109 protein-coding genes and 2 tRNA genes (1 of these 111 only partly in view) are annotated in these 105,700 nt (G+C 67.1%); 50 read left to right on the plus strand and 61 right to left on the minus strand.

All coding sequences use genetic code 11. The annotated features are described in order from the left end of the window. Positions 1-747, minus strand: the 5' portion of a protein-coding gene (locus NDI86_RS18885) for a mechanosensitive ion channel family protein (RefSeq protein WP_310901892.1). 288 nt of this gene lie to the left of the window's left edge; the window shows 747 of its 1,035 coding nt (coding positions 1-747); the start codon lies at positions 745-747; its stop codon lies off the left edge, out of view. Between the two features lie 76 nt (positions 748-823). On the opposite strand from NDI86_RS18885, the gene NDI86_RS18890 reads away from it, so the two are divergent. Then, positions 824-1,570, plus strand: coding sequence for a proteasome assembly chaperone family protein (locus NDI86_RS18890; protein WP_310901893.1), 747 nt, complete (start codon positions 824-826; stop codon positions 1,568-1,570). A 181-nt stretch (positions 1,571-1,751) separates the two neighbouring features. Beyond that, on the plus strand, positions 1,752-1,964 hold the full coding sequence (locus tag NDI86_RS18895; RefSeq protein WP_310901894.1) for a DUF8106 domain-containing protein: 213 nt from the start codon (positions 1,752-1,754) through the stop codon (positions 1,962-1,964). Here NDI86_RS18895 and NDI86_RS18900 read toward each other — a convergent pair. The 3 genes from NDI86_RS18900 to NDI86_RS18910 form a co-directional block, all read right to left on the minus strand. Then, entirely contained in the window at positions 1,961-2,818 is an 858-nt protein-coding gene (locus NDI86_RS18900) for an eIF2B alpha/beta/delta subunit family protein (RefSeq protein WP_310901895.1), read from the minus strand. The genes NDI86_RS18895 and NDI86_RS18900 overlap by 4 nt on opposite strands. A gap of 290 nt (positions 2,819-3,108) precedes the next feature. Further along, the gene (locus tag NDI86_RS18905) at positions 3,109-4,218 is read right to left on the minus strand and encodes a PfkB family carbohydrate kinase (protein WP_310901896.1); all 1,110 of its coding nucleotides are present in this window, start codon (positions 4,216-4,218) and stop codon (positions 3,109-3,111) included. Beyond that, the gene (locus NDI86_RS18910; RefSeq protein WP_310901897.1) at positions 4,219-5,001 is read right to left on the minus strand and encodes a class I fructose-bisphosphate aldolase; all 783 of its coding nucleotides are present in this window, start codon (positions 4,999-5,001) and stop codon (positions 4,219-4,221) included. A 118-nt stretch (positions 5,002-5,119) separates the two neighbouring features. Here NDI86_RS18910 and NDI86_RS18915 point away from each other — a divergent pair, with 118 nt between their 5' ends. Continuing rightward, entirely contained in the window at positions 5,120-5,269 is a 150-nt protein-coding gene (locus NDI86_RS18915) for a DUF7557 family protein (RefSeq protein ID WP_310901898.1), read from the plus strand. On the opposite strand, the gene NDI86_RS18920 is transcribed toward NDI86_RS18915, so the two are convergent. Both NDI86_RS18920 and NDI86_RS18925 read right to left on the minus strand, forming a co-directional pair. Then, positions 5,266-5,715, minus strand: a complete 450-nt coding sequence (locus tag NDI86_RS18920; protein ID WP_310901899.1) for a DUF5799 family protein — start codon at positions 5,713-5,715, stop codon at positions 5,266-5,268. The two genes, NDI86_RS18915 and NDI86_RS18920, sit on opposite strands and share 4 nt — an antisense overlap. Before the next feature lie 53 nt (positions 5,716-5,768). Continuing rightward, positions 5,769-6,164 carry an OsmC family protein gene (locus tag NDI86_RS18925; protein ID WP_310901900.1) on the minus strand — a complete coding sequence of 132 codons (396 nt, stop codon included), beginning with the start codon at positions 6,162-6,164 and terminating at the stop codon, positions 5,769-5,771. An 88-nt stretch (positions 6,165-6,252) separates the two neighbouring features. Here NDI86_RS18925 and NDI86_RS18930 point away from each other — a divergent pair, with 88 nt between their 5' ends. Both NDI86_RS18930 and NDI86_RS18935 read left to right on the plus strand, forming a co-directional pair. Then, positions 6,253-7,146 carry an NAD(P)-dependent oxidoreductase gene (locus tag NDI86_RS18930; protein WP_310901901.1) on the plus strand — a complete coding sequence of 298 codons (894 nt, stop codon included), beginning with the start codon at positions 6,253-6,255 and terminating at the stop codon, positions 7,144-7,146. Between the two features lie 81 nt (positions 7,147-7,227). Further along, positions 7,228-8,568, plus strand: coding sequence for a sensor histidine kinase (locus NDI86_RS18935; RefSeq protein ID WP_310901902.1), 1,341 nt, complete (start codon positions 7,228-7,230; stop codon positions 8,566-8,568). On the opposite strand, the gene NDI86_RS18940 is transcribed toward NDI86_RS18935, so the two are convergent. Together NDI86_RS18940 and NDI86_RS18945 are read right to left on the minus strand one after the other, a co-directional pair. Continuing rightward, the gene (locus NDI86_RS18940) at positions 8,565-9,275 is read right to left on the minus strand and encodes a metal-dependent hydrolase (RefSeq protein WP_310901903.1); all 711 of its coding nucleotides are present in this window, start codon (positions 9,273-9,275) and stop codon (positions 8,565-8,567) included. The two genes, NDI86_RS18935 and NDI86_RS18940, sit on opposite strands and share 4 nt — an antisense overlap. 53 nt (positions 9,276-9,328) lie before the next feature. Further along, entirely contained in the window at positions 9,329-9,592 is a 264-nt protein-coding gene (locus tag NDI86_RS18945) for a hypothetical protein (protein ID WP_310901904.1), read from the minus strand. A gap of 78 nt (positions 9,593-9,670) precedes the next feature. Here NDI86_RS18945 and NDI86_RS18950 point away from each other — a divergent pair, with 78 nt between their 5' ends. Then, on the plus strand, positions 9,671-10,783 hold the full coding sequence (locus NDI86_RS18950; RefSeq protein ID WP_310901905.1) for a S1C family serine protease: 1,113 nt from the start codon (positions 9,671-9,673) through the stop codon (positions 10,781-10,783). 36 nt (positions 10,784-10,819) lie between these two features. Here NDI86_RS18950 and NDI86_RS18955 read toward each other — a convergent pair whose 3' ends face one another. The 4 genes from NDI86_RS18955 to NDI86_RS18970 all read right to left on the minus strand — a co-directional run bounded on the left by NDI86_RS18955 (position 10,820) and on the right by NDI86_RS18970 (position 14,201). Then, a complete protein-coding gene (locus NDI86_RS18955; RefSeq protein WP_310901906.1) occupies positions 10,820-11,296 on the minus strand; it encodes a TspO/MBR family protein in 477 nt (158 codons plus the stop codon). Between the two features lie 38 nt (positions 11,297-11,334). Further along, complete coding sequence (locus NDI86_RS18960) at positions 11,335-12,303, minus strand: hypothetical protein (protein ID WP_310901907.1); 969 nt, start codon at positions 12,301-12,303, stop codon at positions 11,335-11,337. Then, complete coding sequence (priS, locus tag NDI86_RS18965; protein WP_310901908.1) at positions 12,300-13,493, minus strand: DNA primase small subunit PriS; 1,194 nt, start codon at positions 13,491-13,493, stop codon at positions 12,300-12,302. Before priS ends, NDI86_RS18960 begins: the two co-directional genes overlap by 4 nt. A 228-nt stretch (positions 13,494-13,721) precedes the next feature. Next, the gene (locus NDI86_RS18970; protein WP_310901909.1) at positions 13,722-14,201 is read right to left on the minus strand and encodes a GNAT family N-acetyltransferase; all 480 of its coding nucleotides are present in this window, start codon (positions 14,199-14,201) and stop codon (positions 13,722-13,724) included. An 89-nt stretch (positions 14,202-14,290) separates the two neighbouring features. Here NDI86_RS18970 and NDI86_RS18975 point away from each other — a divergent pair, with 89 nt between their 5' ends. Together NDI86_RS18975 and NDI86_RS18980 are read left to right on the plus strand one after the other, a co-directional pair. Next, a complete protein-coding gene (locus tag NDI86_RS18975) occupies positions 14,291-15,328 on the plus strand; it encodes a DUF502 domain-containing protein (RefSeq protein WP_310901910.1) in 1,038 nt (345 codons plus the stop codon). A 25-nt stretch (positions 15,329-15,353) separates the two neighbouring features. Beyond that, positions 15,354-16,445 carry a DoxX family protein gene (locus NDI86_RS18980; protein WP_310901911.1) on the plus strand — a complete coding sequence of 364 codons (1,092 nt, stop codon included), beginning with the start codon at positions 15,354-15,356 and terminating at the stop codon, positions 16,443-16,445. A gap of 1 nt (position 16,446) precedes the next feature. Here NDI86_RS18980 and NDI86_RS18985 read toward each other — a convergent pair whose 3' ends face one another. The 12 genes from NDI86_RS18985 to NDI86_RS19040 form a co-directional block, all read right to left on the minus strand. After that, positions 16,447-16,887, minus strand: coding sequence for a type IV pilin N-terminal domain-containing protein (locus NDI86_RS18985; RefSeq protein WP_310901912.1), 441 nt, complete (start codon positions 16,885-16,887; stop codon positions 16,447-16,449). A 62-nt stretch (positions 16,888-16,949) separates the two neighbouring features. Then, positions 16,950-17,864, minus strand: a complete 915-nt coding sequence (gene pfkB, locus NDI86_RS18990) for a 1-phosphofructokinase (RefSeq protein WP_310901913.1) — start codon at positions 17,862-17,864, stop codon at positions 16,950-16,952. Next, a complete protein-coding gene (gene glpR, locus NDI86_RS18995) occupies positions 17,864-18,622 on the minus strand; it encodes an HTH-type transcriptional regulator GlpR (RefSeq protein ID WP_310901914.1) in 759 nt (252 codons plus the stop codon). Before glpR ends, pfkB begins: the two co-directional genes overlap by 1 nt. A gap of 114 nt (positions 18,623-18,736) precedes the next feature. Continuing rightward, positions 18,737-19,720, minus strand: a complete 984-nt coding sequence (locus NDI86_RS19000; protein WP_310901915.1) for an isocitrate/isopropylmalate family dehydrogenase — start codon at positions 19,718-19,720, stop codon at positions 18,737-18,739. Between the two features lie 72 nt (positions 19,721-19,792). After that, positions 19,793-20,437: a hypothetical protein gene (locus NDI86_RS19005; RefSeq protein ID WP_310901916.1), complete on the minus strand. Its 645-nt coding sequence runs from the start codon at positions 20,435-20,437 to the stop codon at positions 19,793-19,795. A gap of 219 nt (positions 20,438-20,656) precedes the next feature. Next, on the minus strand, positions 20,657-21,301 hold the full coding sequence (gene leuD / locus NDI86_RS19010) for a 3-isopropylmalate dehydratase small subunit (RefSeq protein WP_310901917.1): 645 nt from the start codon (positions 21,299-21,301) through the stop codon (positions 20,657-20,659). Continuing rightward, entirely contained in the window at positions 21,298-22,719 is a 1,422-nt protein-coding gene (gene leuC / locus NDI86_RS19015; RefSeq protein ID WP_310901918.1) for a 3-isopropylmalate dehydratase large subunit, read from the minus strand. Before leuC ends, leuD begins: the two co-directional genes overlap by 4 nt. Then, entirely contained in the window at positions 22,716-22,931 is a 216-nt protein-coding gene (locus NDI86_RS19020) for a DUF7989 family protein (RefSeq protein WP_310901919.1), read from the minus strand. The genes leuC and NDI86_RS19020 overlap by 4 nt, the downstream gene beginning before the upstream one ends. A 4-nt stretch (positions 22,932-22,935) precedes the next feature. Further along, the gene (gene ilvC, locus NDI86_RS19025) at positions 22,936-23,958 is read right to left on the minus strand and encodes a ketol-acid reductoisomerase (protein WP_310901920.1); all 1,023 of its coding nucleotides are present in this window, start codon (positions 23,956-23,958) and stop codon (positions 22,936-22,938) included. Then, positions 23,951-24,538: an acetolactate synthase small subunit gene (gene ilvN, locus NDI86_RS19030; RefSeq protein ID WP_310902001.1), complete on the minus strand. Its 588-nt coding sequence runs from the start codon at positions 24,536-24,538 to the stop codon at positions 23,951-23,953. Before ilvN ends, ilvC begins: the two co-directional genes overlap by 8 nt. Positions 24,539-24,549: 11 nt before the next feature. Beyond that, positions 24,550-26,319 (minus strand): biosynthetic-type acetolactate synthase large subunit, encoded by a 1,770-nt coding sequence (ilvB, locus tag NDI86_RS19035; protein ID WP_310901921.1) that lies wholly within the window; start codon positions 26,317-26,319, stop codon positions 24,550-24,552. 327 nt (positions 26,320-26,646) lie between these two features. After that, a complete protein-coding gene (locus NDI86_RS19040; RefSeq protein WP_310901922.1) occupies positions 26,647-27,888 on the minus strand; it encodes a LeuA family protein in 1,242 nt (413 codons plus the stop codon). A 339-nt stretch (positions 27,889-28,227) separates the two neighbouring features. Between NDI86_RS19040 and NDI86_RS19045 the strand changes: the two genes are divergently transcribed. Next, positions 28,228-28,536 carry a DUF5779 family protein gene (locus NDI86_RS19045; protein ID WP_310901923.1) on the plus strand — a complete coding sequence of 103 codons (309 nt, stop codon included), beginning with the start codon at positions 28,228-28,230 and terminating at the stop codon, positions 28,534-28,536. 24 nt (positions 28,537-28,560) lie between these two features. Here the strand turns inward: NDI86_RS19045 and NDI86_RS19050 are convergent, their stop codons facing one another. After that, positions 28,561-29,247 carry a VOC family protein gene (locus NDI86_RS19050; RefSeq protein ID WP_310901924.1) on the minus strand — a complete coding sequence of 229 codons (687 nt, stop codon included), beginning with the start codon at positions 29,245-29,247 and terminating at the stop codon, positions 28,561-28,563. A gap of 168 nt (positions 29,248-29,415) precedes the next feature. Between NDI86_RS19050 and NDI86_RS19055 the strand changes: the two genes are divergently transcribed. Then, positions 29,416-30,096 (plus strand): hypothetical protein, encoded by a 681-nt coding sequence (locus NDI86_RS19055; protein ID WP_310901925.1) that lies wholly within the window; start codon positions 29,416-29,418, stop codon positions 30,094-30,096. A 63-nt stretch (positions 30,097-30,159) separates the two neighbouring features. Further along, positions 30,160-30,570, plus strand: coding sequence for a JAB/MPN domain protein-containing protein (locus NDI86_RS19060; RefSeq protein WP_310901926.1), 411 nt, complete (start codon positions 30,160-30,162; stop codon positions 30,568-30,570). 17 nt (positions 30,571-30,587) lie between these two features. Here NDI86_RS19060 and NDI86_RS19065 read toward each other — a convergent pair whose 3' ends face one another. The 3 genes from NDI86_RS19065 to NDI86_RS19075 form a co-directional block, all read right to left on the minus strand. Further along, positions 30,588-30,797 (minus strand): ribbon-helix-helix domain-containing protein, encoded by a 210-nt coding sequence (locus tag NDI86_RS19065; protein ID WP_004593281.1) that lies wholly within the window; start codon positions 30,795-30,797, stop codon positions 30,588-30,590. Positions 30,798-30,856: 59 nt separating this feature from the next. Then, a complete protein-coding gene (locus NDI86_RS19070; RefSeq protein ID WP_310901927.1) occupies positions 30,857-31,012 on the minus strand; it encodes a hypothetical protein in 156 nt (51 codons plus the stop codon). Between the two features lie 170 nt (positions 31,013-31,182). Further along, entirely contained in the window at positions 31,183-32,355 is a 1,173-nt protein-coding gene (locus tag NDI86_RS19075; protein WP_310901928.1) for a M24 family metallopeptidase, read from the minus strand. Positions 32,356-32,438: 83 nt separating this feature from the next. On the opposite strand from NDI86_RS19075, the gene NDI86_RS19080 reads away from it, so the two are divergent. The 7 genes from NDI86_RS19080 to NDI86_RS19110 all read left to right on the plus strand — a co-directional run bounded on the left by NDI86_RS19080 (position 32,439) and on the right by NDI86_RS19110 (position 38,768). Next, positions 32,439-33,446 (plus strand): ABC transporter ATP-binding protein, encoded by a 1,008-nt coding sequence (locus NDI86_RS19080; protein WP_310901929.1) that lies wholly within the window; start codon positions 32,439-32,441, stop codon positions 33,444-33,446. Then, positions 33,446-34,309, plus strand: a complete 864-nt coding sequence (locus NDI86_RS19085; RefSeq protein ID WP_310901930.1) for an ABC transporter permease — start codon at positions 33,446-33,448, stop codon at positions 34,307-34,309. Before NDI86_RS19080 ends, NDI86_RS19085 begins: the two co-directional genes overlap by 1 nt. A 45-nt stretch (positions 34,310-34,354) precedes the next feature. Continuing rightward, on the plus strand, positions 34,355-34,795 hold the full coding sequence (locus NDI86_RS19090; RefSeq protein ID WP_310901931.1) for a luciferase domain-containing protein: 441 nt from the start codon (positions 34,355-34,357) through the stop codon (positions 34,793-34,795). A gap of 75 nt (positions 34,796-34,870) precedes the next feature. Next, entirely contained in the window at positions 34,871-35,299 is a 429-nt protein-coding gene (locus NDI86_RS19095; RefSeq protein ID WP_310901932.1) for a DUF6069 family protein, read from the plus strand. Between the two features lie 66 nt (positions 35,300-35,365). After that, complete coding sequence (gene aroA / locus NDI86_RS19100; RefSeq protein ID WP_310901933.1) at positions 35,366-36,652, plus strand: 3-phosphoshikimate 1-carboxyvinyltransferase; 1,287 nt, start codon at positions 35,366-35,368, stop codon at positions 36,650-36,652. A gap of 205 nt (positions 36,653-36,857) precedes the next feature. After that, a complete protein-coding gene (gene aroC, locus NDI86_RS19105; RefSeq protein ID WP_310901934.1) occupies positions 36,858-38,057 on the plus strand; it encodes a chorismate synthase in 1,200 nt (399 codons plus the stop codon). An 84-nt stretch (positions 38,058-38,141) separates the two neighbouring features. Further along, positions 38,142-38,768 carry a uracil-DNA glycosylase gene (locus NDI86_RS19110; protein ID WP_310901935.1) on the plus strand — a complete coding sequence of 209 codons (627 nt, stop codon included), beginning with the start codon at positions 38,142-38,144 and terminating at the stop codon, positions 38,766-38,768. Between the two features lie 119 nt (positions 38,769-38,887). Here the strand turns inward: NDI86_RS19110 and NDI86_RS19115 are convergent, their stop codons facing one another. Both NDI86_RS19115 and NDI86_RS19120 read right to left on the minus strand, forming a co-directional pair. Next, on the minus strand, positions 38,888-39,400 hold the full coding sequence (locus NDI86_RS19115; protein WP_310901936.1) for a hypothetical protein: 513 nt from the start codon (positions 39,398-39,400) through the stop codon (positions 38,888-38,890). Between the two features lie 92 nt (positions 39,401-39,492). Then, positions 39,493-39,918, minus strand: coding sequence for a CBS domain-containing protein (locus tag NDI86_RS19120; RefSeq protein WP_310901937.1), 426 nt, complete (start codon positions 39,916-39,918; stop codon positions 39,493-39,495). Between the two features lie 80 nt (positions 39,919-39,998). Between NDI86_RS19120 and NDI86_RS19125 the strand changes: the two genes are divergently transcribed. The 9 genes from NDI86_RS19125 (at position 39,999) to NDI86_RS19165 (ending at position 45,592) form a co-directional block, all read left to right on the plus strand. After that, entirely contained in the window at positions 39,999-40,727 is a 729-nt protein-coding gene (locus NDI86_RS19125) for a hypothetical protein (protein ID WP_310901938.1), read from the plus strand. A gap of 40 nt (positions 40,728-40,767) precedes the next feature. Then, positions 40,768-40,851, plus strand: a tRNA-Ser gene (locus NDI86_RS19130). Positions 40,852-41,233: 382 nt separating this feature from the next. Then, positions 41,234-42,643 carry a hypothetical protein gene (locus tag NDI86_RS19135; protein WP_310901939.1) on the plus strand — a complete coding sequence of 470 codons (1,410 nt, stop codon included), beginning with the start codon at positions 41,234-41,236 and terminating at the stop codon, positions 42,641-42,643. Between the two features lie 45 nt (positions 42,644-42,688). Beyond that, the gene (locus tag NDI86_RS19140; protein ID WP_310901940.1) at positions 42,689-42,988 is read left to right on the plus strand and encodes a DUF5785 family protein; all 300 of its coding nucleotides are present in this window, start codon (positions 42,689-42,691) and stop codon (positions 42,986-42,988) included. Between the two features lie 71 nt (positions 42,989-43,059). Continuing rightward, positions 43,060-43,395: a DUF7344 domain-containing protein gene (locus NDI86_RS19145; protein WP_310901941.1), complete on the plus strand. Its 336-nt coding sequence runs from the start codon at positions 43,060-43,062 to the stop codon at positions 43,393-43,395. Between the two features lie 45 nt (positions 43,396-43,440). After that, entirely contained in the window at positions 43,441-44,199 is a 759-nt protein-coding gene (locus NDI86_RS19150; RefSeq protein WP_310901942.1) for a GTP cyclohydrolase III, read from the plus strand. 214 nt (positions 44,200-44,413) lie between these two features. Next, complete coding sequence (locus tag NDI86_RS19155) at positions 44,414-44,983, plus strand: CBS domain-containing protein (RefSeq protein WP_310901943.1); 570 nt, start codon at positions 44,414-44,416, stop codon at positions 44,981-44,983. A 41-nt stretch (positions 44,984-45,024) separates the two neighbouring features. Continuing rightward, complete coding sequence (locus tag NDI86_RS19160; RefSeq protein ID WP_310901944.1) at positions 45,025-45,492, plus strand: GNAT family N-acetyltransferase; 468 nt, start codon at positions 45,025-45,027, stop codon at positions 45,490-45,492. Between the two features lie 26 nt (positions 45,493-45,518). Further along, positions 45,519-45,592, plus strand: a tRNA-Thr gene (locus tag NDI86_RS19165). A gap of 14 nt (positions 45,593-45,606) precedes the next feature. Here the strand turns inward: NDI86_RS19165 and NDI86_RS19170 are convergent. Then, positions 45,607-46,779: a sensor histidine kinase gene (locus tag NDI86_RS19170; protein ID WP_310901945.1), complete on the minus strand. Its 1,173-nt coding sequence runs from the start codon at positions 46,777-46,779 to the stop codon at positions 45,607-45,609. A gap of 40 nt (positions 46,780-46,819) precedes the next feature. Next, the gene (locus tag NDI86_RS19175) at positions 46,820-47,263 is read right to left on the minus strand and encodes a universal stress protein (protein ID WP_310901946.1); all 444 of its coding nucleotides are present in this window, start codon (positions 47,261-47,263) and stop codon (positions 46,820-46,822) included. 76 nt (positions 47,264-47,339) lie between these two features. Between NDI86_RS19175 and NDI86_RS19180 the strand changes: the two genes are divergently transcribed. Further along, the gene (locus NDI86_RS19180) at positions 47,340-47,666 is read left to right on the plus strand and encodes a cupin domain-containing protein (RefSeq protein ID WP_310901947.1); all 327 of its coding nucleotides are present in this window, start codon (positions 47,340-47,342) and stop codon (positions 47,664-47,666) included. On the opposite strand, the gene NDI86_RS19185 is transcribed toward NDI86_RS19180, so the two are convergent. Beyond that, positions 47,667-50,213, minus strand: coding sequence for a heavy metal translocating P-type ATPase (locus tag NDI86_RS19185; protein ID WP_310901948.1), 2,547 nt, complete (start codon positions 50,211-50,213; stop codon positions 47,667-47,669). A gap of 244 nt (positions 50,214-50,457) precedes the next feature. Here NDI86_RS19185 and NDI86_RS19190 point away from each other — a divergent pair, with 244 nt between their 5' ends. From NDI86_RS19190 to NDI86_RS19200, 3 genes are all read left to right on the plus strand, one after another. Beyond that, positions 50,458-50,667 carry a hypothetical protein gene (locus NDI86_RS19190; RefSeq protein WP_310901949.1) on the plus strand — a complete coding sequence of 70 codons (210 nt, stop codon included), beginning with the start codon at positions 50,458-50,460 and terminating at the stop codon, positions 50,665-50,667. Positions 50,668-50,743: 76 nt separating this feature from the next. Next, positions 50,744-51,310: a YbhB/YbcL family Raf kinase inhibitor-like protein gene (locus tag NDI86_RS19195; RefSeq protein ID WP_310901950.1), complete on the plus strand. Its 567-nt coding sequence runs from the start codon at positions 50,744-50,746 to the stop codon at positions 51,308-51,310. Between the two features lie 143 nt (positions 51,311-51,453). Continuing rightward, positions 51,454-51,954: a type IV pilin domain-containing protein gene (locus NDI86_RS19200; protein WP_310901951.1), complete on the plus strand. Its 501-nt coding sequence runs from the start codon at positions 51,454-51,456 to the stop codon at positions 51,952-51,954. A 5-nt stretch (positions 51,955-51,959) separates the two neighbouring features. Here NDI86_RS19200 and NDI86_RS19205 read toward each other — a convergent pair whose 3' ends face one another. After that, positions 51,960-52,997, minus strand: coding sequence for a YihY/virulence factor BrkB family protein (locus NDI86_RS19205; RefSeq protein WP_310901952.1), 1,038 nt, complete (start codon positions 52,995-52,997; stop codon positions 51,960-51,962). 152 nt (positions 52,998-53,149) lie between these two features. After that, a complete protein-coding gene (locus NDI86_RS19210) occupies positions 53,150-53,311 on the minus strand; it encodes a hypothetical protein (RefSeq protein ID WP_310901953.1) in 162 nt (53 codons plus the stop codon). Positions 53,312-53,402: 91 nt separating this feature from the next. Between NDI86_RS19210 and NDI86_RS19215 the strand changes: the two genes are divergently transcribed. From NDI86_RS19215 to NDI86_RS19225, 3 genes are all read left to right on the plus strand, one after another. Next, on the plus strand, positions 53,403-53,963 hold the full coding sequence (locus NDI86_RS19215) for a DUF7547 family protein (protein WP_310901954.1): 561 nt from the start codon (positions 53,403-53,405) through the stop codon (positions 53,961-53,963). Between the two features lie 90 nt (positions 53,964-54,053). Further along, positions 54,054-54,533, plus strand: coding sequence for an HTH domain-containing protein (locus NDI86_RS19220; RefSeq protein WP_310901955.1), 480 nt, complete (start codon positions 54,054-54,056; stop codon positions 54,531-54,533). Between the two features lie 72 nt (positions 54,534-54,605). Then, the gene (locus NDI86_RS19225; protein ID WP_310901956.1) at positions 54,606-55,055 is read left to right on the plus strand and encodes an HTH domain-containing protein; all 450 of its coding nucleotides are present in this window, start codon (positions 54,606-54,608) and stop codon (positions 55,053-55,055) included. 92 nt (positions 55,056-55,147) lie between these two features. Here NDI86_RS19225 and NDI86_RS19230 read toward each other — a convergent pair whose 3' ends face one another. Then, on the minus strand, positions 55,148-55,531 hold the full coding sequence (locus NDI86_RS19230) for a Zn-ribbon domain-containing OB-fold protein (protein ID WP_310901957.1): 384 nt from the start codon (positions 55,529-55,531) through the stop codon (positions 55,148-55,150). After that, positions 55,528-56,679 carry a thiolase family protein gene (locus tag NDI86_RS19235; protein WP_310901958.1) on the minus strand — a complete coding sequence of 384 codons (1,152 nt, stop codon included), beginning with the start codon at positions 56,677-56,679 and terminating at the stop codon, positions 55,528-55,530. The genes NDI86_RS19230 and NDI86_RS19235 overlap by 4 nt, the downstream gene beginning before the upstream one ends. 110 nt (positions 56,680-56,789) lie before the next feature. On the opposite strand from NDI86_RS19235, the gene NDI86_RS19240 reads away from it, so the two are divergent. After that, positions 56,790-56,972: a DUF7836 family putative zinc-binding protein gene (locus tag NDI86_RS19240; RefSeq protein WP_310901959.1), complete on the plus strand. Its 183-nt coding sequence runs from the start codon at positions 56,790-56,792 to the stop codon at positions 56,970-56,972. Here the strand turns inward: NDI86_RS19240 and NDI86_RS19245 are convergent. Genes NDI86_RS19245 through fabG form a run of 3 tightly spaced genes read right to left on the minus strand, consistent with a single transcriptional unit; the run spans position 56,966 to position 59,614 of the window. Then, positions 56,966-57,289 (minus strand): DUF8022 family protein, encoded by a 324-nt coding sequence (locus NDI86_RS19245; protein ID WP_310901960.1) that lies wholly within the window; start codon positions 57,287-57,289, stop codon positions 56,966-56,968. The two genes, NDI86_RS19240 and NDI86_RS19245, sit on opposite strands and share 7 nt — an antisense overlap. Continuing rightward, positions 57,289-58,869, minus strand: coding sequence for an acyl-CoA carboxylase subunit beta (locus NDI86_RS19250; RefSeq protein WP_310901961.1), 1,581 nt, complete (start codon positions 58,867-58,869; stop codon positions 57,289-57,291). Before NDI86_RS19250 ends, NDI86_RS19245 begins: the two co-directional genes overlap by 1 nt. Position 58,870: 1 nt before the next feature. Beyond that, on the minus strand, positions 58,871-59,614 hold the full coding sequence (fabG, locus tag NDI86_RS19255) for a 3-oxoacyl-[acyl-carrier-protein] reductase (RefSeq protein WP_310901962.1): 744 nt from the start codon (positions 59,612-59,614) through the stop codon (positions 58,871-58,873). A 249-nt stretch (positions 59,615-59,863) separates the two neighbouring features. On the opposite strand from fabG, the gene NDI86_RS19260 reads away from it, so the two are divergent. From NDI86_RS19260 to NDI86_RS19285, 6 genes are read left to right on the plus strand one after another with little or no spacing between them, the layout of a single operon-like run. Next, entirely contained in the window at positions 59,864-61,039 is a 1,176-nt protein-coding gene (locus NDI86_RS19260; RefSeq protein ID WP_310901963.1) for an alpha-1 4-glucan-protein synthase, read from the plus strand. A gap of 44 nt (positions 61,040-61,083) precedes the next feature. Next, entirely contained in the window at positions 61,084-62,235 is a 1,152-nt protein-coding gene (locus NDI86_RS19265) for an extracellular solute-binding protein (RefSeq protein WP_310901964.1), read from the plus strand. Position 62,236: 1 nt separating this feature from the next. After that, on the plus strand, positions 62,237-63,853 hold the full coding sequence (locus tag NDI86_RS19270; protein ID WP_310901965.1) for an ABC transporter permease: 1,617 nt from the start codon (positions 62,237-62,239) through the stop codon (positions 63,851-63,853). A gap of 1 nt (position 63,854) precedes the next feature. After that, complete coding sequence (locus NDI86_RS19275) at positions 63,855-64,991, plus strand: ABC transporter ATP-binding protein (protein ID WP_310901966.1); 1,137 nt, start codon at positions 63,855-63,857, stop codon at positions 64,989-64,991. Next, positions 64,988-67,000 carry an ArnT family glycosyltransferase gene (locus NDI86_RS19280; RefSeq protein WP_310901967.1) on the plus strand — a complete coding sequence of 671 codons (2,013 nt, stop codon included), beginning with the start codon at positions 64,988-64,990 and terminating at the stop codon, positions 66,998-67,000. Before NDI86_RS19275 ends, NDI86_RS19280 begins: the two co-directional genes overlap by 4 nt. After that, positions 66,997-67,536 (plus strand): gluconate 2-dehydrogenase subunit 3 family protein, encoded by a 540-nt coding sequence (locus NDI86_RS19285; RefSeq protein ID WP_310901968.1) that lies wholly within the window; start codon positions 66,997-66,999, stop codon positions 67,534-67,536. Before NDI86_RS19280 ends, NDI86_RS19285 begins: the two co-directional genes overlap by 4 nt. Positions 67,537-67,586: 50 nt before the next feature. Here NDI86_RS19285 and NDI86_RS19290 read toward each other — a convergent pair whose 3' ends face one another. The 11 genes from NDI86_RS19290 to NDI86_RS19340 form a co-directional block, all read right to left on the minus strand. After that, entirely contained in the window at positions 67,587-67,763 is a 177-nt protein-coding gene (locus NDI86_RS19290) for a DUF7987 family protein (protein WP_310901969.1), read from the minus strand. A 50-nt stretch (positions 67,764-67,813) separates the two neighbouring features. After that, complete coding sequence (locus tag NDI86_RS19295) at positions 67,814-68,524, minus strand: dolichyl-phosphate hexose transferase (protein WP_310901970.1); 711 nt, start codon at positions 68,522-68,524, stop codon at positions 67,814-67,816. Positions 68,525-68,613: 89 nt separating this feature from the next. Then, entirely contained in the window at positions 68,614-69,666 is a 1,053-nt protein-coding gene (gene trmB, locus NDI86_RS19300) for an HTH-type sugar sensing transcriptional regulator TrmB (protein ID WP_310901971.1), read from the minus strand. 46 nt (positions 69,667-69,712) lie between these two features. After that, the gene (locus NDI86_RS19305; protein WP_310901972.1) at positions 69,713-70,777 is read right to left on the minus strand and encodes a glucose 1-dehydrogenase; all 1,065 of its coding nucleotides are present in this window, start codon (positions 70,775-70,777) and stop codon (positions 69,713-69,715) included. Positions 70,778-70,823: 46 nt separating this feature from the next. Then, on the minus strand, positions 70,824-71,891 hold the full coding sequence (locus NDI86_RS19310) for a Gfo/Idh/MocA family protein (protein ID WP_310901973.1): 1,068 nt from the start codon (positions 71,889-71,891) through the stop codon (positions 70,824-70,826). Positions 71,892-71,929: 38 nt separating this feature from the next. Continuing rightward, a complete protein-coding gene (locus tag NDI86_RS19315; protein ID WP_310901974.1) occupies positions 71,930-72,136 on the minus strand; it encodes a DUF8005 family protein in 207 nt (68 codons plus the stop codon). Positions 72,137-72,138: 2 nt separating this feature from the next. Further along, positions 72,139-73,335, minus strand: coding sequence for an ABC transporter ATP-binding protein (locus NDI86_RS19320; protein WP_310901975.1), 1,197 nt, complete (start codon positions 73,333-73,335; stop codon positions 72,139-72,141). Positions 73,336-73,339: 4 nt separating this feature from the next. Beyond that, positions 73,340-74,332: a carbohydrate ABC transporter permease gene (locus NDI86_RS19325; RefSeq protein WP_310901976.1), complete on the minus strand. Its 993-nt coding sequence runs from the start codon at positions 74,330-74,332 to the stop codon at positions 73,340-73,342. Between the two features lies 1 nt (position 74,333). Next, on the minus strand, positions 74,334-75,314 hold the full coding sequence (locus NDI86_RS19330; RefSeq protein ID WP_310901977.1) for a carbohydrate ABC transporter permease: 981 nt from the start codon (positions 75,312-75,314) through the stop codon (positions 74,334-74,336). A gap of 63 nt (positions 75,315-75,377) precedes the next feature. Next, positions 75,378-76,862 carry a substrate-binding domain-containing protein gene (locus NDI86_RS19335; RefSeq protein WP_310901978.1) on the minus strand — a complete coding sequence of 495 codons (1,485 nt, stop codon included), beginning with the start codon at positions 76,860-76,862 and terminating at the stop codon, positions 75,378-75,380. Positions 76,863-77,202: 340 nt separating this feature from the next. Beyond that, a complete protein-coding gene (locus tag NDI86_RS19340; protein WP_310901979.1) occupies positions 77,203-78,279 on the minus strand; it encodes a TrmB family transcriptional regulator in 1,077 nt (358 codons plus the stop codon). A 253-nt stretch (positions 78,280-78,532) separates the two neighbouring features. On the opposite strand from NDI86_RS19340, the gene NDI86_RS19345 reads away from it, so the two are divergent. Together NDI86_RS19345 and gfcR are read left to right on the plus strand one after the other, a co-directional pair. Then, positions 78,533-79,327: a DUF8054 domain-containing protein gene (locus NDI86_RS19345; protein WP_310901980.1), complete on the plus strand. Its 795-nt coding sequence runs from the start codon at positions 78,533-78,535 to the stop codon at positions 79,325-79,327. Positions 79,328-79,431: 104 nt separating this feature from the next. Further along, positions 79,432-80,064 carry a transcriptional regulator GfcR gene (gfcR, locus tag NDI86_RS19350; protein ID WP_310901981.1) on the plus strand — a complete coding sequence of 211 codons (633 nt, stop codon included), beginning with the start codon at positions 79,432-79,434 and terminating at the stop codon, positions 80,062-80,064. A 1-nt stretch (position 80,065) separates the two neighbouring features. Here the strand turns inward: gfcR and NDI86_RS19355 are convergent, their stop codons facing one another. The 5 genes from NDI86_RS19355 to NDI86_RS19375 form a co-directional block, all read right to left on the minus strand. Then, entirely contained in the window at positions 80,066-81,784 is a 1,719-nt protein-coding gene (locus NDI86_RS19355; protein ID WP_310901982.1) for an alpha-glucosidase, read from the minus strand. 2 nt (positions 81,785-81,786) lie between these two features. Beyond that, positions 81,787-83,439, minus strand: a complete 1,653-nt coding sequence (locus NDI86_RS19360; protein WP_310901983.1) for a glycoside hydrolase family 13 protein — start codon at positions 83,437-83,439, stop codon at positions 81,787-81,789. Positions 83,440-83,542: 103 nt separating this feature from the next. Continuing rightward, positions 83,543-84,637, minus strand: a complete 1,095-nt coding sequence (locus NDI86_RS19365; RefSeq protein WP_310901984.1) for a M24 family metallopeptidase — start codon at positions 84,635-84,637, stop codon at positions 83,543-83,545. Positions 84,638-84,697: 60 nt separating this feature from the next. Then, positions 84,698-85,804 carry a Gfo/Idh/MocA family protein gene (locus tag NDI86_RS19370; RefSeq protein WP_310901985.1) on the minus strand — a complete coding sequence of 369 codons (1,107 nt, stop codon included), beginning with the start codon at positions 85,802-85,804 and terminating at the stop codon, positions 84,698-84,700. A 2-nt stretch (positions 85,805-85,806) separates the two neighbouring features. Further along, positions 85,807-86,775, minus strand: a complete 969-nt coding sequence (locus NDI86_RS19375; RefSeq protein WP_310901986.1) for a sugar phosphate isomerase/epimerase family protein — start codon at positions 86,773-86,775, stop codon at positions 85,807-85,809. A 148-nt stretch (positions 86,776-86,923) separates the two neighbouring features. On the opposite strand from NDI86_RS19375, the gene NDI86_RS19380 reads away from it, so the two are divergent. The 4 genes from NDI86_RS19380 (at position 86,924) to gghA (ending at position 92,814) form a co-directional block, all read left to right on the plus strand. After that, positions 86,924-88,576, plus strand: a complete 1,653-nt coding sequence (locus NDI86_RS19380; protein ID WP_310901987.1) for a sensor histidine kinase — start codon at positions 86,924-86,926, stop codon at positions 88,574-88,576. A gap of 64 nt (positions 88,577-88,640) precedes the next feature. Next, positions 88,641-89,891: a mandelate racemase/muconate lactonizing enzyme family protein gene (locus NDI86_RS19385; protein WP_310901988.1), complete on the plus strand. Its 1,251-nt coding sequence runs from the start codon at positions 88,641-88,643 to the stop codon at positions 89,889-89,891. A gap of 124 nt (positions 89,892-90,015) precedes the next feature. Then, positions 90,016-90,354, plus strand: coding sequence for a hypothetical protein (locus tag NDI86_RS19390; RefSeq protein WP_310901989.1), 339 nt, complete (start codon positions 90,016-90,018; stop codon positions 90,352-90,354). Between the two features lie 87 nt (positions 90,355-90,441). Next, a complete protein-coding gene (gene gghA / locus NDI86_RS19395) occupies positions 90,442-92,814 on the plus strand; it encodes a glucosylglycerol hydrolase (RefSeq protein ID WP_310901990.1) in 2,373 nt (790 codons plus the stop codon). Here gghA and NDI86_RS19400 read toward each other — a convergent pair whose 3' ends face one another. Next, positions 92,815-94,377, minus strand: a complete 1,563-nt coding sequence (locus tag NDI86_RS19400; RefSeq protein ID WP_310901991.1) for a class I adenylate-forming enzyme family protein — start codon at positions 94,375-94,377, stop codon at positions 92,815-92,817. Continuing rightward, positions 94,370-95,170, minus strand: coding sequence for an alpha/beta fold hydrolase (locus tag NDI86_RS19405; RefSeq protein WP_310901992.1), 801 nt, complete (start codon positions 95,168-95,170; stop codon positions 94,370-94,372). Before NDI86_RS19405 ends, NDI86_RS19400 begins: the two co-directional genes overlap by 8 nt. 208 nt (positions 95,171-95,378) lie before the next feature. On the opposite strand from NDI86_RS19405, the gene ppc reads away from it, so the two are divergent. Together ppc and NDI86_RS19415 are read left to right on the plus strand one after the other, a co-directional pair. Further along, entirely contained in the window at positions 95,379-98,075 is a 2,697-nt protein-coding gene (gene ppc / locus NDI86_RS19410) for a phosphoenolpyruvate carboxylase (RefSeq protein WP_310901993.1), read from the plus strand. A gap of 75 nt (positions 98,076-98,150) precedes the next feature. Then, on the plus strand, positions 98,151-98,603 hold the full coding sequence (locus NDI86_RS19415) for a universal stress protein (RefSeq protein ID WP_310901994.1): 453 nt from the start codon (positions 98,151-98,153) through the stop codon (positions 98,601-98,603). Between the two features lie 166 nt (positions 98,604-98,769). Here the strand turns inward: NDI86_RS19415 and NDI86_RS19420 are convergent, their stop codons facing one another. Genes NDI86_RS19420 through glpA form a run of 3 tightly spaced genes read right to left on the minus strand, consistent with a single transcriptional unit; the run spans position 98,770 to position 103,131 of the window. Next, positions 98,770-100,140 (minus strand): anaerobic glycerol-3-phosphate dehydrogenase subunit C, encoded by a 1,371-nt coding sequence (locus NDI86_RS19420; protein ID WP_310901995.1) that lies wholly within the window; start codon positions 100,138-100,140, stop codon positions 98,770-98,772. Continuing rightward, positions 100,137-101,411 carry a glycerol-3-phosphate dehydrogenase subunit GlpB gene (gene glpB / locus NDI86_RS19425; protein ID WP_310902002.1) on the minus strand — a complete coding sequence of 425 codons (1,275 nt, stop codon included), beginning with the start codon at positions 101,409-101,411 and terminating at the stop codon, positions 100,137-100,139. Before glpB ends, NDI86_RS19420 begins: the two co-directional genes overlap by 4 nt. After that, the gene (gene glpA / locus NDI86_RS19430; RefSeq protein ID WP_310901996.1) at positions 101,401-103,131 is read right to left on the minus strand and encodes an anaerobic glycerol-3-phosphate dehydrogenase subunit GlpA; all 1,731 of its coding nucleotides are present in this window, start codon (positions 103,129-103,131) and stop codon (positions 101,401-101,403) included. The genes glpB and glpA overlap by 11 nt, the downstream gene beginning before the upstream one ends. 912 nt (positions 103,132-104,043) lie before the next feature. Between glpA and glpK the strand changes: the two genes are divergently transcribed. After that, complete coding sequence (glpK, locus tag NDI86_RS19435) at positions 104,044-105,576, plus strand: glycerol kinase GlpK (RefSeq protein WP_310901997.1); 1,533 nt, start codon at positions 104,044-104,046, stop codon at positions 105,574-105,576. The last annotated feature ends 124 nt before the right edge of the window (positions 105,577-105,700 follow it).

The raw sequence follows: 105,700 nt of genomic DNA on the forward strand, positions 1-105,700 counted from the left end.
TGCCGCGGGGTAGCGGGCGGCGCCGACGCGGATGTCCGGGCCGCCGCTGATTATCGTGTCCACCTGTCTGGCGGCCTGTTCGACGAGCGACCGGGCCTGATCGAGGTCGCTCTCGTAGGTGACCAGCACGTCGAGCGAGAGGCGCATCCGGGGGTCCTCGGCGGAGTAGTTGACGACGTCGCGGTCCCGCATCGTCCCGTTCGGGATGACCAGAAACGAGTTGTCGAGGGTGAATATCTTCGTGTGGCGCAGCGTGATGTCCTCGACGAACCCCCGCTGGTCCCGGTCGGCCAGTTCTATCATGTCGCCGATCTCGTAGGGCTGGTCGGCCAGCAGGAACACCCCGGAGATGAAACTGCCGACGATGGGCGCGACGACCACACCGACCACTGCGGAGAAGACGGCGACCGAGAGCCCTATCTCGGTGATTCGGAGCCCCCAGACGCCCATGATGGTGACAAGCGCGAACAGATACACCGCCATTTTGAGGCCGCGCAGCGCGGTCCGGGTGAGGCTCGGCCGACGGAACCACTGGGCGATGCGCCGGCCAAACAGCCGGACGAGGAGCCGCGAGGCGCCCCACGCCAGCGCGACGACGACGACGGTCGCGAGCAGGCGACCGACCCACGGGTCGACAGTAAACGGTAACAACGAGACGACCGTCTGAGTGAAGTCGGACGGCTGTCCGGTCCCGGCCGGTGTCGCAGTCGGCGAGCGCTGCAACAGCAAGACGCGACCGGGTTGCATGGAACACAGTGGTGGGTACGGCGAGAAAAACGTTCCCCTCGAAAGAGGCTTGCCGCGGGGTGTCGAAGAGTCCCTCATGCCCACTGCCGATAGCTCGACGCCGCGATTCGAGGTGCAAGACACCGCCGTCGACATCGACACGCTCGTGGTCGGGTTCACGGAGTACGGTCTGGCCGGGCTGACCGCCGTCGACTACCTCTCCGACCAACTGGACATGCGGGAGGCGGGCCACCTCGTCACCGCGGGCCCGCCCAGCATCACGCCGTTCGAGAGCGGCGTCCCGCGCCACCACACGCGCCTGTACGTGGACGGGGCCCGGTCGCTGGCCGTCGTCGTCGGGGAGCGCATGGTCCCGGTCGGCGCCGCCGAGGAGACGGCCGCCGCCCTCTCGGCCCTCGCCGAACGCCTCGCCCCCGAGAGCCTCACCGCCCTGACCGGCGTCCCCGTCGCCCACGGCCCCGACGACCACGTGCCGTTCTACATCGCGACCGAGGACTACCGCGACCGGTACCTGGACGACACCGACATCCGGCCGATGGGGAACGGTTTCCTCGACGGCGTCACGGCCGAACTGGTGGCCGACGGCATCGGCGACGACGAGCGACCCGTCGGCGTGTTCACCACGCCGGCCCATCCGCAGGCCCCCGACGCGGCCGCCGCCATCCGCCTGCTCGACGCGCTGACCGCGACCCACGATATCGATGTCGACACGGGCCCGCTGGAGTCGTTCGCCGCCACCGTCGAAGCCCAGTACCGGGCGCTGGCCGAGCGCATCGAATCGGCCGACGAGCGCGCGATGCCGGACGACCGAATGTACATGTGACCCGGCCGCTCGGAGTCGGTTGCACGGCTCGCTTCGGCTGGCTGGCGTTCCAGTTCCGGTCGGGTGTGTCTCCTTGTCACGGCAATCGTACTGATTATTTCTGCAAGACGTAGCGATTGTGCGTGAATAATCAAACAAATCGCCAACACTTATTTCACTGTCGGGACCCTGTGACCACACGATGACCTCCACCAAGTCCCTCCCCGTCAACGCGACAGCCACCGCGCCGCCACCGGACAGTCGCATGAAGGCGCTGCTGTTCTGTCCCTCCTGTGGCCACGAGAGTCCGGTCACCGGCGACTGGGAACTCGAACAGACCGACCAGGGCCGCGTCTACCGCTGCCCCTGGTGTCACACGGTAATCAGCAACCGCCCCGAGAGCGACGAGAACTAGTCCGAGAGGTCGTGGGTCTCTTTGTCCGTGACTATCGAGTCGAGTAGCGACAGCGGCGTCGCGTCGTAGGCCGGGTTGCCGACCGTGAACTCGTCGGCCGGTTCGCGGTGGACCTCCGACGGCGAACGAATCTCGTTCTCGAAGGCAAAGGCGCCGTCGACGAACTTCGAGGCGGCGCCGACGACGGTCATCGGCACCCCCTCGCGGGCCGCCGTCGCCGCCAGCGGATACGTGCCGATGCGGTTGTACAGCGTCTCGTCGACGATACAGTCCATCCCGACGACGACCCGGTCGGCCTCCGCGAGGTAGTGGCCCGACGCCGCGTCGACCAGTAGCGTCACGTCGACGCCGTCCATCGCACCGAGCTTCCGCGCCATCTTCCGTCCCAGGTAGCGCGGCCGGGACTCGGAGACGTACACCTCGAACGTCTCGCCGTCGGCGACGGCCGCCTCGATGGCCGCCAGCACCGTCGAGGAGAAGTCGTGCGTAAACAGCACGTCCTCCTCGGCCAGCGCCGCGGCCCCTCGCTCTGCCGCGCGCTCTTTCGCCGACTCCACGTCGGTGACGACCCGGTCGATGGCCTCGACCGTCAGTCCCTTGGCCGTCGAGACATCCTCGGGGTCGGCGTCTGTGACCGTCTCGACGATTTCGCGCTGGGTAGTGTGCAAGGACGCGTGGGACCGGTTGGCTCGCCGCAGCGCGCGGCTGTTGCGCTCCAGCGTGCGGACGTACTCCTCGACAGTCGGGAACTCCCGGTCTGTCAGCTCCCGCAACGCCGTCGCGGCCTTGGTAGCGACCACGGAGGAGCTGTGTGTCTGCATCCCCTCTATCTCCGCGACTGTCTCGTCTATCATACACCCGGCTGCGAGGCCGACAGATATGTGTTTTCCCCATCACCGGCTAGCATAATTCGTCTCCGGTGGGACTGTGGTCGTCGGTGATGATACCAGCCAGAAAGCCCCGAGCGGCTGAAATCGGGGGGCTCCCTGCGCTCCTCGGTCACTGCGTTCCCTCCGGTGCTTGTGTCGCCCGCTTTCGTTCAGCCGCTCGCCCCTTTCAGTCCACCCGGGTAGATGTTGGAGCGGCTACGAGACTCTGTGGTTAGTCGAGTCACGAACAACGGGCCCGTGGCCCGCGCTGGGATTCAGAACTTCGCCAGGTAGTCGCCCACGAACGCGCGAACGTCGTCGAGCGAGGGCTGGTCGGCGGTGCGGACGAAGTAGCCGGCGACGGCGTTGCCGACGACGACGGCGGGCGCGGGGTCGAGTTCCGTGATGCGAGCCAGGGCGAGGCCGGCGTTGAAGTGGTCGCCGGAACTGGTCGTCATCGCGGGCTCGTCGACGGCCGGGACCGCCACGCTCTCCGTGTCGTCGGCGGTGACGACCACGGAGCGGTCGACGCCGTGGCCGACGAACCACGTCGGGTCGAGCGCGTCGAAGACGGCCTCGGCGGCGGCCGCGAACGAGCGGTCCGCCTCGCCGGCGTAGGCGTCCGCCAGCACCTCCGTCTCCGCGCGGTTGGCCGAGACGACCACGTCGGTCACGCCGGCCAACTCGCCGATGGCCTCGCGGCCCGAGCGCAGGCGGTCGGGGTCGAGCTTTCGCACGTCACCGGGGTCGACCAGTACCGTCTCGGGCGGGTCGGCAACGTCGGCCCAGCGGTCGCGAAGCCCCGACAGTACGGTCGGTGTGTGGGGCGTCTCAGACCAGTAGCCCACGCCCAGCAGCGCCGCGCCGTCGAGGCGCCCGAGGAGGCGGTCGTGGCCGAAGCGGTCGTCAAGCCCCGCCCAGTCCAGCGTCATCGTATCGCCGATTTCGGTCAGCATCAGCTTCCCGTCGTCGAACTCGACGGCGTCCGTGACGCCGGGCTCGCCTATCGAGTGGAGGTCGTACCCGCCGAACTCCCGCTCGAAGGTCTCCTGGACGGGGTCGCCGTACATCCCGACGAGCGTCGGTTCGAAGCCCCAGGTGCCGAAGGCCCGCGACAGGTGGCAGGTGTGGCCGCCGGTGCGGCGGCCGTCTTCGAGCCACTCGTAGGTCAGCGAACTCCCGGCTTCGACCGAGCGGTCCAGTCGGTCGCGGAAGTCGGCGAGCCGCGGCAGCCGTTCGTAACTGGTCGGGTCGGTGCGGTCGGCGACGACTTCGCGGACGCGGTCGAGGTAGCCGTCGAAGCCAAACACCACCCGGCGAGGGTCGATGTCGTCGGGCAGTTGCTCGCGGGCGGCCTCGACGGCCCGCCCCGTCCCGTCGTCCATCTACAGGACGTCGTCCGCGCTGGCGCCCTCGAAGACGACCTCTTCGAGCATGTCCAGCATCTCGTAGGGGTTCTCGCGCTGCCAGACGTTGCGGCCGACGGCGAGGCCGGCGACGCCGACGTCCATGCAGTCCTCGACGAGTTCGAGGAACTCGCGGTCGGAGGACTTCGAGCCACCCGACAGCAGGACGCGGTTGTCGGCGGCCGACTGGACGGCATAGCGCATGTTCTCCTTGCTACGCGGGTACTTGACCTTCGTGAAGTCAGAGCCAAGCTCTAGCCCCAGACGGGCGGCGTAGGCGATGATCTCCTTGCTGCGGTGTTCCTTGACGGCCTGGCCGCGCGGGTAGGACCACAGGGCGATGGGGAGGTCGTGGTCGCGAGCGGACTCCTGGACCGGGCGGAAGTCCTCGAACATGTCCGTCTCGCGGTTGACGCCGGGGTAGATAGTGTAGCCGATGGCGTCGACGTCGAGTTCGGCGGCGTAGTCGACGGTCCAGTTGTGCGGGGAGTAGGGGTCGCCCATCCAGAGGTCCGAGCCGCCGTTGAGCTTGGCGAGGAGGTTCACGTCGTCCTTGTAGCTCGGGTAGTACGTCTCCGTCAGCCCCTTCCCTACGGCGAGGGCCGTGACGGCGTCGTGTGTCGCCATCTCGAAGACCTGGTTCGGATCGAGTCGTTCCTCGACGCCGCTGAACTGCTTGGGACCGTGCTCCATCCCGTGGTCGTGTGCCAGCACAAGCGTCTTGTCGTTACGAACGAGTGGTGAGTCTCCAAGGGGTCGCATGATTGTGAACTACCCAGAAGGCACATTAACAGATTTCGGTTCTGTGTCTTTACTCGTGTTCGTGTTCGTTTTTGTCCGCCCCACGGAGGTTATGTAGCTGGGGGGCGAACGTGACGATATGCCGACAGTCGACCTCGACGAGGAGACGATTCGACGCCTCGACGGCCTCCGCGAGGAGGACGAGTCATACGACGAACTCGTCACCGAGCTCATCAACATCTACGAAGCGGAGGAGCTGACGCTGTTCCACGGCGGCGACGAGTACTAGTTACTGGCCTGCTCGCAGACGCGCTCCCATCGCCCGTTGGACTCCAGCTCCGCCTGTAGCTCGTCGGCGTAGGCCTGTGCGAGCTGTTCGGCCTCCTCTGCGCGGCCGTCGTCGTCGTCCCCGCCGGCCAGCCCCAGCGCCGCTTTCACGCCCGAGAGGAACCCACCGCCGCCGGCGTCGTCTCGCGGGTCGCCGCCCCGCCCGCCCGCCATCGGGCCGCCCTGGTCGACCTTGTCGAGCTCCGGCATGATAGAGGGGAGCTTCGAGGTGTCCGCGACGAGTCTCGCTGACTCGGGCGTTTCGGGGTTCTCGATGTCGAACTCGACAGCGGTCATCACGAGCCCCCACTGCTGGTTCGAGAAGGAGGAGGCCTCGACCCGGTCGGAGAACTGCCTGTCGACCGCCATTCGCTCGCCGGCGATGCGGCCGGTCCAGTCGTCGCTCATACCCCATCCTCGTGGCCCTCGCAGAAGAGCGTTTCCGACCGCGACGGGCCCGCTCAGACGCCCGACTCGATACTGATGTCCGCGTGCAGTTCCTCGGTCAGCGCCGAGTGGACGTGACAGATGTCCTCGCCCAGTTCGACGATGTCCTGTGCGTCCTCGCCCAGGTCGGCCTCGACCGTGAGGTCGAACGCGATTGCTTCCAGGTCGTCGTCCTCGTCGAGGTCCGCCGCGACCTCGATTTCGACCTCGCCGATGTCGTCGTAGCCGTGCTGGTCCGCGGCGACGCGCAGCGCCGGGATGTAACAGGACGCGTAGTCGGCCGCCAGGACCTCGTTGGGCGAGGGGCCGTCGTTGCTCAGCGCGTCGACGATGAGTTCCCACTCGCCGTTGATGACGCTCTCGACGGTGTAGCCGTCCTCGCACGTGCTCTGAACTTCGATGTCTGCCATGACGTGCGAGGGGTCGGTGCCCAGCGTATAAACTTGATTGATACGTCCCCAGCGGGGATTCAAGGCGCTCGCGCTCGAAGTCAACCACATGACGACAGTCGGCTTCATCGGCCTTGGCGCGATGGGAGCACCGATGGCGTGGAACCTCGACGGGGCGGGCTTCGACCTCGTCGTCTACAACCGCTCGACCGACCGCGAGCAGCCCTTCGCGGAATCGGGCGTCTCAGTCGCTGACTCGCCGAGACACCTCACGAAACGCGCGGACGTGGTCTGTTGTATCGTCAGCGACGGCGACGCGGTCGCCGAGGTGCTGGAGCGCGACCTCGGCGTGCTGGAGGCTCTCGACGACGACACCGTCTTCGTCCAGATGAGCACCATCGGCTACGCGGAGACGATGGCCGCCGCGGACCTCGTCACCGAGACTGGCGCCCAGTTCGTCGACGCGCCGGTCTCCGGCACGGTTGGCCCCGCGGAAGAGGGAACGTTAGTCGGACTGGCGGGCGGCGACGAGGCCGTCGTCGAGGAAGTCCGGCCGATTCTCGAAGCGATGTGCGAGCCCGTGGTCCACTGCGGCGAGGTCGGCCAGGGGACGAACATGAAGCTCTTTATCAACCTCCTGCTGGGCGACGCGATGGGCGCGTTCGCAGAGGCGCTCGTCTTCGGTCGGGCGAACGGGCTCGAGATGGACGCGATGCGTACCGTCGTCGAGAACGGCGCGCTCGACTGTCCGCTGTTCTCCGTCAAAGGCGGCACCATCGCCGAGGGCGACTTCGCGCCCCGGTTCCCGGTCGACTACCAGTTCAAGGACCTCTCGCTGGCGCTCGACCGCGCCGGCGAGGTCGGCGCGCCACTGTCACAGACCGCCGCCGCTCGCGAGTCGTTCAGCGCTGCCCGGGCCAGCGGTCACGGCGAGGCGGACATGGCCGCGGTCATCAAGCACCTCGCCGGACTGGCAGACGTATCAGTCGAAGGCAACGAATAACGCCCGCCCCGCACCTGTAACAGGGTTTGCAGGTTGCTGCAAGCTATTTGCTCCGTCGGCCTGAACTGGCTGTAGAGACCGATGGGCGACTCGAAAGTGCTGGTCGTAGGGGAAGACGGGGACGAAGTCGCCGGGTTCGAGACCGCGCTCACCGACGCGTCGGTCGTCTGTGACGCACCCGGGACGGTGACCGTTCGACTCTGTCGGACGGCCGTCGACTGTCTGGTCACGCCCCTGTCCCTCGATGGGGCGACCGGCGAGCGCGTCGCGACCGCCGCCCGCTGGCTCTATCCGGACCTCCCGGTCGTTCTCTACGGGACGGACGCCACGGAGGCGACCGTCGGGAGCGTGGTGGACGCCTCGCGACTCGACGACGCGGCGGTGGTTCGGGCAGTCGAGGCCGCGGTCGACTCTGAGACCACTGCGGCCCGCGATCCGTCGCGGGCCGAGACGATTCTCGCCTCGCTGTTCGAGTCGATTCCGGCCCACATGTTCGTCAAGGACCGCGAGGGCCGGCACGTCCTCTCGACCGACCACCTCGTCGACCCGGCAGAGCTGGTCGGCTACACCGATACAGAGCTCAACGACGACGAACCCGACGTGTTCCGGCAGGCGATATATCAGGACGACCGGCGCGTCATCGACCGCGGCGAGGTGCTCGAAAACGTCGAGGAGTACTCCCGGAAGTACGACGTCCACCTCCTGACGTCGAAGGTCCCCTGGCGCGACTCCGAGGGGGCAGTTACCGGGCTCGTCGGCCTCTGCCGGGAGATTACCGACCGGAAACGACGCGAACAGGCCCTCCGCGCGAGTAGCGAACGACACCGCCGGGTCGCGCTGAAGGCCGCCCACGAACTGCGCAACGAACTCCAGGTCGCGACCGGCAGACTGGAACTGGCCGACGCGGAGTCGTCGATGCTCTCCGAGGTCGAACGCTCACACGGGCGGCTTACCGAGATCGTCGACGACGTGGTCCGGCTCGCGGAGCAGGTCGAGACCGGCTCCGACCGGGACGAACTCCGGCTTTCGACCGTCGTCCGTGAGGTGTGGGAGACCACGGAGACCGGTTCGATGCGACTGACCATCGAGGCGGACGGCGTCTTCGTCGCCGAACCGGACTCGACGCGCCTGCTCGTGGAGACGGTCATCTCGAACGCGCTCGAACACGGGGGCGTGGACTGCCGGGTCACAGTCGGCCGAACCGGGACCGGCTTCTACCTGGCCGACGACGGCCCCGGTATCAGCGCCGAGCCGCCCGAACGCGTCTTCGAGGCCGGGTTCAGCGAGACGAGCGACAGCAGCGGCTTCGGTCTCTACATCGTCTACCGCATCGCCGACGACAACGGGTGGGAGGTCGTCGTCGGGGAGAGCGACGACGGCGGCGCGCGCTTCGACGTCGACGGCGTCCGCTTTATCGACTAGAGTTCGAACGTCTCGTCGCCCTCCAGGACGACGGCTTCGGCGTCGCTGCCGGTGGCTTTCACCTCGCGGACGAAGTCGTCGGTGTCGATTTCGATGACCGGCATCGTGTCGTAGTGCATCGGGAAGACGTAGTCGACGTCGAGCCAGTCGGCGGCGATGGCGGCCTGCATCGGCCCCATGGTGAAGTGGTCGCCGGCCGGCAGCGCCGCGGCGTCGGGTTCGAGATACGGCCCGATGACCTCGCGCATCTCGGTCATCAGCCCGGTGTCGCCGGCGTGGTAGAACGTCGTCGACTCCTCGTCGCTGACCTGCGTCGGCTTGGTGTCGGAGATGATATACCCCGCGGGCATCCCGCCGCTGTACTCGTAGTCGGTCTCAATCCCGTTGGTGTGGTCGGCCCGGTGCATCGTGACGAACGCGTCGCCCAGTTCGACCGTCCCGCCGAGGTTGAACCCGATTGTGTCGTCGGTGCCGTAGGTGTCCGCACAGTAGCCGACGACCTCCGGTGTGCCGACGACGGTCGCGTCCTGAAAGGCGCCCACGTCGCCGATGTGGTCGGCGTGGCCGTGGGTCAACAGGACGTAGTCGGGGTCCAGTTCCTCGGGGTCCGTGTCCGTCTTGGGGTTGCCGAAGAACGGGTCGATGAGAAGGTCGGTGTCGTCGACGGTGACAGCCCAGGTAGAGTGACCGTGCCAGGTAAGCTCCATGATTCGGGCGCTACTACACGGCGCTCCCACTTAACGGCTATACCAGCGGCGTTTTAGTCGAACATCGTGAGCGTCGTCGGCTTGCCCTGGGCGTAGCGAATCCAGCGTCGCATGTGTCGGTTCAGCGCCCAGAACAGCACCACGACCATCCCGACCAGCGCCGTGAGCAACACGACACCGAGCACGAGCGGGTCCTCCGCCGGCAGTCCGAACAGCGCGACAATCGTCGCGACGAGTGCCATCTCGAGCGCGGTACGGATTCCCGGGAGGACGAACCCCGGCGACGGGAGTGAGTCGCCCGACGTGTCCCTGGCCATACCCACCGTTCGCGAGCCGGCTACTTAGCGATTGTCGCCGTCCGTGGCTTTATTCACTCGCTTACCCTAGGGCGGGACATGGCTTCAGATGGGCTGTCACGCCGGCGGCTGCTGGCCGCGGTCGGCGTCGCGGCTGCGGGGACGGCGGGCTGTCAGTCGCTGCTGACCAGTTCGGACCAGTCCGGCGACGCGGCCGCGGACACGCCCCGAACACCCGAAACCACGGGCCCGCCACAGGGCAGCGCCGAGGGCAACGTCTACACCGACGTGTACGACGACGTGGCCGACGGCGTCGTCTCTATCCAGGTCTACTCGGGGGTCGGGCGGCCCGCCTCCGGCAGCGGCTTCCTCGTAGAGAACGGCTACATCGTCACCAACGAACACGTCGTCGACGCCGGCGACACCGTCTACGTCCGCTACGCCGGGACCGACTGGCGCGAGGTCTCCGTCGTCGGTACCGACGTCTACAGCGACCTCGCGGTCATCGAGGACGACGCGGTGCCCGACGCGACCGCCCCGCTGTCCTGGGCCGAGGTCACCCCGCCAATCGGCACTCGCGTCGTCGCCATCGGCAACCCGTTCGGGCTCTCTGGCTCCGTCTCCGAGGGTATCGTCAGCGGCGTCGACCGGACGCTCCGGGGCGAGAACGGGTTCTCCATCGCCGCGGGCATCCAGACCGACGCCGCGGTCAACCCGGGCAACAGCGGCGGCCCGCTGGTCGACTTAGACGGCGACGTGCTGGGCATCATCAACTCCGGCGGGGGCGACAACGTCGGCTTCGCTATCTCCGCGCAACTGGCCCGGCGAGTGATTCCCGCGCTGGTCGCCGACGGCTCCTACGACCACCCGTACATGGGCGTCGGCCTCTCGAACGTCTCCCCGCTCCTCGCAGCGGCGAACGACCTGGAACGGGCCGCTGGCGTCTACATCAACACCGTCGTGCCCGGCGGCCCCTCCGACGGCGTCCTCCGGGGCAGTACCGGGACGGAACGGGTCGACGGCGTCGAGGTCGGCACCGGCGGGGACGTCGTCCGCCGCCTCGACGACACGCCGACGCCGACCCGCCAGGACCTGGCCGCCTACCTCGCACTGGAGACCAGCCCCGGGGACACGATGACCGTCACCGTCCAGCGCGACGGAGCCACGCGAACGGTCGAACTCACGCTCGGGACGCGGCCCGTTCCGCCGTAGTGCGACGCCCCGGTGCGAGCCACCGCCGGCTCGGTGTCAGTTGAGCGCGAGAAAGCGGTAGTTCAGCACCGCGGCGAACGTCACCCAGAGCAGATAGGGGACCACCAGGAGCCCGGCCGGCCGCTCGATACGGCCGAACGCGACCGCTGTCGGCACGGCCAGCAGGAGCAGCCCGCCGATGACGCCCAGGGCCAGCGCGAGGTCCTGTGCGCGGAAGAACACCGGCGTCCAGGCGACGTTGAACGCCATCTGTGCGACGAACAGCCCCAGTGCGAGCCGCCGCCCGGGGTCGTCTGCCCGCCAGACGAGATACAGCGCGACCCCGAGCAGCGTGAACAGGAGTGGCCAGACGACGCCGAAGACCCACGGTGGCGGGTAGATAGCGGGTTTCGTGAGCGACTGAAACCACGCCGACCCGGGTCCACCGAGGGCGGCGGGCGCGCTGCCGACGAGGTTGACCAGCACGACTGCGGCGAGGACGCCGGGGAGGTCCTCGCGAGTCAACAGGCTCATGGGACACCTACGGCCGTCGCGGTGAAAATGTCAGCGCCTCACTCGAGCGGTTCGGCGGCGTCGCGCTCGACGAGCGGGTCGGCGTTGTCCGCCGGCAGCGTCACCACGTCGTCAGTCGAGAGGTCGTACTCGCGCTGGTCGACGCCGAATATCTCGCCAACGTCGTCGGTAATGCGGACGGTCTTGCGGTCGACGTCAGCCGTCTCGTGGTCCGACTCCGGCGGCGGCTCGCGGCCCTCGTCGACGGCCGACGGCGCCTCCCCGGCGGGTCGGTCCGTCGACTCCCCGCCCGCCGAGGGCGTCCCGGTCGGTTCACTCGGGACCGCCGGTGATTCGGGCGGAACCGAGTCAGCCGTCTGCGAGCCGGGGCCGTCCGGTGGCTCGGGTGCCGCCGGGTCCGCCGCGGGAGCGTCGTCCGGCGCCGACTGTGGCCCGGAGCCGTCGCCGCCGCCCATGATGTCGGCGGCGTCGACGCTCGGTTCGGCATCCGCCGGGGCGCCCGCCGGGTCCGGCCCGGAGGCGGCGTCGGTCTCGGGCGCAGCATCTCTCGGGGGCGTCGGGTCCGCGGGCGACTCGTCGGCGGGCGCCGTCGACCCGTCGTCGACCGCGCCCGTCGGCGCCTCGCCCGCGATGACGTCGAGGACGTGCGAGCGGTTCCCCTCGATGGCCTCGACCATCGTCTCGAAGAGGCTCCGCTCCTCCTGTGTCAGCCCGCCGTCCTCCGTCGGCATGTCGGCGGCCGCCAGCGACGCCATCTTCACTATCTTCCCGACGCGGCGCTCGTAGATGGCCTCGACCGTCTGTTCGGCCGTCTTGATGTCGTCGGTCAGCCGGTTGACCTCCGGGGCGTCGAAGGGGTCCTCGGCCCGCTCGGCGGCGCGTTCGCGCTCCTCGCGCAGTTGGGCGACGAACTTGCCGGCCTCCTCGTAAAAGGTCGGGCGCAACTGCTGGAGCTGGTCGGTCTGGCGCTCGCGTGACTGGACCGACTGGAGTTCGTCGAGTTTCATTCCTGTGCCTTCCGTGCCCGCCCGCGGGCCATGAGGAACACGCCCACGTGCTCTGGTACAGTCTGATTACCCGCCTCCACCGTAAAACTATCCCCGCCGTGTTCCTCCGTGTCCAGCTCGACCAGCCCGCCGTCGGTGACTTCGACGGCTATCTCGTGGCCCCGGAACGTCTCCGGGACGGCGTCGGCGAGCGGGTCGAAGTCGGCCAGTTCCCCGCGGTCGAGTCGCCTGACTTCCAGCCCGCTACCGCCGTGGAGGCTGCCCGGCAGCCGGATGAGCCGGTTGGTGTCGGTCGTCACCGGCTCGTCGATGGGCGCGTTGTCCGCGGCGACGACCTCCTGAGCGAGCACCTGTGCTATCTGGTACACCGCCGAGTGGACGTCGATGTTGCCCGCCTCGAGCTGGTCGTAGTTGGTCCGGGCGGCGTTGAGCGCCGCCGTGGCCTTCCCCTCGCCGATGCGGTCGTAGCGTTGCAGCGCCTCGATAGCGTCGGCCTCGTCCATCGCCAGCCACTCGTCGAACTGGTCGAGGACGTAGCGGTGCGCGCGGGCGCCCCAGCCGCCGTCCGTCGGCAGGGTCCGCTTCTCCGCCGGGCTGGACCGGCCCGCAGTGCCGGCGACGGTCTCGATTTCGACCAGTTCGTCGAACTCCAGCCCGATGCCACGGACGTAGTCGACGACTTCGCGCCGTGCCTCGCGTTCCAGCCCGCGAACCCGCTCGTCGCGGACGTGGACGTGATAGCCCCGCCCGCCCGAGAAGACGACCGTCGTCTCCTCGAAGCCGAAGTCGTCGTCGAGGAAGTCGAGCAGGCGCATGAGCGCGTCCTTGCACTTTGCGAGCATCTCCCCGTAGCTGTCCTCGCCCAGCACGACCGACGGGAGGTGGTCGGCGTCGAGGTCGAAGACGAGGTCGGAGTCGCGCCACCCCTTCTCGCCCATCGTCGAGGCGCTGGGGTCGTCGTACCGGCCCGCCGAGAAGTAGATGTGGCGGGGCTTCTTGCGCGCCAGGAAGTCCTCGACGTCGCCCAGGTCCAGCAAGGAGCGGTGGCGGACCATCGTCTCTCCGGGGCCCTCCGTCCACGGGATGAAGCCCCACTCGCGTTCGTTCGCGGCCGGCGGCGGCGTTATCGACGACCGTCGGTAGTGGTCACCGAAGCGACCGCGCAGGTACTCGCGGGTCCGCTCGTCCATCGGCTCTCTGGTTAGAGAGTACCGGTGAAAAGGGTTCTCGTCTCGGGGCTAGCAACAGCGTACTATCTGAGTGAAGAGAGCGGGAACGCTGTCGCCGGCGACACCGTACGCGCCGACAGCCAGAAAGCCCCGGCTGTCTGAACGAAGGCGGGCGAGCCCCCCGAGTGCCGACCGGGGCTTTCTGGCTGTAAGAAGACACTGCGATACTTCCAAAACCGACGACCGTTCCTAGCCCCGCAGGAACTTCGAGAGCTTCTCCGTGATGGAGTCGTCGCCGAGTTTCAGATAGAACGCGTCGCCGCCGTCCTCGTAGTAGTTGTCGATGCGCCGTCGAATCTCGAAGCCGATGTGACGATAGAACTCCAGGGCCTCCTCGTTGGTCGAGCGGGCGTGACAGGTGACCGAGCCGTAGTCCTCGCTGACGCGGGCGACGAGGCGCTTGCCGAAGCCGTGGCCGCGGTAGTCGGCGTCGACGGCGAGAAAGAGGATGTAGCCGTCCCGGCGGACGGCGGCGAAGCCGACGAGGGCGTCGGCCGCGCGGTCGATGTAGAGATAGACCGTCGACCGGCGGTAGGCGCTGCGGAAGAACCCGCGCCGCTGGCGGAGCACGCCCTCCGAGCGCCGGATGTCCTCCTTGAGCTGCCACGCTGCGTCGACGTACTCGTCGCTGCCACGGTCGACGACTTTCGTCTCGATGTTGACGCTCACTGGCGAGGAGATACGACAGGCGCGAACATAATACCACCGCCCGTCGTTCCGGCGAGTCGCTTTTAGGCGTGCCACCCCACCAGCGAACTATGGCTGACTCGTCGGGGAGTGAGCGGTCCGCGCCGACGGCCGTCAAGTCCACCTTCCGGCAGGCGTTTCTCAGCGGCGTCGCCCTGACCATCCCGCTGTTCGTCACGCTGCTGGTCGTCGGCTTCGTCGTCAACACGCTGTCGAACGTGCTCGACCCGGTGGTGGTGTTCGCCTTCGATCTCACGGGGTCCCAGCTCGAACCGTCGGAGACGCCGACGTACCTCGTGAAACTGGTCGCGGCGAGCGTGTTGCTGCTCGGTATCCTCGCAATCGGCCTCGTCGCCGAACAGCGTTCGGCCCCCGGCCGCTTCGAGTCGATGTTCGACGCCACGATGGAGCGCATCCCTGGCGTGGGCTCTATCTACACCAGTTTCGACGAGATGAGCCAGATGCTGCTCGACAGCGACACGCAGTCGTTCCAGGAGGTCGTCCTCGTCGAGCACCCGACGGCCGAGTCATACACCGTGGCCTTCGTCACCGCGTCCACGCCGCCGGAAATCGAGCGCGCGACCGACAGCGACGAGATGGTGACGCTGTTCATGCCGATGGCGCCGAACCCGGTGATGGGCGGCCACGTCGTCCACGTGCCCACCAGCCGCGTCTACGACGTCGACATGACCGTCGAGGAGGGGATACGCTCCATCGTCACCAGCGGGGTCGCCATCGGCGAGAGCGGGGTCGAGGTGCCACTCGGCGGGGCCGCGAGTACCGACCGTTCCTACCCGCCACAGACGGGGTACCACGCCGGCGGCGACCACCGCGAACCGACCCCGCGGACGGGGGCGACGGACCGGGCGTCCGCCTACAGGAACGACATCGACCCGGAACACGCCCGGACGCCGGACGCGGTCGCCGAGACCGACCGCGAGGAGCCGGTCGGAGACGCGGCCGACCACCACGAGGACCTGGAGCGGGCCGACGGGACCATCGGCGACGACACCGACCACCCGGCCGCGTTCGAACAGGACGAGGACATCCTGGGGTCGACCTCCGGGACGCCGTCGGACATCGAGTCGAGCCGAGAGGAACAGAATTAGGTAGCCAGCCCGCCTACGCCGGGATATGACCCGCCGTCCAGCTATCGCTTCGGTGCTGGCGTTCCTGGCCGCCGCCGTCAGCCGGCCGGTACAGGCTCACGTCGACTACGTGACTGACTCGGGCCCCGAGACGAGGGACGCACTGGCGTTCACCGTCCAGGTCCTCTCCGAGCCGTTCAACGCGGCGCTGTTCGTCGGTGCCGGACTGGCGGTCGTCCTCGGTGTCGCCGCCTATCTCTGGGTCCGCCCGACTATCACGGACATCGTCATCCTGCGCGAGAAGCTGGCGAGCTACGCCGACCTCGTCCCGTGGATGCTCAGGCTCTCCGTGGGGCTGCCCCTCATCGGCGCCGGCTTCCAGGGGTACCTGTTCGCCCCGACGGTGACGTTCAACGTCGGCGCGAACCCGTTTCTGCGGCTCCTCTTTATCGGCCTGGGCTTTTTGACGCTGTTCGGGCTCGCGACCCGAATCGTCGCGACCGTCGGCCTGCTGACCTACGCCTGGGCGCTGGTGACAACCCCGACCGTCTTCATCGCCATCGAGTACGTGCCCATCTTCCTGGCGCTGTTCGTCCTCGGTGGCGGGCGCCCGAGCGCAGACGACATGTTACAGGAGGTCGCCAGCACCGACGGCACCATCTACGGGCGCGTCGACCCGATTCATCACCTGAAGGCCTACCTGGACGAGCGGACGCGACCGCTGCGTGTGTACGTGCCGGTCATCCTCCGCGTCGGGATGGGCGCCGCCTTCGTCTACCTGGGCCTCGTCCAGAAGCTGGCCGAGCCCAGCAGCGGGCTGGCCGTCGTCGCGAAGTACAACCTGACTGCGGTCGTCCCGGTCGACCCCGGGCTCTGGGTCGTCGGCGCGGGCGTCACCGAGATAGCCGTCGGGCTCGCGCTCGTCGCCGGCTTCTTCACCCGCGGGTCGGCCGCCACCGCGTTCGTCCTGTTTACCCTGACGCTCTTTGGCCTGCCCGACGACCCGGTGCTCGCTCACGTCGCGCTGTTCGGGATGGTCTCGGCGGTGTTCACGCTCGGGGCCGGGCCGCTCTCGTTCGACCACTGGTTCGGTCGCCCCGCGGTCGGGGAAGGCGAGTCGGTGGTCCCGGCGGACTGATTCAGGCGCCGTCCCACCGGTCTAGCTGGGTCCGGTTACCGCTCTCGTTGTAGTAGACTGTGATTGTGTCACTGGAGCCGACGCGCTGGCCGTAGGCGTTCCCCTCGCCGAGCTGGATGATGTCGCCTTGCTCGACCAGGGCCGTCCGGTTCGTGTTCGCCAGCTCCGACCAGTTCGCTTTGGTCTCCCCCCTCGGGCCCTCGAACTCCAGGCGACCGGCCTGAATCGCGTCGCCGCGGCTGTGTGTGACCAGAAGCAGAGAACTCTCCTCCGCGTAGTCGTACGTGAAGTTCGCCTGTGGCACTCCACCGGGGTCGTCCTCGCTGACGACCAGCACGTTGAGGCCCACCACCGCGGTCACGACGACGGTCATCCCGACGAGCAGTCCGATGCCGATAGACTCGGACATCGCGCGGTCCCCGTCGAGGCTACGCGGTCCCATCGATACCCACTCGTGGGTACGTGACCATAAAGGCTGCTCGGCCGTCGAGCGTCGAGCGCGTCTCAGAGCGACAGTTCGCGTACGGAAACCCGGTCCCGGAGCTCGTCGAGCGCGTCGAACGCCGGGGGCGACGTCCCGGCCTGTCCGACAAGCAGCGTCGCCGCGGCGACGCCGGTCCGGAGCGCCGTCGCGTCGTCCTCGCCGTCGGCCCACGCCGCGAGCGCCCCCGACAGCAGCGCGTCGCCGGCCCCGACCGTGTCGACCACGTCCACGTCCAGCGCCGCGGCGTGCAGCGCCGTCGACGCCGTCGCCAGGACCACGCCGTCGGCGCCCAGCGACGCCAGCACGCGGTCGAACCCGTTCGCGCGGAACGACGCGGCGGCCCGGGCACACCCCTCGACGGTCGAGAGGCCGGCGTCGGTCGCCCGGGCCAGTTCCTCGCGGTTGGGCTTACACAGGCTGAATCGTTCGTCGAGCGCCCGGAGCGCGCCGCCGTCCATGTCGACGACGGTGTCCCAGTCGCCGGCCGCCGCGACGGCGTCGACCGCGTCGGTCGTCACGCCCGGCGGGAGGCTCCCGCTGACGACCACGGTGTCGGGCGCCCGCTCGCGGACGGTGTCGACGATGGCGGCGACCGTCTCCCCGTCGACCGGCGGCCCGTCGTGGTTGAGCTTGAACTCCGAGCCGTCGGCGACGGCGGTCGTGTTCAGCCGGGTGGTGCCGCCGGATTCGACGAAGGCCGTCGACACGCCCGCGTCGGTCAGCCGCTGGCGGATGAACTGCCCGGTGAACCCGCCCAGGACCCCGGTCGCCACGGCGTCCTCGCCCATCCCGGTGAGGAACTGCGCGACGTTGACCCCCTTCCCGGCGGCGTCGAAGCGGGCCGACTCCGCCCGCAACACCCGGTCGGCGACCATCGGCTCGTCGAACTGCAGCGTCTGGTCGACCGCCGGGTTGAACGTCACGGTGAGGAGCATCAGTCGCCCCCCGTGACGACGACGGTCGTCTCGGCGAAGGCGTCGGCGAGTTCCCCCGGGAGCGGCTCGTCGGTGACGAACAGGTCGACCGCGTCGGGCTCGGCGACGGTGACGAAGCTCCGCTCGCCGAACTTCGAGCTGTCGGCCACCAGCACGACGCGACGGGCGTTTGCCACCATCGCTCGCTTCACCGCCGCTTCCTCCTCGTCCGGGGTCGACAGCCCCGTGTCGGCCGTGACGCCGTTGGTCCCGAGAAAGAGCAGGTCGAAGTGGCGCTGGTCGAGAAAGGACTCCGCGGCCGGCCCGACGCAGGCGTGGCTGCGCGACCGGACGGTCCCGCCTGTCAGTTTCACGTCCACATCGGTGTCGGCCAGTTCCAGGGCCAGTTCAGGCATGTTCGTCACGCCGACGTAGCCGCCGTCGGGGGCCGCTCGGGCCACCTCCGTCGTGGTCGTCCCGGCGTCGAAACAGACGACGTGGCCGTCGCGTATCTCCTCGCTCGCGCGGGTCGCGATGGCTCTTTTCGCCTCCAGGCGGTCGACCTCGCGCTGGTCGTAGGACCGCTCGCGGCCCGCCGACGAGACGGGGACGGCGCCGCCGTGAGACCGTTCGATACGGCCCTCGGTCTCGAGGTCCTGGAGGTCCCGGCGGATGGTCGCTTTCGAGAAGTCGAGTTCCTCGGCCAGCGTCGCGACCGAACAGCCGTCCTGCTCGGTCACCAGCTTGACGATAGTGCGTTTGCGCTCGGCGGGGAGCATCTTCCCGTGTTTGGGCCGCGCTGGCCTTATCAGTTCCGTCCGTCTCTGTTCGTTTCTGCTCGAAGTGTCAATCGTCTCCGTCGTCGAACCCGCGAGGGCGGGCGGCCGACGGGGTTACAACTCGTCCACGATAGCGGCCGTGACCGCGTCGGTGCCGGCGTCGCCGCCCAGGTCGGGCGTCTTCGGCCCCGACGCCAGGACGGATTCGACGGCGGCACGCACCCGGTCGCCCTCTTCGTCGTAGCCCAGGTGGTCCAGCAGCATGGCCGCGGAGAGAATCATCGCGGACGGGTTCGCGACGCCCTCGCCGGCGATGTCGGGCGCGGAGCCGTGGACCGGTTCGAACAGGGCGTTCTCCTCGCCGATGTTCGCCGAGGGCAGCAGGCCCAGCCCGCCGACCAGCCCGGCGGCGAGGTCCGAGAGCACGTCACCGGCGAGGTTCGGGCAGATGATGACGTCGTACTCCTCGGGCCGCATGACCAGATGCATGGCCAGCGCGTCCATCAGCGCGGTGTCGTACGCCGCTCCCCGCTCGTCCCCGACGGCGCTCGCGGCCTCCAGGAAGACGCCGTCCGTCTCGCGCATCACGTTGGCCTTGTGCGCGATAGTCACGTCGTCGTAGCCGTTCTGTTTCGCGTAGCCGAAGCCGAACTCGGCTATCTCGCGGGAGGCGGCCTCGGTGACGACGCGAGTCAGCGTCGTCACGCCCTCGCTTATCTCGCTCTCGATGCCCGAGTAGACGCCCTCGGTGTTCTCGCGGATGAAGACGATGTCCGTGTCGGGCTGGACGGCGTCCAGGCCGGGATAGGAGCGGGCGGGCCGGACGTTGGCGAAGGAGCCGACGACGTCGCGCAGCGGGAGAATCACGTCGGCGGCCGTCTCGCCGGCCGCGCCAAAGAGCGTGGCGTCGGCGTCGGCCGCAATCGACCTGGTCTCCTGGGGCAGCGCCTCGCCGGTCTCGGCTTTCACCGCGTCACCGGCGCTGCCGCGGACGAACTCGAAATCGGCGGTGTCGATAGCCTGCAGCACCTCGACGGCGGCGGGCGTCACTGCCTGCCCGATACCGTCGCCGGGGATGACCGCAATCTCGTGTGTCATGTGCGCCGAGATGCGGCCGTCCGGTGAAAGTGGTTCGGTTCCGGGTCGCGGGCGTGTTTCCCAAGGGACAGTTCATCCCGACCTCGCCAACTTGACACCGATATCGTGTTCGACCAGCAGGAAGACCGCGAGGGCCGCTAACCCGAGGGCCGCGGGGTCGACCCCGCCCAGGCCGAGCGACGCGAGCAGGCCGCTGAACTGCCCGCCCTCGAAGGCGAGCAGGAGCCACACCGTCGCCCCGGCGGCCTCGACGACGCTGAACCCGGCCGTGCCGAGGTCGACGACCGAGTCGAACGGCCCGACCCTGCGTAACACGTTGTCCTCGACGGTGTGCTGGGGCACGAGCAACACCGCAAACAGGCCCCCGGCGAAGAGAATCCCGTCGACCCCGCCCAGTCGGTCCGCGACGCCGAGCCACAGCACCCACAGCAGCGCCTCCGAGACGCTCACCGCGAGCGCCTGTCTGTCCGGGAGTGCGTCGGCCGAGACACCGTTGACGGTCGCGTCCGTGAGGACGTGTTCGACGACGAGGCCCGAGGTGAGCACGCCAAGGCCGATGGCGGACGTGGCCGAGATGACCGGCGCGCTCTGAACGAGGGTCAGCCAGAGCCCGAGTGCGAGCGTCTCGACCAGCGTGAACCCGACCATAAGGAGTGTCTGCCCGGTCACGCGAACGCCCGCGAGAGCGGAGCGCTCGCCGGAATCGATGGTCGCCATACCCCAGCCTGAGAGTCGGTTCGGATAGTTAGTATCCGCCTATCGGACAGTAACCCGACGCTGTCTGTCCGCGGCCGCTACTGTGAGAGCCCCGGCGTCGAGGACACGCGATGGCGGTCCGCGCGCTCGCGGCGGGCCACACGCGCTCTCGATGTCGCACTGCGACCTCGCGTAGCCGTCTCCGTCTGGGAAGCAGTTGCGTAGGCCGCGGCCTCGCTGCTAATCGTCCGCTTCGATATCCGACCGCGTCTGGTCCAGATACGGGAGCCCCGCGGCCGTCTCCTCGATGGCGTTGCGGTTTGCCTTCATCAGGGCCGTCGTGTCCCAGATGCCCTCGACGAGGGCCTTCCGCTGGGCGTCGTCGACGGAGACGCTGATTTCGTTGCTGCCGTACCGGACCGTCTCCGCGGCCACGTCGACCTCGATGTCGCCGTCGGGGTGGTCGTCGACCCACTGCTGTAAGGCGTTGATGGTCTCGTGGTCGGCGGTCAGCGTCGGGATACCGAGCGCGAGGCAGTTGCCCGCGAAGATCTCGGCGAAGCCCTCGCCGATGATGGCGTCGATGCCCCAGCGCATCAGGGCCTGGGGCGCGTGCTCGCGGGAGGAGCCACAGCCGAAGTTGTTGTTGACGACCATGACGTTGGCGTCCTGGAACCGCTGCTCGTTGAACGGGTGCTCTTTCTCGTTGTCGTCGTCGTCGAAGCGCAGGTCGAAGAAGGCGAACTCGCCCAGGCCGTCGAAGGTAACGACCTTCATGAACCGCGCCGGGATAATCTGGTCCGTGTCGATGTCGTTGCCCCGGATGGGAACGCCGGTGCCCTCGACGTAGTCGACCTCCGGAATCTCTTCGGTCGGGTCGCTCACGCTACGGTCACCTCCCTGATGTCGCGCACGTCGGAGACGCTCCCGTTGATGGCCGCCGCGGCCACCATCCGGGGGTTCATCAGGACGGTGCGGCCGTCCTTGCTCCCCTGTCGGCCGACGAAGTTGCGGTTCGAGGAACTGGCACAGGCCTCGTCGCCCTCGAGTTGGTCCTCGTTCATGCCCAGACACATCGAACAGCCGGCGTTGCGCCACTCGAAGCCGGCTTCCTCGAAGATGTCTTTGAGCCCCTCTTCCTCGGCGGCCCGCTGGACGCGCTGGCTCCCGGGGACGACGAACGCGCGCACGCTGTCGTCGACCTGCCGGCCCTTCACGATGCGGGCGGCCCGGCGCAGGTCGGGCAGTCGGGCGTTGGTACACGAGCCCAGGAAGGCGACGTCGATATCGTACCCCTCCATGGACTGGCCGGGCTCGACGCGCATGTGCTTCTGGGCGCGTCGTGCGGTGTCCTGCTTGTCCTCGGGGAGGTCCTCCGGGGCCGGAATCGGGTCGTCGATGCCGATGCCCTGGCCGGGCGTGGTTCCCCACGTGACGACGGGGTCGAGTTCGCTGGCGTCGATTTCGACCACGTCGTCGTACTCGGCGTCGTCGTCGCTGCGGATGGACTCCCAGTAGGGCTTGAGCTCCTCGAACTTCTCGGGGTGTTCCTGGAAGTAGTCCGTCTGTTCGAGCCACTCGTAGGTGGTCTCGTCGGGGTTGACGTAGCCCGCGCGAGCGCCGCCCTCGATGGACATGTTACAGATGGACATCCGCCCCTCCATGTCGAGGTTCTCGATGGTCTCGCCCGCGTACTCGTAGACGTAGCCGACGCCGCCTTCAGTACCGAGACGGCGGATGATTTCGAGGATGATGTCCTTGGCCTCGACGCCCTCGTCGAGTTCGCCCGTGACTTCGATTTTGCGGACCTTCTGTTTCTCCATCGCGATGGTCTGGGTCGCCAGCACGTCCCGAATCTGGCTGGTCCCGATACCGAACGCCAGCGCGCCGAACGCGCCGTGAGTGGATGTGTGGCTGTCGCCACAGACGATGGTCTTGCCGGGCTGGGTGATACCCTGCTCCGGCCCGATGACGTGGACGATACCCTGGTCGCCCGTCGTGGGGTCCGAGAACTGGATGCCCGTCTCGCGGGCGTTCTCTTCCAGTTCGGCCATCATCCGCTCGGCCGCGTCGTCCGAGTAAGGCCGGTCCTGGTTCGCCGTCGGGACGATGTGGTCGACCGTGGCGTGGGTCAGGTCGGGGCGGGCGACCTCCAGACCGCGCTCCTGGAGCATGCCGAAGGCCTGCGGGCTGGTGACCTCGTGGATGAGGTGGAGCCCGACGAACAGCTGGTCCTGCCCGTTGGGCAGGGTCGTCACCTTGTGCTGGTCCCATACCTTGTCGTACAGCGTATTTTCGCTCATACTGTATCCGTCCGTCCTTCGGTGCCGCGCTCGTAGGCGCGGTCGACGCCTTCGTCCGCCGATTCGTGGTCGACGTCCGCCATCGTCTCGGTCGTCTCGTCGGCGTCCCGTCCCCCGTCCGCGGCCACCGCCGGGCCACGCGCGAACGCGGTGCCGAACGTGTCGTTCGTGTGTGGATGCGTGTGGTCCACGTCTTTCATCTGGTCGCTCATTGTCTCAGTCGTCCGCAGGTGCTTCCTCTTTCTGCTCGTCGCCCCACGAGAACAGGGCGCGCAGCTCCGCGCCGACCTGTTCTATCTCGTGGTCCTGTTCGGCCTGTCGGTACTGCTTGTAGCTCGGGCGGCCGGTCTGGTTCTCCGATATCCACTCGCGGGCGAACTCGCCTTTCTGTATCTCTTCGAGGATCGACTCCATGCCCTCGCGGTTGATGACTTCCTCACCGCGGGTCAGGCCGCCGTACTCGGCGGTGTCCGAGACCGAGTTCCACATCTCCATGTGGCCGCCCTCGTACATCAGGTCCACGATGAGTTTGAGCTCGTTCAGACACTCGAAGTAGGCCATCTCCGGGGAGTAGCCCGCGTCGACGAGCGTCTCGAAGCCGACCTTCACCATCTCGGTGACGCCGCCACAGAGGACGGCCTGCTCGCCGAAGAGGTCCGTCTCGACCTCCTCCTGGAACGTCGTCTCGATGACGCCCGCCCGCGTGCAGCCGATGGCCTTGGCGTAGGAGAGCGCGCCCTCCTTCGCGTCGCCGGTTGCGTCCTGGTAGACCGCGATGAGGCCGGGCGTGCCCTCGCCCCGGTCGTAGGTGCGGCGCACGAGGTGGCCGGGCGACTTGGGCGCGACCATCGTCACGTCGACGCCCTCCTGGGGCTCTATCTGGCCGTAGTGGATGTTGAACCCGTGGGCGAACTGCAGCGTGTCGCCGGGCTCCAGGCCGTCGCGGATGGCCTCGTAGACCGCGGGCTGGACGGTGTCAGGGACGAGCATGACGACCCGGTCGGCCTCAGCGGCCGCCACGTCCGGCGTCTCGACACGGAGGCCCGACGCCTCGGCGTCGCCGCGTGAGGACGAGTCCTCGCGGAGGCCGACGATGACGTCGACACCGGAGTCGTGGAGGTTCAGCGCGTGGGCGTGGCCCTGGGAGCCATAGCCCAGAACGGCCACTGTCTCGTCGGTTACGTGCGATACGTCGGCGTCGTCGTCGTAGTAGACTGTTGTGTCGAGTTCGTCAGTCATGTTTCTCCAGTGTCGCGGGACCTCGTTCCAGCGCGGCGGCCCCCGTCCGCACGACCTCCTGCACGTCGAACTGTTTGAACGCCTCGACGGCGGCGTCGATTTTCTGTTTGCTGCCCGTTATCTCGACGGTCACCGAGTCCGTGGAGGCGTCGACGGCCTGGCCGTCGTACATCTCCGCCACGGCGTTGACGTCGTCGGGTTTCTCCCCACCGACCTTGATGAGCGCGAGCTCCCGGCGGACCGACTCCGACTGGAGTTCGGTCACCTGAATGACAGGCACCAGCTTCCGCAGTTGCTTTTTCGCCTGGTCGATGCCGGGCTCGGGCTCCTCGATGAGGATGGTCATCCGGGCCGTATCCGAATCGACCGTCGGCCCGACGGTGAGACTTTCGATGTTGAACTGCCGGCGCGAGAAGAGGGCAGAGACCTCCGAGAGCACGCCGGGCTTGTGTTTGACGAGCGCCGACAGGACCGCCTGTCGGGGCTCGTGGGTCGCTTCCGCCTCGGGGTCGACGCGGATTCCCTGCTTGTTCCGCTTACCCGTCGGGTGCATCCGTTCCGGTGGCGCGGGACCGGGCATTCCGCCAGTCATTATAGCATCTCCAGGTGGTCTTCTTCCAGCGCGAACAGGCCGTTGTCACCGCCACTGGGGACCATCGGGAAGACGTTCTCCCCGGGGTCGATGTGGGCGTCGATGACGCTGGGCCCGTCGTACTCGCGTGCCGCTTCGATTGTCTCCTCGACGTCTTCCTGTGCCTCCAGCCGGAAGCCCCGAGCCCCGAAGGCCTCCGCGAGCTTGTCGAACTGCGGAATCCACGGGTACTCCGAGGCCATCCGGCGGCCCTCGTAGAAGCCGTCCTGCCACTGGCGGACCATCCCGACCGCCTCGTTGTTCAGGACGACGTAGGTGATATCGAGCTGTTCGCGGACCGCGACCGAGAGGCCCTGGACCGTCATCAGGAACGAGCCGTCGCCGTCGAAGCAGACGACTTCCTGGTCCGGGGCGGCGAGTTTCGCACCGATGGCGGCGGGGACGCCGTAGCCCATCGTCCCCAGCCCGTGCGAGGAGACCCAGGTGCGGGGCTCGGTGTACTCCCAGAACTGGGAGGCCCACATCTGGTGTTGCCCGACGCCGGTACAGACGATGGTGTCGTCGGGCGTCACGTCACTGAACTTCTCGACGACGTACTGCGGTTTCAGCGGCTCGTCGTCGGGCGTGTCGTAGGTCATCGGGTACTCCGATTTCCAGGTCTGGCACTGCTCGCGCCACTCGTCGGCGTCCGGGGCGCGTGGCATGGCGTCGAACAGCTGGCGCAGGACCTGCCGGGCGTCGCCGACGAGCGGGTAGTCCGCGTAGATGTTCTTCGATATCTCGGCTGGGTCGATGTCGACGTGGATGACCTCCGCGTCGGGGGCAAAGGAGTCGACGCCGCCGGTCAGGCGGTCGTCGAAGCGGGTGCCGATAGCCAGCAGGCAGTCCGTGTTCGAGATGGCCATGTTGGCGTAGCCGGTGCCGTGCATCCCGGCCCACTCCAGTGAGAGCTCGTGGTCCTCGGGGAAGCTCCCGATGCCGGGCATCGTGGTGATGACCGGTATCTCGTACTCGATGGCGAACTCCCGCAGCGCCGGCGAGGCGTCGGCCTTGATGACGCCGCCGCCCGAGAGGATAACGGGGCGGTCCGCGGCCGCGAGCGCCTCGGCGGCCTCCTGGACCGCTTCGTCGTCGGCTTCCTCCTGGACCTCGTAGGTGTCGGGGGTCTTCGGGGCGGCGGGCTCGACGTCCGTCTCGCCCTGCGTGACGTCCTTCGGGAGGTCCACGAGGGTAGGCCCCTGTCGGCCGGCGTCAGCGAGCGCGAACGCCTCGCCGACGTTGTCGCCGACGGTGTCCGAGTCGGCCGCGAAGTAGCTCTCCTTGGTGACCGGCTGGGTGATGCCCACCGTGTCGGTCTCCTGGAAGGCGTCGTTGCCGACGAACTCCGTGGGGACCTGGCCCGTCAGCGCAATCATCGGGTCCGAGTCCATGTTGGCGTCGGCGATGCCGGTGACGAGGTTCGTCGCACCGGGGCCGGAGGTGGCGAAACAGACGCCGGGGTTGCCCGAGACGATGCCGTAGGCGTCGGCGGCGTGGGAGGCCCCCTGCTCGTGGGCCATCGTCACGTGCTTGAGTTCGTCGGAGTCGTACAGCGCGTCGTAGACGGGCATGATAGCGCCGCCCTGGACGCCGAAGATGTACTCCGCGCCCGCGTTCTCCAGGGCCCGGACGACCGACTGGGCGCCGGTGGTGACGGGCGTCTGGTCGCCGTCGGCTGCCTGGTCGTCTGTGGTCTCCTCGTCGGCTGGCACTTTCGCGTGTTCGCTCATGCTCGTCCTCCTGTTCGATACGGCCGTCGTGTGGGTGCTGTGTGCATAGCTGGGGTGTCTGGTGGGTGGTGGATGGTCGGTACGGACTGCGACGGGAGTGGGTTGTGCGGGGCTAGAAGGCCCCTACAATACCTACGCCGCGAAGAAGGAGCGCGCCGCTGGCGGGGCGGTGAGCCGGACTGCCAGTACGCGCTGTCATCACGTCGATTCTCTGTCGGCGCTGGGTAATAAACGTTCTGTGATACGATTTGACGAACGGGTTCCACTGCGTCCGACAGTCCGCACGGCTGCTGGCGAGTCGCCGCGACCGAGACCGAGGTCATCGGCCTACGCCCGGACCTCCTCGCTCTCCTCGTCGACGCCGACCTCCTGGGCGAACCGTTCGAGTTCGCTCATGGTGACCTGCTGTTTCTCCGCGCCGAACTCCTTGACGCGGCGGGTCACCTCGCGGACCTCGGCGTCGGTCGGGGCGTAGCCCGCGTCGACCAGACGCTCCCGGACCGAGTGTGCGCCCGTGTGTTTACCAAGCACCAGCTCGCGCTCGGCGCCGACCATCTCGGGGGTCATGACGCCGGGCTCGAACGTGTCGGAGTTCTCGATGACGCCCGCGGCGTGGATGCCGCTCTCGTGGGAGAAGGCGTTGCGCCCGACGATTGGCTTGTTCGCCGGCACCGGGATGTCCGACTTCTCCTCTACCAGCCGCGACAGCTCCGTGATACGGGTCGTGTCGATGCCCGTGTTCACGTCGTAGAGCGATTCAAGCGCCATCACGACCTCCTCGTAGGCCGCGTTGCCCGCCCGCTCGCCGATGCCGTTGACCGACACCTGGGACTGGCTCGCGCCCGCCTCGAACCCGGAAATCGCGTTCGCCGAAGCGAACCCGAAGTCGTCGTGGGTGTGGACGTCGATAAACGCGTCCGTGTGCGAGTCCACGATTTCGATGAGGTCGTAGAACCGACGGGGCGTCGCGACCCCGCAGGTGTCGGGGATGTTGATCCAGTCCGCCCCCGCCTCGGAGGTCTCCTCGATGACTTCGATGAGGAAGTCCTCCGAGGTCCGGGTGGCGTCCATCGGCGAGAACATGCACTCGGCGCCCGCCTCTTTGATGCGCTCTACCGACTCGACGGCCGAGGCAAGCGCCTCCTGCCGGGTCGCGTGCATGGAGTCTTGTAACTGTACGTCGGACGTCGAGACGAAGGTGTGGACCATGTCCACACCCGAATCCAGGGCTGCCTCGATGTCCTTCTCGACCACGCGCGCCAGCCCGCACGTCGTCACGTGAGAGGCCTCGGCGATGTCGCGGACCGCCTCGAACTCCGCGTCGGAGTTGACGGGGAACCCGGCCTCGATGACGTGGGTGCCCATCTCGTCCAGCACGGCCGCTATCTCGCGTTTGTCCTCGTAGTTGAACGACGTGCGTGGTGACTGCTCACCGTCACGCAGCGTGGTGTCGAATATACGTGCGTCTGTTATCTCAGACGTGGAATCCAGTGTGCCCTGGAAGAACTCGATCCGCCGGAGATCCCGACGTGCCCTCGTTGTTGGACATAAGCAGGTGTTACTGGTCACTTCCGGTACTTATACTTGTTCATCGGACCGCCCTGAGACGGCCGGGTGGTAGTTATCGTGGCCGCGAGGTCCGAGGGTTCTGTCATCTGTCGCCGGGTAACATCCGATGTGGGTGGGACCGAAAGGGGCGGCGGCCTGCGGGAAGGCGGGCGAAGAAAGGACCGCAGGAGCGAACAAAGTGAGAGACGAGGACCGCAACGAGCCCCCCGACCGCAGGCCGTCGGGGCTCTCTGGCTGTTCTGGACAGGTCGTATTTCAGTTCACTCGTCCGGTCACTAGCACGCCAGGCGTCAGACGCGGGGGGTGGGTTTTTGCTGGTCGACCGCATGGACTCCCAGTATGAGTGATTTCGAGGGACTGGACTTACAGGCCGTGGAGGACCAGATGGCGGCCGACGAGGAGACCGGTGGAAGCCACCGGGTCGTCCTCGGCGTGCTGGACGGTACCACCGACGACGGGGAGTGGGTCGACGCCGTCGAGGACGGGCAGGTGCTGGTGCTGGACGTCGAGGGCGACCTCAACGCCCTCGCCTCGGGCTTCGCCCGGCCGGTCAAGGAGGCCGGCGGCGACCTGATGCACTTCCGGGGCTTTCTCATCGTGACGCCCGCGAACGTGACCATCGACAAGCGACGGCTGGAATCGAACTGACCGCACCCGGGGTTGGCCCCGGCCTCACCCGACCAGCGTCACGTAGTGCCCGTCGGGGTCGCGAATCCGGACGCCGTCCTCGACGGACGTGACCGCGAGCGCGTCGTCGGCGACCTCACGGGCGACGCCCCGGGGGTCCTCGGCAGCGACGCCGAAGTCCACGTGGACGCCGCCGCGAGCGTCTGCGATGCCCAGCCGTGGCGACCAGAGTTCGAGGTCGAACCCGCCCGTCGTGAGGCGGACCCGCCCCTCCCCGCGGCCGTCGTCGACGATGTCGAAGCCGAGGCGCCGGTAGAAGTCGACGGCCGCGTCGAGCTGTTCGACCTCCAGGACAAGCTCGAAGAGGTCGCTGACCCCGCCGCCGGCCTCCAGGGGCCGCTCGCCCAGTTCGACGCAGTTGCCCTCGGGGTCGTAGAAGTACAGCGACCGGGCGTCGCCGAAGGTGTGTTCGACGAGGTCGAAGCGCTCGCCGAGGCGGTCGTACCAGTCGTCGTACTCCCGTTCGGGAACGGTCAGGGCGTAGTGGGTGTGGAGGCCGCCGCGGGGGACGGAGCCGGGCGCCCGGAGCCGAATCGCCGTCTCGCCGGCCGCGAGCACGGTCTCGTCCGCCCGTTCCTCGACCACGTCGAGTTCGAGGAAGGCGTCGTAGAAGGCCGTGAGTCGGTCCGGGTACTTCACCTCCAGCGTGAGCCACTCGGGCGTCGAGAGCATACGCCCTGATACGGCGTCGACCGTGAAAACTGTCGGCCCGGCGGGGCCGTCGACACACTGGCTGCCCCGCTGGGCAACGCCGCACGGGTCGACCTCGACAGCGAGTCGCGCGGCGAAGCGACACCTGTTAGTTAGACCCTTTATCGTCGCCGAGTCCGAAATCGGGGTATGCCAATGAAAGGAAGCGGTGCGGCGTCGGACTGGGCCGAGACCAACCGCTGGGACCGGGGGGCAAGCTGGATCGCCTACCCCGAGGAGGGGATGCAGCGGGCGAGCCACGTCCTCGGCACGGACGCCGGCGCCATCGTCGTCGACCCGGTCGACGGCGAGGGCATCGACGACCTCTTTGCTGACTTCGGCGAGGTGGCCGGCGTCATCGTCCTCCTGAACCGCCACAAGCGCGACTCGGCGGCGGTAGCCAACCGCCACGAGGTGCCGGTCTACGTGCCCGAGGCCCTCGCCGGCATCGAGGACGAGATAGACGCGCCCACCGAGCGGGTCCACCGACAGATTCCCGGCACCGACTACGGGATTCACGAGCTGACGAGCAACGCCGTCTGGCAGGAGGTGGCGCTGTACGGCGACGAGGACGATACCCTCGTCGTCCCGGAAGCCGTCGGAACGGCCGACTACTTCCTGGCCGCCGGGGAACGGCTCGGCGTCCATCCGATGCTGCGGCTGACACCGCCGACGAAACTGAACCGCCTGTCGCCCGAGCGCCTGCTCGTGGGCCACGGCCACGGCATCATGGACGACGCGAGCGGGGCGCTGGCCGACGCGCTCCGCGGCTCTCGCGGCCGGATGCCGGGTCTGTACGTCAAGAACCTGAAGTCGTTCGTGATGGGGTAGCCGACGAAAGGGGGTCGTCGCTCCCGCCGACGGGATTATACGGACACCGCCCGAATTTCCGGTGTGGTGTACGTTACACGCGGGCTCGTCGAGACGTTGCTGCGGCTGGCTCGGGAAGCCGAGCCGAACGACGTGACCATCTCGCTGGCGGTCACCCGGGCAGCGGAGTTGCCCGACGCCGACCTCGACCCGGAGACGCCGGTGTTTACGGACTTCTATCTCCCGTCGGCCGGCGGCTCGGTCAACGCCGTCTTCGGGATGGACCTCGGGACGCCCGCCGGCCAGACCCAGGGCCGCTTCGTCTCCCACCCCGACGGCTACATGGGCGTCAGCAAGCTCGACGACCTCCACGAGGTCATCTTCGTCGCGATTCCGCCCTGGGACACCGACAGCTTCGGCGCGTTCGACCGGTCGGGCCGGAAACGCGAGGTCGAGATTCTGGACGTCGAACCGCCCGAGGAGTCCCTGGCGTAGCGAGTCCCCCGGCGCAGCTATTCGAGGTAGCCGAGGTCCCGCAACTGGTCGGTGATGTCCTGGAACTGCGCCTCGGTCAGTTCGCCCTCCCGCTGGTGTTCGACGACGATGCTGCGCAGCAGAAAGCGAACGAGGTCCGACGTACTGGAGAAACTGGTCCCCTCGATGGTCTCCTCGACGCGCTCGGCGAGGTCTTTCGGTATCGAGACCGTGGTGTAATCGGCCATATCTGAGCCTTGCTACGGGGCCGGAAAACGATTGTGACCCGCTGCCGTCAGGTTCGCGGTCAGCGGGGCTGGTCCGCCTCGGTGTCGAACTGACCGGCGGTCGCCGTGCTGGTCGGCGAGAACTGCAGCGGCGCGCCGTCGGTCGCGGAACGGCTGCCAAAGTCGGGTGTCGGATACGATTCGTCGTCGGTCGGGGTCGTTATCTGGGTTGTCATCCGGGGGGTCGTGTCGGGTCGCAGCGGTGGTCTGTGGTGGGTTCCTCGGGCCGGGGCGAGCGAAGTACGCGTACAGGCATGCTGTACCACCTGCTTTCTCCCCATATATAATAAAAGTTCATGGTTTATTTGCGGAGTTGTCATGGACTGCCACGGCCGCTTCGGTTCCGTCAGACGACCAGGCGCTCGTCGTACTCCGTGAGGTTCTCGTAGCCGTCCTCGGTCACGACGGCGATGTCCTCGATTCGAACGCCGCCCACCTCGGGGTCGTACAGCCCCGGTTCGATGGTGACGACGTGGCCGGGTTCGAGCTCGCCGCCGCCGGGCGAGAGCCGCGGGAGCTCGTGGACGTCCAGCCCGACGCCGTGGCCCGTCGAGTGGATGAAGCCCGTCTCGGCGCGGTCGTCGCTGCGCAGCGTCGGGAGGCCGGCGTCCTCGTAGACGTCACAGACGGCGTCGTGGACGGCCTCGCCCGTGGCGCCGGGTTCCAGCGCGTCGAAGGCGGCCCGTTTCGCCCGCTCGGTCAGGTCGTACCACTCCCGGACCGTCTCGCTGGGCTCGCCCACGCAGAACGTCCGGGTCATGTCGGCGTGGTACTTCGTCGCCTTGTCGCGGGGGAAGATGTCGATTATAATCGGCTCCCCGGCGGAAAGCGGCCCGCTGCCGCGGTCGTGCGGGTCGGCGGCGTCGGCCCCGCAGGCGACGATGGTCTCGTCGAGCGAACAGCCGTGACGCAGCAGTGTCACCTCTATCTCCTCTTTGACGCGCTCGCTGGTCAGGGCCTCGCCGTCGTGTGTCAGGTGGCCGTCGTCGGCCACGTCCGCAGCCGCCAGCAACTCCGCTGCCGCGCCCATCGCCGCCTCGTTGGCCCGCTGGGCGGCCCGGACGTGGTCGATTTCCTCGTCGGTCTTGGTCGCGCGAATCTCCGTAATCGTCCCGTCGGTGTCGGCCGTCACCTCGACACCCAGCGCCCGGATTCGGTCGGCGGTCCGCAGCGGGAACCGCGGCGGGACCGCGACGCTGTCGACGCCGTAGGAGTCGAGAAAGCGCGCGAGGACGCGCGAGACGGCGGCGTCCGGTCCGTGTTCCTCGACGAGTTCGCCGTGGTCGAAGTCGACGTACCGCTGGACCGTCTCGGCGCGGGACTCGCGCTTGGCCCGGCCAAACTCCAGGCTCCGCGGGAAGAGCAGGTGCGTCTCGCCGTCGTACAGCGTCACGAAGGGGTCGGGCGCGTCGAACCCGGAGAGGTAGTACTGGTCCGAGTCCGTCGAGTCCGCGTCGATGAGGTAGCCGTCCGTCTCCGTCTCGTCGAGAAAGGCGTCGAGTTTCGCGAAGTCGGGCATACCACGCTGTCGGAGCGGCGACGGCAAAGGGCTACCGACGAGAGGGAACACTGTTTTTCTCGCTCGCGCCCCTTCTCCCTCCTGTGACCGACGACGCGATAGCGGCCGAGGGCGTGGAACTCACCTACGCCGACGGGACCCAGGCGGTCAGGGGCATCGACCTGACGGTCCCGCGGGGGGAGTTTTTCGGCTTCCTCGGCCCGAACGGTGCGGGCAAAACCACGACCATCAAGACGCTCGTGACGCTGCTTCGGCCGACGGCGGGCAGTATCCGGGTCAACGGGTTCGACGCCGAGAGCGAGGGGCGGGCGGTCCGGGAGACGGTGGGCTACATGGCCCAGGAGACCAGCGTCGACCCGGAGCTCACCGCCCGCGAGAACCTCCGCTTCGCCTGTGACGCCTACGGCGTCCCCCGCAGTGAGCGGGCCGACCGCATCGACGAACTGCTTGCCCTCGTTGACCTCGCCGACGTGGCCGACAAGCGCGCCGACGACTTCTCCGGCGGGATGCGGAAACGCCTCGACGCGGCGACGGCGCTGGTCCACAGCCCCCCGCTGGTCTTCTTAGACGAGCCGACGACCGGGCTCGACCCCAAAGCTCGAAATCGCCTCTGGGAGTACTTCCGGGATATCAACGAGCGCGGGACGACCATCTTCCTCACGACGCAGTACCTGGAGGAGGCCGACGCACTCTGTGACCGACTGGCCGTGATTCTGGACGGGCAAATCGTCTCCGATGGGTCGCCCGAGCAACTCAAACGGGAGGTCGGCGGGGAGATACTGGAAGTCAGCGTCGACGGGGACGAGCGCGCCAGAGAGCAGGCCGCCGACATCGCCCGCTCGACCGACCTCTTCGAGGCCGACGCGGCGGTTGAGGTGACCGACCACGGTCTCTCGGTCACCTCGGAACGCGCCCGTTCGAAGGGCACCGACCTGCTGGTCGCGCTGCGGGACGCCGGCATCGCCGTGACGGGCTTTAACGTTCGCGCGCCGACGCTCGACGACGTGTTTCTCGCCATCACCGGGGACCACGTCGAAATCGAGGACGCCGAAGTCCCCGATGAACTCGCCGCCGACGGTGGGCGTGACTGATGGCACCGGACACCCCGGCACGGGTCAGTCGTTCGGGCAATTCCTTCCTCGGCGACCTCTGGGTCAACTTCGTCCGCTGGAACATCAAAGCCGTCCGCAATCCGTTCGTGCTCGTCGTCTCGCTCGTCCAGCCTATCATCTTCCTGATACTGTTCACGCAAGTGTTCGGACAGGTCGCCACGGGCGCGGTGAATCAGGGGGCCGCCGACATCAGCTACGAGACGTATCTTGTGCCGGCCATCTGTATGCAGGTCGCGCTGGCGGCCGCCGCGACGTCGGGGGTCGGCCTCGTCAACGACATCGAGAACGGCATGTTCGAGAAGGTGCTCGTCAGCCCGATGAACCGGACTGCAGTGTTCCTCGGCAAGACCGCCGCCGAAGTCGTCCGTATCGGGGCCCAGATACTCATCATCGTCGGGCTGGGTGTGCTGCTGGGGGCAGAGGTCGCGACGGGCCTCGTCGGCGCACTCGGTATCGTCGCCGTCGGCGTCCTCTTCTCGTTCTGGTTCACCGCGCTCTCGAACACGCTCGCGGTCATCACCAAGGACCAGGAGTCGACCATCATCGGCGCGAACCTGCTCCAGTTTCCCCTCCTCTTTGTCTCGACGGCATTCCTCCCGCTCGCGGTGCTGCCGGGCTGGATTCAGACCGTCGCGCAGTTCAACCCCGTCACCTACGGCGTCGACGCGGCGCGGGCCATCATGCTCGGCCGCGACGTGATGACCGTCGTCGAGGTGACCGGCTTCGGCGGCGTCTACGACACGCTCGTGCCCGCGGTCGCGGTGTTGCTCGCGCTCGCCGTCGGCTTCGGCAGCGTTGCCGTCTACATGCTGCAGCGCGCATCCAGCGCGAACGTGCAGTAGCACGGCCGGAGTGGCGTTTATCGCCTCGGCACGCGTACCAGCGGTATGAAAGCAGACCGAGACGCCGTCGCCGAGACCGTCGAGCGGCTGATAGACGACGTGAGCGAGTGGCCCCACGTCACCGTCGGCGAACACCGCTTTGGCGGCACCGAGTTCCGCGTCGGTCCGAGGGAAATCGGCCACGTCCACGCCTGGGGAATGCTCGACATCGCCTTCCTCAAGCGACTGCGCGACGTGCTCGTCGCCGCGGGAGAGACCGGGCCACACCACCTGCTGACCGAGTCCGGCTGGACCACGGAGTACATCGAATCACCAGCCGAGTTCGACCACGCCCGCTGGCTGCTCCGCCTCTCCTACCTCTACCACGTCAACGTTCTCAAGGGGACCCCGGCGGGCGCCGAGGAGTTCGCTGACGTGGACGTCGAAGCCGAACTGGTCGACCTGGGTCTCAGCGACGAACTCCGGGCCGCGTTCGACCGCCGATAAGACGGACCGAAACAGCGTGAGAAGCGCTAACAGCGGCGCTACTGCTTTATCTCCTCAGAGCGCGTACCGAGAGTCATGTCGACAGTAACAGCTCGCTATCCAGTCGCAACGTCCGGCGGCGAACTCGCGCGCCGAACCGCCGGCGGCGTCCTCGTCGGCGTCCTCGCGGCGCTCGTCGTCTCCGGCATGGCCACCTCCCTCGGCCTCGACCTCGGCGTGACCGGGGCCCAGAGCCCCTTCGGGGCGATTCCCATCGTCACGTCGACGGTGGTAGCCGGCGTCGGTGCCGCCGTGGCCTACGCCGCCATTGTCCGGTTCACCGACCGGCCGGTCCGGAACTTCAGCGCCCTGTCGGCGGCCGTCTTCGTCGTGATGCTCGTGCCCGTCTTCGTCATCGCACCCTCGCTGGGGCTGACCACAGTCGGCCAGGGCGCACTGGTCGTGATGCACGTCGCGGTCGCCGCCCCACTGGTGGCGTTCGTCTCCGGCGCGGTCAGGCTGTAGTCCCCCTTTTCCAGCGTCCTTTCCGGGAGCGGTAGCCTCTTGTCGCCCGCCCGCAATCGCCCGACCATGGATGTCACTATCGGCACGTCGACGGTCGCGGGCACCGCACAGGCCCCACCGTCGAAGAGCTACACCCATCGGGCCATCCTCGCGGCGGGCTACGCCGACGGCGCGACGGTCCGGGACCCGCTTGTGAGCGCCGACACGAAGGCGACGATGCGCGCCGTCACTGCCTACGGCGGCAGCGTCGACCGGAGCGACGAGTCGGCCATCGAGGTGGCGGGCTTCGACGGCCACCCCGAGACGCCCGACACCGTCATCGACTGCGCCAACAGCGGGACGACGATGCGGCTCGTGACCGCCACTGCCACACTTCAGGACCATCTGACCGTTCTCACCGGCGACGACTCGCTGCGCTCCCGTCCCCAGGGACCGCTGCTCGAGGCCATCGGCCAGCTCGACGGCCGCGCCGAGAGTACGCGCGACAACGGGCAAGCGCCACTGGTCGTCGGCGGCGGTATCGATGGCGGCGCCGTCTCCATCCCGGGCGACGTCTCCTCGCAGTACATCACGGCGTTGCTGATGGCCGGCGCGGTCACCGAGGAGGGCATCGACGTCGAACTGACGACCGAACTCAAGTCCTCGCCGTACGTCGATATCACCCTCGAAGTGCTCGAGGACTACGGGGTTACGGCCGAGCGGACCGACGACGGCTTCACCGTCGGCGGCGGCCAGTCGTACGAACCCACGGCCGGCGAGTACCACGTCCCCGGGGACTTCTCCTCTATCAGCTACCTCCTGGCGATGGGTGCGCTGGCCGCTCCGGAGGGGATGACCGTCACGGCGGCCGTCCCGAGCGCGCAGGGCGACACCGCAATCGTCGACATCCTCGACCGGATGGGTGCGACGCTGTCCTGGGACCGGGAGGCGGGCGAAATCGCCGTCGAGCAAAGCGACCTGACCGGTATCGAGGTCGGCGTCGAGGACACGCCGGACCTCCTGCCGACAATTGCGACGCTGGGCGCGGCCGCCGACGGCGTCACTCGCATCACCGACGCCGAACACGTCCGCTACAAGGAGACCGACCGCGTCAGCGCGATGGCCGAGGAACTGACCGAGATGGGCGCCAAAGTCGAGGAGGAGCAGGACGAACTCGTCGTCTACGGTGAGGACTCCGAACTGCACGGCGCGACCGTCGACGGTCGGGCCGACCACCGTATCATCATGTCGCTGGCCGTCGCCGGGCTCGTCGCCGACGGCGAGACCACTGTCACCGGCGCGGAACACGTCGACGTCTCCTTCCCGAACTTCTTCGACCTGCTCGAATCGCTGGGCGCGTCGGTGGTTCGGTAGCTACCGACCCCGTTTCGGCGTCGGTCGCCGAGTCAGCGTGAAAGCGAACAGGCGACACGGGCCGCCGACGCACCGCTGTGTCGCGCTCCCGCGGGACGGTGCGTCGCCGCTCGTCAGCGCATGGCCCCACCTGGCCGACTGTTGCTATTTCAACCTACGGCCCCGAATGTAACCTTGAAATGCCCCGGACACCCAGACGTTCGTAATGAACGGTAACGAGTTCGGCCGGCTCTTCCGGCTGACGACCTACGGCGAGTCTCACGGCGAAGCGATGGGGTGTACGGTGTCTGGCGTCCCAGCGGGCGTGGAACTCTCCGAAGCGGAGATTCAGGAAGACCTCGACAGGCGCAAACCCGGCCAGTCCATGATTACCACTTCCCGTGGCGAACCGGACAAGGTGAAGCTCAACTCCGGGATTCAGGACGGCTACACCACGGGGACCCCTATCGGCATGGTCATCCAGAACAAGGACGCCCGCTCCGGGAAATACGAGCCCTTTATCACGGCCCCGCGGCCCTCCCACGGCGACTTCACCTACTCGGCGAAGTTCGGGACGCGCAACTGGGGCGGCGGCGGCCGCTCCTCCGCGCGGGAGACGGTCAACTGGGTCGCCGCCGGCGGCGTCGCCAAGCAGGTGCTGGCCCAGTCCGACTACGACGTCACCATCAAGGCCCACGTCTGCCAGATCGGTGACGTGGTCGCCGACGACGTGACCTTCGAGGAGATGCTCGAACACAGCGAGGAAAACGAGGTCCGCTGTGCGGACCCCGAGGCCGCAGAAGAGATGCGCGACCTCGCCGACCGGCACCAGAAGGAGGGCGACTCCATCGGCGGCGCCATATACTTCGAGTGTCGTGGCGTCCCGCGCGGACTCGGTGCGCCCCGCTTTGACTCCGTCCCGTCGCGACTCGGCCAGGCGATGTACTCCATTCCCGCGGTGACGGACCTCGCGCTCGGCGTCGGGCGGGACGCCCGCACGATGCGCGGGTCGGAGTACACGGAAGACTGGGAGTTCAGCGACGACGGCGACCCCGTCCCAGTCGGCAACGACCACGGCGGCCTCCAGGGCGGTATCACGACGGGCGACCCCATCTACGGCGAGGTAACGTGGCACGCCCCGGTCTCCTTCCCGAAGACCCAGAAGACGGTCGACTGGGAGACCGGCGAGGAAAAGGAGATTACCGTCACCGGTCGGCACGACCCCGTGCTCCCGCCCCGTGCCGTCCCGGTCGTCGAGGCGATGCTGTACTGCACCGTCCTCGACTTCATGCTGCTGGGCGGGCGCATCAATCCCGACCGGCTGGACGACCGGCCGGGGGAGTACGACACCGACTACCACCCGTCCAGCCCGCAAAACGACCCCGAAGACGCCGATACGCACGCGAAGACCATCGACGAGGACTGATACGGACGGTCGTAGCCGTGTCCCGGTAATCGCCCGCCCTCCGCGGGCGATACCGGTAAGAGACTACAAGCGTGCGTATGCAACATGGACGCCAATCAGGAGTCGATGTCGAACCCCTTCGGCATGGACGAACAGTGCCAGAACTGCCCGGAACTGTGTGACACCCGCGAAACCGTCGTCCACGGCTACGGCGACGTGGGTGCGGAGTTCGTCGTGCTCGGAGACTCCCCCGCGGCGGGGAGCGACGAGTCGGGCATCCCCTTCACCGACGAGCGGGAACGGGAACTACTCGACATCCTCGCCGCCGTCGACATGGTCGAGGACCCCGACGCGGACCGGCCGGAACTGAAGAACACGTTCCTGACTTACGTCACCCGCTGTCGGAACCCGGACCGCCCGGCGACCGACGGCGAGGTAGTGAACTGCGAACCCTACCTCAACAGCGAGATACGGATGATAAACCCCGAACTCCTGCTACCGGTCGGCCAGCGACCCCTGGAGGAACTGGCCTTCGAGTACACCACGCTCAGCGAGGACGAACTCGACATCGAGGAGCGCCACGCGACGACAATCCGCGGCCGGGGCTTCGAGATTCTCCCGATGATTCCGCCGGCCGAACAGACCGACGCGGAGCGGACCGCCTTCCTCGACCACTTCAGCGACGTACTGGGCCAGGATTACCGCCAGACGAAAGGGCGTCGGGGTCGCTGAGGACCGACGGCAGAGCAGCCGTCGGGGTCGCTGAGGACCGACGGCAGAGCAGCCGTCGGGGTCGCTGAGGACCGACGGCCGCGCCGATAGCCCGTCAGAGTCACGACGAGCACCCGGCGTCAGTCAGTGAGTTCGTCGGGCGCCACGAGTTCGCCGTGGTCGGTGGCGGCCCGCAACCGCTGTTTGGCGTCCTCGCGGTACCGCGCCGCCCGGTCCGTATCCCCCTGTTCGCTGGCGTAGGTCGAACCGCCGAGCCACTCGACGGCCTGCCAGAGGCAGGTCGCCTTCTTCCGGGCCCGTTCGCAGGCCGTCCGGACGCCGTCGCTGTCGGCCTGTTTCACCGCCGCGGTGAAGTGGTCGACGCTGTCCTCGAACTCGCCTGCGGCGTCGTCGAACCCACCTCGTGCGAGGGTCATGTGACCGGACTCGAACCGCTGCATCGCCTCCGTCGTCCGGCGGCGCCCCTCGAGGTACTTCGCGTGGCCGACGCGGTACTCTCGGCCGGCGACCGGGTCGCCGTGGGGCGACGCCACCTGCTTGCACTCCGAACACAGCACCGTCGGTCGCCCGTCACCGGCGACGCGATACTCGGTCCCACAACCGTCACAGCGGTATATCTCTCTCGTTTGCATCCACCCACCACCAGTTGGTTACGGAGGAGTGTGACGCGCAATCTATAAATCAGTTTTGGCACTCCGTGTCACGGTCGGGCCATCGGTGCCTGTCAGTGGGGGCTCCACTCGTCGTGAACGGCCTCGATGGCCGCCTGTTCGGTGCGTAGCGACGGAAGCGCCCAGACGATGTCCGAAAGGGTCACGATGCCGACCAGTTCGACCCCGTCCATCACTGGGACCTTCTTGACGCCCTCGTCGGTCATCAACCGGGCGACGGTCGTGACGGCCGCCGACGGCCGCGTGGTGACGACGGGCCGGTGGCCCACGTCCCGCACGTCGATTTCCCGGAGCGGTCGCCCCGTGTCTCGGGCGGCGCGGAGCACGTCGGACTCGGTGAGTATGCCGACCGGGTCGCCGTCCGCGACGACGATGACCGAGCCGACGCCCGCTGTCAGCGACCGGTCGACGGCGTCCGCCAGCGCCGCGTCGACGTCGACGGTGACCACGTCGCTCGACATGAGTTCGCGGACCTGCATACGGGGACTACGTGACGACGTGTCATAGTTCGTCCGCCGACTCCGGAACCGACTAACCGTCGTCGGTCCGAAGGGGGAGTATGACCACGGTTGCAGTACTGGCGGACCCGCCGGTCGATGGGTTCGTCCTGCCGGAACTGGCTGGGGGACCGCTGGAGGAATCGGAAGCGACGGCGCTCTACGCGGCGATGCTCACCGACGTCTGTCGCGCCGTCGAGGCAAGCGGCGCCGAGTTGCTGGTGAACTACCGGCCCGCCGACCAGGTCCCCGACGGCGTCGACCCCGAGGCGGCGGTCCGCGAGCCCCTGGACGAGGCCCTGGACGCGCCCGACGACGCCCGCTACGAGGTCCAGGTCGGGTCGTCCCGCGCGGCCCGCGTCGGCAACACCGTCACCCACCTGCTGGAACGCGAGGGGGTCAAGACCGCCGCCGCCGTCGAACCGACCGCCGGCTTGCTCACCCGACAGCTAATCGACAGCGCCGCCATGAAACTCCGCTCCGCCGGCGTCGTCCTCGGGCCGTCGACCGAGGGCCGCGTCTACTACGCCGGGTTCGCCGAGCCGGTCGACTTCGAGGAGGCGTACGCGACGCCCACCGTCGAGACGCTCACCGACCGGGCGATGGACGCCGACCTCGGGGTGGATTTCCTGCCGACGACACCGGTGGTCGAGACGCCGTCGGACCTCCGGACGGTCGTCCCGCTGTTGCGCGCTCGCCACCGCGCCGAGCGGGTGGTGCCGCCGCGGACGACCACGCTGATAAACGAGTTCGGCCGCCGCGTGACTGCCGACGGCCTCGTTCGGGAGTAACCGACAGGTCTTAGGGCGAACCCACGCTAACGACGAGTGAGGTGGGGTGGCAGAGCGGCCTATTGCGCCTGCCTTGAAAGCAGGTATCCTCACGGATTCCTGGGTTCAAATCCCAGCCCCACCGCTTTGCTCCGAGCAACGACGCGAGGAGCAACGGGTCAATCTGGCGATTTGAGCCCTGCCAGTCGCAACGCGAACGGAGTGAGCGACCGTCTGGCTCCGGTTCAAATCCCAGCCCCACCGTTCTCTGCGAACGATAGCGAGCGGGGAGCGGTGCAACTGGATTTGGACCCCTGGAAGTCGCAGCGTCCGAGGGAAGCGAGGACGAACGTCTTCCTCCGGTTCAAATCCCAGCCCCACCGTTCTCTGCGAACAATCCGCGAGCGGGGGAAACGCAAACTTGGATTCGAACCCGACGAGCCACCGTCCCGCCGAACTGTCAACAGAACGATTATATTCCACAGAGCGTGAGGATTTATATAACTGGTCCGGCTCACCTCATGCAGATGCAGCCTTCAGATTGGTCCCCGAGTCACCTGGGAACACGGGCCCTCGCCCTGGGTCTGGTAGTCCTCCTGGTCGGCTCGATGTTCGCGTCAGTGGCGGCAGCCGGATCGGCCATCGCCTTGCGGAACGCCGACGTGTCGGCGACGACGGTCACCGTCGGCGAGAACGTAACCGTGACCGCAAACGCCGTGAACGTCGGCGACTCGGGCGGTGGATACACTTTCGAGTTCAAGCGGAACGGAACAGACTACGGAACCACCTGGACGACGTTCGCCTCCAGACGGGTGACACTCGCGGCCGACGAGTACCGCTCGGTCAACGCGACCGTCCAGTTCGACGAGCCGGGGACGTACGGAATCCGGGTCAACGACAAGAGAGCGGGCGTCGTCAGGGTACAGTCGGCCAGAACGCAAGTCGATTCGGTGAGCGACACGCAGCGCCGGGTCGACGTACGGGCCAACGGCGTCTCGACGAGCGAGCCGACCGACTTCGAGGTCCCGCCGTCGAACCTGTCGGTCGGTCTAGAGCGGTGGTCGACGACGACCGGACAGTCGGCGTTCCAGCAGTATCTCACGGAGTACACGAACCGCTCCGAGGTCCCCGAAACCCTGCCCAGCCGGGCGGATTCGACGCTGCTTGGCGTCGTCACCTTCGAGAGCGACGACGACTTCGACGAAGCCACGATGCGGCTGGCCGTCGATAGCGGTGCGCTGTCGAACTCGACGGTAGCCCGCGAGGACGTGACGGTCTACCAGCGCAACGGCGATATCTGGGAGCGTCTGGAGACGACGCTCGTCGCTGCGGAAGCGAACCGGACCGTCTACGAGGCGACGGTGACACGTGGGACGACGTACGCCGTCGGCCGTATCGACCCGAACGTCAGCGTCGCGAACACGTCGTACGGGACGACGGCGAGCGCCGGCGGTCAGCGGCTGTACGTCGACGCGCGGGTTCGAAACGACGCGCCGATAGCCGGCAGCTACACCGGCGAGCTACGGGTCAACGGGGAGGTGATGAACCGGACGACGATAACCGTTCCCGCAAGCGGTGAGGCGCGCGTCTCGCTGTCTCACACCGTCTCCGAGGCCGGGACCTACACGCTCGAACTCGACCGGACCGCCGTCGGCTCGGTCCTCATCGCCGAGAGCCAGGTCGGGGACACCCAGTCACCGGGGTCCAGCGACGCGGACGGGACGGGGTCGCCCACTGCGACGGCCACTGGCGTCGGGGAGAGCGGCGACGACGCCGGACTGGCCGACGCGCTCCCCGCGACCGTCCTGGGTATCGACACGCTGTACGTCGCGGGCGGCCTCGCCATCGCGCTGGGGGCGTTCGTCGCCATCTGGCTCCTGTTGCGCCGCGGCGGTGACGGCGGTGGCGGCCGACCGGACAGCTTCGACCCCTGGTAGGCGCGGAGAGCAACCCTTTTTGTGTCGGTGTCCCGAGGTCCGGATATGGAGTGGCCACACGACCCCGACGGTGAAGAGGGAAGCGAGGGCCGGCGCAAGTACGGACACGCCATCCTCGCGAAGAAGATAGACGAGGAGACTGACTTCCCGCTCTCGGCCGATGAGTACGTCTCGGCCTACGGCGACCACCCAGTCCGCATCGACTACGAGACCGTCGTCAGCGTGGCGGACATCTTCGAGCACGTCGAGGAGTCCGAGTTCGCCGACTTCCCGGAGTTCCACAAGGCGCTCGGCGCGGCCCTTCGGGAGGCGGACCTGTGGCCCTACCGCCTGAAACACGCCTGACCGTCGGCCACGCGAGGTGTGTGGTGTGTGTCCACGACACATACTTGTACGAAGCCGTCGTACACACGGCTATGGCGCCACAGAACGCCGACACGGAGATGGGAGACGGCCTGCCACCGGCGGTGGTCGAGGACCTGCTCTCCGACGACGCCCGGCGTCGAGCGCTCGCGATTCTCTCGGACCGCGAGGGGCCGGTCGTCGTCGAGGAACTCGCGGCGGCCGTCGTCGCCGCGCGTGAGGGGTGTGGAGAGGCGGCCATCGAAGCGACCGACCAGGAGACGATGGCCGAGGAGCTGTTCACCGAACACCTCCCGAAGCTGATGGCGACCGACGTGGTCGCGTACGATTCGATGCTCGGGACGGTCGAGCTCCGTCGTCGCGACGTCGCTCCACAGAGGCAACCCTGACCAGCTTTCGATACATCAATACCGGTCCGGTCCGAAGCGGCGGTAGTGACGAACACGCAGGTAACGCACATCCAGATCGACAACTACGGCCCCTGGACAGTGACGCCCGAGCCGCGGCGTGAGGTCGACCTCCAGACGCTGCAGTCCCGACTGTACGCCGACCTGGCACAGCTGTTTGGCAACCGCGACGGCTACATCTTCTTCTCGCGGTTCGACAACATGATCGCCGTGACCAACGGGCTAGACGAGGCCGACCACGCGCTCATTCAGGAGTCCGTCGGGAACCGCTACCCCGTCACGATGAGCCTCTCCGTCGCGACGGGGACGACGCCGGTGTCGGCGCTCGGGACCGCCACCGAGCAGCTCCAGGCGGCCGGCAGCGCACAGGACGACGGTCGGCGCGAGGTACTGCGCGGCCAGACGATAGACGAGCAGTTCCGGACCGACACGGACGTCCAGTTAGCCCACTTCGACGTCGACGACGCCACCGGGAAGTACACAGACCAGCTCAACGAGTTCGACACCTTCATCCAGATAGAACAGGGCTACGCCGCGCTGATGAAGTACATGCGCGAGGCGTACGACTCGCTGTCGTTCTTCGTCGGCGGCGACAATGTCATCGCAGTGTGTCCGGACCTCGACGAGGCGGAGTATCGGGACGCCTGCGACCACGTCCGCGAGGCCGTCGACGTCGAACTGAAGGTCGGCGTCGGCCGCGGTCGGACGCCCGCCGACGCCGGGATGGACGCAAAGCACGCGCTGGAGGAGTGCCGGGCCGACGGTGTGACAGTTCGGTTCGAGTAGCGACACTCCGTCCAGAGAGGAGTCTCGGAACGTCCGAGTGGGGAGAAACGACCCGCGAGGAGAGCGAGGCGCGAAGTGCGCCCAGAGCACGGCGAAGATACACGCGGAACGGGAGCCAAGTTGGCCCGTGCCAACGCAGCGAGGGACTTCGTCACCCCGCAGCATAACGCTGGCGGAGGTAGCTTTTAGACGACTTCGTGCCATACGTTCTCATATGAACGACCCGGTCTCCGTCCGGGAGGTGATGAACCGTGAGTACGTCGGTGCGAGCGCGTCGGACGGGCTCGTCGAGACGACAGAACTGCTGGTTCGCGAGGGAGAACCGACAGCGCTGGTCCTGGAGGGCAACGAGCCCGTCGGCGTCGTCAGCCGGGCAGACGTCCTGGGGTATCTCGTCTCGGAGGGGGGCCCCGAGACCGCGACGGTCGCCGACGTGATGACCGACTCGTTCCCCGCTATCGGACCGGACGCCCGGTTGCCGGAGGCGCGCGACCGGATGGCGACCCACGCGACCCAGTGGATCGTCGTCGTCGAGGACGGCGAGGTGCTCGGCACGCTGACCGGTAACGACATCCTCTCGTCGGTGCGACTGGAGAGCGAGGTCACCGCGGCGCCGACCGAGACGGCTCAGGTGGCGACGCCCGAACAGGCGACCGCCGACGGGACCACGGCCGCGGAGGACTCCTTCGAGGAACAGGGCATCTGTTCGGCCTGTGGCACGCTCACGCGCTCGCTCGCATCCCTGAACGGCCAGCTCCTCTGTGCGGACTGTCGCGACGTGTAAGGCGACCCAAGCGTTTTGCGACCGTGGCACGCATTCCGACCGTGGATATCACGACCGCGTCGACCGAGTTGACCGACCGCCTCACCGACATGTGGGTCGACCTCGCCCGTGACCAGCGGTCCTACGGCTCGCACCTCCTGGGGCCCGAGAACCGGACGGTCATCCGGGAGACGGTCGTCCAGCGTATCGTCGCGGGCAACCTCCTCGTGGCCCGTCGTGACGGGCGAGTGGTCGGGTTCGTCATGTTCACCGTCGAACACGGGCGGTACGAACAGGACGTGACGCCGGGGCTCGTCGAGAACCTCTTCGTGCAACCGGCGGCCCGCCGCGAGGGCGTCGGCAGCGCGTTGCTGGGGGCCGCGGAGGACCGACTCGTCGACGACGGCGCGACGGTCGTCCAGCTAGAGGCGATGTCGGACAACGAGGCGGCCCGCGAGTTCTACGCCGCACACGGCTACACCCCCCACCGGCTGGAGCTGGAAAAGCCGACGGAAAACGACACCGCTTAAAAGGTCGCCCCACAACGAACGGACGCGCCAGGGGAGCTTGGGTGGTCCAAGCACTCGACTTGTAATCGAGAGTTCGTGGGTTCAAATCCCACCCCTGGCTTGGCTCTGTCCGTCTCACTCCGTCTGGAACGGCGTCACCGGTTTCGCCTGCCCGATAACCTCGAAGCGAGCGCCCCGCCCCACGCTCTCGCCGGCGCTGATGTCCCAGCCGTGGGCCTCGACGACGCGCTCGACGATGGCGAGCCCGAGCCCGGTGCCGTCCGTCGAGTGGCCCGACGCGAAGACCTCCGAGGGGTCCTCAGCGGGGATGCCCGGGCCGTCGTCGGCGACGTAGAACCCGTCGGTGTAGTCGGCGGCGGAGACGCGGGTCGACGTGTGGAGCGACTCCAGCGGACCGACGTGGACCGTCACGTCCGGCCCGGCGTGTTCGACGGCGTTGCGAAAGAGGTTCTCGAACACCTGGAGGAGTCGGGACTCGTCGCCGAAGACGTCGACCGTCCCGTCCGTCCGGAGCGTCGCCGACCGCGTCTGGACGTTCGCCCAGGCCTGCTCGGCGAGAGCGCGCAAGCCGAGGCGGGTCCGACTCTCGACGACGTAGCCCTGTTCGGCGAGGGTGAGGAGGTCGTCGATGAGCGCGTCCATCCGGCCGAGCGCGTCGGCCAGGTCCGCGAGGTGGTCGTCGGCCCCCGTCTCGCGAGCCAGTTCGAGGTAGCCGTCGGCGACGGTCAGCGGGTTCCGGAGGTCGTGTGACACCATGCTGACGAACTCCTCCAGCCGGTCGTTCTGGACTCTGAGTGCGTACTCCTGCTGGGCCCGTGCGAGCGCCGACTCGACGTTCGCCGCAAACAGGCGGGCGACCTGCAGGTCCCGGCGGCCGAACGCGTCGGCCTCCTCGGTGGCGATGTTCAGGACGCCGCGGTCCCCCAGCGGGAGAATCAGTTCACTGTCGAACCGTGAGTCGTCGTTGTACGTTGTGCCGTCGCCAGCGTCCTCGGGGATACGACGTAGCTCGCCGGCCTCGAACGCCTCCCACGAGAGACTGTTGCCGGGTCGGTAGACGACGGTCCCGTCGAGCGTCCGGTCGGCACGCTCCGTCTCGGCGGTCAGTTGCAACTCGACCGTCTCGCTGTCGTACAGCCACAGCCCCCCGAAGGGCGCCGCGAACACCTCGGGGATCGCCTCGACGGCCACCCCACAGATTTCCGCCTCGGAATCCGCGCGCATGAGCCGCTGTGTGACGGAGTAGAGCGCGTCGAGGGCCGTCGGGACGCCATCTCCACCCTGCATACCACGTATTATCAGGGCGGCGGGTATAAAATAGGAGCGGTCAGTCGGTCGCTTCCGCCGAGAGCGGAACGGTGAGCACCGGCACGTCGGAGAGCCGAACGACTTTCTCGGTCACGCTGCCGATGAGATAGTGGTCCAGGCCGGTCCGACCGTGGGTCCCCATCACAATCAGGTCGATATCCTCGGCCGCAGTGTAGTCGAGAATCGCCCGATGGGGGTCCCCTCTGGCGACGACGCCCTCGATGGTCTCGACCCCGGCGGCCCGCGCCTGCGCGTGGACCGCCTCTATCGCCCGTTCACCCTGCGCTTCGAGTTCCTCGAACACCAGTTCCGGGGTGGTCTCGTGGACGACGCCGATTCGCGCGTCGACCACGTAGAGGACGTGGAGCGCCGCGTCGTACCGGTTCGCGTGGTCGATAGCGTGGGTGGCCGCCTCGCGGCTCCCCTCGCTACCGTCGGTCGGGACGAGCACTGCGTCGTACATATTGTATATCTAACACGTAGCGGTACAAACCAGTTGCGTCCACCACCCCTAAGGGCGCGGGATTCGAGGGATATCCATGACACTGGACCTGCTCTCGGAGTTCGACGCGGCACCCGACGACGGAGCCGTCGACAGCGGCGAACTGGCCGTGACCGACGACGTACTCGTAAAGGCGTTCGCGCTCGGTCCGGACGCCGGTATCGCGCCACACGAACACGCGGACGCCACGAACGTCTTCCACGTGCTCCGGGGGACGGTTACGGTCGAACGCGACGGCGAGTCGGAGACCGTCGTCGCGCCCGGTGTCGTGCTCAACGAGCGGGGGCAGGTGCACGGGGCACACAACGACACGGACGAGGTGGCCGTGCTGACGGCGAGTCTCTGCCCGCTGCCCGGCCAGTAGTCACTCCGACTCGGTGTCGAGGTCGTCCGCGCGGACCGTAGAGAGCCGCATCGCGTTCCCGGTGACGGCCGTCGTCATCCCGGCGTCGCCCGCGAGGACAGCCAGCCAGATAGGGACGTAGCCGAAGGGGACGGCGAGAGCCAGGGCGGCCTTGATACCCAGGCTTGCCCAGACGTTCTGCCGGATGACGCCGTTGGCCCGGGCCGAGAGGTCATAGAGGTAGGGGAGTTTCGAGAGGTCGTCCGAGAGAAGCGCCACGTCGGCCGTCTCCAGGGCGGTGTCGGTGCCGGCCGCGCCCATCGCGACGCCGACGGTGGCGGTCGCCAGCGCGGGCGCGTCGTTGATGCCGTCACCGACCATGGCGACCCCGCCGTCGCTCTCCTCGTCGAGTTCCTCGACGCGGGCCACCTTCTCGTCGGGGAGCAGTTCGGCCGCGTAGTCGTCGACGCCGACCTGTTGTGCGATGGCGCCCGCGGTCCGCTCGTTGTCGCCGGTGAGCATGACGGTCCGCTCGATACCGAGGGCTTTGAGCCGTTCGACCGCCGCACGGGCCTCGGGTCGGACCTCGTCGGCGACGGCGATGACGCCCTCCAGTTCGTCTTCGGTCCCGACGAGGACGACCGTCTTCCCCTCGGACTGGAGTCGGGGGACCGTCTCGTCCAGCAGATCGAGGCAGTTGTTGCGCTCACAGAGCTGCTTGGCGGTCTTCGTGACGAGGCCGCCGTCGGTCGTCGCGTGCACGTGCGAGAGGTCGAACTCCAGTTCCTCGAAGAGGCCGGGCTTGCCGGCGAAGTGCGGGACACCGCCCAGTTCCGCCCGGACGCCCTTGCCGGTGATGCTCTCGAACCCCTCGACCTCGCGGTCGCCGCCGTCGCCCGCCTCGGCGACGATGGCCTCGCCGATGGGGTGTTCGCTGCGGGTCTCCAGACCGCGCGCACAGCGCAGGACGTCGTCCTCGCTGTTGCCGTTCAGCGCGACGACGTCGGTGACGGTGAGTTCGCCCTTCGTCAGCGTCCCGGTCTTGTCGAAGGCGACGGCGTCGACCTCGCCCATCGCTTCGAGGTGGTTGCCCCCCTTGATGAGGACGCCGTTCTTCGCGGCGCTCGTGATGCCCGAGACGACCGAGACGGGCGTCGAGATGACGAACGCGCAGGGGCAGGCCAACACGAGCAGCGTCAGCCCGTAGACGACGGCCGTCGACAGCGTCGTCCCGAGGACGACCGGGCTGGCGACCGTCACGAGGACGGCGAAGGCGACGACCACGGGCGTGTAGTACGCCGAGAATCGCTCGACGAACTGCTCGCGGTCGGTCTTGTTCGACTGGGCGTCCTCGACCAGTTCGACGATGCGCGAGAGGGTGTTCTCGCTCGACTCCGAGGTGACCTGTATCTCCAGGTACCCCTCCTCGTTGATGGTGCCGGCGTACACCTCGTCGCCGACGGTCTTGTCGACCGGGACGCTCTCGCCGGTGATGGGCGCCTGGTTGACGGCGCTCTCCCCGTCGATGACGTCGCCGTCCAGCGGAATCTTCTCGCCCGGTTTGACCACGACGCGTTCGCCGACGTCGACCTCCTCGACCGGGACCGTGACCTCCCCGCCGTCGCGCTGTACCGTCGCTTCCGCCGGCGAGAGGTCCATCAGCTCCTCCAGAGAGTCACGGGCCCGGTCCATCGAGTACCGCTCCAGCAGCTCCGCGACGCTAAAGAGGACCGCGAGCGTCGCGGCCTCGAAGTACAGCGCCTCCCCGAAGGCCAGACTCGCCGTCAGCGCGCCCAGTATGGCGATAGACATCAACAGGTCGATGTCGAGGTTCCGGTTGCGTGCCGAGTAGTAGCCGTTACGCAGGATAGCCTGGCCGCCGACGGCGACGGCGACGAGGAAGAACACGTCCGCGGCGTGGATGTCGCTGCCCAGCACTGTCCCGACCGGTACGTTCGCGCCCGGAACCAGGAACTCCAGGACGAGCCCGACCGCCAGCACGGCCCCGCTCGCCCACGTCTTCAGCGCCCTCGGGCTCGTCCAGAGGCTCTCGTCGGTCTCCGCGTCGGTCGATTCGGTCCCCGTCGCGTCCTCGACCTCGTACCCGGCGCTTTCGATAGCTGCGACGACGGCCGCCTCCGTCGGTTCCTCGCCCGTCCGCGTGAGGACGACGGTGCCCGTCGTCGGCTGGGCCTCGAAGCGCTGTAGCCCGTCGAGTCCCGACAGCGCGGACTCGACTTTGCCGGCACAGGAGGCACAGTCCATCCCCGGGACGGAGAGGCGGACCGTCTCACCGCTGTCTGCCACCGAGTAGCCGGCCTTCCGGACTCGCTCCGTAATCGCCGCGTCGTCGGTCGACCCATCGTCGTAGGTGACCGTCAGCGTCCCGGTCGTCACCTGCGGCTCGACGCTCTCGACGCCGTCGAGCCGTCGTACGCTGTTTTCGACCTTGCTGGCACAGGAGGCACAGTCCATCTCCGGGACGGCGAACTGGCTGACGGTGTGCTCGTCGGATGACGAGCCCGCTCCGCTCGTCGACCCGTCGTCGTCCGGTTCCTCTGTAGTCATTATCGGAGGCTAGACCACGGAGTGTTATTAATCCGGCTGTTAGCTACTGGCGTTCAGACAGCACAAATTAACAATTTACTTCACCTCTGTTATTAACTCTCGCGTCTTCAGCGTCGCCGGACCTTCGAGCGGCCCGAACTCGGGGCCAGAAGTCGATTGTCTATGAACGATACGGACAGTTAATAACACGATTCATAATCTGAAAAATACTTAACCGTCTCCCCGCCCTCGCAGTGGATACACAATGTTAGTGCAACTACCGGACATCGACGAGGCGGAATCGCTCGAGACGTGGGCCGACGAGGTGGCCTCGGTGACTGGGGCGGACGACGTGGTCGTCCGGGCCATCGCGACGGCCGTCGACGGGCGCGACCGGAGCCCCGAGACGCCGTGGGACGCCGAGAGTTCCGGTCGGACGTACGACTGGCCGGCGAACGAACACGGCGACTTCTGAGCCGGTCGCGCGGGTCGCTTTGGCCCCGGCCGGCACGCACCAAAGCCGGGAAGTACACACGACACTGACTGCGGGTATGCGACGCCGAAAACTGGTCACAGCGCTCGGGACGGCGCTCGTCGGTGGAGTCGCCGGCTGTACCGGGTCGAGCGAACCGACTGCCGACGCCTTCGCGGTCGCCAGTCCCGAACTGGACGCCGGCGGCTCGCTGCCGACTCGTTTCACCTGCTACGGCGCCGGTGTGTCCCCGCCATTTTCCGTCGAACGCGTCCCGGACCCGACCGCGGCGCTCGCGGTCGTCGCGGAGTACGACAGCGGCGGTGTCACCGACCCTCTCTTCTGGACGCTCTGGAACGTCCCGCCGGACACCGACCGAATCCCGGCGGGCCTGTCGCGGTCGGCCTCCGTCGCCGCCCTCGGCGGGGCCCGGCAGGGACGTCGCGAGGGCGGCGACGTGGGATACGAACCCCCGTGCCCACAGCCCGGACAGCCCTACACGAACCGGTTTCAGGTGTACGCGCTGGGAGAGCGTCTCGACGTCGAGGGTGGGACCGACCACGACACGGCGTCCGAGGCAATCGGGAACGCGGTGCTGGCGAGCCGACGGATTACCGTCGACTTCGAGCGGACGCCGACACCCTGACCCGCTCTCACCTGGCTCGGGCGTGCGCTCCTGTTTCGACGGCCGTCGCGAACGCGGTTGACGGCCGTCACGAACGCGGGCCCGAATAAATTCTTCGCAAGTTCAACAGAATTTATTAGTACTAGGGAGAAATCTACAGCTGTATGGGGGGAGCACTGTCACGGGCCGACCGCGCGGTGTCGCCGGTGGTCGGGGTCACACTTATGATCGTCATCACGGTCGTGCTGGCGGCCACCACCGCGGCGTTCGCCCTCGGTCTGAACGGGACGGGCGACGACACGCCGCCACAGGGGAGTTTCACGTACGATTACACACAGACGGGGAACGGGGAGCTGCGGGTAGCCTACGAGGGCGGCGACACGCTCGACCCGAGCACCGTCCGAATCGAGACAGCGGGCGGGGCGTTCTGTCCGGCGCCGGGCAACACGAGTTCGTCCTGTTCGTCGTCTGTCTCCGAACTCCGGGCCGACAGCGAAGCCGACGGCAACGACTGGGTCGGCAGCGACATCGAGGCCGGCACGACGTTTGGCATCTTCGGCGACTCCTCGAACATGCTCGAGACGGCGACGGTCCGTATCGTCTGGGTCGACCCCTCCGTCGACCGCACCGTGGTCCTCGGGGAGTGGCAGGGCCCCGCGGCGTAGGGGCGTCACTCCTCGTCGAGCCACCACCGAAGCGTCAGCGCCACGGAGTCGTCGAGCCCGAAGACGCCGCTCTCTCGCTCGACGAAGGCAGCCTGTGGCGCGTCCAGCGTGACCGATAGCTCGCCGACGGTGACCGTCACCGTCTCGGCGTCCTCGGCAGCCTCGGACACCGCGTCGAGGTCCGACAGGACCGCCTGCCGACTGACACCCCCGTCGCCGGGCGTGGCCCGCTGGTCGACGCCGCCGACGACGGGGGCGATATCCACGTCTTTCGACCGGTTCGAGAGGACCGCGTTGAGCACCGCGCCCAGCAGGACGACCAGCCCGATGATGTAGAGCCACGTGAGCAAGAGCAGGATGCTGGCGACGAGGTTCGTGCCCGCCGTGGTCCCGGCGTTGAACTCGGTGAACAGCACCTGTGCGACGGTGAGCCCCACTGCGGCGAAGGCGGTCCCCGGAACGACCTCCACGGGCGTCACGTCGGTGTCCGGGAAGATGTAGTACATCGGGTAGAACACCGCGAACAGCCCGACGGTCGTCGCCACCGCTCGCAGTACGTCGCCGGCGGGCCCCGCGACGGACAGCGAGACGGCGTTCCCGAGGGCGCTGACTCCCACCAGGGCGACCGCGACGGTCACGAGCATCACCAGCCCATCACCCAACTGGTCGGCGAACGTGTTTTGCTCGCTGGTCTCGTAGATGTCCGAGAACGCCGTATCGAGCCCGCGGAAGATACGAAGCGCGCCCCAGACGAGAAACACCAGCCCGAGCAGGGAGACGGAGGCGTCGGCGTCGGAGAGTCCCTGCTGGATGAGGGCGCTGGCCTGCTCGGTCAGCACCGACTCGATGATACCGACGACCGAGTCACGGACGGCGACGTTCTCGGTCCGCTGGAGGACCGTCAACACCAGCAACAGCAGGGGCAGGATAGAGAGGAAGGCGTGATAGGCTATCGAGCCCGCCATGAAGGTAATCTTCTCCACTCTGGCCTCGTGGACGACGGCGCGGACCACCTCCTCTACCCGACTGGCTCTGTCGTGCATAGTCGGGGTTACGGAGCGCTCCGCAAATAGGCAGCGCTCGGAGACGTGCCAGTGTGTGAGAGACGGACCGCAAACAGCCAGACAGACCCTTTCTGGCTCTCTCACTCAGTTTCCGTCAAACTAGACACCGCCCAGGAGAGGGCAGACAGACCTTACACCCAGCGCTCGATTGTGAGGTCGGTCGCTATCCAGCCTTCTTTGTTGCCCGTTTCGGTGAACACCGTCCGGTCCGCACAGCTCTCGTGTGCCGTCACGGTCGGTCGCTCGTCGGCGTCCGCTTCCGGGACCCGAACCGCATCGCCCTGTGTGGCCATTAGCGGAGATTAGGCCTGCCTAATCTAAAAAGGTTTTTGGTCTGCCTAATCCTCGCGGCGGGCTTTTGTGTCCCACCGTCCAAGTGGGGGTATGACCGACGCCGAGGAGGACGTCTCCGCTCTGCTCTCGGAGCTCGTCAGGACCCTGCAGGACCTCCAGACGGAGGTCGAACCCCGGACAGAGCGCGGTCGGCCGCGCCCGCCCACGCCCGAGGAACTGCTCCGCTTTACCAGCGACGTGACGATACCGGCGGCCATCCTCGTGTTGAAGACGAACATCGAGGCGCTGAAGCTGCTCCGTCGGGCGCTACGCCTGGCGGAGGGCCGACCAGCTACCGTGTCGAGCGGCGGCGGTGTGCAGGAACGAGCGACGCAGTTGAGTCGGGCGACGCTGACGCGGCTGGACGACGCGCTCTCGGACCTCCAGGGAGCGGTGGAGGGGCGACCGGCGGACGCCGAGGCCAGAGAACTTCTGACCGAGGCCAGAGAGCTCCGTGAGGCCCTGGCCGAGCAACTGGCCGAGAGCCAGTCCGTCGACGGCGCCGAGGACATCGAGGCCACGGAGGTGCCGGTCGACGTCGACGCCGAACTGCAGTCTATCAAGGACGACATCGACGACGTGAGCGACGGCGGGCCGGGAGACGGCACGTGAGGTGTGGCGTGCGGTCGGGGTGTGGGTCGCGTAAACATAACCCAAAAAACATAACGTTTTATTATTGTAGAGGCGTATCCTCCGATACCGATGCCGAACACAGAGTGTCCACAGACGCGGCGCGCGGAGCTGTTCGTCAGGACTGACCTGCCGACACCGTCCGAGAAACGACGAGACGCCGTCGAGACACGCCTCGAGCGACTCCGACGCGCGGGTCGTATCGACGAGTTCGAGACCACCGTCTGGGCGAAGCGGGTCCCGGTCGCCGCCACGGACTGTGCCGAACGCACTCGCTACGAAGAGTTTCGCGACTGGGCGACAGAGGCCGGGGCCACGCTCGCGCCCTTCTTCGACACCAGGCTCTGTTACAGCTGGGAGACCGGGGAGAAACGGACGGAACTGGTCATGCCGGCCCTGTGTCTGGCCGTCTACGAGGACGGTGACCTGGTCCAGGTCGCTCCGTTCGCCCGCGGCGGCGCGCCCCACTCCATCGAGGAGTGTCTCGACGACCTCGAGACGGGCCGGGAGCCGACGACCCCCGGAGAGGTGACCATCTCCACCGCCGATTAAATCTACCAGACATGTACACCGATACGGCTATCTCCGGACTCGTCGTAGGACACTCAGCAGGTGTACAGTATCATGAGTCACAACAGACGGTTAGCGGTGTACCTACGCAGACCGGTCGCTGACGGGACCGAACAGCGCCAGACCAGTGTTCTCGGCCGAGCCGACGCCCTCCGCCAGCAGGGGCTCGTCGACGGTGTCGACGTCACCTACTGGCACCGGGTCGCGACGGGGGCGGACCCGCGGGAGATGGCGGACATCGAGACGCTAGAGCGGTGGGCCGCCGACAACGGCTGTTCGCTCGCGCCGGCGTTCGACCGCCACGACCGTCACAGCGTGTTCACCGGCGACGACACCGTCGTGACGCTGCCGGTCGCCTGCGTGGCCTACTGGGAGGGCGACCGACTCCTCGGTGTCTACCCCCACCGCGGGCCGTGTGGCCACTGCACGCTCGCCGACGGTCTGGACAGAATCGAAGCCGCACTACAGAGCGGCGAGTCCCTTCACCCGAGGACTCGACGGTAGCGGTCCGACCGCGAGGTCACCCGGGGACTCGACGGTAGCGGTCCGACCGCGAGGTCACCCGGGGACTCGACGGTAGCGGTCCGACCGCGAGGTCACACCGGGTCCCAGCGGTAGCCGCCCCAGTCCTGGCTCTCGGGGTTCGCGCTCTTGAGCCCCACGTCGGGGTCCCGAAGCTCCTCGACGTAGACGGGTTCGACCACGTCGCCGGTCTCGACGTCGTCGGTCGTCACCTGGCCGAGCGCGCGGACGAACGTGTCTTCGAGGTCCAGATGCGAGACGTCGAACTCGACTATCGCCATCGTGTTGGGCTCTCGCACGCCCGGCGGCGTCGCCGTCGAGGTGGTCCACGTGACCACTTCGGCGCGCTCCTCTGAGAGGTCCGTCGTCTCCGCCTGGGGTTCGCCACACTCCGGACAGCGCGGATGCGTGGGGTACGTGACGTGCCCGTTCGGACAGATACCTGCTTCCAGCGTCATTCTGCGGCCTCCATGATGGTGGTGATGACACAGTTGCCAAAGCCGCCGACGTTACAGGCCAGTGCGGTGTCGGCCTCGACCTGTCGCGGGCCGGCCTCGCCGACGAGCTGTTCGTATATCTCGACGCCCTGTGCGACGCCGCTGGCGCCCAGCGGGTGGCCCTTCGATTTCAGTCCGCCGGAGGTGTTGATGGGCAGGTCGCCGTCTTTCTCGGTGGTGCCGTCCATCGCCAGCTCCCAGGCGGTGCCCTGCTCGGCCACGCCGATACCCTCCAACTGGAGGAACTCCAGAATCGTGAACATGTCGTGAAGTTCGGCCACGTCCAGGTCCTCGGGGCCGAGCCCGGCCATCTCGTAGGCCTGCTCGCTGGACTCGACGACGCCGCCCATCACCGTCGGGTCGTCGCGCTCGTGGACGACGTGGGTGTCGGTCGCGCCGCCGATACCGGAGACGACGGCGTACTCGTCCGCTATCTCCTCGGCGCGTTCCTCGGTCGTAAACAGCATCGCGGCGCTGCCGTCCGTGATGGGACAGAAGTCGTAGAGTCGGAGGGGGTCCGCGATGATGGGCGACTCCAGGGCCTTCTCCATCGTTATCTCCTTCTGGAACTGTGCGTTGGGGTTGTCGACGCCGTTCTCGTGGTTCTTGACGGCGACGCGAGCGAGCGACTCACGGGGGGCGTCGAACCGTTCGAGGTAGTGCCGGGCGGTCATCCCCGCGAAGGAGGGGAGCGTGACGCCGTGTTTGTACTCCGCCGGGTGGGTGATGGAGGCGATGATGTCCGTAGCCTCACCCGTCGTCTTGTGGGTCATCTTCTCCCCGCCGACCAGCAGGGTCATCTCGCTGGCCCCGGAGGCGACCGACTGCCAGGCCTCGTAGATGCCCGCCCCGCCCGAGGAGGAGGTCTGGTCGACACGTTCGCTGTACGCCGGCAGGACCCCGAGGTCGTGGGCCAACGCGTTCATCACGCCGGTCTGGCCCTCGAACTCGCCGCTGGCCATGTTCGAGACGTACAGGTGCTCTACTTCCGTCGGTGTGACGCCAGCGTCGTCGAGACACTCCTCGCCCGCCTGCGAGAGGAGTTCCTGAATCCAGGCGTCGCGCTGCCCGAACTTCGTCATCGACGCGCCGATTACTGCGACTCCCATGCCCGAAGCGTCTCAGGGCGCCGGTGTATTCGTTACGGTCCGGTAACTCCGTGGTACCGGCTCCGCGGACCGACACAAGATATATGCACGTGCCATTGTCACGCTAACACATGCAGGAGGCCTGGCTGCAACTCCACTGTCCAGACTGTGACAAGAACTGGGAAGCGGCGCCGACCGACCTCCCCAGCCCAGACACGCCGTTTACCTGTGACGACTGCGGTACAGCGCGGCCGCTCTCGGAGTTCATGAAGACGACCCGCGACCTGGAACTACTGCGGGAGTTCCATCAGTAACGCGCCCGCGCCGCCGCCTTCCACTCCTCGCCGCGCTCGACGTTCCGGGGCCGGCGCCGCTTGCCAAAGCGCGCGAGTCGCCCGGCCATCGTCCACTCGTCCACGTAGTCGGGCGAGTCACTCGCGGCCGCGGCCGCCGCGGCGGCCCGCTGGCGGTCGGTGATGTGGGCGCTGACCGCCGCCGAGATAGCCGCGGCCTCGGCTTCGGTCGCGTCGTCGGGAATCGATACCTCGACTCTCGGCTCGGCGGCCGCCGCGACCGGTGTGTCGGCAGCGCCGGTGTCCGTCTCGTCCGCTGGTTCTTCCAGTGATGACATTACAGTGGGATGTTACCGTGGTCTTTCGGCGGGCTGTCCTCGCGCTTGCGGGAAAGCAGGTCCAGGTCGTCGATGAGCCGTTTGCGCGTGTCCTTCGGTTCGATGACGTCGTCCAGATAGCCCCGTCTAGCCGGGCCGTAGGGGTGGGCGAACTCCTCGCGGAAGTCGTCCATCAGCTCCTGGCGCTTGGCGTCGGGGTCGTCGGCCTCCGCTATCTCGTTGCGATAGAGGATGTTGACCGCCCCGCGGGGGCCAAGCACCGCCATCTCGGAACCCGGCCAGGCGTAGTTGACGTCGCTGCCCAGGAACTTCGAGGACATGACGATGTAGGCGCCGCCGTACGCTTTCCGGACGACCACGGAGAGCAGCGGCACCGTCGCCTCTGCGTAGGCGTAGATGAGCTTCGCGCCCCGGCGGATGATGCCGTTGTGCTCCTGGTCCGTGCCGGGCATGAAGCCGGGAACGTCCACGAAAGTGAGGATGGGGATGTTAAAGGAGTCACAGAACCGGACGAACCGGGCGCCCTTCTCCGCGGCGTCGATGTCGAGCGTCCCCGCGCTCACGCGGGGCTGATTCGCGACGATACCGACGGACTGGCCGTCCATCCGGGCGAAGCCGGTGATGACGTTGCGCGCCCAGTTCTTGTGGACCTCGAAGAAGGACTCCTCGTCGACGATGCGGCCGACGACCTGTGACATATCGTAGGGTTTGCGCGGCGCCGAGGGGACGATATCGGTGACTTCGGGGACCTCCCGGTCGGGTTCGTCCCAGGGCTCGACCCGCGGCGGGTCCTCCATGTTGTTCTGTGGGAGATAGGAGAGGAGTCGCCGGATGTTCTCCAGGGCCTCCTCCTCTGAGGGATAGGAGAAGTGCGCGACGCCGGACTTCGTGGAGTGGGAACTGGCACCACCGAGTTCCTCCTTCGAGACCTGCTCGCCGGTGACGGTCTCGATGACGTTGGGCCCGGTGATGAACATGTGGCTGGTGTCCTGTACCATGAAGGTAAAGTCCGTCAGCGCCGGCGAGTAGGTCGCGCCGCCGGCACACGGCCCCATGATGGCCGAAATCTGGGGGATGAGCCCGCTGGCTTTCGTGTTGCGCTCGAAAATCTTGGCGAAGCCGACCAGCGAGTCGACCCCCTCCTGGATACGGGCACCGCCCGAGTCGTTCAGCCCGATGACGGGGACGCCGTTCTCGATGGCCTTGTCCATCACCTTACAGACCTTGTCGGCGACGACCTCGCCGACGGAGCCGCCAAGGACGGTGAAGTCGTGGGCGAAGAGGAACACCTTGCGGCCGTCGACCTCGCCGTAGCCGGTGACGACGGCGTCGCCCGGGAAGCGTTTGTCCGCCATCCCGAAGTTGGTCGACCGGTGTTCGACGAAGGGGTCGACCTCGGTGAATGTGCCGTCGTCGACCAGGAAGTCGATGCGCTCGCGGGCGGTCATCTTCCCTTTCTCGTGCTGGGACTCGATACGCGACTCGCCCCCGCCGAGTTCGGCCTCGCGGCGCCGCTCTCGCAGTTCCTCGATGGGGTCGTCGGTCGTGTCCGGTGTCTCGTCTTCGTCTTGCTGGCTCATGTCACCACTCCATGCCGCCGTTGACGCCGAGCACCTGTCCGGTCATGTAGCTCGACTCCTCGCTGGCGACGAAGCGAACGATACCCGCGATGTCTTCGACCGTGGCGAACCGGTCGAGCGGTATCTGTCGGAGAATCTTCTCCTGGACGCGCTCGGGCACCTCCTCTAACATGTCCGTCTCGACGAACCCCGGCGCGACGCAGTTCGCCGTCGCGCCCGTGTGTGCGAGTTCGAGCGCGAGCGTCCGGGTGAACCCAAACAGACCCGACTTCGTCGTGGCGTAGTTGGCCTGCCCGATGTTGCCCTGCTGGCCCACGACACTGGAGATGTTGATGAGCCGGCCGTGGTCAGCACGCTTGAGGTCGTCGTAGAAGACGTCGGTACAGTTGAACACGCCGCCGAGGTTGACGTTCATCACCGTGTCCCAGTCCTCCCGGGTCATCTTGTCGAACTTCTTGTCGATGGTGATACCGGCGTTGTTGACGAGCACGTCGACGTTACCGAACTCGTCGTTCACCTCGTCACACATCGCCTGTACCTCGTCGGCCTTGGCGACGTCGGCCTGTGCGGCGATGGCGTCACCGCCGCTCTCGCGTATCTCCTCGACGACCGCCGCGGCCTCCGCCTCCGAGGAGCGGTAGTTGACCACGACGTTGGCGCCGTGCTCGCCGAGGTCAGTCGCGATACCGCGGCCGATACCCCGCGAGGAACCGGTGACCACGCAGGTCTGGTTTTCGAGGTTCATCCCCTGAGACGACCCCCGTCGATTCGTGTAGTCATTGTTCGCCTAGTGAGCCAAAGCACAGCCAGATAATAGTTCGCCTTAAACGCGGGTAATCACCGGGCGGAGAATATTATCATCCGACATCCGTTCACGCGAGACCGCGCGAAATTACCTTCGAGAGAACGTTTTTCGGGCGGCGGTCCATCGGTTCGGATTGTTTGGTCGGCCTAAAACGGAACGCTCTTTAGGGTTGCCTAAAGATTTCGCACCATGACCGCACAGGACATCTGTGTCATGGTTCCGACGATTCGGAACCCCGGATGCATGCGGGCGTACTTCGAGAACGCGCGCGAACACGGGTTCGACCTCGACCGACTGTTCGTGGTCCTCATCACCGAGGACTTCTGTGACAGCGAGTCCATGCGGGCGATGCTCGACGAGGCGGGCGTCGACGGGGCCGTCTTCGACGAGGAAGCCCGCGGCGAGTGGTACGCCGAACGGGGCATCAGCGAGTTCTCGCATCTCGTGCCCGCGGCCAGCCACGCTCAGACCTCCTTCGGCCTGCTGTATCTCTGGGCGCACGACTACGACTACGGCGTCTTCATCGACGACGACACCGCGCCCCACGAGACCGTGGACTTCTTCGGCACCCACATGGCGAACCTGGCCTTCGAGGGAGAAATCGAGCGCGTTCGCTCGGACGAGAACTGGGTGAACGTCCTCTACCAGAACGAGGACGACCACGGGCTCTACCCGCGTGGTTACCCCTACGCGGCGATGGACGAGACCGTCGAGACCGACACGACCGAGGTCGACCGCGTCGTCGCCTCCCAGGGCCTCTGGACCAACGTCCCCGACCTCGACGCCGTCCGCATCCTGATGGACGGCGACCTGCAGGGTCAGGCACAGACCCGTACCTCGGCGGCGGACTTCGACGGTGACTTCGTCGCCGCCGAGGGTCACTATCTGACCGTCTGCTCGATGAACCTCGCCTTCCGCCGGGAGGTCGTCCCCGCCTTCTACCAGTTGCCGATGGACGACAACGCCTGGGACGTGGGCCGCTTCGACGACATCTGGTCGGGCCTGTTCCTCAAGCGCGCCTGCGACGTGCTGGGCGGGACCATATACAACGGCGACCCGCTGTGTGAGCACAACAAGGCCCCGCGTTCGACCTTCTCGGACCTGACGAACGAGGTCCACGGGCTCGAACTCAACGAGCACGTCTGGGAAGAAGTCGACGCCGTCGGCGACGACGCCGACTCCTACCGCGAGGTGTTCCGGGCGATGGCGGACCGCCTCGCCGAGGGCGACTACGACGACTGGGAGAACGGCGCCTTCCTCAACCACTGCGGGGAGTACATGCGCGACTGGCTCGACTGTCTGGCCGCGCTGGAGGCCGACACCGCCGAAGCGCCCGAACCGGCACCGCCGGCCGCCGACGACTGAAAACGCAAACCATTTAGGCAAACCTAAAACATAATCAACCAACAATGACGGACTCCACTAACGACTCCTCCCGACGCCGGTTCCTCGCGCTGGGCGGCGCGACAGCGGCGGGCTCGCTCGCCGGCTGTTTCGGGCTTTTCAGCGACGAAGAGAACAACAGCATCGGTGTCTCCCTCTCCGACTTCCGTGGCTCCGGTCCGCTGGTCGACTCCCGCGGCCAACCCGGCGGGACCTCCATCACCGACCTCCCCGACCTCGAAGGCAGCCTCACGGTCTACCTGGGCGGCGGCGAGGGCGGCCTCTACGTCGACCTGCTGGACCTCTTCGAGCAGGCCTACGAGAACTTCACCGTGAACCACCGGGTCGACTCCTCGTCGAGCCTCGCGAACCAGATTATCGAGGAAAACGAGAACGACGCCACCCAGGCCGACCTGTTCATGTCCGTCGACGCCGGTTCGCTGGGCGCAGTCGCCAACGCCGGCGCGACCCAGTCCCTGCCCAGCGAAGCGCTGAACGCCGTGCCGGGAAGCTTTCAGGACAGCGACGGCCGCTGGGTCGGCTTCGCCGGCCGCGCCCGCGCCATACCGTACAACTCCGACCGACTCTCCGAGTCCGACATCCCCGACTCAGTCCACGACTTCCCGGACGCCGGCGTGCTGGAGGGTGCGATGGGCTGGGCGCCCACCTACGGCGCGTTCCAGTCCTTTATCACAGCGATGCGACTGAACCGCTCCGACGACGTCGCCCGTAGCTGGCTGAACGGGATGCAGAACCACGGCGTCACCGAGTACGGCAACGAGTTCGCCATCTCCAACAGCGCCGCCGACGGCGAACTCGCGGCCGGTTTCGCGAACCACTACTACTCGCTACGGGTCCGCTCGGCCCGCCCGAACGCGCCGCTGGAACTGGCCTTCACCGAGGGCGACGCCGGCGCGCTGGTCAACGTCTCCGGCCTGGAGGTTCTCGACGGGACGACCAACGCCGAACTCGCCGGCAACTTCGTCCGACACGTCCTCTCCTCGGAGGCCCAGGAGTTCTTCGCCACCCGGACCTTCGCCTACCCGATGATTTCGGGGGTGGCGCCGGTCGGCGGCCTCCCGCGCATCGACGACCTGAACCCGCCGGACATCAGCCTCACGGAACTGGCCGACGTGTCGGGTACCGTCGACCTGATGCGAGACGCGGGCGTCCTCTGAGATGGGCGCGAGCGACCGTCTGGACCGGATTCGCGAGCGGGCGAGCGTCGCCGACCGCGACGCCGACGAGCCGACGGTGCTTGCCGTCGTCGTCCTCGCCATCTCCCTGCTCCTCCTCTCGCCCATCGCCTGGGTACTCATAGAGGCCAGCGAGATGCCGACCGGCCGGCTGGTCGAACTCGTCGTGAGCGACACGACGACGGCAGTGACGGTCAACACGCTCGTGCTGGTCGCCGCCGTCACCGCGATGTCTGTCTGCATCGGCGTCCCGCTGGCCCTGCTTACGGTCCAGACCGACCTCCCGTTCAAGCGCTTTTTCACCGTCACCGCGGCGCTCCCGCTGGTGGTCCCGAGCTACATCGGCGCGTTCGCGTTCGTCTCGGCGTTCGGTCCGCGAGGCGAACTGGCGGACCTGCTCGCGCCGCTTGGCGTCCAGCAGATTCCGACCATCTACGGCCTCCACGGCACCGTCCTCGTGTTGACGCTGTTTACGTACCCCTACGTCTTCCTGACGACGCGAGCGTCGCTCATCTCCTTCGACGGGACGGTCGTCGAGGCCGCACGCACCCTGAACGCCAGTCGCTGGGAGGCGTTCAAGCGGGTGACGCTCCCCCAGATTCTGCCGGGCATCGCCGCCGGCGCCCTCCTGGTGGCGCTGTACACGCTCTCCGATTTCGGGACGCCCGCCATCATGCGCTACGACGTGTTCACGCGCATGATATTCGTCGAGGAGCAAGCCAGGAACCTAGACGCCGCGGCCGTCCTCTCCTTGCTCTTGCTCGTGCTCGCGATGGCGATACTCGCCGTCGAGTCCCGCATCGGCGCGAGCAGGGACGGGGCGTACGTCTCCAGTGGCGACCGCCGACCCGGCGAGATACAGCTTGGCTACTGGAAACTGCCCGCGATGGGCTTCTGTGGCGCTATCGCCACGCTCTGTCTCGTGCTGCCAATCGGTATCCTCGCCCAGTGGCTGGTCCGCTCTACCGCGGCCGCGCCCGAGGGGTTCGTCTTCGAGGCCCAGCACGTCACGAACTCGGTGGTGCTCGCGGCGGGCGCGGCCGGCCTCTGTGTCGTCGTCGCGCTGCCTATCGCCTACCTCTCCGCGCGCGGGACCGGGACGCTCTCCTCGCTGCCCGAACGGGTGTCGTACGTCGGCTACGCGGTGCCCGGCGTCGTCATCGGGCTCTCGCTCATCTACCTCGCGCTGCAGTTCGTCCCGTTCCTCTATCAGAGCCTGTTCGTGCTCGTGTTCGCCTACGTCGTCCGCTTCCTCCCCCAGGCCGTCGGGACGACGGAGTCCTCGCTGCTCCAGGTCGACCCGAGCTACATCGAGGCGGCCCGCTCGCTGGGCTACGGGCCGATGACGTCTTTCCGGAAGGTCGTCCTGCCGCTGGTCGCGCCGGGCATCGCCGCCGGCGCCGCACTCGTGTTCCTGACGACGATGAAGGAGCTACCGGCGACGCTCATGCTCCGACCCATCGGCTTCGAGACCATCGTAACGTACATCTGGCTGGTCCGCGGAGCAGCATACCAGGGACAGGCGGCGGTCCCGGCGCTGATTCTCGTCGGCGTCTCGGGACTCTCGATGCTCATCATCCTCAGACAGGAGGGTCGGTAACATGGCGAATTCAGAGACAACCCACCGGATATCGGCGTTCGAATCGGTCGAGACAGCGGTCGACGACCCGGAACAGACGGTCCTCTCCATCGACGGCGTGTCGAAGGCGTACGGCCGAGAGGCGGCCGTCGAGGAGCTCTCGCTGTCGGTCAGGGACGGGGAGCTACTGACGCTACTGGGGCCGTCTGGCTGTGGGAAGACGACCACGCTCCGGATGATAGCCGGGCTCGAAGAGCCCACCTCGGGGACTATCACCATCGCCGGCGAGACGGTGACTGCCGACGGTGACGGGCCGTTCAAAAAGCCCGAGGAGCGCGACGTGGGTATCGTCTTCCAGGACTACGCCCTCTTCCCGCATCTCACCGTCGCGGAGAACATCGCGTTCGGGCTGGACGAACTGGACGACGAGGCGACCGACGCGCGGGTCGCGGAGCTGCTGGAACTCGTCGACCTGCAGGCCCACGAGGAGAAGATGCCCAGTCAGCTCTCGGGCGGCCAGCAGCAACGCGTCGCGCTGGCGCGCTCGCTGGCGCCCGAACCGGACGTCCTCCTGCTGGACGAGCCGTTCTCGAACCTCGACGTGCGCCTGCGCGTCGAGATGCGCGAGGAGGTCCGGCGCATCCTGAAGCGGGCCGGCGTCACCGCCATCTCCGTGACCCACGACCAGGAGGAGGCCCTCTCCATCAGCGACCGCGTCGCCATCATGAACGACGGCGCCATCGCTCAGGTGGGCAACCCCGGCGAGGTGTTCGAGAACCCCGAGAGCCGCTTCGTCGCCAGCTTCCTCGGCCAGGCGAGCTTCCTCTCGGCCCGGGTGACCGGCGAGACGCTGGAGACCGGCCTGGGGAGTTTCGACCTCGGACTGCTCAACGGCCCCATCGAGGCCTACGACGGCGCGATGATAGACGTGCTCGTCCGCCCGGACGACCTCCAGGCGATGCCGGCCAGCGAGCCCAAGGCCGACGGCTACGTCGTCCACCGCCAGTACAACGGCCCCAACTTCATCTATCGGGTGGAACTACACAGCGGCGACGTGGTCCACTGTATGCACAACCACGTCGAGACGTTCGACGCCGGCCAGCCGGTCGAGGTCGACCTGGTCGCCGACCACGAACTGGCCTGGTATCCCGCGGAATGAACCGACTGCGACGACCCCGCACGCAGGCGGCGCTCGTCGCACTCCTCGGTGGTCTCGCGGTGTATGCCATCGCCCACCTCGTCTTTCCGTACCACACCAGCAACCACGACGAGGCGGTGTACCTCCAGCAGGCCGCGATGTTGCTCGACGGACACCTGTTCTTGCGCCCGCCCGTCGACGGCCCCTTTCGCCCCTGGTTCTTCGTCGAGAGCGAGCGGGGGCTGTACTCGAAGTACACGCCCCCGACGGCGGCGATGTTCGCCGTCGGGAAGCTGCTTGGCGGCTACCGCATCGCGCTCGGTATCGTCGCGACTGCCACGCTGGTCGGGACCTACCACACCGTCCGCGAGGTGTTCGACGCTCGGACGGGCGTCCTCGCGACGGTCCTCATGCTCGCCTCGCCGCTGTTCGTCGTGGAGGCGTCGGTCTTTCTCTCGTACGTCCCGGCGATGTGCTGGAACCTCGCGTTCGCGGCGTCGTACCTCCACGCCGACCGGACCGGCAGCCGACGGACCGCGGCGCTTGCGGGTATCGCGGTCGGTATCGCCTTCTTCACGCGGCCCTACACGGCGGTGCTGTTCGCGACGCCGTTTATCCTCCACGCGCTGTGGTCGCTGCGCGAGCGGGGTCGTGGGGCACTCGACAGGGTCGGGCTGACGGCGGCGTTCGGGCTTGTCGGCGTCGCCGTGACGCTCGGTTACAACGCCGTGATGACCGGCCACGCGCTCGTGTTCCCCTACCAAGCGTTCGCGCCGCTCGACGGCCTTGGCTTTGGCTACCGGGAGATTGCCGGCTACTCGCGGACGTTCACGCCCGCACTCTCCCTGCGGGCCAACGCCGAAGTCCTGGCGCTGTTCGCCACCGAGTGGGTCGTCGCCGGCCCGCTCGGGACCCTCGCCGCACTGGGTGGTCTCTGGACCGTCCGAAAGCGGGGATTCGACGACCGAAAGCTCGCGCTGGCCGGCGTCGGGCTCACGGTCCCGCTCGGGAACCTCCTGTTCTGGGGGAACCTGAACGTGCTGGGGGAGCTCTCGGACCCCTCGGACGGTCTCGTCTCCTTCTTCGGGCCGTACTACCACACCGACCTGCTGGTCCCGACCGTCGCCTTCGGCGCCGTGGGCGTGCTGGCCGCCGTCGAGTGGGCCCGCGAGTCCGCCCCGCGGCTCGTGAGCGCGGAGCGGTCCGGTCCGGCCCTGACGGCGCTGTTGCTGGTGGGTGCGGCACTCGCCGCCAGCGTCGCCGGCGCCGCGGTGGCCCCACCCGTCGGGGAGAACTACGACGTGACCCGACAGTACGAGCAGGCCTACGAACCGTTCGACGGGCGCGACCTGGACGACACCGTCGTCTTCCTCCCGCGGACCTACGGCGACTGGCTCAACCACCCGTTTCAGGCCCTGCGCAACGACCCCGGTTTCGACGGCGAGACGGTGTACGCGATGCAGCGCGACCAGTTCGCCGTCGTCGACAGCTACCCCGACCGGACGTACTACCGGTACGTCTACCGCGGCGGGTGGGCGCCGTTCCTGGACCAGTCGGTCGAGCCGCGGCTCCAGCGGGTGCGGGTGGCGAGCGGCGAGACGGTGCGGACGGACCTCACCGCCACGGTACCCGCGGCGGCCGAGTCGGTCACCGTCCAGATACACAACGGGACGGCAAACACCAGCGCGAACGAGTACACGACCGCTCGGGACGCGTCGCTGCTCTCACTGCGGCTGGAGACGGACGCGAACCGGAGCCGACTCAGCGGCGACACCGTCGAGACCCCCGTAGCCGTCCCGACGCCCGAGCGGGGTACGGTAACGGTCGTCGCCTTCGTGGATTACGGCGCAGACAGAGCCGTAAAGTACCGCTGGGCCGTGCCGGTAAACGAGACGGGCTCGGGCGTGCGGGCGATGACGCCGCGCATGGAGGTGTGCTGGTCCGAGCGGTACTGCGGCGGGCAGGCCGCCTACGTGCCCGGCGCCCACCGCGACGGAATCCGACTCGACGCCACGGTGAGACAGGGATGACAGAACTCGACAGACGCGACGTGTTGAAGGCGCTCGGCGCTGCCGGTATCGCGGTCGGCGGCGGCGCGGCGCTGCTGGAATGGGCCGACGACGACGGCGGCGACTCGATAGTCACCGACCACGAACGGCGCACGTTACACGCCATCGCGACGACCGTCTACCCGAGCGAGGTCGGCGGTGTGGAGTCGTTCGTCGACGGCTACATGTCCCGCCGGCTGGCGGCCGATTCGGAACGGGCCGAGCGCGTCCTCGACGCGCTGTCGGAACTGGACAGCTACGCACGGGAGTGGGAGGACGCAGACTTCCGGGAGCTTGAGCCGGCGAAACGGGACGAGACGCTGCGTGCCATGGGCGTGGCCGAGGCCGAGCCGGTTCCCGACGGCGCCCCACGCGAGCGGGTGCGGTACTACCTGGTCAACGAACTCGTCTACGGGCTCTACACCTCGCCCACGGGCGGGGAACTCGTCGGTATCGAGAACCCCCAGGGCTACCCGGGCGGGACCGAGAGCTACCGACAGCCGCCCGGCGGGGAGTGACCGGGCGTTCGCGGAGCGATTAGGGGAGCGGAGAGCAGCGCCCCGGGGCTCTACGCCGCCCGCCTGTCGAGGTACTCGTTAGTCAGCGTGGGGGCGACGACGCCCAGGCCCAGGAGTATCGCGCTGCTGACCCACACCGGGGGCGATGCCGTCTCGATGACGGCGTACAGGAGGAAGAGCGTCACCGCCAGGTAGGCGGCGATGACTGTGTTCTCACGGGAGACCATGCGACATCGTTCGACGCGTCGGCATATAGAATTTGTGCGCCGGTCGGCGCTCACCGAAGCCGCTCTTCGAAGGCGACCTTCAGGATGGACCCGGCGATGGCCGCGCCGCCCTCGAACGGGTCGAGCTTGGTCTCGCCCGTGCGTTCGTCGTACTCGATGGGCCGTTCGCGCACGTCGTAGCCCCGCATCAGCGGGCGCATCAAAAGCTCCGCCGACAGGCCGGTGTTCTCCGTCCAGCGTATCTTCTGGACGACCTCGCGTCGGTAGGCCCGCATCCCCGTGGTCGTGTCGTGGACGCGCTCACCCATCGCGACGGAAGCGAGCAGGGCGAACAGTTCGTTACCCAGTTTGTTCAGCCCCGGCATCTCGTCGGCGCCGTCGTAGAGCCGGTCGCCGCTGACGACGTCGGCGCCGTCGTTTATCTCCTCGAGGAAGTCGGGCAGGCGCTCCATCGGGTAGGTGTCGTCGCAGTCGGTGGTGACGACGACCGGCCGCTCGGGCGTCAGGACGGCCTTCCGGACGGCGACGCCGTACCCCTGCGGTTCCTGCTCGATGACCGTCGCGCCGTGTTCACGGGCGATTTCGGGCGTGCGGTCGCTGGAGCCGTCGACACAGGTAACCTCGGCCCGGCCGTCGGTGACCCGCTCGATGTCTTCCAGGACGGTGGCGATGGCCTCGGCCTCGTTGTAGGTTCCCATCACCACGGCGAGGTCGTCGAACGTGAACTCCGAATCGCCGTTTCGGGACGCCTGTGAACTCATTACGCTATCTCTGGCGCGAGGGGTTTAGTATTTTTAGGTTCACCAAAATTAACGACAGGTGGCCGACAGTTCCTGCCGAAGTGCCCCACTCAGACGGACGGCGGCGCGTCCCGGCCCACCCGAATCTCGTAGGCCTCGATGTCCTCGTAGGCGGCGACCTGTCCGCCCACGTCGACCGGGCCGTCCTCGGTCATGACGACCAGCGTCGCCACCTCGCGGTTCGGCCCGAACGACACCTCCTCGACGCGGCCCTGGACGACCCAGCTGTCGCCCGACTCCACCTCGCGGCCCTCGATGGTGGCGTAGAACTCGCCCTCCAGTGACGCCAGGTCAGAGATACACCGACGGATGGTGCCGTAGCGACGCGGGAACCGGAGTTCCGAATCGTCGCTGGCTATCTCCTCGGCCGTCGTCCAGAGGACGGTGTTGAGGAAAGCCGAGACGAGAAAGCCGAGTTCGGAGCGGTTGAAGATGACGCCGTATCGGTCCGGCTCGCCGCGGACCGACTCTCGGGTCGCGTATATCGAGTAGTCCCCGTCGGCGACGGCCACCACCGGCGTCGTGATTCCGCGCCGGACCTTCACCGTGCTCGCCACCGCCTCGTAGTCGAACTCGGCCGGGTCGGGGGCGTCGGCCGCGGGCGAGAGCAGTATCTCCGTCGCGATACCGGCCTCCCGTCGGCTCCGGAGCTTGCTCTCGAAGCGGGCGAGCAGCGACGGCGTCAGCGACAGCAGGAGTTCGTACTCCGCGGCGTCGATGATGTCCTCCAGATAGCGCAGGATAGTCGGTCTGGACTTCACCAGCGAGACGGCCTCCGGCTCCCGGGCGGGCGCGGTGTAGCGCGCGGAGAGGTCGTCGACCAGTTCGTCGAGCGAGTCCTGGATGTCCCCGAAGGCCTCTCGCGGGTCGATGGCGAGGACCTTCATCGGTCGGGACTCCTTGAGTTCGACCAGCCCGACGTCGCCGAGGCTCCGGACGGTGTCGTACACCCGCGGCTGCGGGATGTCCGTCCGCTCGGCTATCTCCGAGGCGGTCAGCTCCCCGTGCTGGAGTACCGCCAGATACGCGGTTATCTCGTACTCGCCGAGGTTGAACCGCGAGATGACCCCATCGAGTGCCGCCTCAAGGTCGTCGCTTGGCATACGGGCGTGGCTTGGCCGGAGCGCTACAAAGAAGTTCTGACCGTCGTCAGAGGGCCGCGAACTCGACGACGCCCTTTATCTGGTCGTCGTCGTCCTCGAAGGCCGCGTCGACGGTCTCGGGGGTCGCTATCGTCGTCACGAGCTCCTCGAGTAACCACTCTGGCATCGCTTCGAGCGTGTCGACGGCGTCTTCGAAGTGCGTGACGTGTGAGTTGACCGTGCCGATGAGACACTTGTTGTGCAGGACGATGTCCTTGTGGAACGCGCCGCCGTCGATTTCGAACTCCCAGGGGCCGGGGATGCCGAGCAGGGCGCCGACGCCGTTGGGCGCGAGCGCGTGGACGGTCTGGACCGCGTGGGGGGCATAGCCCGTGGCCTCGAAGACGTAGTCGACGGCCTCGTACGCGTCGGGCAGTTCGTCGACGGGCGTCTCTCGGGAGTCGACGTAGGTCGCGCCGAGTTCGTCCATCACGTCGATGGTGGGGTCCGGTCTGGACCGGCGGCCCACGCAGTAGGTACGCTCGAACTCGCGCCCGAGCATCCACAGGGTCAGCAGGCCAAGCGAGCCGTTGCCCAGCACGCAGGCGGACTCGGGGCGCCACTCGAAGGGCTCGCGCGTCGAGAACGCGTGGTCGTTGGCCTTCTCGGCGATGGAGATGGGCTCGACCAGCATCCCGTACTCGGCCAGTTCCTCGGGAATCGGGACGAGGTTGTCGGCCGGCGACGTGAAGTACTCCGACATGAAGCCGTGGTCGCCGACGATGCCGCGCTCGACGTACTCGCCGTCGGGGGCCATGTCGGGCTCGCCCCGTCGGAAGTACTCGTTCGTCTCCCCGTCGGGTTTCCGCCGGACGGTCGGGACGACCACCTGGCCGGCTTCGAGGCCCGACCCGTTGCCGTCTTCGACGACGCCGACGGCCTCGTGGCCGAGTATCATGTACTCGGACCCCTCGGGATAGCCGCCGTGTGAGCCGGCCACGACCTCGTGGTCGGTTCCGTCGACGCCGACGCGCAGCGTCCTGACCAGCGCCTCTCCCTCGGTCGGTTCCGGTCGCTCGACGTCGAGTAGCTCCGGGCCGTCCCCGTCGCGGGTAACACCGATGGCTTTCATTCTAGCTGAACCTCCGTAGAGGGATGGTTAAAATTGTCCATGAGAGTCAGAGCGTGATTGCGCGCCCCTCTTCGCTAGAGCGGTAGATAGCGTCCAGCACGCGCTGGACGGTCAGTGCCTCCTCGACGGTGTTGGTTCCGGGCGGTTCGCCGGACGCGACGCTGTCGACGAACGCCTCCAGTTCGATACCGTGGGCGTCGTCGGCCGCCGTCTCGATTCGAGAGGTCCGGTGGTGGTCAACGCCGGTCGAGACGGTCTCGTACAGCTCCATCTCGTCGTCGCTCAGGTCGATTTTGGCCCCGGCGTCGGAGCCCCGTATCACGTACTCCTGGCTGTCGGGGCGGTTGGCCGCCCAGGCGACCTCCAGTGCGATGGTCGAGCCGTCCGCACAGCGGATGAGCGCCGAGGCCGAGTCGTCGACGTCGAACCCCGCTGAGCCGTGGTCTTCGCCCCACATGTTCACGTAGGCGTACTCCGACCGGGTACCGAAGGTCGCCCGCGTCTGCCCGGAGACCTCGACAACCTCCGGAAAATCGAGCATGTACAGCGAGAGGTCGATAGCGTGGACGCCGATGTCGATGAGGGCCCCGCCGCCGGCCAGCGCCTTGCGAGTGAACCAGGAGCCCCGGCCCGGGACGCCGCGCCGTCGCAGGTAGTTCGCCTCGATGTGGTCGAGTTCGCCCATGGTCCCGTCCTCGCGGTAGCCGACCAGGGCCTGGACCGGGTTCCGAAAGCGGTTGTGGAACCCGACCATACAGAACCCCTCGGCCTGCCGGGCGGCTTCGGCGATTCGCTCGGCGCTCTCGATGGAGTGTGCCAGCGGTTTCTCCACGAAGACGTCGAGGCCCGCATCGAGCGCGCCGACGACGTACTCCTCGTGGAACTTGTTGGGCGTGGTCACGAGCACCGCGTCGACCTCGGCGTAGAGCTCGTCCTGTCGTTCGTAGGCTGTCGCGTCGTATTGGGCGGCAAAGCGGCCACGGGCGTCCGGGTCGACGTCCAACCCGGCGGCGATGAGGTCGCCGTGACCAGCCTTCTGCAGGCGGTCGCAGTGCAGTCTCGCGATGTTGCCGAGACCGATAATGCCCAGACTGATTGCGCGTTTCTCGTTCATTATATTGGGAAAGGAACTGGAGACGGATATGACTCCGGTTAGTAGAGCTGCTGTTCGCGCTCGTCGCGCTCCTGCTCGCGTTCGCGCTCCTCGGCTTCGGCACGGCGACCGCGTCTATACTGGACGATACCGGGGATTATCTTGTTCTTCATGTCCAGCGCGAACGACGCGATACCGTACGCCCAGAAGAAAAACAGCACTAGCATCCCGCCCCAGTAGACGGTCGCGACGAGTGTCGAGTCCATGGTCAGTCGTCCGATTCGGCCTCGCTCCCGGTCTGGCTCTTCCCCGTCCATCCCCCCGCGAGCGAGTGCGTGATCGCCTCGCCGGAGGCCGTCTCGAAGAGGTGGACGTTCCGCCGGTCGACGACCACCTGGACGTCCTCGTCTTCCGCGATGTCGGAGTCGGGGTCGATACTCATCAGCAACTGGTCGCTGGTGGCCTGCTCCTGTGACATCGAGGTCTCGCCCTCGCCCAGCAGCATGTAGGCGAATATCTCGTCGCCCATCGGTTCGAGGATGTCCGTCCGGGCGTCGATGAGCGCCGAGGGGTCGGATATCTCGTCGCGCAACTCGCCGGGGTAGATGTCCTCGGGACGGATGCCGATGGTCACGCTGTCGCCGACGCCGACGCCGTCGACGCTCGACGGGTCGAAGGAAAGCGAGAAGTTCTTCGTCTCGATGGCGTCGGCCTCGACGGTCCCCTCGACGAAGTTCATCGACGGCGAGCCGATGAAGCCGGCGACGAAGAGGTTGTCGGGCTCGTTGTAGCAGGTCAGCGGCGGGTCTATCTGCTGGAGACTGCCGCTGTTGAGGACGGCGATGCGGTCCGAGAGGGTCATCGCCTCCTCCTGGTCGTGGGTGACGTAGATGATGGTCGTGTCCAGTTCCTTGTGCAGGCGCTGGAGCTCGGTCCGCATGTGGACCTTGAGCTTGGCGTCTAAGTTCGCCAGCGGCTCGTCCATCAGGAAGACGTCCGGCTCGCGGACGATGGCGCGGGCGATGGCGACGCGCTGGCGCTGCCCACCGGACATCTCCTCGGGCATCCGCCCGAGCATCCCCTCTAGCTGGACGATGTCGGCCGCGCGCTCGACGCGGCGGTCGATCTCGTCCTGCGGGTAGTCCCGCAGGCGCAGGCCGAAGGAGATGTTGTCGTAGACGTCCATGTGGGGAAACAGCGCGATGTTCTGGAACACCATCGCGATGCCGCGGTCCTTCGGGGGGAGGTTCGTGACGTCGCGGTCGCCGATGTAGACCGTCCCCTCGGTGGGGATGGTCAGCCCGGCGATGGTCTCCATCGTGGTCGACTTCCCACAGCCGGAGGGACCGACGAAGCAGATGAACTCCCCGTGGTCGATGTCTAAGTTCATGTCGTCGACCGCGGTGACTACCTCACCCTGGTCGTCGTAGCGTTTCGTGACGTTTTCGAGTTTGAGTGATGCCATTGTGTTACTCCTTGAGTGCGCCGGAGGTCAGTCCGCTGACGATGCGCTCCTGGGCGACGATGACGAGTATCACGACCGGCAGGACGCCGATGATACTCGCGGCCGCCATGAGGTTGAACTGCGTGGTGTACTGGGTCTGATAGCTGAGGATACCGCCGACGATGGGCGACCACTTCGCGGCCTCGGTGGAGGTCGCCATAATCGAGCTGAAGAAGTACTCGTTGTAGACGGCGATGAAGGTCAACACCGCGGCCGTCGCCACACCGGGGGCCGACAGCGGCATGATGACCCGGAACAGCGCGCCCAGGCGGGTCGTCCCCTCGACGCGAGCGGCGTCCTCTAAGCCGTCTGGAATCTGGCCGTAGAACGTCGTGAGGATGAAGATAGACAGCGGCATGAACAGGGCGCTGAAGGGCAACACCATCGAGCCCGGCGTGTTCAGCAAGCGCGGCGGCGTGAACAGCGGAATCTCGGTAAAGGGCAGCGTTATCGGCGCGTTCCCGGCGAAGGCCTGGAACAGCGGGATGACGAACGCGGCCGGCGGGAAGTAGCTGATAGCCAGAATGCCGAGCATCAGGAACGCCCGGCCGGGGAAGCGCAGTCGGCCGAAGACGTACCCCGCGAGGCTCGCGACGACGATGACGATGACCGTCGTCGTCACGGCCAGCGCGAAGCTGTTCAGCATGTAGAGGTGGAACGGGACCTGCTCGAAGACGGTGATAAAGGCCGTCGGATTGAACCCTTTCGGCACCGGTAGCGGGAACGTCGCGCTAACGCCGAAGAGGTCGATAGACGGCAGGAAGCTCCCCACCAGCAGCCGGCCCTCGGGCGTGACCGCCAGGACGAGCAGCCAGTAGAAGGGGAACAGCGTCGTCACGAGGAAGAAAGCCATCGCGACGTAGAACAGCACTCTGTACACCTTCTCGGGGTTCTGGATAGCGGACTGCGTCCACCGTGCCAGCGGTCCCTCGCTCTCGTTGTCGGTTGCGGTTGCCATGTCAGATCGCGTCCTCCCCTTGCCACAGGATGATTCCCATCACGACGATACCGATGATCGCGGCCGTGACGAACGCTATCGCGGCCGCGGTCCCCTCGCGGGTGTTGAACGTCGCGACGACCATACAGGACAGCGACGGGACGACGGCACAGCTCGAGACGGTGTCGATGATACCGTACACCCGCATCGCCTGCACGGACCGGAACAGCACGGCGACGCCGATGGTCGGCAGGATGAGCGGGAACGTGATGAGCTTGAACTGCTGCCACTTGCTCGCGCCCGCGACCTTCGCGACGTCGTAGAGGCCGCGGTCGATGCTCTGCAGGCCCGCCAGGATGAGCAGCGCCATGAACGCCGAGGTCTTCCAGATGTCGGCGACGATGATGATAAACGTCGCACTCGTCGTGTCGTTTAGCGTGTTCGTCGGCGCCAGCAGACCGAGGTCGGCGAGTGGCGGCGTCGCGAACCCGACGTTCGAGTTGAACATCAGGAAGAATATCATCCCCTGGATGACGATGGGGACCGCCCACGGGATGATGATGGCCGCGCGGACCCACCGTCGCCCGTAGAAGTCCTGGTCGAGGATGAGCGCCTGTCCGAGACCGAGTATCGTCTCGAAAGCGACGCTTACCACGGCGAAGATAATCGTCACCACGAGCGCGCTGTTCAGCATCGCAGATATCGACAGCGAACTCGGGACGAAGGTCGTCCCGCCCGGCAGGAAGCGGTTCTTCCCCCCGGTGAACAGCTGCACGTAGTTGTCTATACCGACGAAACTCCTGCTCGTGAGGTCCAGCGAGGTAGCGAACAGCGACAGCTCGAACGTCCGAAGCAGCGGGTACAGCGCGACGACACCGAGGAGGACGAAAACGGGAATGAGCAACAAGTACGCGTACTGCGTGTCGCTCAAGTTCTCCATCCAGCGCATCGCGTCCACGAGCACGCCGGAGCGACGCGACTCCCGGCCTGTCTCAGTGCTCATGTCGTGACCCTCTATGAATGGGCGAATCCATAATGATTAATTCTGTCTATTGGCCCTTGAGCGTTACTGTGACTCGGTGTTCTCGAGCGAGCTCTGGAGGGTGGCCATCGCGTCGGCCGAGGAGGCCTCCTGGCCCACGGCGCGGTTAGCCTGCTGGGCGATTTTGCTCGACTGGTCGCTCCAGACGGCGGTCACGGGACGGGCCATCGTGTTGTTCCCGGCGACCTGCAGCGTGTCCATGTAGCGACCGACGACGTCGACGTTCTTGGCCTCGCTGGAGCTGAACAGTTCGGGCCGCGGGGGGAGCCACCCCTGGATGGAGAGCAGGGTCAGCTGGAAGTCCTCCTGCATCGCGGCGCGCATGACCGCGATGACGTCCTCCTGGTTCTGGATGTTCGGGTTGACCGTCATGTGCCAGCCACCGAGTGCGGCCGTGGTGCCACCGGTGCCGGGCTGGGCGGCGTTGCTCTCGGAGACCGCGTACGGAATCGGCATGGCGCCGAGGTCCTCGCCCAGGGCCGGGTCGTCGGTCTCGTCCGGGTTCCGACCGGTCAGTGCGAGGGAGTAGGGCCAGTTGCGGTGGAAGACGGAGTTACCCTCCGCGAACGGCGCGCGGGCGCCCTCCTCGATCCAGCCGAGGATGTTGGTCGGCGTGAAGCCGCCGCCGTAGCTCTCGAACTGGCTCTCGGCGTTCTCGTCGTGGACGAACTTCCGCATCATGTTCAGCGAGCTGATGACCTCGGGCTCGTTGACCGTGACCGGTCGTTCGCCGATTGGCCCGAAGAGGTTCTCGCGGCCGCCGAAGTAGGCGCCGCCCCACGAGGACATGACCTCGTTGAACGTACAGCAAGAGGTCCCCTCGTAGATGTCCCACTGCGTCGTAAAGCCGTACTCCGTCCCGGAGTTGTCCTGTACGTCCGCCGCGATGTTGGACCACTCCTCCCAGGTCATGGGCTCGGTCGCCCAGTTGTTCGACTCGGGGTTGTAGCCGGCTTCCTCGACGAGGTCCTTGCGGTACTGCATCGTCGGGAAGTCCGGGAACACCGGCACGCCAAACAGGTTGCCGCTACCCGGGTCACGCGCCGTCTCGGTGAAGGCGCTGAAGTAGTTGTCGTTGACGTCACTGAGCATGTCCTCGGGCAGCGCCTCCGTGAGGTTCTGGAGCTGACCGCGCTGGATGAAGATGTTCGTCCAGCCGTTGTCCATGAGGAACATGTCGGGGTCCGTCTCCCCGGCGTTCAGGAGGCGGTTGTAGTTCGACCGGGCCGCACCGGTGTCCTGGTTTCGCGGGACGAACTCGACGGTGATGTCCTCCGAGAGGCCGTTGTCGTAGAGGGCCTGCTTGATGGCGTCACCGTTGTTCTGGACGGCGACGGGGTCAAAGCCCCAGGTGACCGTCCGTCCGCCGCCGCCGCCGCCACCGCTCCCACCGAGGAGGTCGGCACAGCCTGCCAGCCCGGCCGTGAGCCCTGAGGCCCCGGCGGCCTGGACGAACCGGCGTCGTGATACTCCTGACGAACGAGCGTCGTGCGTGTCATCTCGCGACATATCTGTTCAGTCGTGATGGGGGGTGCTACTTAACTATTGCCCATAATTAACCACAGTCGTTGTTAACGAGTCCTATATTCGGGTACAACAACTATTGTTACTGATAGATTTGGAACGAATTGAACGACCATTATATAAAGCACTGGAGCTGCCGGGTCCGCTCACGGCGAACGGATTCCTTAAACGCGCAAACTGAGTTACTGTTTATTCAGTCTCGGGGGCCGTTCGACTGTGCCACGTGCGGAGGTCGAACTACGAGGCGACCGAGTTCGACTGCGCTACTGGAGGCCGTCGACGGGAGCGAAAAAGGCGAGCAGCTGTCCAGGCCCGTGAGTGCCGACTAGTCGTAGCGGACGTCGGTTATCGTGATTTCGGTGGCCTCGATAGTCTCGAGGACGGCGCCCCAGCCGCCGATGTCGTACTCCTCGCCGTCGACGTCGAGCGTGAGACTGATGCGGCCGGCCAGTTGCGCAAGCGGGACCGGGTCCTGTCGACCCATGGAACTCCCGGTGTAGTCGAGGTCGACGACCCGGCCGCGGAGGTCGACGGGCTCGTTAGTCTCCGTCTCGTACCCCTGGACACGCGCCTCGACGGAGGCCCCCTTCGCGAGAATCGGTTCGATGTCGCGGACGGCGTGGCGCAGGTCGACGTACGTCGTCGGCGTCTCCGGCGTCCGAACCGTGTAGACGGTCTCCCATATCTCCCAGAGACAGGTGAGGAAGAACCAGTGGAAGAGATACGTGTGCGTGCGGTCGTTGACCAACACCCCGTACTCGTTGACGGACTGTTGGTGGGGGGCGAAACAGGTCCAGCGACGGTCGACCAGCACCAGAAACGGCGAGGGGATGTCCCGGTGGCGAGCCTCGGTACAGGTCCCCTCTACCTCGGCGGCGTCGGGGATTTCGTCCTCGGGTAAGGTACAGATGCTGAGCTTGATGTTGACGCCGCGTTCGTGGGCCGCGGCCAGTTCCGGGCGGAGCGCGCGAAACTGCTCCGGGTCGACCCCGAGCTGTATCTGGTGTTCCGCCGAGTCGATGAGTTCTTTCGCCCGCTTGAGCACCGTGTCGAACCGTTTGACGATGCTCACCTCGTGGTCGGTAATCTCCGGTTCGTTCCACCGCTCCTCGATGTCCGAGGCGGCGTCGAGATACTTGCTCGACTGCGAGCGGAGGTTCTCCAGGACGCCCTGTGGGTCGTGTGCCCGGGCCGTCAGGGAGTCCTGCTGGAACGTCTCGATGTACCCCTTCGATTCGAGGTCACGCAACACGTCGTAGATACGCGGGTCCGGAACGTCGGACGCGTCGGCGATGTCCGTCGCCGAGGCCGTCCCGAGCCCCAGTAGGGCGACGTAGGCCTCCGCCTGATACGGCGAGAGCCCGGCGTCTTCCAGCACCTCGGTCAGTTCGTCGTCGTCCATTGGTCCTCGTGCTCCGGTGTCGTTCGATGTCTGTCTCTTGGTTCCATATTTCACACCCCTTGTAGTCGTTTTTCAGACGTGATTGAGGGTACTTCCATACTTCGGTACGCCACAGGCCGCCGTTCCCGGGGTTTGGCACCGGCCGGTCGAATCCGTGCGATTCAATAACAATGCCCGTTGTAAAATAGTATTGCATGATGCATCACCGTATCCGAGTGCGAGCGAGTGAGTGGAGACCGACGACCGACGACCGATGAACTGGGAAGATATCCGCCGCCCGTCCCACACTGGCGAGAACAGGTGTTGGCCCTGTACGACGGTGAATCTCGGCCTCGTCGGCGTGGCCGCGCTGTGGCTGTACCGCCGGGACCGGCGGGTCGGGGCGGTTGCGCTGGCCGCGCTCGGCGCCGCTGCCGTCGCGGTCCGCGGGTACGTGGTCCCGTACACGCCGCAGTTCGCGCCCCGCCTGGTCGCGGCGCTGCCGATTCCGGACGAGCTATTCGGGAAAGACACCGGTCCGTCGATTCCGGAGCGGGAGTCGCTGACGGCGACCGAACTCGACGGGACGACGGTACTCGACGAGCTCGCCGCCGCCGGCGCCATCGAGGCGGAGGGCGACCTGATACGGCCGACGGCGGCCGTCGACGAGACGTGGCACGGCGAGATGGACCGGTTGGCCGACGCGTCGCTCGACGCGCTCGCCCGGGAAGCGGCCGAGACGATTCCCGCGCGTGACTCGGCCGACAGCTACGACGACGGCGACAGCGAGTGGGTCGTCGTCGACGGCGTGCTGGTCGCCCGTCCGGTCGTGGTCGCCGAGCTCGCGGCGTACCACGCGCTGGGGGACGCGGTTGCCGACCAGGAGGTCCGGCTCGCGGGCGCCCGCGCGTTCAGGATGTTCCTCGACAGCTGTCCCGACTGCGGCAGTGCGCTCGTCGAGTCCTCGGCCGTCTCGTGCTGTGGCGGCTACACCGACCCCCAGACCGCGCCCGAGGAGATACTGGTCTGTCCGGACTGCGAGCAGCGGCTCTTCACCGTCCCGAACTGACGGCAGCCCGGCCACGCGCTCGTAGCCCGCCCCCACGCGATGTGGCACCGTGAACGCGGCACAAAGGCGTTGCATATTAAGCCCCGCCGGACAGAAGTCAACCCATGAAGAACATCGACGACCTCGTCGAGAGTGCGGCGGACCTCGCCGAGCGAGGCCTCTCCAAGGGCGAGATTGCCGACGAACTGAACGTCTCCCGCGAGACGGCGAGCTGGCTGGTCGAGCGCAGCGGCACCGGCGCGGCGCCGAAGGAGGTCCCCCAGAGCGGCCCCCACGACATCCACGTCGACTGGTCCGCGCTGGGCCGGGACAGCAGCCGCCTCCACCACATCGGCTGTGCGATGGCCGACCTGCTCTCGAAGCAGGGCGACGACGTCGACCTCACCATCGGCATCGAGAAGGCCGGCGCGCCCCTGGCGACGACAGTCGCGCGGGAACTGGACACCGACCTCGGTACCTACGCCCCCTCGAAACACCAGTGGGACGACGACGAGAGCGAGGCCTCGGACGGCTCTTTCTCCCGGAACTTCGCCCAGATTCGCGACCGGGACTGCTACGTCGTCGACGACACCATCACCAGCGGTAACACGATGACAGAGACCGTCGAGGCCATCCAGCAACAGGGTGGCAACCCCGTCGCCTGCGTCGTGCTGGCCGACAAGCGGGGCATCGAGGACATCCACGGCGTCCCGGTGTACTCGCTGTTACAGGTCATCCGCGTCGGCACCGACGACTGAGTCACTCCAGCCGGAAGATGCGGGCCTCGTAGGGCTCGTGGTCGGTCTCGGGCGCAATCGCGTCCCGGTCGTAGTTCGACAGCAGCAGGTCGGCGTTCTCTACCGTCGTCGGCAGGTCGACCGTCTCCGTCGAGCCGGAGAAGTTCAGCACGGAGAGCATCCGCTCGCTGACGCCGCCGTCGGGGAATTCGAGCGTCTGCGTGTAGGCCGCCAGTCGGTCGTGGTCCGGGTAGAGGTCGTCGTAGGTGCCGTAGACGAACGCGTCGTGTTCGGTGCGCAGGTCGATGAGCGACCGGTAGTACTCCGTGACGGAGTCGCCCTCCTGAGCCGCGGCGACGTTGACCTGCTCGTAGTTGGTGTTGACCGGGAGCCACGGCTCGCCGTCGGTGAAGCCGGCGTGTTCGCTGTCGTCCCACTGCATCGGCGTCCGGGCGTTGTCCCGCGATCGGTACCCCACTACGTCGGCAATCTCCTCGAAGCTCTCGTACCCCTCGGTCTCCATGAGTTCCTGTGCCCGGTTGCGGGCGTCGACGTCGGCCAGCGTCTCCATGGACTCCCAGTTGGCGTTGGTCATCCCGAGTTCCTGGCCCTGATAGACGTAGGGGGTCCCGGAGCGGGTCAGCATGAAGGTGCCGAGCAGCGTCGCCGACTCGCGGCGGTACTCCTCTGGGTCGCCGTACCGGGAGACCACGCGGGGCTGGTCGTGGTTCTCCCAGTAGAGGGCGTTCCAGCCCTCGTCGGAGAGGCCGTCGTGCCACCGCCGGGTTATCTCCTTGAGTTCGGGCAGGTCCCAGTCACCGACGCTCCAGCGCTCGTCGCCGTCGTAGTCCAGTTTCGTGTGCTGGAAGTGAAAGGCCATGTCCAGCGGGCCGCCCTCGCCGGCGTACTCGCGGGCCGTCTCCACGGTCAGGCGCGGCATCTCGCCGACGGTCAGGATGTCGTAGTTCGAGAGGACCCGCTCGTCCATCGCCTCCAGGTAGTCGAGTATCCGCGGGCCGTCGACGAAGTGTTCGGCGCCGACCCAGTCGCCGTCGGGGTCCCCGTCCGGGAGCCCGGGTGCCTTCGAGAGCAGATTGATGACGTCCATCCGGAAGCCGTCGATACCCTTCTCCAGCCACCAGGCCATCATGTCGAAGATGTCCCGGCGGACCGCCGGGTTGCGCCAGTTCAGGTCGGGCTGTGACTCGTCGTAGAGATGGAGGTAGTACGCTTCGCGTACCTCGTCGTAGGCCCAGGCGGAGCCGCCGAAAAACGACTCCCAGTTGTTCGGCGGGTCGCCGTCCGCGTCGCCCTCGCGCCAGATGTAGTAATCCTCGTATTCCGGGTCGCCACGTCGCGAGCGCTGGAACCACTCGTGGTCGACGGAGGTGTGGTTGACCACGAGGTCCATCACCAGTCGCATGTCCCTGTCGTGAACCTGTGCGAGCAGCTCCTCCCAGTCGGCCATCGTCCCGTACTCGTGGTGGATAGAGCGGTAGTCGCTGATGTCGTAGCCGTTGTCCCGCTGTGGCGACTCGTACACCGGGTTGAGCCAGATGACGTCGACGCCCAGGTCGGCGACGTGGTCGAGTCGGTCGATGATACCGGGGATGTCACCGATGCCGTCGCCGTCGCTGTCCGCGAAGCTCCGCGGGTATATCTGGTAGACGACCGACTCCTTCCACCACGTGCGCTCCTCGTCCGGGACCGGATGACTGACTTGTTGTGGTGTGTCGGTCATGGTCACTCCAGCTGGTAGACGCGTGCCTCGTAGGGCAACAGGGTGAGCGTGGCGCCGGGCTCGGTCGAGCCCTCGTAGTTCGAACACAGCAGTTCCGCGGTCCGAGCGGCGTCCTCGAGCGTCACCGTGGTCTCCGTGTCGTCGAGATTCAGCGCGACCAGGATGGCGTCGCCGTCCAGTTCCATGCGGTAGGCCCACACGGATTCGTGGTCGGGAAGCAGAAGGTTATACGCACCGTATATCAGCGTCTCGTGGCTCTCCCGCAGTTCCACGAGGTCACGGTAGTAGTGCAACACCGAGTTCGGGTCCGCCTCGGCGGCCGCCACGTTGATGTCCTCGTGATCGGGGTTGACCGGGAGCCACGGCTCGCCGTCGGTGAAGCCGGCGTGTTCGCTGTCGTCCCACTGCATCGGCGTCCGGGTGTTGTCCCGTGACTTGTCACGGACGGCCTGTTTCGCGTCCTCGAAACCGTCTATCTCGCCCGCCGCGATGGCGGCCTCGACGTGGCCGATGGACTGGAGGTCGTCGAGTTCGTCGAGACTCGACCACGGGTAGTTCGTCATCCCGATTTCCTGACCCTGGTAGACGTAGGGCGTCCCCGAGAGGGTAAAGAGGAGCGTGCCCAGGAGTTTGGCGGACTCGCGGCGGTACTCGCCGTCGTCGCCAAAGCGGGAGACGATTCGGGGCTGGTCGTGGTTGGTCAGATACAGGGAGTTCCAGCCGTCGAGTTCGGTCTGCCACTTCGAGATGACGGCCTTGAGGTCGGTGAGGTCCCACTCCGACGGCGAGAGCCACTGGCCGTCGTGGTCGACGGACATGTGTTCGAAGTGAAAGAGCATGTCCATCGGCCCGTCCTCGCTGACGTAGTCGCTCGCCGTCTCCGGGTCGACGTTGACACACTCCCCGACGGTCATCGCGTCGTACTCCTCGTAGGTCTCGGCGGCCATCTCGCTGAGGTACTCGACCGCGTCGGGACCGTTGGTGAAGTGTTCGATGCCGACCCAGTCGTTGTCGGGGTCGCCGTCGGGCCAGTCGTCCGGTTTCGAGACCATGTTGATGACGTCCATCCGGAAGCCGTCGATACCCTGCTCCAGCCACCAGTTCATCATCTCGTAGACGTCCTCGCGGACGGCCGACTCGTTCCAGTTCAGGTCCGCCTGGGTCTCGTCGAACAGGTGGAGATACTGCATCCCGGCGTCGTCGTCGGTCGACCAGGCCGGGCCGCCGAAGCCGCTCTCCCAGTTGTTCGGCGGCTCCTCGCCCTCGTGCCAGTAGTAGTACTCCCGATAGCCGTCCTCGCCGCGACGGGAGCGCTGGAACCACTCGTGCTCGGTCGAGGTGTGGTTGACCACGAGGTCCATGATGAGCTTCATGTCCCGCTCGTGGACCGCATCGAGTAGCTCCTCCCAGTCGGCCATCGTCCCGTAGGCCTCGTGGATAGCCCGGTAGTCGCTGATGTCGTAGCCGTTGTCCGCCTGCGGTGACTCGTACACCGGGTTCAGCCAGATGACGTCGACGCCGAGGTCGGCGACGTGGTCGAGTCGGTCGACGATGCCCCGGAGGTCGCCGACGCCGTCGCCGTCGCTGTCCGCGAAACTCTTGGGATAAATCTGGTAGACGACCGCTTCCTTCCACCAGGCGCGCTGTTCGTTCATATACAGAACGGTTGTGCGAAGCTGTACTTAAATCTAGTCGAGTGGCTACAACTACCGTTGTAAACGATTTTATCCGCCGAGTCGCGGAGCCGGACTAGCCGCCTCAGATGTCCAGCACGCCGTGGCGTGGGACGGTTTCGTCGTAGCCGACCGCGTCGACCCGCTCGGTCGGCCACTCGCCCGTCCCCGAGAGGAGTTCGACCCCGTCCCCGGTGACCAGGTGGGTGTCCTCGCTTTTCGCGCCCCGGACGGTCGGGTTCCAGGCGTAGGCCTGTGGAAGCACGACGCGCTCGTCGCTGTCGGGCGTCGCGACCCACTCCCGGCCGGCGTAGCCCGCCGCACCGCCCTGGTGGTGGTTGCGCCACTCGTCCGCCCAGCCCACGGCCTCGTAGGCGTCCTGGACGGCTTCGAATACGTCGCCCGCGGTCCCGCCGTCGCGACCGACCGCCCGCGTCGCGGCCAGCGCAGTCGCCTCGACGCGCATCGCCTCCTGCGTCCGCTCGCGGAGCCACTCGGGCGCGTCGAAGGCGACCGTCCGGGTACAGCTCGTGTAGAGCCCGTCACGCTCGGCGGTCACCGAGAGGAGGGCGTAGTCGCCGAGGGGTTCGGGCTTTGGCGTGTAGTGGCGGTACCGCTGGGCGCGCTGGCCACCGCCGACGAGGGCAACCGGCGAGTCGACGCCAGCCTCGGCCAGTTCGCCCCGGAGGTCGGCCGCGACGGACCGCTCGGTGTCGCTCGCGGCGGCCCGCCGGGCCACGCGTTCGACGGCCGCCGCCACCTCGGCGCCGAGGTCACGGTATCGCTCTCGCTGTGTCTCGGTGAGGGGCTGTCGGAGCGCCGAGGCGTCGACGGTGGCGAAACCGGGAACCTCGAAGTCGGCGGCGGCCGGTGTCGGACTCGCCTCGGCGACGGCCGACCCCAGGTCCCCCTCGTACCACGTGTACGTCTCGACCGCGACGCCGTCGGCCAGTTCCTCCTCGCGCAGTCGCGGCCCCTCGATGGTGTCCGTGACGACCGTGACGCCGTCACCGTCGTAGCCCGCCGCCGCGACGCCGATATCGCCGCCCCGGTCGACGACGTTGTCGGCCGGGCGGCCGGTCGCGCCGGTCAGCCAGGCGAAGCTGTTCGGTCGGGCGAACCAGACCGCGGCGAGGTCGTTGCGCTCCAGATACGCGTCGAGTCGGGCGGTGACTGACATAGCGGCCCAACGAAGGGGGGCCGATTAAAACCGCGCGGTGTAGGAGTCGTCCGTCCCGGGCTACAGCGTGACCCGTTCGCCCCGCTCGTCGCTCCGTTCGACGGCGTCGAGGACCCGCTGGACCGCCAGCCCGTCGGCGAAACTCGGCTCGTAGCTACCGTCCCGTGCGACCGCCGTGAGGAACTCGTAGTTCTCGTGGACGAACGTGTGTTCCCAGCCGATGACGTGGCCCGGCGGCCACCAGTGCTCTACGTAGGGGTCGTCCGGGTCGGTGACCAGAATCGTCTCGTAGCCGCGGTCGCCCTCGCGCAGCAGTTCGAGTTCGTTCAGCCGCTCCAGCGAGAACCGCAGGCTCCCCTTCGACCCCTCGATTTCGACGGTGTGGTCGTTCTTGTGGCCGTTAGCGAAGCGCGAGGCCTCCAGGGTGCCCATCGCGCCGTTCCCGAAGTCGACCTGGGCGCTGTAGGCGTCGTCGACGGTGACTTCGCGGCTCTCGTCGCTCCCTTCCACAGGGCGCTCGTCGACGAACGTCCGGAGGTGACCCGAGACCTCGGCGATGTCGCCGACGAGGAATCGCGCGAGGTCGATAGTGTGGGCCCCGAGGTCACCCAGCGCCCCGCTACCGGCCATCTCGGCGTCGTTGCGCCACGACCACGGCGCCTCGGGGTCGACGAGCCAGTCCTGGAGGTACCGTCCGCGGAAGTGGTGGAGTTCGCCCAGTTCCCCCGCGTCGATGAGGGTCTTCGCGTACTGGATGGCCGGGACGAACCGGTAGTTGAACGCGACGCCCGCGGGGACTCCCGCGTCTCCCGCGGCGTCGGCCATGTCCTCGGCGTCCTCCAGAGTGGGCGCGAGGGGCTTCTCGCAGAACGTCGGCGTCCCCGCTTCGAGCGCTGCGATAGCGGGTTCGGCGTGGACGTTGTTCGGGCCGAGGTTGTAGAAGACGTCGACTTCGTCGACCACGTCGCGCCAGTCGGTCGCCGTCCGCTCGAACCCGAGTCGGTCGGCGGCGTCGGCCAGCGCGTCCTCGTCGCGCCCGACGATGACCTCGCGGTTGAGTTCGGGGGCGTCCTCGAAGAACATCGGGAGCCGAGCGAAGGCGTTCGCGTGGGCCTTGCCCATGAACCGGTACCCCAAGACACCGATGTCGAGTGGTTCAGATGGCATCGTTATTCAGCCCAGTAGGCGTCACCCGGCTGTGTCTCGAAGACGGCGCGGTCGAGCACGTCGACGGCCTTCTCTAAGCCCTCGCGGGCGCTGGTCAGGGAGTCCTCGTGTTCGATGGAGAGGGCGCCGTCGTAGCCGACCATCCGCAGCGTCGAGACCACGTCCTTCCAGTGGCCCTCGCCGTGGCCGTAGCCGATAGAGCGGAACAGCCACGAGCGGTTCGGCTCGTCGGTGTAGGCCGTCGTGTCCAGGACCCCTTTCTCCCGGGCCTGGTCCTCGTAGACCTTCGTGTCCTTGGCGTGGAAGTGGTGGATGGCGTCCTCGTTGCCGAGCAGGCGGATAGCGCTTGTCACGTCGATGCCCTGCCAGTACAGATGCGAGGGGTCGAAGTTCGCGCCGACGTGCTCGTTGGTCGCCTCGCGCAGTTCCAGCATCCCGTGGGGCTCGTAGACCAGCATGTTGGGGTGCATCTCGATGGCCACGTCGACGCCGTGGTCGGCGGCGTGGTCGGCCAGGTCCGCCCAGTACTCCGTGGCGACCTCCCACTGGTACTCGTGGGCGTCGGCGTGTTCCTGGGGCCACGGCGCGGTGACCCAGTTCGGCACCTCGTCGTTCGGGCCGCCGGCGGGCAGCCCCGAGAAACAGGTGACGGTGTTCACGTCTAGCTGGTCGGCCAGCGTGATGGCCTCCCGGAGTTCGGTGTCGGCCTCCTCGGCCCGCTCGTCGTCGGGATGGAGCGGGTTGTTGTGGGTCGCGAGCGCGCTTACGCGCATCCCGTGTTCGTCGAGACGGTCGTGGAAATCAGCCTGTGTGGCCTCGTCGTCCAGCAGCGCGCCTCGGTCCAGGTGGTCCGAGCCGGGATAGCCGCCACAGCCGATTTCGACCGCTTCGACGCCGATACCGTCGAGATACGAGAGGGCGTCGTCGAGCGGCTGGTCGCCGAGCGGGACTGTCAGCACACCAATATCCATGCGGGCAGGTACAACAGGTGGTGTGATAAAAACCCGGGCGAGGGCAGGGACCGCCGCCTGCCGACCGGGCCGGGCGGTCGACACCGTCAGCGAGTGACGGCCGCCGCAGTGCTGGTGAATTTATATATTTCGACGCTCGTAACCGTGTATGGACCCGGCGCTCCTGGCATATCAGGGCGTTCTCGGAGCCGTCTGTCTGGCCACGGGCGGCGTGACGGTCCGGGCGTGGCAACGGCGCGAGGAACCGGGCGCCGCGTATCTGGCCGTGATGAACTTCGGAATCGTCTTCTGGACGCTGTTTACGCTAGTGCCGACCGTCCTCGGGGCGTCGAGGTGGTCGTTCGTCTCTCTCAGGCTCGTCATCCCGTTCGTCGCCGTCGGCGTCTTCGGGCTGTTCGCGTTCACGCTTGAGTACACCGGCCGGGGCGAGTATCTGACCCGCCGGTCCGTGGCGCTGCTGTCGGTAGAGCCGATACTGGTCTCGGTCGTCACCCTCACCAACGGCTACCACGAGCTTATGTGGACGGAGGCCGCGATCGACCCGGCGGCCGTGTACGGCGTAGTCAGGACCTTTCAGGCCGGGTTCCTGGTCCACACGCTGTACTCCTACGCGCTGCTCGTCGCGGCGGTGTACATGATAGGGGGCTTCGCGGTCCGCTCGGATTTCCTCTATCAGAAACAGGTCGTCGCGTTCCTCTGTGCCATCTTCGTCCCCTGGGTCGGGAACTTCCTCTACATCTTCACGCCGGTGCAGTACGACCTCTCACAGGTCGGCTTCGCCGTCACCGGCATCTCGCTGGGCTACGCTATCACGTCGGTCGGCTTCCTCGATATCACGCCCGTGGCCCGAAACAGAGTCGTGGAGACGCTCCAGGCCAGCGTACTCGTCATCGACACGCAGGGTCGGCTCGTCGACATCAACGACGAGGGGCGGCGGCTGCTCGGGGTCGGCGCCGACTCGGTCACCGGCGAACGGGTCGCCCGGCTGTTAGACCCGTTCCCCGACACAGAGGCCCTCGTCGAGACGATAATGTCAGCCACGGACGACGAGACCTTCGAGGCCGAACTCGCCGACCGGACCTTCACCGTCCGTATCTCGCCGCTGTACGACCAGCGCGACCTGCTGGCCGGTCGAGTCGTCCTCGTCAACGACGTCACCGAACAGGTCGAGCAGCGCCGGGAGCTCCGCCAGCGAAACGAGCAGCTCGACCGCTTCGCCGGCGTCGTGAGCCACGACCTCCGGAATCCGCTGACGGTGGCCGCCGGCAAGCTCGAACTGTTCAGACAGACCCGCGAGGACGACTTCCTCGACGACGTCGACGATTCCCTGGCGCGGATGGAGCGGCTCATCTCGGACGTGCTCACGCTGACGCGGACCGGCGCCAGCGACATCGAGACCGAACCCGTCTCCGTGACGGCCGTCGCCGATGCGGCCTGGAGCAACGTCGAGACCGGCGACTCGGCGCTGACCGTCGACACGGAGTGGACGCTACCGGCCAAGCGGAGCCTCCTCATGCAACTGTTCGAGAACCTGTTTCGCAACAGCGTCGAACACAACCCCGACCCCGTGACGGTGACGGTCGGCAGCCTGCCGGACGGCCTGTTCGTCGAAGACGACGGCGTGGGCATCCCGGAAGGCGAGCGGGGCGACCTGTTCGAAGCGGGCGTCTCCGGCTCCGACACCGGCACCGGACTGGGCCTGATGATAGTCGACCAGGTGGCGACGGTCCACGAGTGGGAGACGACGGTGACGGCGAGCGCCGACGACGGGGCGCGCTTCGAGGTCCGGTCAGCGAGTTGAGCACAACGTGCGTAGTGAGCGGCTTTCCTCTACACTTTTGTGACGGGGCAAGCAAGCCACCGCCATGGGACACGCGAACGATATCGATTACGCCGACCTGCACGACCCCAACGCGGAGTACACGATGCGAGAGCTGTCCGCCGAGACGATGGGGGTCACCGCGAAGCGGGGCGGCGGTCGGGACGTGGAGATTACCGACGTCCAGACCACGATGGTCGACGGGAACTTCCCGTGGACCCTGGTCCGCATCTACACGGACGCCGGTGTCGTCGGCACCGGGGAGGCCTACTGGGGCGCCGGCGTCCCCGAACTCATCGAGCGGATGAAACCCTTCGTCGTCGGGGAGAACCCGCTCGACATCGACCGGCTCTACGAGCACCTCGTCCAGAAGATGTCCGGCGAGGGCTCCGTCGAGGGGGTCACCGTCACCGCCATCTCCGGTATCGAAATCGCGCTCCACGACCTCGCGGGGAAGATTCTCGAGGTGCCGGCCTACCAGTTGCTGGGCGGGAAGTACCGCGACGAGATGCGGGTCTACTGTGACTGCCACACCGAAGAGGAGGCCGACGCCGACGCCTGTGCCGCCGAGGCCCGACGGGTCGTCGACGAACTGGGGTACGACGCGCTGAAGTTCGACCTCGACGTGCCCAGCGGCCTGGAGAAGGACCGCGCCAACCGCCACCTCCGCCCGGGCGAAATCCGCCACAAGGCCGAAATCGTCGAGAAGGTCACCGAGGAGGTCAAAGACGAGGCCGACGTAGCCTTCGACTGTCACTGGACCTTCTCCGGCGGTTCCGGCAAGCGGCTGGCCGACGCTATCGAGGAGTACGACGTGTGGTGGCTGGAAGACCCCGTCCCGCCGGAGAACCTCGACGTGCAGGAGGAGGTCACCAAGTCCACGACGACGCCCATCACCGTCGGCGAGAACCGCTATCGCGTAACCGAGGAGCGGCGCCTCATCGAGCGCCAGGCCGTCGACATGATAGCGCCGGACCTGCCGAAGGTCGGTGGGATGCGCGAGACCCGCAAGATTGCCGACGTTGCCAACCAGTACTACATCCCCGTGGCGATGCACAACGTCGCCTCGCCGGTGGCGACGATGGCCAGCGCACAGGTCGGCGCCGCGGTGCCGAACTCGCTGGCCGTCGAGTACCACTCCTACGAACTGGGCTGGTGGTCGGACCTGGTCGAGGAGACGGTCATCGAGGACGGCTACATCGAGATTCCCGAGGACCCGGGGCTGGGCCTGACGCTGGACATGGACGCCGTCGAGGAGCACATGGTCGAGGGCGACACCCTCTTCGACGAAGCGTAGCTTCACCGAGCAGCGTTTTGCTGGCGTTCGACGGGGCCTGAGACGGACAGCGACGAGCGCGGTCCCGACCCGACTCGCCGAAATCGCCGGCCAGTTTTTATTCGATGGTGTGGACACATTAGCTATGGCTGATGTCCCAGAAACGAACGACGGCACGAGCGGCCCCCTGGCGTGGCTGCTGGTGGGTCCCCTGGTCGCACTGATGGTCGGAGTACCGTTTCTAGTGTTTACAGCGGTCCTGTCGGTTGCTCTCGCCGCCATCGACTCGGTGGTCGGTCTCCCGGTCGTCACGCTCGGACTGTTCGAGGCGGTCGGACTGCCCGCGACGGTGCTGGGCGTCCCGCTGCTGTACAGCGTCGTGCCGTCGCTGCTCGCCAGCCTCGGCCTGCTGGCGTCGGCGGGGCTGGACTGGGAGGGGACCGATTCCAGCGGCGGCGGTTCGGTAGGTAGTCGGTGGCGTTGACGACCGCGTCGGCAGCCTGAACTAGTTAATAACACCTGTTGTACGTTATTGGGAAAGTAATTTATTCGGTGGCGGTCACGATAGGCTATGACCGCTGCTGAGACACTCCCGGAGGTGACGTCGGCGCTCGTCGATGCCCAGCGGGAGACGCTCGACGAACACGAAGACCGCTTCGAGGCCGCGAAAGCACTGACCCCGCGCCTCGGTGCCCACTGGCGCGACGGCCACGCGGAGTTCGGGTTCTGGACGCCACAGCTCGTCGGCGAGGTACCCGAGTCGGCGGTGCAACTCGAACTACTGACGCCGGCCGAGGACGTGGACCTGACCGCCGACGAACAGACCGTCGAGTTCGACCGCGAGTTGGTCGAGACGCGCCGTGAGGGAGAGTTCACGTGGGCCGCCGTCGACGGGGTACGGCCGGGGACACGCGAGCGACTCGGGACGCTGTACCGGCTCAGCTACGAGGGAGAGGGCGAGCGCGAGACGGTGACGGACCCCTTCGCCGACTCGCTTCCCTTCGGTTCGTACGGTCCCGCGGAGCTGTACGACACGAGCCGGCTGGACGAGGAACGCGCCGACCGAGAGTACTTCGAGCGCCTCGAAGCGGACGGCGTCGCCCCCCACGCGAGCGAGGACGACGGCCTCCCCAGGTTCGAGCCGGCGACGAGCATGCTGGAGATTCACCCGGGCACCGCGACGGAGTCGGGGACACTGGCGGGCCTGACCCGCCAGTTCGAGACCATCGGGGAGAAACAGGAAGATGGCGAGGACCTGACCCCGGCCGAGCGGAACTTCGTCGGTTACGACGCGGTCCAGTTGATGCCCGTCGCGCCCATCACACAGAACGAGGACGAACTGGGCTACTGGCTGGAACAGACCGAGACCGACGACAGCCTCCAGGCGACGGTGCGCCGCCCGGACATGGTCAACTGGGGCTACGACATCGTCATCTCCGGGTTCGGGACGGTCAACCCGGCCATCCTGGAGACGCGCCGCCCGGACGAACTCGTGGATTTCATCGCCACGATGCACACCCTGCCCGACCCGGTCAAGGTCGTCTTCGACATCGCGCTGGGCCACGCCGACAACGGCGCCCTGCCGCTGCTGAACGACGAGTGGTTCGCCGGGCCCGGGATGTACGGTCAGGAGCTCGACTACACTGAACCCGTCGTCCGCGCCGGCCTGCTCGAACTCCAGCGCCGGAAGATGGACTTCGGCGCGGACGGCATCCGCGTCGACGGGGCACAGGACTTCACGAACTGGGACCCCGAGGCCGAGGAGGAGTGGCACGACGACGACTACTTAGCGGAGATGGACCGGGTCACACAGGAGGTCGCCGGCGTCGAGTACCGCCCCTGGATGATTTACGAGGACGGCCGCCCGTGGCCCCGCTCGGACTGGGAACTGGCCTCCACCTACCGCACCCTCATCGACCAGCACCCCCACGCCTACCAGTGGGGACCGGTCACCTTCGCGCACAACACGCCCGCCCTGCAGACCTTCTGGGCGACCAAGTGGTGGCGCGTGAAGGAGGTCGCCGACATGGGCGCAAACTGGATTTCCGGCGTCGCCAACCACGACACCATCCGGCGGGGCACCCAGCTGGAACCCGAGCCGCCCTTCAGCCAGCCCCAGATTAACCGCTATCTGGGCGACAGCGAACCGGAGAAGCTCGACCGCGCCTACAACAACCCCGCGTCGACCGTCCTCTTTCACGCCTTCCTGCCGGGCTGTCCGATGGACTTCACCCACGCCAACATGCGCGCGCCGTGGGGCTTCGTGCGTGACACCGACGCCGTCTGGAACCTGAAGGTACTCGCCGAGGAGGAGAACTTCCCGGCGTGGCAGATTCGCCCCGAGCAGTTCCACGACGACGCCCACTTCGAGCGGCTCAAGGAGTGGGGCTTCGAGGAGCGCGACGAGCTGAGCGACTTTCTCGACCTGCTGGCCCGGGCCGTCGAGATGACCGACTACGACAAAGCGGAGATAGCGACGCTGCTGAACACGATGGGGACGCCCATCGGCGAAGAGTTCACCGTCGAGGAGCTCGAACAGCTCGGCCGGGACTGGATGCGCGACGTGGCCGACTTCGCCAACCTCGCCCACTGGCACGACCAGCAGGGCGACGAGCGGACGGCGTTCGACCTCGCGGTCCGGGAGTTCCGCCAGGGCCACGACTGGGTCGTCGGCGACCTCACCGACGGGGACACCCTCGACTACGTCTACCCGACCGACGGCACCGTCCTCTACTACGGCCACCGAACCGCGCCCGACGGGGGCGAGGAACTGCTGTTCGTGGGGAACATGGAAGGTGTCGCCGAGCGCGTGGTTCCCACCGACCTCGCAGACGTGAGCGACGACGGCTGGGAACTGGCGCTCTCCTCCCCCGGCCTCGACGTCGACGGGGCCGCCGACCCGCTCGAACTCGCCGACAGCGAGGTCGCGCTGTTCGTCCGGTAACTACTCCCCGCCGAACCGCTCGCGGACCGCCTGGCGGTCGATTTTCTCCGGCCCCGAGGTCGGCATCTCGTCGACGAACGCCAGCCGCTTGGGCACCTTGTACCGCGCGAGCCGCCCGTCACAGAACGCCTCGATATCGCCGACCGTGAGCGCGTCGTCGCCCTCGACGACGGCGTTGCCGACCTGGCCCCACTGCTCGTCGGGGACGGGGACGACGACCACCTCGTCGATGCGGGCGTGGTCCGTGAGGACGCTCTCGATTTCGGCCGGATAGACGTTCTCGCCGCCGCTGACGAACATCTCCTTCTTTCGGCCCTCGATGCGGTAGTAACCGTCGGCGTCGACGCTGGCGAGGTCGCCCGTCGACACCCAGCCACCCCCGAACGTCGCCGCGCTCTCGTCGCTGTCGAGATAGCCCGCCGCGGCGTGGGGCGAGCGCAACTGGAGTTCGCCGACCGCACCCCGTTCGACCGGCTCACCGTCCTCGACGACGCGGGCGTCGACGTGCATCGCGGGTTTCCCCACCGTGTCGGCCTTCTCGTGGGGCCAGCCGTCGGGCATCGCGAAGTTGTTCGGCCCGCACTCGGTGAGGCCGTACCCCTGCGAGAGGTCGACGCCGCGGGACCACCAGGCGTCCATGACCGACTGGCGGCAGGGGCCGCCGCCGGACTTGACGATTCGCAGAGTCGAGAGGTCGGTCCCGGACCAGTCGTCGTGTTCGGTGAGCGCCCGGAGGACCGCCGGGACGGCCACCAGCACCGTCGCGCCCTCGCGTTCGACGGTCCCGAGGAGCCCCCCGGCGTCGAACTCGCGGGCCAGCACGACCGTCCCGCCCATGTGCCAGACCGGGACCGTGACCACGTTCCAGCCGCCGGTGTGGAACATCGGGAAGGTGAGCGGCGTCACGTCGTCGTCGCGCAGCCCCCACGAGGCGACGGTGTTCAGCGAGTTCCAGACCACGCCCCGGTGGGTGATGACCGCCTCCTTCGGCGTCCCGGTCGAACCGCCGGTGTGGAGCAGCAGGTGCGGGTCGTCGGGCGCGAGCGTCGCGGTGTCGACTGGGCTGTCGTCCTCGGGTAGTTCCGCCGCGTAGGTCGCGGTCCCGTCTGGCACCTCGTCGCCTCCGCCGTCGTCCGTCGCTTCGATAGCCAGTACCGTCGGCGCCGCGCCGTCCGCGTCGTCGAGCGCCGCCCGCGTCTTCTCCAGAAACGGCCTCTCGACGACCAGGAGGGCGGGGTCGACCCGGTCGAGCAGGGCGGCGAGTTCGGGCGGTGCGAGCAGATGGGAGAGCGGCGCGAGGACGCTCCCCGTCTTGCCAGCGGCGAAGAACAGGTCGACCAGTTCGGGGCGGTTGCGCGAGACGACGGCGAAGCGGTCACCGCCGCCGACGCCCGCCGCGCGGAGCAGCCGACTCCCCCGATTGGCCCGCCGGTCAAGCGCCGCGTAGGTGTACCGCTCGCCCGTCGCGGCGTCGACCAGGCCGACCCGGTCGGGGGTCAACTGCGCCCGTTTCTCGCTCCAGGCGCCGACCCAGGCTTGGGGCCCGTCGGCGAAGTCAGACATCGGCGAGGAACCCCCGGAGCGCCTCGTTGACCGCGTCGGCCCGTTCGATAAAGAGAAGATGCGGCGCGCCGTCGAGTTCCAGATACTCGACGTCGGGCAGTCCGTCGGCGAGCAGACGACCGTTCTCGACGGGGACGACCCGGTCGGCCGTCCCGTGGACGAGGAGCGTCGGCGCGGTGATATCGCCGAGTCGGTCGTGGACATCGAACGCCTCGACGGCGGCGGCCTGCCACGCGAGTGCCTGCTCACCGGCGTCACTCTCGATGCGCCAGTCGACGATGCGCTCTAGCAGGTCGTCGTGCTCCCCCACGAAGGTGTCGGTCATCGCCGGCGCCATCTTGTAACGGCGCCGCTCCCGTTCGTCGTACTCCTCGGGCACGTCGAAGATTCGCTGCTGTGTCTCCTCGGGCGTCGGGACCGCCTCGGGACCGCCCGGCGTGGTACAGAGCAGCGTCAGCGACTCGGCCCGCCCGTGGTCCAGCGCGAACTGCTGGGCTATCATCCCGCCCATGCTGGCGCCGACGACGTGGGCGGAGTCGACGCCGGCGTCGTCGAGGACGGCCGCGAGGTCGGCCGCCATCTCGCCGATGGTGTACGGACCCTCTGGCGTGTCGGAGTCGCCCGTGCCGCGGTTGTCCGGGACGATAGTGTCGTAGTTGCCGAGCGCTGCCCGTTGCCAGCGCCACATCCATCGGCCGTAACCCAGTCCCTCGACGAACACGACAGAGTCGGCGTCCGGCGGCCCGGAACGCTCGTAGGCCAGGCGGGCGCCGTCGTTGGTCGCGGTCGGCATGGGCCGACTACGGGGCCCGGCCGTTTGAATCTGTGTCGGCGCGCGCCCGCCACACCGCCGGGCCACGTTGTCAGATAGTCACTCACGGCGGAAAATTAAACCTCGTAGACAAGTTGTACAAACGGTTCTATCACGAACTACCACAGGGAACGGCGACGCGCCTCCCCGATTCAATAGTGTTTTAGGTTTCGGATATGGAGAGACTGGTATGACTTTGCACGCCAGAGAGATAAACCAAGACGTCCGCGAGCTTGGTGAGCTCCTGGGCGACGTTCTCGAGGCGCAATCTTCGACCGAAGCGTTCGAAATCGTCGAGCGGACTCGACTTTCCTCTATCGAGTACCGTCGCGGCGACGCAGACACCCGCGCGGAGGTAACTCGCACGCTCGACCGGCTCAATCCCGAGATGCAGGATATCGTCGCTCGGGCCTTCACCACCTACTTCGAACTCATCAACCTCGCCGAGGAGCGCGAGCGGGTCCGGGAGACCCGCGAAGGGAGTCAGGCGGGCATCCTGGCCGACAGCGTCGAGGAGGCCATCGACGAACTCGCCGAGCGGGACGCCGACGCCGCGGAACTGGAGGAGGTACTCGACGACGTGCTCATCCAACCGACCTTCACCGCCCACCCGACCGAGGCCCGCCGAAAGACGGTCAAGGCGAAACTCCGCTCGGTCGCACAGGACCTGGAGATGCTCGACGAGCGCCGGCTCACCGACCGCGAGGAGGCCCGGGTCGAACGGGACCTCGCCTCGGAGGTCACCAGCCTCTGGCAGACCCCGCAGGTGCGGGACCGCCGACCGGAAGTGACCGACGAGGCGCTCAACGTCCAGTGGTACCTCGAGAACGTCCTCTTCGAGGTCATCGACGAGGTGTACGACGAACTCGAGAACGCCATCGACGAACGCTACGACGAGGACGTCGACGTCCCCAAGCTCTACGAGTTCCGCTCGTGGGCCGGGTCGGACCGCGACGGCAACCCCTTCGTCACGCCGGAGGTCACCGAGGAGACCCTGGAGCGACAGCGAGACACCATCCTCCCGCTGTACCGGAACAAGCTCAAGGAGCTCTCCGGCGTCCTCAGCCAGGACGCCTCGAACATCACGACCGACGCCACCTTCGACGAGCGCCTCTCCGAACACAAGACCCGTCTCCCCGGCGTCGCGGCGGAGGCCGAGGAGCGCTACCCCGACGAGCCCTACCGTCAGAAGCTCAAGCTGATGCGCGAGTCCGTCCTCCGTGTCAACGACGTGCGACAGGGCGGCTACGACGGCCCGGACGAACTGCTGAAGGACCTCCGGACCATCGCCGCCAGCCTGCGGGACAACAACGCCGCGGTCGTCGCCGAGGCCCACGTCGACCCGCTCATCCGGAAGGTCGACACCTTCGGTTTCTCGCTCGCCAGCCTCGACCTCCGGGACCACCGCAAGATGCACACCGACGCCATCGCCGAGGCGGTGGACCGACAGGGCATCGACTACGCCGGGATGGACGAGGACGAACGCGTCGAGTTCCTGACCGACGCCATCACGCAGGAAAGCCAGGTCATCGATATGGCGGACACGACGGGCCTGTCGGACGACTCGACCCGCGTGCTGCGGCGGTTCCGCGAGACCGCCGACTGGCAAAACGAGTTCGGCGTCGACGCCATCGACACCTACGCCATCTCCTGGTGTGAGGAGCCCAGCCACGTCCTCGAGGTCCTGTTCCTCGCCGACCAGGTCGGCATCGTCGACCTGCCCGGCTACTGCGGGCTGGACATCGTCCCGCTGCTGGAATCGGAGTACGCTCTCTCTGGCGCCCGGCGCATCATGGGGACGCTGTTCGAGAACGAGGCCTACGAGATGGCCCTGGAGGCCCGCAACGGCGTCCAGGAGATTATGCTCGGCTATTCGGATTCCAACAAGGAGAACGGCTTCCTGGCCGCGAACTGGTCGCTGTACAACAACCAGAAGCGCCTGGCCGACATCACGAACGACTTCGACGTGGAGATGCGCCTGTTCCACGGCCGCGGGGGCTCTATCTCCCGCGGCGGCGGCCCGATGAACGACGCGATGCTCGCACTGCCAAACGAGACGGTGACCGGCCAGATCAAGTTCACCGAGCAGGGCGAGGCCATCGCCGAGAAGTACGCCAACCACGACATCGCCGAGCGCAACTTAGAGCAGATGCTCAACGCGCAGGTACGGGCCCGGCACAACGCCATGGAGGACCCCGTCGAGGAGATTCCCGACGAGTGGCGCGAGGCGATGGAGACGGCCGCACCCGCCGCCCGACAGGAGTACCAGGACCTCCTGCAGACCGAGGGGTTCGTCGACTACTTCGAGCAGGCAACCCCCATCACCGTCATCGAAAACTTGAACATGGGCTCGCGGCCCGCCTCCCGCAGCGAGGACCGCAGCGTCGAGGACCTCCGGGCCATCCCGTGGGTGTTCTCCTGGACCCAGGCCCGCTGTATCATCCCCGGCTGGTACTCCATCGCCACCGGGCTGAACGCCTACCTCGACGACGGCGGCGACGTCGAGACGCTCCGGGAGATGTACGAGGAGTGGCCGTTCTTCCGGACGAAGATCGACAACGCCTCGCTGGCGCTCGCCCGCACGGACTTTGGCATCGCCGAGGAGTACGCCGACCTCGCCGACGACGACCTCCGCGAGCGCATCTTCCCGCGGCTCAGAGAGGAGTACGAGGAGACCGTCGACCTCGTCCTCGATATCACGCAGCGCGATGGGCTGCTCTCCCGCGAGTGGCTGGAGGAGAACCTCGAACGCCGGAACCCCTACGTCGACCCGCTGAACCTGCTGCAGGTCCGCCTGCTCGCTCAGTCCCACCTCACTGAGACGGAGAAGCGGACCCTTCGACTGACAGTTCAGGGCATCGCCGCCGGGATGAAGAACACCGGCTAACAGTCGGGCTAAACCGTTTACAACAGCCGTTGTTTCTATCGAAGGATTTAGGCTCCGGTAGGTTGCATACCATGTATGGCACTGGAAACTGTCTTGCTCGCGGTCGGCCCTAACGACGCGAGCCGTATCGAGGAACTCGCGGAGACCGTCGTCGATATCGCCGGCCCGGCCGGGGCCGACGTGGTCGTCGCACACGTGTTCACCGACGACGAGTACGAGACGGTCGTGGACCGACTGGAGTTCTCGGCCGTCGCCGAGGCGGACCCGGACGAAGTCGCGGACCGGCACGCGACCGTCCGAGACCTGCGCGAGATACTCGACGAGGCCGATATCGAGACGAGCGTCCGCGGCGCCGTCGGCGACCACGGCGAAGAAATCGTCGCCCTCGCCGGCATGACCCGCGCGGACCTCGTCGTCGTCGGCGGCCGCAAGCGCTCGCCGACGGGCAAGGCCGTCTTCGGCTCGGTCGCCCAGGAGGTCATGCTCGAGGCCCCGTGCCCCGTGACCTTCGTCCGCGGGGACGACTGACGCCGACCACCAAGACCCCTCGTGTCGCCGTCCGGCGACACACAACTGTGTTCTCCCCTTCGTTCGAACCACCGACGAGCAGCGGCTACCTCACGTACCCGTATCGGTCGAAGACGGCGGTCGCCGTCGCTACCGGGCCGGCGAAACGGGAAAAACGGTCAGGCGGTCAGTTCACGATGGCGGCTTCCAGCAGTTCGAGCGGGTGGCGAATCTCGTAGCCGGTACCGTGTTCCATCTGCATCGCGCAGGTCGGACACTCCGTCATGCCGACCTCGCCCTCGGCGTGGTCCATGTGTTCGAACATCTCCTCACCGATGTCCATGGACTTCTCGTATTTCTCTTCTTTCCAGCCGTAGGTGCCGGAGATACCCGAGCAGGACTCGCCGACGTCCTCGATGCCGGCCCCGTCGAGGTCGCGGAACAGCTCGACGGACTGGCGTTCCAGCCCCTGATTGCGGGCGTGACACGGCGCGTGGTAGGCGAACTCCTCGGCCAGTTCGCCGGAGACGTTGGCCTCCTTGACGTCCTCCTTGACGTCCTCGTGGATGCGCAGGTACTCGACGGCCTCGAAGGTGTTCGAGGACACCTTCTCGATGCCGTCGATGTCGAACAGCTCGGGGTACTCCTGGCGCAGCGCCATCGAACACGACGTACACGAGGCGATGGCGTCGTACCCCTGGTCGACGAGGTCGGACATCGAGGAGACGTTGACCTCGGCGTGGCGACGGGCGTCCTTGAGCATCCCGTTTGCGAACATCGGCGTTCCGGAGCACTTCTGCTCGGGGGCGACGACCTCGTAGCCGTAGTGTTCGTAGACGCGGACCATCGCCTTGGCGACGTCGACGGTGTTGTAGTTGGAGTAACAGCCGTGGAAGTACGCCACCTTCTTGTCGGCGTCGCGGTCCAGGCCCAGTTCTTCACGGCGCTGCTGGGCGTTGCGCCGGGAGGCGTCGGCCCCGCCGCGTTCGGCCCACCACTCGCGGAACGTCTGGGGGGCGAAGTCGGGGAACTCGCGCTCTTTCGTGACGCCAAGGGTCTTCTCCATGAGCCAGCGGGCCGGGCCGAAGTTCATCCCCCAACTGGCGAGTCGGGGCACCTTGCTGGCGATAGACGCGGAGAGCCGGTAGTTCGAGAGGATGCGGTTACGCCAGTACTCGACGTCCGTCTTCGACATCTGGTTCTCGACGTACTCCCCGCGGGCCGTGTTGTGCATCTGGGACAGGGGGACGCCCGACGGGCAGGCGTTGTCACAGCGCATGCAGTTCGAACACGACATCACGGAGTCGTCTATCTCGTAGTCGTCGTCGGTCTGTTTGAGCCGCCACTGCTCGGGGCCCTGGAACTTCGGGCCGGGGAAGCTGTCGTCGACCTCCGCGACCGGACAGTTCGTATCACACACCGAGCACTTGAAACAGGAGTCGGCGCCCGGTCGCAGGTCGAAGTCGTTGCTGTCGGGGAAGACGTCGACGGGCTCGAAGTCCTCGCCCGTGTTCGGTTCGACTGGGTCGAAGTCTGTTGGGGATTGTGCGTCGCTCATCGTGCCTCCGCTGCTGCGTTCTCGCCCGCCACGTAGCCTGTCGCAATCGACACTCCGCTACCGGATTTCTCGGCCTGGAAGTCGTAGCCGCCCAGCACCGACCCGGCGGCTCTGAGGTTGTCGAACTGCACCTCGTCGTCGCCGGTCAGCGGCCGGAGCGTCGAGTCGGTCTCGACGCCGAAACTGGCGAAGGGGTGCTCGCCGAAGACGTCGCCGTCGAACCACTCGTAGCGGTCCTCGCCGTGTTCGACGTGACAGTCGAATATCGGCTCGTACACCGATTCCCGGTTCGACTCGATGCCCTTGCCGACCAGCCCGCCCGTCGCGAGGACGTACTGGTCGGCGCTGTTGGGGATGCGGGCGCCGTTCTTCTCGATGTACACCGTCTCTATACGGTCGCCGTCGGCGTCGAAGTCGACGACGGGGTTGCCCGTCTCGAAGCTCGCGCCGGCCTCGTCTAAGGCCTCGAAGAGGGCGTCCTCCAGGCGGAGGCCCGGCAGCGACGGCGGCCCCATCGGGACCTCGAAGACGTCGGCGCCGATTCGGTCCTCCAGTGCCGCCCGAACGGCGTCCGTGTGGTCGTCACCGAGGATGGCCGGGAAGCCGACCCGCTCCTCTTTCTCGCGGACGGTGTTGACCCGCTCGGCAAGCGCGTCGCGCGCGCCCTTCTTGCGGCCACGGACCGCGACCTCACCGTTGGTGTCTAACAGCTTGGCGTAGCGAGTTATCTTCGCGTCGGCCTGCAGGTCGCCCGGGAACTTGATGGTCTCGCCGCGGACGTCGAAGGGGACGCCGGCGGCCTCCAGGTGGGCGGCGACGTGTGGCGCGTCGAAGTCGACCATCGACTCGATGCCGACCAGCAACACGTCGCGGTCGTCGCTCGCGAGACCGGCGGCGGCCCCGGTCGGGTAGCGAGCCGTGGGTTTGACCGTCCCGCCGTGGGTCGGCACCAGGGCGTTCGTGTCCGTGTGGTCGCCCCGGTAGTCGGTCACCTCGTCGAACAGCGACATCGACTCCCGGACCGTCTCGACCCCGACCGTCTGGTAGGGGTGGGCGTCGTGCAGGTCGGACATCGCGGCGTAGGGGTCGGTCACCGGCCCCTCGCCGTCTGGGGTGTACCCCAGCAGGTCCACCAGGCCGGACGCGTGGCGCAGCGAACTCTGCTTGTAGGAGACCAGGCGCACGTCCGCGCCCTCGCGTGTGGCCTTGAGTGCGCTGGTCAGCCCGGCGAGGCCGCCGCCGATGACCAGTACGTCCGATTCAATTGCCATCGCGTCGTCCCCCATCTGCCGCCACGTCCGCAGTCCCCGACGTCTCGCCCGCTCGCACGCCGCTGTCGAAGGCGGCGAAGTCGACCGGCTCCCCGTCGGCCGGGTCCCTGTCCCGGTTCTGGGTGGTCGCGTGCAGCGCGTAGTTCAGCGCCGCCTGCGAGAGTTGGTCGCCCCAGAGGGCGTGGCGCTGGCCCTTCCAGCGCTCCTGAAGCAGTTCGTCCCACGCGTCGCGGGCGATGGTCTCGTCGTACTCGCCGTGGAGTTCACTCGCCAGCCGGCTACAGCAGAAGCCGCCCTGGCAGTTCCCCATCGACGCGCGAGTCCGGATGCGGACCGCGTTGAGGTCGGAGCCGGACTGCTCGATAGCGTCCTGTACTTCGGCGCGGGTGACGCCCTCGCAGTGACAGACCGTCGGGTTCGGGTCGCTGGTCTTGAGCACCTCGTCGGCCCGTGAGCCGAGCCGTTCGACGCTGCGGCGGCCGATGGGCGAGGTGAGACCGAACTCGTCCATGTAGTCCCGCAGGACCGAGAAGTCCTCGCTGCCCGGCAGGGGCTCGTCGGCCGTGCGACACTCGGCGTCGATACCGAACTTGGCACAGACGTGGTCGGATATCTCCTCGCCCATCATCCGGTAGGTCGTGAACTTCCCGCCGACGATGGAGGTCATCCCCTGCAGGTCGTCCCGTTCGTCGTGGTCCAGCAGGAAGTAGTCACGTGTGATGTCCGTCGGGTCGTCGCTACCGACGTCCGGGGGCTCGTACAGCGGGCGAACGCCCCAGAACGAGCGGATGGTGCGGGCCTCCTCGAGCATCGGGACGAGCTCTTTGAGGGTGTCTATCATCATGTCGACCTCCCAGCCCTCCTCCGGGTAGTCCTCGGGGTCCTCGACCTCCTCGTCGGTCGTCCCCAGGATGGCGGTCGTCTCGTGAGGGACGACGATGTCGGCGTCGCCCTTGGGCCGGCAGCGGTTGATGACCGTGTCGACCTGTCGGATGTTCATGATGGTCATCACGCCCTTGGACGGTCGGACGGCGATGTCGACGCCGGCCATGTCACCGATGCGGCCGGCCCACGCGCCCGTCGCGTTGACGACGTAGTCGGCGCGAATCTCCTCGGTACCGCCCTCTTTCCCGTGGATGCGCTTGCCCTCGCCGGAGGCGTGTTCGACTTCCAGGCCCACGACTTCGTCGTCCTCGATGATGAGGTCCGTCACCTTCGAGTGGGTCTCGATGCGGGCGCCGTGTTCCTCGGCGCTCGCGGCGTTGGCGACCACGAGTCGGAAGGGGTCGATGGCGCCGTCGGGCACCGAAATCGCCTTGTCGACGTCTTTCGCCAGGTGCGGTTCCATGGCGCGGGCCTCCTCGCCGGAGATGACCTCCGCCGGGATGCCACACTCCTTGCAGCCGTCGAGTTTCTTCTGGAAGTACTCCTCGGAGTCCTCGGGCCGTTTGACGAACAGGCCACCGGTCATCTCGACGCAGTGGCTCGCGATGTCCCGCAGGACGCGGTTCTCCTCGATGCACTCGGTCGCGCTCGCCTGGTCCGAGACGGCGTACCGGCCCCCGCTGTGGAGGAGCCCGTGCATTCGACCTGTCGTTCCGTGTGTCAGGTTACCTTGCTCGACCAGCGTGACATCCAGACCCCGCATGGCGAGGTCCCGGGCGATGCCGATACCGGTCGAACCGCCGCCGATGACGGCGATGTGTGGTGTCTGTGCCATCTGTTATACCTCGGCTTTGGCTCGCATACACTTTATTTTACCGCTAAACAGGGGTCCGCCAGTAAATTTTATTGGTAATCATGAATGTTAATCCGGCCCAAGGTTGGCGATACGCCGAGGCGGAAAGTTGGCTAGCCGTCCAGTTGACGGCGAAAAAACTGGGTGTCCCTGCCACGTCGCGTGCAGGCAGACGCGTCTCGCACCCGCACGTAAAGAAGGGACAGAGAGCTATCGGACGTGAGAGACTGTCAGTAAACTCGGCGGGACGGGGCCGACCCGGAACAGCGAGGCATCCGGTAGCGGCTACGCACACCATTTGTTCTTTATCATCGCGCATGCGTGTGCAAGCGTCGAGTCAGAAATACGAACGGGGTAGATGGCACATACTCCCGGCCGTCGACCGACCCCCCGACCACGCGCCCGGGAAACGAACGGCCGCTCACGCGCGGGCCGGAACTGTCCGGGGTCGCGCCGGACGCAAATCCGACGTTCGGTGTTCAATAATTCCACCTCGGAAGTTACAATCGAGATGGTAGATCCGCGGTCTCCCCAACATTGTTCACGAAAACACGACGAACACGGTTTATCATATATTTTACTGGCCCTGTGCATATCCAGCGCCCGGACGGCAAGTTTGTCCGCAATATCCGCCGCTGGAGGCGCGTCGACCGCGCCAAAGCACCCACCGCGCGTAGAGAAATAGTTCAATCAGCGGACAGATGAGCGTAATAATCTCGGTTAAGATATCCTTAATCTCCAGAAAACCCGCCCGACAGAGCCTCTGTGCTGGTTTTTCTCATTTTTTACTACCTCTCCGATGGCAGCAGTAATCTTTATAATGATTCACTATATTGTTTACTCTCAAGGCGGGGTCTTGGATAAACAAGGTCCGCCCAACGGAGAACACACACAATGGCAGACACATACGTCGGTGCGATAGACCAGGGGACGACTGGCACCCGCTTTATGGTATTCGACCACAGCGGGCAGGTCGTCGCGAACGCCTACGAGAAGCACGAACAGATTTACCCGGAGCCCGGCTGGGTCGAGCACGACCCGATGGAGATCTGGGAGAACACCAAAGACGTCGTCACGACCGGTCTCGACGAGGCCGACCTCGACGCGGAGCAGCTCGAGGCTATCGGCATCACGAACCAGCGTGAGACCACGATCGTGTGGGACAAGGAGACCGGCAAGCCTGTCCACAACGCGCTCGTCTGGCAGGACCGCCGAACCACCGACCGCGTCGAAGAGATTCAGGAAGCGGGCAAGGTCGAGTGGATTCGCGAGAAGACCGGTCTCGAATGCGACGCGTACTTCTCGGCGACCAAGACCGAGTGGATTCTCGACAACGCCGAGCCCCTGAAGATGGAAGCCTCCCGCGGCGAGGACGTTCGCACACGGGCCGAAAACGGCGAACTCCTCATGGGGACCATCGACACGTGGGTTATCTACAACCTGACCGGCAACCACATCACGGACGTCTCGAACGCGTCGCGGACGATGCTGTACAACATCCGCGACCTGGAGTGGGACGACGAGCTCCTCGAAGAGTTCAACGTGCCCAAGTCCATGGTGCCGGAAGTCCGACCGTCCTCCGACGAGAACACCTACGGCAGCACGGACGCCGACGGCTTCCTGGGCGCCGAAGTGCCGGTCGCGGGCGCGCTGGGTGACCAGCAGGCCGCGATGTTCGGCCAGACCTGTTTCGACGAGGGTGACGCGAAGAACACCTACGGTACCGGTTCGTTCTACCTGATGAACACGGGTACCGACGCCGTCGAGTCCGACCACGGCCTGCTGACCACCATCGGCTTCCAGATGTCCGGTGAGCCGGTCCAGTACGCCCTCGAGGGCGCCATCTTCATCACCGGCGCCGCCATCGAGTGGCTCGAAGACGTCGACCTCATCAACAACGCCGCCCAGACCGCGGAACTGGCCCGCTCGGTCGACTCGACCGACGGCGTCTACATGGTCCCGGCCTTCACCGGCCTGGGTGCGCCCCACTGGGACGGCCGCGCTCGCGGTACCATCGTCGGCATGACGCGTGGTACCCGCAAAGAGCACATCGTACGTGCCACCCTCGAGTCCATCGCCTACCAGACCCGCGACGTCGCGGAAGCGATGGAAGCCGACTCCGGCGTCGAGACGACGACGCTCCGAGTCGACGGTGGTGCGGTCAAGAACAACTTCCTCTGCCAGCTCCAGTCCGACATCATCCAGACGGACATCGCGCGACCTGAAGTCGACGAGACCACGGCGCTCGGTTCCGCCTACGCCGCCGGCCTCGCCGTCGGCTACTGGGACACCGTCGACGAGCTGCGCGACAACTGGCAGATCGACCGCGAGTTCAGCCCCGAGAAGTCCGCCGAAGAGGTCGACAAGCTCTACAGCCGCTGGGACGACGCCGTCGAGAAGTCCCTCGACTGGGCACAGGAGGAATAACAGATGGTGGACCCAGTACTACTGCAAATCGACGCGCTCGGCGGCCGAACGGCCGTGGAGTTCGTCTACTGGCTCATCGCCGCCTTCGCGGGTGGCTGCTTCGGCGCGGCCATCGGCGCGCTCC

Source organism: Haloarcula onubensis, from assembly GCF_031624605.1.
GTDB classification, from domain to species: Archaea; Halobacteriota; Halobacteria; order Halobacteriales; family Haloarculaceae; genus Haloarcula; species Haloarcula onubensis.

Coding starts and splice junctions, on each gene's coding strand:
- NDI86_RS18890 (WP_310901893.1), top strand. CDS start 824: ATGCCCACTGCCGATAGCTCGACGCCGCGATTCGAGGTGCAAGACACC.
- NDI86_RS18895 (WP_310901894.1), top strand. CDS start 1,752: ATGACCTCCACCAAGTCCCTCCCCGTCAACGCGACAGCCACCGCGCCG.
- NDI86_RS18900 (WP_310901895.1), bottom strand. CDS start 2,818: ATGATAGACGAGACAGTCGCGGAGATAGAGGGGATGCAGACACACAGC.
- NDI86_RS18905 (WP_310901896.1), bottom strand. CDS start 4,218: ATGGACGACGGGACGGGGCGGGCCGTCGAGGCCGCCCGCGAGCAACTG.
- NDI86_RS18910 (WP_310901897.1), bottom strand. CDS start 5,001: ATGCGACCCCTTGGAGACTCACCACTCGTTCGTAACGACAAGACGCTT.
- NDI86_RS18915 (WP_310901898.1), top strand. CDS start 5,120: ATGCCGACAGTCGACCTCGACGAGGAGACGATTCGACGCCTCGACGGC.
- NDI86_RS18920 (WP_310901899.1), bottom strand. CDS start 5,715: ATGAGCGACGACTGGACCGGCCGCATCGCCGGCGAGCGAATGGCGGTC.
- NDI86_RS18925 (WP_310901900.1), bottom strand. CDS start 6,164: ATGGCAGACATCGAAGTTCAGAGCACGTGCGAGGACGGCTACACCGTC.
- NDI86_RS18930 (WP_310901901.1), top strand. CDS start 6,253: ATGACGACAGTCGGCTTCATCGGCCTTGGCGCGATGGGAGCACCGATG.
- NDI86_RS18935 (WP_310901902.1), top strand. CDS start 7,228: ATGGGCGACTCGAAAGTGCTGGTCGTAGGGGAAGACGGGGACGAAGTC.
- NDI86_RS18940 (WP_310901903.1), bottom strand. CDS start 9,275: ATGGAGCTTACCTGGCACGGTCACTCTACCTGGGCTGTCACCGTCGAC.
- NDI86_RS18945 (WP_310901904.1), bottom strand. CDS start 9,592: ATGGCCAGGGACACGTCGGGCGACTCACTCCCGTCGCCGGGGTTCGTC.
- NDI86_RS18950 (WP_310901905.1), top strand. CDS start 9,671: ATGGCTTCAGATGGGCTGTCACGCCGGCGGCTGCTGGCCGCGGTCGGC.
- NDI86_RS18955 (WP_310901906.1), bottom strand. CDS start 11,296: ATGAGCCTGTTGACTCGCGAGGACCTCCCCGGCGTCCTCGCCGCAGTC.
- NDI86_RS18960 (WP_310901907.1), bottom strand. CDS start 12,303: ATGAAACTCGACGAACTCCAGTCGGTCCAGTCACGCGAGCGCCAGACC.
- priS (WP_310901908.1), bottom strand. CDS start 13,493: ATGGACGAGCGGACCCGCGAGTACCTGCGCGGTCGCTTCGGTGACCAC.
- NDI86_RS18975 (WP_310901910.1), top strand. CDS start 14,291: ATGGCTGACTCGTCGGGGAGTGAGCGGTCCGCGCCGACGGCCGTCAAG.
- NDI86_RS18980 (WP_310901911.1), top strand. CDS start 15,354: ATGACCCGCCGTCCAGCTATCGCTTCGGTGCTGGCGTTCCTGGCCGCC.
- NDI86_RS18985 (WP_310901912.1), bottom strand. CDS start 16,887: ATGGGACCGCGTAGCCTCGACGGGGACCGCGCGATGTCCGAGTCTATC.
- pfkB (WP_310901913.1), bottom strand. CDS start 17,864: ATGCTCCTCACCGTGACGTTCAACCCGGCGGTCGACCAGACGCTGCAG.
- glpR (WP_310901914.1), bottom strand. CDS start 18,622: ATGCTCCCCGCCGAGCGCAAACGCACTATCGTCAAGCTGGTGACCGAG.
- NDI86_RS19000 (WP_310901915.1), bottom strand. CDS start 19,720: ATGACACACGAGATTGCGGTCATCCCCGGCGACGGTATCGGGCAGGCA.
- NDI86_RS19005 (WP_310901916.1), bottom strand. CDS start 20,437: ATGGCGACCATCGATTCCGGCGAGCGCTCCGCTCTCGCGGGCGTTCGC.
- leuC (WP_310901918.1), bottom strand. CDS start 22,719: ATGAGCGAAAATACGCTGTACGACAAGGTATGGGACCAGCACAAGGTG.
- NDI86_RS19020 (WP_310901919.1), bottom strand. CDS start 22,931: ATGAGCGACCAGATGAAAGACGTGGACCACACGCATCCACACACGAAC.
- ilvC (WP_310901920.1), bottom strand. CDS start 23,958: ATGACTGACGAACTCGACACAACAGTCTACTACGACGACGACGCCGAC.
- ilvN (WP_310902001.1), bottom strand. CDS start 24,538: ATGCCCGGTCCCGCGCCACCGGAACGGATGCACCCGACGGGTAAGCGG.
- ilvB (WP_310901921.1), bottom strand. CDS start 26,319: ATGAGCGAACACGCGAAAGTGCCAGCCGACGAGGAGACCACAGACGAC.
- NDI86_RS19045 (WP_310901923.1), top strand. CDS start 28,228: ATGAGTGATTTCGAGGGACTGGACTTACAGGCCGTGGAGGACCAGATG.
- NDI86_RS19050 (WP_310901924.1), bottom strand. CDS start 29,247: ATGCTCTCGACGCCCGAGTGGCTCACGCTGGAGGTGAAGTACCCGGAC.
- NDI86_RS19055 (WP_310901925.1), top strand. CDS start 29,416: ATGCCAATGAAAGGAAGCGGTGCGGCGTCGGACTGGGCCGAGACCAAC.
- NDI86_RS19065 (WP_004593281.1), bottom strand. CDS start 30,797: ATGGCCGATTACACCACGGTCTCGATACCGAAAGACCTCGCCGAGCGC.
- NDI86_RS19070 (WP_310901927.1), bottom strand. CDS start 31,012: ATGACAACCCAGATAACGACCCCGACCGACGACGAATCGTATCCGACA.
- NDI86_RS19075 (WP_310901928.1), bottom strand. CDS start 32,355: ATGCCCGACTTCGCGAAACTCGACGCCTTTCTCGACGAGACGGAGACG.
- NDI86_RS19085 (WP_310901930.1), top strand. CDS start 33,446: ATGGCACCGGACACCCCGGCACGGGTCAGTCGTTCGGGCAATTCCTTC.
- NDI86_RS19090 (WP_310901931.1), top strand. CDS start 34,355: ATGAAAGCAGACCGAGACGCCGTCGCCGAGACCGTCGAGCGGCTGATA.
- NDI86_RS19095 (WP_310901932.1), top strand. CDS start 34,871: ATGTCGACAGTAACAGCTCGCTATCCAGTCGCAACGTCCGGCGGCGAA.
- aroA (WP_310901933.1), top strand. CDS start 35,366: ATGGATGTCACTATCGGCACGTCGACGGTCGCGGGCACCGCACAGGCC.
- aroC (WP_310901934.1), top strand. CDS start 36,858: ATGAACGGTAACGAGTTCGGCCGGCTCTTCCGGCTGACGACCTACGGC.
- NDI86_RS19110 (WP_310901935.1), top strand. CDS start 38,142: ATGGACGCCAATCAGGAGTCGATGTCGAACCCCTTCGGCATGGACGAA.
- NDI86_RS19115 (WP_310901936.1), bottom strand. CDS start 39,400: ATGCAAACGAGAGAGATATACCGCTGTGACGGTTGTGGGACCGAGTAT.
- NDI86_RS19120 (WP_310901937.1), bottom strand. CDS start 39,918: ATGCAGGTCCGCGAACTCATGTCGAGCGACGTGGTCACCGTCGACGTC.
- NDI86_RS19125 (WP_310901938.1), top strand. CDS start 39,999: ATGACCACGGTTGCAGTACTGGCGGACCCGCCGGTCGATGGGTTCGTC.
- NDI86_RS19135 (WP_310901939.1), top strand. CDS start 41,234: ATGCAGCCTTCAGATTGGTCCCCGAGTCACCTGGGAACACGGGCCCTC.
- NDI86_RS19140 (WP_310901940.1), top strand. CDS start 42,689: ATGGAGTGGCCACACGACCCCGACGGTGAAGAGGGAAGCGAGGGCCGG.
- NDI86_RS19145 (WP_310901941.1), top strand. CDS start 43,060: ATGGCGCCACAGAACGCCGACACGGAGATGGGAGACGGCCTGCCACCG.
- NDI86_RS19155 (WP_310901943.1), top strand. CDS start 44,414: ATGAACGACCCGGTCTCCGTCCGGGAGGTGATGAACCGTGAGTACGTC.
- NDI86_RS19170 (WP_310901945.1), bottom strand. CDS start 46,779: ATGCAGGGTGGAGATGGCGTCCCGACGGCCCTCGACGCGCTCTACTCC.
- NDI86_RS19175 (WP_310901946.1), bottom strand. CDS start 47,263: ATGTACGACGCAGTGCTCGTCCCGACCGACGGTAGCGAGGGGAGCCGC.
- NDI86_RS19180 (WP_310901947.1), top strand. CDS start 47,340: ATGACACTGGACCTGCTCTCGGAGTTCGACGCGGCACCCGACGACGGA.
- NDI86_RS19185 (WP_310901948.1), bottom strand. CDS start 50,213: ATGACTACAGAGGAACCGGACGACGACGGGTCGACGAGCGGAGCGGGC.
- NDI86_RS19190 (WP_310901949.1), top strand. CDS start 50,458: ATGTTAGTGCAACTACCGGACATCGACGAGGCGGAATCGCTCGAGACG.
- NDI86_RS19195 (WP_310901950.1), top strand. CDS start 50,744: ATGCGACGCCGAAAACTGGTCACAGCGCTCGGGACGGCGCTCGTCGGT.
- NDI86_RS19200 (WP_310901951.1), top strand. CDS start 51,454: ATGGGGGGAGCACTGTCACGGGCCGACCGCGCGGTGTCGCCGGTGGTC.
- NDI86_RS19205 (WP_310901952.1), bottom strand. CDS start 52,997: ATGCACGACAGAGCCAGTCGGGTAGAGGAGGTGGTCCGCGCCGTCGTC.
- NDI86_RS19210 (WP_310901953.1), bottom strand. CDS start 53,311: ATGGCCACACAGGGCGATGCGGTTCGGGTCCCGGAAGCGGACGCCGAC.
- NDI86_RS19215 (WP_310901954.1), top strand. CDS start 53,403: ATGACCGACGCCGAGGAGGACGTCTCCGCTCTGCTCTCGGAGCTCGTC.
- NDI86_RS19220 (WP_310901955.1), top strand. CDS start 54,054: ATGCCGAACACAGAGTGTCCACAGACGCGGCGCGCGGAGCTGTTCGTC.
- NDI86_RS19225 (WP_310901956.1), top strand. CDS start 54,606: ATGAGTCACAACAGACGGTTAGCGGTGTACCTACGCAGACCGGTCGCT.
- NDI86_RS19230 (WP_310901957.1), bottom strand. CDS start 55,531: ATGACGCTGGAAGCAGGTATCTGTCCGAACGGGCACGTCACGTACCCC.
- NDI86_RS19235 (WP_310901958.1), bottom strand. CDS start 56,679: ATGGGAGTCGCAGTAATCGGCGCGTCGATGACGAAGTTCGGGCAGCGC.
- NDI86_RS19240 (WP_310901959.1), top strand. CDS start 56,790: ATGCAGGAGGCCTGGCTGCAACTCCACTGTCCAGACTGTGACAAGAAC.
- NDI86_RS19245 (WP_310901960.1), bottom strand. CDS start 57,289: ATGTCATCACTGGAAGAACCAGCGGACGAGACGGACACCGGCGCTGCC.
- NDI86_RS19250 (WP_310901961.1), bottom strand. CDS start 58,869: ATGAGCCAGCAAGACGAAGACGAGACACCGGACACGACCGACGACCCC.
- fabG (WP_310901962.1), bottom strand. CDS start 59,614: ATGAACCTCGAAAACCAGACCTGCGTGGTCACCGGTTCCTCGCGGGGT.
- NDI86_RS19260 (WP_310901963.1), top strand. CDS start 59,864: ATGACCGCACAGGACATCTGTGTCATGGTTCCGACGATTCGGAACCCC.
- NDI86_RS19265 (WP_310901964.1), top strand. CDS start 61,084: ATGACGGACTCCACTAACGACTCCTCCCGACGCCGGTTCCTCGCGCTG.
- NDI86_RS19270 (WP_310901965.1), top strand. CDS start 62,237: ATGGGCGCGAGCGACCGTCTGGACCGGATTCGCGAGCGGGCGAGCGTC.
- NDI86_RS19275 (WP_310901966.1), top strand. CDS start 63,855: ATGGCGAATTCAGAGACAACCCACCGGATATCGGCGTTCGAATCGGTC.
- NDI86_RS19280 (WP_310901967.1), top strand. CDS start 64,988: ATGAACCGACTGCGACGACCCCGCACGCAGGCGGCGCTCGTCGCACTC.
- NDI86_RS19285 (WP_310901968.1), top strand. CDS start 66,997: ATGACAGAACTCGACAGACGCGACGTGTTGAAGGCGCTCGGCGCTGCC.
- NDI86_RS19290 (WP_310901969.1), bottom strand. CDS start 67,763: ATGGTCTCCCGTGAGAACACAGTCATCGCCGCCTACCTGGCGGTGACG.
- NDI86_RS19295 (WP_310901970.1), bottom strand. CDS start 68,524: ATGAGTTCACAGGCGTCCCGAAACGGCGATTCGGAGTTCACGTTCGAC.
- trmB (WP_310901971.1), bottom strand. CDS start 69,666: ATGCCAAGCGACGACCTTGAGGCGGCACTCGATGGGGTCATCTCGCGG.
- NDI86_RS19305 (WP_310901972.1), bottom strand. CDS start 70,777: ATGAAAGCCATCGGTGTTACCCGCGACGGGGACGGCCCGGAGCTACTC.
- NDI86_RS19310 (WP_310901973.1), bottom strand. CDS start 71,891: ATGAACGAGAAACGCGCAATCAGTCTGGGCATTATCGGTCTCGGCAAC.
- NDI86_RS19315 (WP_310901974.1), bottom strand. CDS start 72,136: ATGGACTCGACACTCGTCGCGACCGTCTACTGGGGCGGGATGCTAGTG.
- NDI86_RS19320 (WP_310901975.1), bottom strand. CDS start 73,335: ATGGCATCACTCAAACTCGAAAACGTCACGAAACGCTACGACGACCAG.
- NDI86_RS19325 (WP_310901976.1), bottom strand. CDS start 74,332: ATGGCAACCGCAACCGACAACGAGAGCGAGGGACCGCTGGCACGGTGG.
- NDI86_RS19330 (WP_310901977.1), bottom strand. CDS start 75,314: ATGAGCACTGAGACAGGCCGGGAGTCGCGTCGCTCCGGCGTGCTCGTG.
- NDI86_RS19335 (WP_310901978.1), bottom strand. CDS start 76,862: ATGTCGCGAGATGACACGCACGACGCTCGTTCGTCAGGAGTATCACGA.
- NDI86_RS19340 (WP_310901979.1), bottom strand. CDS start 78,279: ATGGACGACGACGAACTGACCGAGGTGCTGGAAGACGCCGGGCTCTCG.
- NDI86_RS19345 (WP_310901980.1), top strand. CDS start 78,533: ATGAACTGGGAAGATATCCGCCGCCCGTCCCACACTGGCGAGAACAGG.
- gfcR (WP_310901981.1), top strand. CDS start 79,432: ATGAAGAACATCGACGACCTCGTCGAGAGTGCGGCGGACCTCGCCGAG.
- NDI86_RS19355 (WP_310901982.1), bottom strand. CDS start 81,784: ATGACCGACACACCACAACAAGTCAGTCATCCGGTCCCGGACGAGGAG.
- NDI86_RS19360 (WP_310901983.1), bottom strand. CDS start 83,439: ATGAACGAACAGCGCGCCTGGTGGAAGGAAGCGGTCGTCTACCAGATT.
- NDI86_RS19365 (WP_310901984.1), bottom strand. CDS start 84,637: ATGTCAGTCACCGCCCGACTCGACGCGTATCTGGAGCGCAACGACCTC.
- NDI86_RS19370 (WP_310901985.1), bottom strand. CDS start 85,804: ATGCCATCTGAACCACTCGACATCGGTGTCTTGGGGTACCGGTTCATG.
- NDI86_RS19375 (WP_310901986.1), bottom strand. CDS start 86,775: ATGGATATTGGTGTGCTGACAGTCCCGCTCGGCGACCAGCCGCTCGAC.
- NDI86_RS19380 (WP_310901987.1), top strand. CDS start 86,924: ATGGACCCGGCGCTCCTGGCATATCAGGGCGTTCTCGGAGCCGTCTGT.
- NDI86_RS19385 (WP_310901988.1), top strand. CDS start 88,641: ATGGGACACGCGAACGATATCGATTACGCCGACCTGCACGACCCCAAC.
- NDI86_RS19390 (WP_310901989.1), top strand. CDS start 90,016: ATGGCTGATGTCCCAGAAACGAACGACGGCACGAGCGGCCCCCTGGCG.
- gghA (WP_310901990.1), top strand. CDS start 90,442: ATGACCGCTGCTGAGACACTCCCGGAGGTGACGTCGGCGCTCGTCGAT.
- NDI86_RS19400 (WP_310901991.1), bottom strand. CDS start 94,377: ATGTCTGACTTCGCCGACGGGCCCCAAGCCTGGGTCGGCGCCTGGAGC.
- NDI86_RS19405 (WP_310901992.1), bottom strand. CDS start 95,170: ATGCCGACCGCGACCAACGACGGCGCCCGCCTGGCCTACGAGCGTTCC.
- ppc (WP_310901993.1), top strand. CDS start 95,379: ATGACTTTGCACGCCAGAGAGATAAACCAAGACGTCCGCGAGCTTGGT.
- NDI86_RS19415 (WP_310901994.1), top strand. CDS start 98,151: ATGGCACTGGAAACTGTCTTGCTCGCGGTCGGCCCTAACGACGCGAGC.
- NDI86_RS19420 (WP_310901995.1), bottom strand. CDS start 100,140: ATGAGCGACGCACAATCCCCAACAGACTTCGACCCAGTCGAACCGAAC.
- glpB (WP_310902002.1), bottom strand. CDS start 101,411: ATGGCAATTGAATCGGACGTACTGGTCATCGGCGGCGGCCTCGCCGGG.
- glpA (WP_310901996.1), bottom strand. CDS start 103,131: ATGGCACAGACACCACACATCGCCGTCATCGGCGGCGGTTCGACCGGT.
- glpK (WP_310901997.1), top strand. CDS start 104,044: ATGGCAGACACATACGTCGGTGCGATAGACCAGGGGACGACTGGCACC.